The sequence below is a fragment of the Cetobacterium sp. 2A genome, from assembly GCF_014250685.1.
Taxonomy (GTDB): domain Bacteria; phylum Fusobacteriota; class Fusobacteriia; order Fusobacteriales; family Fusobacteriaceae; genus Cetobacterium.
This window is the reverse complement of sequence record NZ_JACFAJ010000006.1, coordinates 173015-288357: the sequence shown is the minus strand read 5'-3', so window position 1 is coordinate 288357 and position 115343 is coordinate 173015. Positions and strand designations below refer to the sequence as shown.

The following is a 115343-nucleotide window of genomic DNA, read 5'->3' as shown; positions in this document are numbered from 1 at the left end:
GAAATCATGTCTATGCAATATTGTGCTATCATCTAAAACACTCATTAAAAATAAAAGGGTTTGAATCATAGCTTTATTAATATCAGAATCTTTTTTTAAGGAATTTTCTAAAATGTTTAAAGAACCAGTAAATATATTTTTAAGCCCTTCTTTTACCTCTCCTCTAATACCAGTTATACCATAATTTAAATAAAGTTTTTCTCCATGAGTAAGATTTTCTTTATTTTCCAATGCTTCAAAATCCTTTAATATATCTTTACACATTTCAGAAATAATATCTGCAATAGCATTAAAAGGAAGGTTTTCATATATAGCTTTACTAACACTTGCTAAAGAAATACCCATCAAGAAAATCATACCTTTATGTGTATTTATTCCTTTAGTTGCTGAGAACATATTTTCTTCAGCTGATATTCCAATTATTCTAATTTTTTTAAAAATCGTATCTATTGAAAGAGAAGAATAACCTACTAAACTCATCTCTTTTAAAAAAGGTTTTATAGCAAATGAACTATTTAAAAATGTAAAAAAATTCATATCACTATGTGAACCTTGTGTTAGTGGCGAAACAAGACCAAATGAAGGAGATGATGAAACTTCTAAAATTATTCCTTTTAAAGCGAAGTCAGCCAGCAAATCACAATATTGTTCCTGTTTATTTTTAATTTTTATGTAGTTTTCATATCTATTTCTAATATTTAATTTGATTTCTTCATGTGAGTGAGTGAAACTACGACCACACACGAAAGCTAGTTCATCACAAATGAAGCATTTTCTTTTACTAAATCCAAAATCAGTTCTTGAAAGAAGTTTGGACTCTTCGTTAAAGATATCGATATCTACACATCTACCTAATGGATGCGATTCTTCAATTTCCATTGCAATCTTTTTAAGCTCAGAGCTATCTATATCAATATTAAATAAATAAGTTTTGCCTTCTAGAGATTGAATTATTTCTTTATAAATAATTTTGTCAGATAAAATAGAGATAATCTCTTTTGAGATAATATCTACAATATCTACCGCTATAAAATCATTTTTATTTTCACCGGGATAATTTGGTCTAAGAGAGAGTAAAGGAGTATTGAATTGCTCTATAAGAGAGTATTGTTTTTCAGCTCTAGTCTCTCTATCTTCAAGAAATTTATTTAAATCAAACATAATTTAGTGAGCAGAGTTTAAAGTTTTAATTTTCTCTGCAATCTCCTTTCCTTTTTCTGTCATTAAGAAATCATATGTAGTTTTAGGAAGTAAAGATTCTAATTCTAAGTAGTTATCTTCCTTCAGAAGTTTTCTAACTTTTGAAGCACTTACAGCTATAGAATCAATTTCTTTTCTAGGAATAACTATAACTTCTACCCCATATTTCTTTAAAATATCATACATAATTTCATTATATTTTTTTGTCATAGGACAATAAGGTTCTTCTCCAACATATCTTTTATTAATTTTAAACTCTTTGCAAAAATATTCTCCAGTAATAGTTACATCTAGTTTGATATATTCAAGAAGTGAATCATCTTCTTTTCTCAGGAAATAGTTTGGGAAAGTAGCTGAGGATATGATATATTCAGTACCTGGAATTACTTTTACATTTTTTAGATGTTCAGTTCCTTTTTTTACTAAATCAAATCTGACGTCAAAAGGGAATGTTGATTTATCTTCTTGTACTACAAAGATTAGAACCTCATCATTTTCACTTGCTGCTTTTTGAATTAAATATTGATGACCAAGTGTAAAAGGGTTACAGTTCATAACAAGCATAGCTCTATTTATATCATCGCTAAGATTATATTTCTCCTTTATAGATGTTAAAGTTTTTTCAATGTTTGTTGTTCCAATTTCTAATAGAGCAACTTTATCAGTTTGAGAAACTAAATTAAATCCAACACCTTTGAATATATTGATGTTAGATGGTTTAGTGAAAACAAAATTATGAAAGAAATTTTGTTCGAAAGATTTATTGAGAAGATTTGTAACTAAAGTATTTGTTAACCCTTCTCCTCTCATCTTATCATCTATGGCGAAACATTTTATAATATTTTTTGTCTTTGAAGCCGTAGCAACAATCTCGTCATTTTGTCTTATAACAAGAGAGTAGTCTATAGTTTCATCAAAATTTAAATCGAATTTTTTTAAAAATTCAATTACTTCTTTTTTTTCAAAAGAACTTCTTAAGTTAACAATTTCTAAGTTCATAGTAGCTCCTATTTTAATAATTTACTGTGAAATTTCATTTTTTATATTCTGAAATTTATTTGTTAAATCTTCTAAATATGATGTGAAAACAGCTTTAGATTCATTTATAATTTCGTTTTTATCAACTGCATATATTACAAAAATTTTATCTCCCTCACTCCATGTATCCTTTTTTACCGACTTTTGAATCAAATTATTAGCAGTATACTCTCTTAAATCTGGAGCAACAGATGTAAAAATTTTCTTTGTATAAGAATCACTATTTATTATAAAAGAGTTAAAAACAATTTCTTCTTCTTTTATAATTTTTTTTCTTAAAATTTCTTTAGCATTATTGGTCGCTTTACCAATAGCTATTAAACTACCACTATCTGAAATAGAAGAAGATCCAACAGCATAAACTTCATTTTCAGAATCGATAGAGGATGCTATTTTTGATTGAACTTCTGCTCCGCCAGTCGAAAAAGAATCCAAAGTTGGTAAAGTTTCACAACCTAAAAATAGTAAAAAAAAACTAGTCTTTAATATTTTTTTTATCATGAGCAACTCCTTTTCCTATTAAATAAAAAAGTTCTCCTTGGATTTCTGTTCTATTTACAATATTTGAATCAGAATTTTTCAAATAATTTTGTAATTTAACAGAGTCTTTTAATAGTAAATAATCAAAGTTTTGTGTCTCAGTAAACAAATTATCCAAGGAATTAAATTCTACAAAATTAACCCATTCTCCTAGAATTTTTTTTAGAGCGAGAAGTGAATTTTTATCATTTAAAATCCCTACATTTAATAATCTTTCCAATCTTCTACATCCTGAAATAATTTCAGTAAATATTGATTTCACTACGCTATAAGGGATATCACTCTCTTTTGAAAGTCTTTCAAAAATTTCATTTTCTCTTTTTGGAATATAAATTTGTTCAGAAGTATTACATTTTATCTCGCCAACTCTATGTACAAGCTTCGCTCTTTCATCGATTAAATTAATAATTTTTGTGTCTATTTCATCTATCTTTATTCTTATTTCAGTTAAATTATTTGTAATTTCAACCACCCATTTCTTGAATATTAGTCAGTATTTATTCTATAATATAAAGTTATCAAAATCAAATACTTATTGAAATTATAGCAAAAATCCTATAAAATTAGATATTACACATATGTGAATAAGGAGGGGTATATGAGATTTTTTTCTCTGAATAAGAAAAAATATGCGACACTTACAGTCAAAACTCCAGATGAAGTTCATCAATCTGAAGAGTCATCAATAAAAAAGACCAAAATAACGGGGCTATGGGAAAAGTGTCCAGAATGCCAAGAAATCATATATAAAAACGATATAGAAAATAATTATAATAAATGTCCTCACTGTGACTACTATTTTAGCATGGGAGCGAAAGAAAGAATAAATTTATTAATAGATAGTGGGACATTTGAAGAAAAAGATATTAATATGACTTCGTGTGATCCTTTAAAATTTCCAGGTTATGAAGAGAAATTTAAAAGAGCCCAAGATAAAACAAAGTTATCAGAGGGAGTAATTTCAGGAATCGGTAAAGTAAAAGGAATAACAGTGAGTATAGCAGCTATGGATTTTGATTTCTTAGGTGGAAGTATGGGTTCTGCTGTTGGTGAAAAAATAACAAGAGCTATCGAAAGAGGAATAGAACTTTCAGTTCCAGTTATCGTAGTTTCAACATCTGGTGGGGCAAGAATGCATGAGGGAATTTTATCTCTAATGCAAATGGCTAAAACTTCAGCAGCTTTAGAAAAGCTAAGAGAAGCAGGACAGATGTTTATATCTATTCCAGTTAATCCAACTACAGGAGGAGTAACTGCCTCATTTGCTATGCTTGGAGATATAATCTTAACAGAACCTAAGGCCTTAATTGGATTTGCTGGAGCAAGAGTTATAGAACAAACTATCAAGCAAAAATTACCTAAAGGATTCCAAACGAGTGAATTTTTATTAGAATGTGGAATGATTGATACAATCTCTAAGAGAGAAGACATGAAAGAAACTATCTATAAAATTTTAGATGTTGTAGTTTAATAACCTTAAAAAAGGAGAATGTGACGTGGAATTTGAAAAAGAAATTTTAGATATAGAAAAAAAGATAAATGAGTTAAAAAAGTTTTCTCAAGAAAAAAATATAGATTTGAATGGAGAAATTAATAAATTAATAGAGGAACGTGAGAAAAAAATAGAAGAGATATACTGTAATCTTTCTGATTGGGATAGAGTTCATATAGCAAGACATCCGGATAGACCATATACTATGGATTATATCGAAAATATGACAGATAATTTTATAGAATTACATGGGGATAGATTATTTAAAGACGATCCAGCAATAATTGGTGGACTTTGCAAAATTGATGGAAAAAGAGTAATGGTAGTAGGAAATCAAAAAGGAAGAACTACTGATGAAAAAATTCATAGAAATTTTGGAATGGCAAACCCAGAAGGTTACAGAAAGTCCCTAAGGCTTTTTAAGATGGCTGAAAGATTTAACATACCTATAGTTACCTTTATAGATACGCCGGGCGCATACCCAGGAATAGAGGCTGAAGAGCACGGTCAAGGAGAAGCTATAGCAAGAAATCTTTTAGAGATGGCAGGAATTAAGGTTCCAATTATTTCAATAGTTATAGGAGAAGGTGGAAGTGGAGGTGCTTTAGCTTTAGGAGTTGCAGATAAAGTATATATGATGGAGAATGCAGTTTATTCAGTAATATCTCCTGAAGGATGTGCCGCAATACTTTTTAAAGATTCTACAAAAGCAGCAGAAGCAGCAGAGAGCTTAAAAATATCAGCAAAAAATTTATTGGATTTAGAAGTGATTGACGAAATCGTTAAAGAACCCCTTGGTGGAGCTCATCGTGACCATATTTGTTCAGCAAATAACCTTAAAAGTATCATTTTATCATCTATTTCATTATTGGAAAAAATAGATGTAGATACTTTGTTGAAAAATAGATATAATAAATTCAGAAAAATGGGTAAATATATAGAATAAATATATATGAGGAATCCCTAAAATTATTTGTGATTAGTGGAGGTATTTGATATGAAGAGAATAGCTGTTCTAACAAGTGGAGGAGACTCACCTGGAATGAATGCTGCTGTAAGAGCAGTAGCTAAAGTTGCTATAGCAAAAGGAATAGAAGTTTATGGAGTGAAAAGAGGTTATCTTGGAATGCTCCATGATGAAATTTTTAGAATGGATGGAAGTTATGTATCGGGAATAATAGATAGAGGTGGAACTATTTTACTAACAGCTAGATGCCTTGAATTTAAAGAAGAGAAGTTTAGAGCAATTGCTGCTGAGAATCTTAAAAAAAGAGGAATAGAAGGGTTAGTAATAATTGGTGGAGATGGTTCTTATAGAGGTGCAGATCTTCTTTCTAAAGAGCACGGTATAAAAGTTGTAGGACTTCCTGGAACTATAGATAACGATATAGTTGGAACAGACTATACAATTGGATTTGATACTTGTCTAAACACAATATTAGACGCTATGTCTAAAGTTAGGGATACAGCAACATCGCACGAGAGAACAATTCTTATAGAGGTAATGGGAAGGCATGCAGGAGATTTAGCTCTACATGCTTGCCTAGCTGGAGGTGGAGACGGAGTTTTAATTCCTGAAACTGAAAATCCTCTTGAGATGTTAGCTTATCAAATCGGTGAAAGAAGAAAGCATGGAAAGCTTCATGACATAGTTTTAGTAGCAGAAGGTGTAGGAAAAGTTCAAGATGTTGAAGAATATTTAAGAGGCAGAGTTTCAACTGAAGTTAGAAGCGTTGTTTTAGGACACGTTCAAAGAGGAGGGACTCCGTCTGGTTTTGATAGAGTTTTGGCCACTAAAATGGGAGCTAGAGCGGTTGAAATCCTAACTAAAGGTGAGGGAGGAGTTATGGTTGGAATTGAAAATAACCAACTAGTAACACATCCAATCTCATTTGCATGGGAAGGAAAAAGAAAGTACTCAATAAAAGCGGATTATGATTTAGCAGTAATGTTATCAAAATAATTTTAATTGGGGGTTAGGCCTATGAGAAAAAGTAAAATAGTTTGCACCATAGGACCAAGTTGTGATGAAAAGGAGATTCTAGAAAAGCTTTTAAAAGCTGGAGTAGATGTAGTTAGATTTAACTTTTCTCATGGAAATCATGAAAGCCATAAAAAAAATTTAGATATATTGAAAGAAAGTGTTGCTACGACCAATTTGGAAGTAGCAACACTTTTAGATACAAAGGGACCTGAAATAAGAACTACTTTTTTAGAGGGTGGAAATCCAATTTCTCTTATACCTGGAAATGAGATAATTGTTATTGGAAATCCAAACTTTAAAGGAAATAGTCAAAAGATAGGGGTAACTTATGAGAAAATTTCAAAGGTACTAAAACCAGATGATTATTTACTGATAGAAGATGGAAATTATAGTTTGAAAGTAAAAAAGATAGTTGAAGATGAAGTGATTTGTGAGGTTATAATAGGTGGTCAACTAGGAGAACAAAAGGGAGTAAATCTTCCTGGAGTTAAGATAGACTTACCAATACTTTCAGAAAAAGATAAAGAGGATTTAATATTCGGATGTGAGAATGGATTTGATTATATAGCAGCATCGTTTGTTAGAAATGTCAAAAATGTTGAATCTATAAGGGAGTTTTTAGACTCGCATGGTGGTAGAGATATAAAAATCATTTCTAAGATAGAAGATCATGAGGGGCTTGATAATTTTAAGTCGATTTTAGAAGCTTCAGATGGTATAATGGTTGCTAGGGGTGACTTAGGAGTTAATATTCCTTTTGAAAAAGTTCCTTTAGCACAAAAGTATATTATAAAGCTTTGTAATGAAGTTGGGAAACCTGTAATAACAGCAACTCAGATGTTAGAATCTATGATTTTTAATCCTAGACCGACAAGAGCAGAGACTACAGATGTTGCTAATGCAATATTAGATGGAACAGATGCTATTATGTTATCTGGAGAAACAGCAAAAGGAAAATATCCAGTTGAAACTGTTGAGGTTATGTCTAAAATAGCTAAAAAGACAGATTCAATTGTAAAAACTAAAGTTTTTGATGCCCATTTAAATCCAAAGAATTTTTCCGAGAAAATAACTAGAGGTTTGGTGGCATTATCTGAGGATATAGAATCAAAATATATTGTTGTAGATTGTGATAACATGCAAGAAATTGAGATGTTTAGGAAATATTTTCCAAAAGCAATAGTAATAGCTCTAACAGATAATAATAGGCTAATTAGACAACTAAAATTACTAAAGGGCGTATATTCTTTTTCTAAAGAGAAATTTTCCTTAGATGAAATGAAAAAATTAAAAGGACCAATAATTAGAGTTTATCCCAATAATAAAATTTCTATAATTTCAGGAGGCGAAAATTATGAATAACGTATTAGAAGTTGTAAGAAAAACAAGAAGAAAAAATAAAATTAAAAGAGAAATAGAGGACAACGACAGAAAAATTAGAGATAATAGAAAAAGAGTTGAACTTCTATCTAACTTAAAAGAATATATAAAAATTGATATGACTTATGATGAGATTACAGATATAATCGAAAATATGAAGTCAGATTATGAAGATAGAGTTGACGATTATATTATAAAAAATGCTGAGTTAGGAAAAGAAAGAAGAGATATAAGTAAATCTGTGAAAGAACTTACAAAGGCAGCTAAAGAAATAAAGTAAGTTAAGGAGTGAGCTAATGGCAACTAAATCTATAGAGATTTTAATAGATGAATTTAATAGACTTCCTGGAATTGGAAGGAAAAGTGCTGCAAGATTAGCTTTTCATGTATTAGAAATGGATAATAAAGAGATAGAAAGATTTATTGAAGCTTTGAGAGAAGTAAAAAAAACAGTAAAGAAATGTTCTATCTGTGGAAATTTTAGTGAGTATGAGCATTGTCAAATCTGTAGTGATGTTTTAAGAGATGATTCTACAATATGTGTTGTAGAGGATAGTAGAGACATTATTCCTTTAGAAAAGACAAATAGATATAAAGGTAAATATCATGTTTTAAATGGAAAGATAGCTCCGTTAAACGGAATAACTCCAGATAGATTGAATATAAAATCACTTTTATATAGAGTTGCAAACACAGATATTCAGGAGATTATCTTAGCTCTTAATCCAGATTTGGAAGGGGAGACAACTGCTCTATATCTAACAAAACTATTAAAACCTTTTAATATTAAAATAACTAAAATTGCTAGTGGAATTCCAATGGGTGGAAATATTGAGTTTGCTGATACAGCAACTATTTCTAGAGCGCTGGAAGGAAGACAAGAAATTTAAAGAAAAACTATGCCTCAATAATATAGATGGCATAGTTTTTTTAGTAAATAAGTTCTTTTTTTATGTAAGGAGAAGTCATTCCTCTTAAAAGAGAAAAGTATCCCATTCTAAAGTTAATTATATCTCCTATATCATAAATAGTTGTAGAGTTAGATAAATCTATAATTAAATGATCACTACTAGCTCCTATGACCTTTATTGAGCTATCTAAAGGAATTAGAGCCTCATAATCAACGTCCTGCTTTCCTAGGGCTAAAATAGCTCTTAGAGAATTCTCCTTAAGTTTTAATTCAATAATTTCAGCTTGTAAAATAAAAGTATCTTGAAAACACCCTTTAACTTTTTGTCCAAAAGCAGTTTCTTGTCCAAGAACGATAGCTTCTCCAATTCTTAAGTTATTAACTTTTCCAAAATCTACCTTTCCAAGAAGATGAAGGGAACTAGAATTCCCACCAGAAATTATTTTTAGATTTTTCTGCAATTTGTTTTCGATAAAACTAACTATTTCTGAAAATTTTTTAAGTTTATTTCCATCTGGAATAATTCCACCGTAACAAGTAAAATTCGTTCCAACACCTATTAAGTCTATATGTTTTAAAGTTTTAATTTTTTCTAAAATATTTTCTATTTCATTAAAAAGTATCCCTTCTCTGAAATCACCCATTTCAATCATAAGAATTATTTTATGGATTTTATTATGGAGTTTAGATGATGAATTTAAAGCTTCGATAGTTTTAATTTCACTATTTAAACTTATATCAGAAAGAAGTACCACATCTTTTGCTTCTGATATCATAGGAATTCTAATTAATACTTTAGGAATTTTAATATGCTCAATTTTTTTTAAATTTTCAATTCTCGAATCTCCAATAAATTCTATCCCTGAATCAACAAGTATTTGAGTTATAATTGGGTCGGCTAAAAATGATTTTGTAATACCCATAACGGATATGCCATAATCATTACATTTTTTATTTATAATAAAAGCATTATGTTTAATTTTTTTTAGATTCACTATTATCTTAGGGTAACCCATTTTATAATCCTTTCAAAATTAATTTCAAATAAAAACTTTATATATTATAACATCAAAATATTTATATTTCAAAATCTTATGAGAGACTATTTTTTTTTTTGAAATTGTAGTAAAATATCATAAACAAAGTACTGGGGGATGATTTTATGAAAACAGATATTCAAATAGCTCAAGAATCGAAATTACTAAAAATTGTAGATGTAGCAAAAAAATTGAACCTTGAAGATGATGATTTTGAAGTTTACGGAAAATATAAAGCCAAATTGAATCTTTCTCTATTACAAAAACTTAATGATAAAAAGGATGGAAAGCTTATTCTTGTTACAGCGATTACTCCTACACCAGCAGGAGAGGGAAAATCTACTGTTACTGTAGGTCTTACTCAAGCTCTAAATAGATTAGGTAAAAAATCTATCGCAGCTTTAAGAGAACCTTCTTTAGGTCCTGTATTTGGAATGAAAGGAGGAGCTACTGGAGGTGGATATTCTCAAGTTGTTCCTATGGAAGACATAAATCTTCATTTCACAGGAGATTTCCATGCTATTGGAGTTGCACATAATCTTGTATCAGCTTGTATTGATAATCATATAACTCAGGGAAATAAATTAGGTATAGATGTTACTAAAATTACTTGGAAAAGAGTAATGGATATGAACGATAGAAATCTTAGAAATATTGTTATTGGACTTGGCGGAAAAGCGAATGGTTATCCAAGACAGGATTCATTCCAAATAACAGTTGCTTCTGAAATTATGGCAACACTTTGTCTTTCAAATTCACTTTCTGAATTGAAAGAAAAAATTGGAGATATGGTATTTGGATATAGTTATTCAGATGAGGCTCTTAGAATAAAAGATCTTAAAATATCTGGGGCAGTTACTGCTCTATTAAAAGAAGCTATAAAGCCAAACTTAGTTCAAACATTAGAAAATACACCGGTACTTATTCATGGTGGACCATTTGCTAATATAGCACATGGATGTAATTCGATTCTAGCTACTAAATTAGCTTTAAAACTTTCAGATTATGCTGTCACTGAAGCTGGATTTGCGGCTGACTTAGGAGCAGAAAAGTTTTTAGATATTAAATGTAGACTGGGAAATTTAACTCCAAATTGTGTAGTAATAGTTGCAACAGTTAGAGCTCTAAAGCATCACGGTGGAACAAAAGATTTAAATGTTGAAAACCTAGAAGCTTTAAATAAGGGACTTGCTAACTTAGATAAACATATTGAAAATATGAATAAATTTGGACTTCCTGTTGTTGTAGCTATAAATAAATTTACAACAGATACTCCAGCTGAAATAGAAATGATAACAAAACATTGCGAAAGTTTAGGTGCGCCAGTTGCCCTGTGTGATGTTTGGGCAAAAGGTGGAGAAGGTGGAGAAGAACTTGCAAAACTTGTTTTAGAAAAAATAGAGAGCGGAGTAGATAACTATAAGCCTCTGTATGAACTTGAGATGCCAATTAAAGAAAAGATAGAGAAAATATGTAAAGATATATACGGAGCAGACGCGGTTACATTCTCAGGTCCAGCTTCAAAGATGATATCAAAACTAGAGACAATGGGATATGGCGAGTTGCCAATTTGTATGTCAAAGACACAAAAGTCAATTTCAGACAATCCAGCACTGATAGGAAGACCATCTAATTTCACTGTAAAGATAGATGAGATAAAACTAGCAGCAGGAGCAGGGTTTATTATAGCTATGGCAGGTGGAATAATAGATATGCCAGGATTACCAAAAGTTCCAGCGGCAGAGCTTATAGATATAGATGAAAATGGAGTAATCTCAGGATTATTTTAAAAAACAAAGGGATTCTAGAGCGAATAACTCTAAAATCCCTTTTATATTTATTTTAAAATTGGAGTTAATTTTCTATCTGTTAACCATTCAGAAAGAGTTAACTTGTTAAGAGAATCAAATCCAGCTTCAGGTATGGCATTTCTAGCAAGAGTAACATAAGGCCCACAAGTTAGTGATGTACCTATTTCTCCGGGTTTCATCATAACATATGCAAAACTTACATATGTTCTTTCATAAATTACATGAGAATCTTTCCCGCACTCCGCCACTGACCATACAACAGCTTTTCTATGATCTTCTAAAAATTTAACTAAATCCTTTGGATTGTCATTTTTAGTCCAAAGACCAGCATCTTCTATAAAAAGACTGGCATCTTTAGTTCTATCTTTTGCAATAGAAATTGCAATAAAACACCAAACGCCATAAGATTGTCCATCTTTTAATGGAGTACCATCTGCGGGTCTATATGAAGTAACTCCTTTATTGGCACAAGTCATATGAGAACCAGGAATTGGTGGGAAACGTCTATTTGATTCAGTTCCAAATAATTCTACACCTGCATCTAGAAGAGGTTTACCGTCGTATACATTTAAAATAGAACCATCATATTGTTTAACTTCAAAAAGTGGCTGTATTTTATCTTCAGCAATACTATCATGTTTTGCTAAATCATGGCCCCAAACTTGTCCAACTAAACCACAAAATGAAGAAGCTGTAAGCATGTTTATTTGACCTATATAGGCATCATTAACTTCAGCACGATCATATGCAACAATTCCATCAATTAAAATATCATCAGTTTTTTTCACAGTTCCAGCAGAAACTTTTAAAATATTGACATATCCATTTCCTATTGAACCTGGTGAACCATAGCCATCACAGTAATCATCGTAGAAACTAATTGCAGTCTTATCAAATCTCATAAAAAATCCATCTCCTTTTGTATTAGTATAATTCAGCAATCATACATCTAACAGAACCACCACCATATGTTTCTATAGTTGTAATGTCGGAGTATATAATTTCAGAACTTTTTGAAATAGTTTTTAATTGCTCTGGAGTTAAAGCATCATGAGCACTTTTAGACATTAAGGTATATCTTTTTCCAGACTTATTTCTAACCTCTAACAAATTTCCAGCGAATTTTAGAACTTGATCTTGTGAAATATCTATAATTTCTTTATTGGTTAATTTAAGTTGATTTAAAACTGTTTCTCTCTCCTCTAAATTTTTTATTACATCTGAACATATGACAGCAAAATCTTCTCCAACCATCATCATTACATTCGTGTGATAAATGATTATTTCTTTTCCATCTGGAAATGTTTGAGTTGATTGGAAGGATATAGGCTTATACCCCATCATTTTACAAAATAGATTTAAACTCTCAAGATGTGCTCTTTGTGAAAGAGAGCAGTAGGCTATTTTATTAACTCTATCTAAAACTAGAGCACCAGTTCCTTCAAGAAAATTTTCGGTTTTCTCTTCTGATGTCAAGTCGATTATTTCAAGTTTTTTATCATTTAGAATAACAATCAATTCTTCTAAAAATTTTTGTCTTTCAAGTCTTCTGTTAGGGGCAAACATTGGGTAAATAACAACCTTATCGTCTGAATGGGAACTAAACCAATTGTTAGGAAAAATGCTATCTGGAGTATAGGGTATTGGAGTATCTTGAATGATATTAATTTCCATTCCCGAATCTTTAATTTTTTTAGCTAAATTATCAAATTCAACTAAAGCTTTTGCTTCTACAATTTTTGGATCTTCCTCTAAATTCTTTTGATAAGCATTATTTACTGCTGTCTCAGTATTGAAGTAAAATTTGGATGGTCTTATCATTAGAAATTTATAAGTTGTCTGTTTGTTCATAAAGTTAAGCCTCCTAAGTTTTTTAGAATATATATTAAACATTATTTTATACTGGAAAAAATTAAAAATCATTTTAAAAAATTTTTTTTCCAAAATATCCTTCAAAATATTAGAAGGAAATATTGCTAGCAAAGAGTAACTTATAATTATAATATTAAGTTTAGCATCTTAATAGATTGATTTTGTAAATCAGGAGGAGAATTTATGAAAGAAAAGTTCTTATTACTATCTATGGTTTTACTAATTTCTAATTCTGTTGTTATGGCAACAGATAATAGTAATATTGGAAAGACAATGAAAAAATCTTATGAAAAAAAGTTAGCGCTTGAAAATCCAGAAACAATTGAAATTGAAGAAGAAGTTGTAATTGAAGAAATTGTTCCTATGAGAAGTGAAAAAGGGAAGGAAATGGTAAATACACCGATGGCGAGGGTGGAGACTAGAAAAAAAAGAGTTCCTAAGCCATTTGAACCTAATGGAACAATAGGATTCACACAAACTTTTTATGGAAACTCAGGGAAATATAAAACAGCAACTGCTCACCCTTCTTTAACTTTAGACTATAATTTCGCACCAAAATGGAGTGTAACTTTAGAGTTTGATAGATTGATGAATATGTATTCGGGTGGATATGATGGTGAAGAAGATCAAGCAAATAATAACTTTAGTTCACCACAAGGTCAATTAACTTATTCTCATGGAAAATTATGGGATACTGATATCTTATGGACAACAAATGTGGGAGCAAGACAGTATAACTATTTTACAGATACAACAAATTCTGTTTACACATGGGTAAATATGGAGTTTGATTTCTATAAATATATGCCAGATTGGGTAACAAAGTTTGCATTGATGCCAATGTATAACTATGGATTCTATCCAAATAGTTCATCAGGTCACATGAACCATGCTTCTCTTAACTTACTTACTCAATATAAACTTCCAGCTGGATGGTCATTACAAGTTGATGCATTCTTCTTTAAAGAATTTTATAATGGAGATTTTGAAGTTAGTGGTCATGAAGAAGCAAATTATTTCTCATTTTATGCTTGGTTAGAGTACTCCAAAGAACTTTATAAATTTACAGATAAAACTAATTTAGAGTTTAACTTTGCTGGTGGATTTGATCCTTATACAGTTTCAAATAAAAGAGGAACAGGTTGGGCTCCTCCATTCTGGTTATTAAGTAACAGTTATGAATGGTTATCGCCAACAGTTACAAGTAGTGATGAAAATTATAATAGTATATGGACAGCATTTGCTCTTCCACAACTTCAAGTTAATTATAAATACTCTGATTCACTGAGTATGAATATGTTTGTACAAGTTAAATATTCAAATCAAGTATGGGGTGGAAACCAAAAAGATTGGGAACTACAACCACAAGGTGGATTTGGAATTTCATATAACTTCTAAAGAAAAAATCTCACAGATTAGGCTTACCTAATTTGTGAGATTTTATTTATTTATTTATTTATTTATTTAGATTTTGTTTCTCCGTCCATAGTTAAGATTGGACCATAAAGATCTGGTCTTCTATCTCTAAATAATCCCCAGAAAGCTCTAGACTTTTCATAGGCTTCTAAATCTAAATTAGCTGTAATAAATCCTTCAGAGGTTCTATCCATTACAGAAAGAATTGCTCCTGTATCATCTGTTATAAACGACGAACCATAGAATGTAACACTTATATCTTCTACATGTTCAGTCCCTACTCTATTTGCAGCAACTATTGGTACCATATTTGCAGCAGCGTGACCTTGCATTACTCTGTGCCAATGATCTTTAGAATCTAGAGTTGGATCACTCGGTTCTGAACCAATCGCTGTAGGATAAAATAAAATTTCAGCACCCATTAATGACATACATCTTGCTGATTCTGGGAACCATTGATCCCAGCAAATTGCAACTCCAATTTTGGCATATTTTGTATCCCAAACTTTAAATCCTGTATCACCTATATTAAAATAGAATTTTTCTTGATAACCACTCACATCATCTGGAATATGACTTTTTCTATATATTCCCATAACTTCGCCATCAGCATCTATAATGGCGATTGCATTATATCTTGCATTGTTTTTTCTTTCATAAAAACTTATTGGCAGTACCACACCTAATTCTTTTGCTACAGTTTTAAAATGGTTTATAGCAGGACTAAATTCCTTCTCTATAGAAAAATCCATATAGCTAGCAATTTCTTTAGCGCAGAAGTATACTCTTTCAAAAAGTTCTGAAATCAATATAATCTTAGCTCCATCAGCAGCGGCAGCTCTTACAAATTTTTCAGCTTTTTTTATATTTTCTTCAACATCCCAACCCATACTCATTTGTACGGTTGCAACTTTAACATTTTTCATTTTTTCACTCTCCTATCAAGTTGGATTATAAACTTTTTCCAGCAGGCATCTGTTGTGTTATACAATGAACACATCCACCACCTATAATTATTGGCATTCCATCTATTGGAACTATTTTTCTATCCGGATATGCTTTTTGAAGAGTTTCTAATGCTTTTCTATCTGTTTCTGCTGCATCCCCACCAAATGTTGGAACTACAACTGCCCCTTTAACTGGAAGATAGTTGATATAACTCATTGTTAAAAGTTGTCCCTTATAAAATCTTCTAGGTGGTTTTTCTATCTCAATAATTTCAAAAGGAAGACCAGAAGCTCTATCAACATAATTACTTATAGTTTTAAGATTGGCTTGATAAATTTCATAGTCTGGATCATTTATATCATAACAAGCTTGGATAGCAATCACACCAGGTCTTACAAAACAAGCTACATTATCCACATGGCCATCTGTTAAATCCCCATAAAGTCCAGATTTAAACATTATAACTTGTTCTCCACCTAAATAATTTTTAAGTAACTCTTCAACTTCCTCTTTTGTAAATCTTGAGTTTCTCATGCAACTAAGTGCAACTGGTTCTGTTGTCATAATTGTTCCTTGACCATCTGAATGGATTCCACCACCCTCTAAAGCTAATGGAGACTTAAACATAGGAACATCATATATAATGCTTAAATGATCTGGGATTCTTCCATCGTTGTAGTGAGTTTGATATTTTTCACCGTAAGAAGTAAATCTCCATTTAACTAAACCTATTTCTTCGTTATCATTTATTAAAAAAGTTGGACCATTATCTCTAATCCAAGAATCATCTATGGCTAGAGATAAAACTTTAACTTTATCACCACAGTATTCTTTTACTTGTCCTATAAGATGTTCAGGAGCTATCATTACCAGCTCATCAAATTCAGCAATGGCTTTTGCAACAGCAGCATATCCTCTTCTTGCTGATTCCATTCCATCTGGCCAAAGTGGAGTTGTAGAGTTTGATCCATCTCTCACTGGCCATTGCATAAAGGTTCTTTTTCTTGCTTCCCATTCTCCTGGTTGTCTAAATCCTAATTCTCTAGGTGTAAGTTTATCTGAACAGTTCATTTTAAACCTCCTAAATGTTTAAAGTCTCATATCCTACTATCAGAATATGAGACCTTTATAAGTTATTATGATTTATTTTATTTTTACAGGTTCTGCATACTCAAAGTTAAGGAATCCTAATGCAGTCAAACAATAACCAAATTGTTGAGTTATATTAATATAGTTGTGGAAAAATTGGAATTCACCATGTTGTGCAATCCCTCTTATTTCAAGTTCATGATTAAGAGATTTTGCAAGCCATAGTTCAGCATGAGCTTTAGCTATATCATCATTTATAAAAGTTGCAAAATATTCAACATATTCAGCGGCCCATCCACCTATTAAGTTACCATCTTTATCTTTACCCCAAACTATACCAATACCTGTTGCAATAGCTTTATGCTCATCTCTATTAGCACCATTTCCTGCCATAATTACTTCAAGGACAGCACCGTGCTTGAATGATGATACAACTTGATCAACAGGCACAATTTTATCATAAAGCTCTTTTGGAAGAACTGAAGTATAAGGGATTACATTAAAATCCTGAATTTTTGCTTGTAAAAGAGCAGAATCGTAGCAAAATGTTTCAAATGGTTGAGGTGGTATTCCATCGTCAGCCTGTCCAGCTCCACCAGTATGAAATGCAAATGTTGGATAACGTGTTCCTAATAACATTATGAAACCTCCTTAATAAATGTTGTGGTTTGAGCCACTTGCTCATTGAGAAAGTATTCTGTTAAATTTTATATTATCCTCTTTTTAAATCGCACAAAGTTTTTTCTAAATTATCAAGAGTGAACATAACTCTGTCAAAACGAGCATTCTCACCCATATGTCCTATTCTTAATACTTTATTTTTTAATGGACCATAAGAATTAGCAATTAAAATCTTATATTTATTTTTCATATGATTAATTATTTCTTGAGCATCATATCCTTCTGGAACTAAAAAGGCAGTGACAGTTGGAGAAAAACTGTCATTTAAATATAGTTCAATTCCCATATCTTTTAATCTTTCGATTGTATAATCCCTCATCTCTTCATGTCTTTCAATGACTCTATTTGGTCTTTCAGACAAAAGATTCCCTAGTGCTGCGTTTAGACCCATAATATCACTAGCAGGCATAGTATATGGGAAAAGCATCTCTTCAACACAGTTTTTCCAATATGATAAATTACAATAGAATGATGGTATTGGAGTTGTTCTATTTTCTATAGCATCCCAAGCATCGTCACTGATTGAAAGAAGAGATAACCCTGAAGGAGCTGAGAAAACTTTTTGTGAACCACCAAGAGCTATATCGATATTCCATTCATCAACTTTTAATTCAGTTCCTCCAACAGCAGCTACAGTATCGACCACTGTTAAAATACCTTTAGATTTTAAGAGATTACAAATTGGACCAATATCATTTAGAACACCAGAAGGAGTATCGCAGTGAACAATAGTTGCAAATTTAAAGTTAGATTTAGACTTTAAAAATTCTTCTAACTTTGAAGCAGAAAGTCCACTTTTCCAATCAGATTCATAAATTGTAACATTACCACCATATTGTAAAATAAGATCTTTAAACCCTTCTCCAAACACACCATTAGAGATAACCAATACTTCGTCACCTTTTTCAGTAAGAGAAGCACAAGCTGCATCTAAAGCTAACATACCTTCTCCGTTCATAATAATCATTTGGGCTTTTTCAGTTCCAAAAAATATTTTTAATTTATCACAAACAGATTGATAAAAAGTAAAAAAATCGGGATCTAAATCAGGATTTCCAAATGCTTTTGCTCTAGCTTGTAAGACGTTTCCGCTGACCATTGTGGGTCCTGCGGTCATAACTAAATAGTCTGGCTTATAAATGTACATAATTTTCCTCCTTGTTTATTCAATTATCTTTGATTAATTTATTCCAATCATTTAAAATTTCAAAAGGGTAGTGCCCACATTCGATTGATTTAATATGAACATGTTTTGAAGTAAAATATTTAACCTGTCTAGATGTAGGGATAATTTTATCTCTAATACCTATAATTGCTATTTGAAAGGGATTATCAAGAAGATGATAATCGTCTTTTAGTTCTTGTAGAGAATTTTTTAAGATGTTGATATTTATATTAGGAGCGATAAAATTGTTTGGAACTTCCATGTTGGAATAAAATTTATAAAGATTTTCTAAATCTAGGTTATTTAGAGTTAGATTGAATATTTTTTCTGTTATTCCATTTGTTCCAATAATTTCAGGAGTTCCATTAATAGCAATTGCAGTATAACTTTTAAGTTGCTTAGTTTTTAAAAATTTAGAAGCATAATATACTCCAAAAGACCAACCAACAATATAAATATGATTATAGGTTTCAAAATCTAATTTTGGAATTTCATAAGGGTATGAAATAACTATAACGTTTAGATTATCAACAGGAGGAAAATTTTTAAAAATAGATTCATCCATTCCCCATCCATTAAAGAAGAGCATCAAGTTCATTTTTTAACTCCTTAAAAAAGAGATTAAGTTGTTCTTTTGTGATACTTGGATTTAGACCAATTCTTATTCTAGCAGTTCCTTTAGGAACTGTGGGTTCTTTAACACCATAAACTAAAAATCCTTTAGCTATTAAATTTTGACAAAGAATTTCAATCTTCTGATTATTTCCTATAATAATAGAAATAATGTGTGTTGTTGAGATAGTTTTTAAATTTAATTCATTTATTGAATCCATAGCATATTTTGTAAGTTCATAAAGATGTTCTCTACTTTCACTAAATTGCCCAATCTTATCTAGCAGGAATAAATTCCAAGCTATGTTTATAGGTGGAAGAGCAGTTGTGTATATGAATTTTCTGCCCCTATTTATAATATAATCTTTGTAGATAGAATCACATAAAACATAAGACCCCATAGATCCTCCACCTTTCCCTAATGGAATCACTAAAAAATCTATATAATTTATTAAATCAAACTCATAAGCTAGTCCATATCCGTAAACAGCATAAGAATGTGCTTCATCTAACATAAGTATAAAATTATATTTCTTTTTTAAATCAACTAATTTTTTTAAATCAACCATATCTCCGTCCATACTATAAACAGTTTCTGATATAACTAAGATTTCATCAAATTGATTTGTATATTTTATAAGAATACTTTCTAAATGTTCTAAATCTAAGTGTTTATATCTTATAAGTTCAGCACCGCTGTTTATAATTCCATCATGGATACTAGCATGGTTTAATTTATCACTTATAATGAGAGTTGACTTATTGCAAAATGTTTCTATTATGCAACAATTAGCTTCAAATCCACTGTTGAGGATTAAGGCCTCTTTTTTGTAAATTTCCTTTAACTTATTCTCCAACTCTAAAACAAGGGGAAAAGTTCCAGTAATAAGTCTTGAAGAACTAGAAGATAAAGATAAGTTTTTATATGTTTCATAAAATTCAGTTCTTAAATCCAAATCGTTAGCTAAATTTAAGTAATCGTTTGAAGAAAGATTAATTAAGTTTTCAGGATAACTTTTTAATTTTCTAAGATTATGATTGTTTTTAATTTGTTCAAGTTCAGTTTTAATTCTTTCTAATATCATATTCATCACCGATTAAGATTATACAGAAAAAATATCAAAATATAAACAAAAAATAAAAGAAAGTTGCATAATATTAGGGAATTATAATATAATAAACGGGGCGATTAATACAAGAAGTATAAAATTATTGGAGGAAAAATTGAATAAGAGTGACGTAGTTTTTAACTACATTCAAAAGAAAATATCTTCTGGTGAATGGAAAGCCGGAGATAGGATAGACAGCGAAGTAGTTATAGCCAACAATTTGAAGGTAAGTAGAGTTACTGTCAGAGCAGCTATTGATAGAATGATTGGACTAGATATCTTAACAAAGAAAAATGGTGGTAGAACATACGTTAGTTTTTTAGAGATGGGTGGAAATTTCAACTCACTGTTAAACTTTATAACGCTAGATAAAACTAACCTAGAAACAATACTTGAATTTAGAATGATTATAGAGGTTTCTGCAATAAAGTTATTTGTTAAAAATTGTGATGAAGATGATATCATTAGATTGGAAGAAATATATCAAGAGATATTGGAAAATATAGATAACAAGAGATACTTTGATTATGACTACAAGTTCCATCATATAATTGCTAGAGGAACAAAAAACTCTATACTAGAAAAAATTTACAAAATAATATTTGACTATTTGTCTAATAGTTCTGAACACATTTATGAGACTTTAGGTCGGAAATCAAGAGTAGAAGAGCACAAGCTCTTATTGGAAGCTTTAAAGAATAAAGACGTGGAATTAGCTGAAATTTATATGAAAAGGCATATTGGGAAAATGTTGGAAGAGTGGGAAAAATAAAAAGGATAGCTGATGCTATCCTTTTTTGATTAAATTTGGTAGACTTAAAAAAAGAGTATGAAGGAGGAAACTATGTTAGATAAAATTATAATCAAGGGAGCAAGAGAACATAATTTAAAAAATATAAATATAGAAATTCCTAAATATAAATTTGTTGTAATAACGGGAGTTAGTGGAAGTGGAAAATCCTCTTTAGCCTTTGATACGATATATTCAGAAGGGCAAAGAAGATATGTTGAAAGTCTTTCGGCATATGCAAGACAATTTATTGGTCAGATGAACAAACCAGATGTAGATAGTATAGAAGGCTTAGCTCCGGCCATATCTATTGAACAAAAAACTACTAATAGAAATCCAAGATCAACAGTTGGAACAGTGACAGAGGTATATGACTATATGAGACTTTTATTTGCACATATAGGTATAGCACACTGTCCAAAGTGTGGAAATTCAGTTGAAAGACAAAGTTTAGATGAAATAATCGAAAATATAAGTCATAAATTTAAAGATGGAGATAAGTTTGTTATTCTATCTCCAATACTTAGAGATAAAAAAGGAACACATAAAAATATATTTTTAAATTTAGTGAAAAAAGGTTTTGCAAGAGTTAGAGTAAATGGTGAAGTGTTGTATTTAGATGAAGATATTGTTTTAGATAAAAATAAAAAACATAATGTAGATGTTATTGTAGACAGATTGGTATTTGCAAGTGATGAAGATTTTGAAAGTAGATTATCTCAATCAATAGAAGCCGCAATTGAACTCTCAGGAGGGAAAGTTATTATAGATAGTGGAGATTCAGAGCAAGTATATAGTGAAAACTATTCTTGTCCTCTTCACGAAGATGTGAGTATACCAGATTTAACACCGAGATTATTTTCTTTTAATGCACCGTTTGGAGCATGCCCAGAATGTAAAGGAATAGGAAAAAAACTAGAAGTTGATGAAAATCGTCTCATAGAAAATGAAAACTTGTCTTTAAAAGAGGGTGGAATTTATATTCCTGGAGCTTCTGCGAGAAAGGGATATAGCTGGGAAATATTTTTAGCGATGGCATCGGCATTTAATATTGATATAAACAAACCAGTTAAAGATTTAACAGAAAAAGAAAAACATATAATTTTCCATGGAACTGGTGGACAAAAGTTTAGATTTGACTACGACGGAGACGAGTTTCAATTTCATGGATTGAAAGAGTATGAGGGAGCAATAAAGAATTTAGAAAGAAGATATCATGAAACTTTTTCAGAGAGTATGAAAGATGAAATAGAGAATAAATTTATGTTTGAAAAAATATGTAAAGTTTGTAACGGGAAGAGGTTAAAACCAGAAGTTTTAGCAGTAACTGTTGGTGGAAAAAATATAATAGAAATAACAGATTTAAGTATAAAAAAAGCTTTGGAATTCTTTAATGAATTAACTTTGACAAAGAATCAAGAACAAATTGCTAAAGAGATACTAAAGGAGTGTAGAGAAAGGTTAAGTTTTATGATAAACGTAGGACTGGATTATTTAACACTTTCAAGAGAGACTAAAACTTTATCAGGTGGTGAATCTCAAAGAATTAGATTAGCTACTCAAATTGGATCTGGATTAACTGGTGTCTTATATGTGTTAGATGAGCCAAGTATAGGTCTCCATCAAAGAGATAATGATAAGCTTTTAAGCACATTAAATAGATTAAAAGAACTTGGAAATACTTTGATAGTTGTAGAACATGATGAAGATACTATGTTGCAAGCGGATTATATTTTTGATATGGGACCAGGAGCTGGTATAAATGGTGGAGAAATAGTTGCTGAAGGAACTCCGGAAGAGATAATGGAAAATGAAAACTCAATGACTGGAAAATTTTTAAAGGGAAGTATAGCTATAAAAATTCCAGAGAAAAGAAGAGAAGAAAATGGATCCTTAAAACTTATTGGAGCAAATGGAAATAACCTTAAAAATGTAACAGTAGAAATACCTTTAGAAGTTATGACAGTTGTAACTGGAGTTAGTGGAAGTGGAAAATCGACCTTAATAAATCAGACATTATATCCAATATTATTTAATAAATTAAATAAAGGTAAACTATATCCATTGGAATATAAAACAATCGAAGGATTAGAACAACTTGATAAAGTAATAGATATTGACCAGAGTCCAATAGGAAGAACTCCTAGATCAAATCCAGCTACATATACAAAAATATTTGATGATATAAGAGAGCTTTTTGCACAGACAAAGGATGCAAAAATGAAAGGATTTAATAAAGGGAGATTCTCATTTAATGTGAAAGGTGGAAGATGTGAGGCTTGTCAAGGAGCCGGAATCATAAAGATAGAGATGAACTTTTTACCTGATGTTTATGTTGAATGTGAGATATGTAAGGGCAAAAGATACAATAGAGATACCCTTGAAGTACATTATAAAGGAAAGACAATATCTGATGTTTTAGATATGAGTGTCGAAGAAGCATATGAATTTTTTAAAACAATACCAAGTTTAGAAAGAAAATTAAAAGTATTGATGGATGTAGGATTAGATTATATAAAGCTAGGACAACCAGCTACAACTTTATCTGGAGGAGAAGCCCAAAGAATAAAACTAGCTACGGAGTTATCAAAAACTTCTAGAGGAAAGACTATTTATATTTTAGATGAACCGACAACAGGATTGCATTTTGAAGATATTAGAAAGTTATTAGAGGTTTTAAACAGATTAGTAGATAAGAATAATACAGTTGTGATTATAGAGCATAATTTAGATGTGATAAAAAGTGCTGACTATATAATAGATATTGGACCAGAAGGTGGAGATGGCGGAGGAGAAGTTGTTGCTAAAGGAACTCCAGAAAAAGTATCTAAATCTAAGAAAAGTTTTACAGGAAAGTATTTAAAGAAAGTTTTAAAAGGAGAAAAGGGATGTTTGAATATTTAAAAGGTAAAATAGCTTATAAGAGGCCAGAGTATGTGGCATTGGATGTAAATGGAGTAGGATACAAAGTATATATATCTTTAAAGACATATGATAAAACTGAAGCAGGAAATGAAACACAATTTTTTATTTATAACTTCATAAAAGAAGATGCTTTCAAGTTAGTTGGATTTTTAGAAGAAAGAGAAAGAACTATATTTGAAATGTTGATTGGTGTAAGTGGGATTGGGGTTTCATTGGCTCTTTCTATTATGTCAACATTTTCAATTGATAATATAAGAGAGCTTGTTTTAAATGAAGATTATAAAACTTTAAAAAGAGTTCCAAAATTAGGTGAGAAAAAATCCCAACAAATTATAATAGATTTGAAAAATAAAATGAAAAGTTTAAATTTACTTTCAATGGAAACTCCAAAAGAAGAAAACTTAGCGCTATTTATAGAAGAGGAGTTATACCTAGCTTTAGAAGCTTTAGGATATAGTAAAAAAGAAATTGATGCTTTAATCAGTAAGAGCGAAATAAGAGAATTCACGAGTATAGAAGAAGCTATCAAAGGAGTTCTTAAAAAAATCCAAAAAAGGGGATGATCTTTTGAGAAAGATTTATGTTTTAGACACAAATATACTTATTCATGATCCGCACAGTATTTATAGTTTTAAAGAAAATGATGTAGTTTTACCAATATATGTTGTTGAAGAGATAGATCACTTAAAAAGAAATCAAACTACTGCTATACAAGCAAGAAGTGCTTCAAGAGTTTTAGATGAAGTGAGAAAAAAAGGATGTCTTTCAAAAGGTGTCGAACTAGAAGGGGATATATTTTTTAGAGTTGAAATAGAAAATGATTTATCACTTTTACCGCCATCTTTAAAAAAGGAGATAGTTGATAATAATATTCTTTCTGTTACTTTGGGAATAAAAAAGAAAAATCCTGATAAAAAAGTTGTCATAATAACTAAAGATATAAATATGAGAATAAAAGCCGATGCATTAGGATTGGATGTAGAGGACTACGAAACTGATATGGTTGAATATTCAGATTTAGATGAAGGTTATTATGAAGTTGAAGTTTCAGAAGAAAATTTTAAAAAATTTGAGAAGAGTGGAAGAATAAGTCCTTGGGAGTTAAAGTTACAAATTCATTTAACTGCCAATAGCTTTATTAAAATGAAGTGCGGAGAAAAAGAAACTGTAGGAAGACATATAGATTCTAAAATAGTTAAGTTTATAAATGGTGATATTTCAGCATGGGGAGCAAGAGCTAGAAACGATGAACAAAGGTATGCTATGGAGCTTCTTATGGATGATAATATTAAAGTTGTAAGTTTAGTTGGAAGAGCTGGAACTGGAAAAACTTTGCTTGCAATAGCTGCTGGATTAGAACTTGTAGTTGAAAAACATAGATATAAAAAGTTATTGATAGCTAGACCTATAATACCTATGGGTAAAGATTTGGGTTATCTGCCTGGAGGAGAGGACGAAAAACTTCGTCCGTGGATGCAACCTATATATGATAATATTGATTTTCTAAGTGGTAACAAAGAAGAAAAATCTGGAGAGAAAGTTATAGCAGGACTTCAAAGTATGGGACTTCTAAAAATTGAAGCACTAACATATATAAGAGGAAGAAGTATACCGAGTGGCTTTATTATAATAGATGAGGCTCAAAACTTAACACCATTAGAGGTAAAAACGATAATAACAAGAGCCGGTGAGGATACTAAGATTGTACTGACAGGAGATCCTTATCAAATTGATAGTCCATACCTAGATGCTAATACTAATGGACTTACATATATGGCTGAAAAGTTCAAAGATGAAGAAATTGCAGGGCATATTACATTGAAAAAAGGTGAAAGATCAGCTTTAGCAGAACTAGGAGCTAAACTTCTATAAATTTCTCTTTTATTTTAACTGTAGATATATTATAATAAATAATAAAGAAAAGGGAAATTAGGAGGAAATATGGAGGGACTATTAACAGCATTACTATTTATTTTTGCACTATCACTTATAATTTTAGTATTGATACAACCAGATAGAAGTCATGGAATGTCTTCTAGTATGGGAATGGGAGCTTCAAATACAGTATTTGGAATTTCTAAAGATGGAGGTCCATTAGCTAAAGCTACTGAGATAACCGCTGGTTTGTTTATTGTATCTGCACTTCTATTATATCTTGTAAAGTAAAATTGAAGGGCGTGTTGATAACACTCAATGCGCCTTTTTAATATAATTAAGGAAATTATTTAGGTTGTGATGAAATGAAAAATCTTTTTCAAGATAATTATGAAAATGTAAAACCTTTAGCTCTAAAGTTACGCCCTAAAAATTTAGAAGAATTTGTAGGTCAAGATAAGCTATTAGGAAAAGACGGAGTATTGAGAAGAATAATAGAGGGAAAAAATCTTTCTAATATTATATTGTATGGTCCACCTGGTTGCGGGAAAAGTTCTTTAGGTGAAATAATTTCTAAAACATTGAATCTAAATTTCGAAAATTTAAATGCCACAGTGGCTAGTTTAAGTGATTTAAGAGAAATTGTTGAAAAAGCAAAAAAAGAATTGGAGTATCATGGAAGAAAGACAGTACTCTTTTTAGATGAGATTCATAGATTTAACAAGTTACAACAAGATGCTCTTCTTTCATATACGGAAAGTGGAATACTAACTTTAATAGGAGCAACAACGGAGAATCCATATCATAATTTAAATAATGCTCTTTTATCAAGAACGCTTATTTTTGAATTTAATCCATTACAAAAAAAAGATATAGAAAAAATATTGGATAGAGGATCAAAATATTTGGATATAGTTCTTCCAGAAGAGATAAAAAATTCTATTTTAGAAATTTCACAAGGTGATAGTAGAATAGCAATAAATTACTTGGAACTATATAAGAATAGTTGTTATGGATATTCTAAAGAAGAAGTATTAGAAATATTTAGAAAAAGAAAAGCCTCTTATCACAAAGAGGAAGATAAATATAATATCATTTCTGCAATGATAAAAAGTGTTCGTGGAAGTGATCCAGATGCTTCAATTTATTGGATGGCTAGATTACTATCGGGTGGAGAGGATCCAAGATATATTGCTAGGAGACTTATAATACTTGCCAGTGAAGATATAGGAATGGCAAATCCAGAAGCACTTTTAATTGCAGAAGCAGCAATGAATGCCAGTGAAAGAATTGGAATGCCAGAAATTAGAATAATTTTAGCTGAAGCAGTGGTATATCTAGCTATTTCAACGAAGAGTAACTCATGCTATAACGCTATAAATAAAGCTCTTCAAGATATAGAAAATGGAGATATGGAAAAAGTCCCTGAAAATATAAGTGACAAACCTATTGGATATAAATATCCTCATAATTATAAGGATAATTTTATAAAGCAAAAGTATAGCTCTAAATCTAGGAATTACTATATTCCTGGTGAAAATAGAAATGAAAAAATGATAGCGGAAAAATTAGAAAAATTATGGAAAGATAAATAATTTGAGGTGATTAAATGAAGCTTATAAAAGCTGTTAGAGGGACTAGAGATTTATTTGGTGAGGATGGTCAAAAATATAACTATATTGTTAACGCAGCTCACGAACAATTTGAGAATTATGGATATACAATGATAAAGACTCCAATTTTTGAAGAAACAGATCTTTTTAAAAGAGGAATTGGAGAAGGAACAGATGTTGTTGAAAAAGAAATGTACACTTTTTCAGATAGAGGAGAGAGAAGTATAACACTAAGACCAGAAGGGACAGCATCAGTTGTTCGATGTTACTTAGAGCATAAAATATATGCTCAAGAGGATGTTTCAAGATTTTATTATTCTGGATCAATGTTTAGATATGAAAGACCACAAGCTGGTAGACAAAGAGAATTTAACCAAATTGGAGTAGAGGTTTTAGGAGAAAGTTCTCCAATATTAGATGCTGAAGTAATTGCTATGGGTTATAATCTTTTAGAAAAGTTAGGAATAACTGATTTATCTGTTACTATTAATTCTGTTGGTGGAAAAGATTCAAGAGTTAAATATAGAGAGATGCTTTTAGAGTTTTTAAACCCAATAAAAGAAGAGCTTTGTGAGGATTGTAAAGTTAGAATAGAAAAAAATCCACTAAGAGTTTTAGATTGTAAAAATGATAAATGTAAAGATTTAACTAAAGATGCTCCAATTATATTAGAGTCTTTAAGTGAGGAAGAGATGAATCACTATGAGACTGTAAAAAAATATTTAGAAATTTTTGGGGTTAGATATGTAGAGGATCCAAAATTAGTTAGAGGACTTGATTATTATTCAAGTACAGTTTATGAAATTATAACTAATAAACTTGGTTCTCAAGGAACTATACTTGGTGGAGGAAGATATGACAATCTTCTAAAGCAACTTGGAGATAAAGAAATTCCAGCATTTGGATTTGCTGCAGGAATTGAAAGAATAATGATGCTTTTAGGAGATAATTATCCAAAGACTGCTCCAGAACTATATATAGCATGGTTAGGAGAAAATACAAGGGATTTTGCATTTAAAATAGCTCAAGATTTAAGAACTTCAGGATTAAAGGTAATAATAGATTTTAACAACAGAGCAATGAAAGCTCATATGAAAAAAGCTGATAAATTAGGAGTAAACAATGTTTTAATCATTGGAGAGGACGAAATGGCTAAAAATGTAGTTGTTTTAAAGAATTTCAATGATAGAACTCAAGAGGAAATAACCGTTGAAGAGTTAAAGACAAAATTAATATAAAGATTTAAGGGGATGGTACTATTATGATTTATAGAACTCATAATTTAGGAGAGCTTAGAAGTAACAATGTAGGACAAGAAGTTACTCTATCTGGATGGGTAGATACTAAAAGAGATTTAGGTGGACTTACATTCATAGATTTAAGAGATAGAGAAGGAATTACACAAATTATATTTGATATTGATGTTGTTGATGCTGCTACAGTTGAGATGGCTCAAAAGCTTAGAAATGAATCTGTTATTAAAGTTGTTGGAACAGTAAGAGAAAGATATAGTAAGAATTCAAATATTCCAACTGGAGATATTGAAGTTTTTGCATCTTCTTTAGAAATATTAAATGGTTGTGATGTACTTCCATTCCAAGTTAACACAGAAGAAAGTTTAAGTGAAAATATTAGACTTAAATATAGATACTTAGATTTAAGAAGACCGCAAATGTCTAGAAATTTAAAAATGAGACATAAAATGATTATGTCTATAAGAAACTACATGGACGAACAAGGATTTTTAGACGTAGATACTCCTCTACTTACAAAATCAACTCCTGAAGGAGCAAGAGATTTCCTAGTTCCAAGTAGAACTAATCCTGGAGATTTCTATGCTCTTCCTCAATCACCACAATTATTTAAGCAATTATTGATGATTTCAGGAATTGAAAGATATTTCCAAATAGCAAAATGTTTTAGAGATGAGGATTTAAGAGCTGACAGACAACCTGAGTTTACTCAACTTGATATAGAAATGTCATTTGTTACTCAAGAAGACATAATGAATGAAATAGAAGGACTTGCAAAAAGAGTATTCAAAAATGTTACTCAAGAATCAGCAGATTATGAGTTCCCAAGAATGGCATACGCAGAAGCTATGGAAAGATTTGGTTCTGATAAGCCAGATGTAAGATTTGAAGTAGAACTTAAAGATTTAACTGACTTAATGGCAAACTCTAATTTCACAGCTTTTAAAAGCACTGTAGAAAATGGAGGAATTGTAAAAGCAGTTGTAGCACCAGGAGTTGCAGAAGAATTCTCAAGAAAAATTCTTTCTGATTATGAAGAGTATGCAAAGAGATATTTTGGTGCAAAAGGAATGGCTTGGATAAAAGTTACTGCTGAGGGAGTAAATTCACCAATAGCTAAGTTCTTCTCACCAGAAGAAATGGCAGCTATAATTGAAAGAACAGGTGCAAAAGTTGGAGATGTAATAATGATAGTTGCAGATCAAGCTAAAACTGTTTACGGGGCACTTGGAGCAATCAGATCAAGAATTGGAAAAGAATTAGGGCTTATAAATAATGATGAGTTCAAATTCCTTTGGGTAGTAGATTTCCCAATGTTTGAATATGATGAAGAAGAAAAGAGATACAAGGCACAACATCACCCGTTCACTTCTATTAAAACAGAGGATATGGATGCATTTATAGCTGGAGAAATGGACAATGTAAGAACAAATTCTTATGATTTAGTTTTAAATGGTTCTGAAATTGGTGGAGGATCAATAAGAATATTCAATCCAGAAGTTCAAACTATAGTATTTGAAAAATTAGGATTATCTCAAGAAGAAGCAAGAGATAAATTTGGATTCTTTATAGATGCCTTTAAGTACGGAGCTCCACCTCATGGAGGACTAGCATTTGGAATCGATAGATGGCTTATGGTAATGTTAAAAGAGACTTCAATAAGAGATGTTATTCCATTCCCTAAAACAAATAAAGGACAATGTTTAATGACAGAAGCTCCAAATAAAGTTGATGATAAACAGTTAATGGAATTGTTCTTAGAATCAACAGCTGAAGAGGAAAAAAAATAATATTTTTAGTTGAAAAAATACCCTAATGGTGATATAATCCCATTAATAAGGATAATCATTTCTAGTCTATTCGCTATTTCTTGAGGTTTTGGGCCTAAGGTCGTCGAGGGGGTTGGCGCTGCTATCAATAATTCAGAAAAGTCACGGGAACCTTTGTTCTACGGACCCTGTATATTAGAGAGTATCTGACTACCACTTATTTATAATGGCGACCAAAACCGTATGGAAGGCGGTAGACTGGATTTATTCTTTGTGGGACTTTAAAGTCCCCCTTTTTTTTTGTATAAATTTAGTTTAAAAAGGAGAGATGCACAGTGATAACGATAGAAAAGCAAATTGCAGCTATTTTAAGTGAAACTGTTAAAAATATATATGGCGATAAAGAGATTAAGCCAATTGAAATAGCAGTAGCAACTAATGAAAAATTTGGAGATTTTCAAACTAACTTTGCTATGATGAATTCAAAAATTTTAGGAGGAAATCCAAGAGTTATTGCAGAAACTATAGTTAATAATTTAGTTGAAAATGACCTTATAGATAAGTTAGAAATAGCAGGACCAGGATTTCTTAATATATTTTTAAAAGATGAATACTTAGGAGATTTTGTAAAGAAAATATCAAAAGAAAAATATGAGTTCCCAGAACTAAATACAGACGGAGAAGTAATAATAGATTATTCTTCACCAAACATTGCAAAGAGAATGCATATAGGGCATTTAAGATCTACAATAATTGGAGATTCAATAAAAAGAATATATAAATACTTAGGATATAGTGTTGTAGCTGATAACCATATAGGAGATTGGGGAACACAGTTTGGAAAACTTATTATTGGATATAGAAATTGGCTAGATAAGGATGCTTATGCGGCTGGTCCAATAGAAGAATTAGAAAGAGTTTATGTTGAATTTTCAAGACAAAGTGAAGAGAACCCAGAACTTGAAGATCAAGCCAGAGAAGAGTTAAGAAAACTTCAAAATGGAGACGAAGAAAACTATAGACTTTGGCAAGAGTTTATAAAAGTTTCTTTAGATGAATATAACAAACTATACTCAAGAATGGGAATAAATTTTGATACTTATTATGGAGAGTCATTTTATCATGATTTAATGCCTTCTGTAGTTGAAGAGTTAGTGGAAAAAGGAATAGCTGTTGAAGATCAGGGTGCAAAAGTTGTATTCTTTAAAGAGGAAGATAAACTAAATCCTACGATTATTCAAAAGAAAGATGGGGCATTTTTATATGCAACTTCTGATATAGCTACAGTAAAGTTCAGAAAAGAAAATTACAATATAAATAAGCTTATTTATGTAACTGATGAAAGACAACAAGATCATTTCAAACAGTTTTTCAAAATAACTGATATGCTTGGTTGGGATGTAGAAAAGCAACATATCTGGTTTGGAATAATGAGATTTGCTGACGGAGTATTCTCAACAAGAAAAGGAAACGTAATAAGATTAGAAGAACTTATAGATGAAGGGAAAAGAAGAGCTCTAGAAGTTGTTCAAGAGAAGAACCCAACGCTATCAGCAGATGAGAAAGATAACATAGCAGAAGTTGTTAGTCTAGGGGCTATAAAGTATGCTGATTTATCTCAAAATAGACAAAGTCCAGTTATTTTTGAATGGGATAAAGTATTAAGCTTTGAAGGAAATACAGCTCCATATCTTCAATATTCATATGCTAGAATTAAATCTATCTTAAGAAGAGGAGAATCAGAAGGGAAAATTGTTAAAGCGGATGCGAATATATCATTTAATGATAAAACAGAAAGAGCCCTTGCTCATCATTTAACACAATTCCCAACAGTTGTTTTAAAGGCTGCTGAATCATGTAGACCAAATTTAATAACAGATTATTTGTTTGAATTATCAAAAAAATTCAACAGTTTTTATAATGCTTGTCCAATATTAAATCAAGAGGAAAATGTATTGAATTCAAGATTAATATTAGCTTCTAGTACAGCAGATGTGTTAAAAGAAGGATTGAATTTATTAGGAATAGATACTCTAGAAAGAATGTAATATTAAAAAGTTATTGAGAGAGAAAATTTTCTCTCTTTTTTTTTTGAAAAAGTTAGGTATATACCAAGAAAATCTAGTATAATTTTATGTAAGAAAAAAATTAAGAGGTGTTAGTATGAAGCTGGTTATATTGACAGGGTTAAGTGGATCGGGGAAAACGGCTGCTTTAAATGCATTAGAGGATATGGGATATTTCACTATGGATAATATTCCTTGTAAAATGGCTACTTCTTTTATGGGAAATATTGAGTCTCAATTTAAAGATATGAAAATTGAAAAAGTAGGTCTTGGAATAGATATGAGATCAATAGCTAGAATAGAAGAATTTTTAACTTTTTTACAAAAGATAGAAGAAATGGAAATGGATTACACTCTAATATTTTTAGAGGCTTCAAACGAAGTTATATTAAATAGATATAATCTAACAAGAAGAAAGCATCCAATTGAAGCAGTAACATTACTAGAAAGTATTGAACTCGAAAGAGAGATAATGTCAGAGATAAAAGAACAAGCAAGCATAGTTATAGATAGTAGTCACCTTAAGGCGAAGGAACTATCAGAAAAAATAACTAGAGTAGCTCATTTGGATACTGATAAAGAAATAAATATACATCTTCAATCTTTTGGTTTTAAATATGGAATTCCAATAGATATTGATTTGTTATTTGATGTAAGAATTCTTCCAAATCCATATTACATAGAGGAATTAAAGGAAAAAACAGGGTATGATGAAGGTGTAGCTAATTATGTGATGAGTTTTGAAATTTCTGCTGAATTTTATAAGAAATTATATGATATGATTCTATTTTTACTTCCACACTATATTGAAGATGGGAAAAAGCATTTTTCTATAGGAATAGGATGTAGTGGTGGAAAACATAGGTCAGTGACTTTTGTGAATAAGCTAAAAAAAGATTTGGAGAAATTATCCGAAGTTAAAGTTTATGCTAGTCACAGAGAAGAGGAAAGGGGCAACTGGATATAAGGATGGATATAAAAAAAATTGAAATTCCAGATAATCCTGGAGTTTATCTAATGAAAAAAGCTAAAAAAGTAATCTATGTTGGAAAAGCCAAAAATTTGAAAAAAAGAGTATCTTCTTATTTCAATAGGGATCATCAAGATGAAAAAACTAAAGAGTTAGTAAAAAACATCGAAAATATAGAATTTATTCTTTGTAATAATGAACTGGATGCTTTAATTTTAGAAAACAATTTAATTAAAAAATATTCTCCAAAGTATAACATAGCTCTTAAAGATGAAAAAACATATCCTTACATAAAGATATCTAAGGAATTGTTTCCTAAAATTTCAATTGTTAGAACTACAAAAGGTTTAGATTTAAAAAGTGGAGAATATTATGGACCTTATCCACAAGGAACTTGGAATTTGAAAAAGAGCTTAGTCAAATTATTTCAAATAAGAGATTGTAATAGAGATATGGATAAAATTTATTCTAGACCATGTCTGAAATACTATATGAACTTGTGTTTAGGTCCGTGTAGTTATAAGGATATTTTAGAAGAATATTCTGAGCAAGTAGAGGGATTAAAAAAAGTATTAAAAGGAAATGGTCAAGAGATTATCAAAAATTTAGAAATTAAGATGTTAGATGCTTCAGAAAATATGGAGTTTGAAAAGGCAATTTTATATAGAGAACAAAAAAAAGAATTAGAAAAAACTTTAGAATCGCAAATAACAGAGCACAGTAGCGAGATGGACGAAGACATATTTACTTTTTTTGTTGAAAAAGAAAAAATATTTCTATGTATTTTAAATCAAAGGAATGGTAAAATAGTAGGGAAAAACTCTACTGTTATTGATCTTAAGGATAAAATTTATGAAAATTTATTTATAGAAGTTGTTTCAATGTACTATACTAAGTATCCTGTTCCTAAAAATATAGTTTTTTCTTCTGAAAATATTGAAGAAAAAGAACTGTTGGAAAATTATTTTAAAACATATACAGGAGAAAAAGTAACTCTTTATTTTCCTAAAATTAAAAGTAGAAGAAGAGAACTTTTGGATATGTCATTTTTGAATTTGATGGAAGATGTTGATAGTTATTATAATAAAAAAGAAATATTAGAACTTGGTTTAATTAAATTGTATGAAGTTTTAAAATTGAAAAAAATTCCAATGAGAATAGAATGTTTTGATATTTCTAATATACAGGGGAAAGATGCGGTTGCATCGATGAGTGTTGCTATAGAAGGAAGACCTGCAAAACAGGAGTATAGACGTTTTAGAATCAAAACGAAAGATACTCCAGATGATTATGCAATGATGAGAGAAGTCATAGAGAGAAGATATAGCAAATTAGATAAAAAAGATTTTCCAGAAGTTATTTTGATAGATGGTGGATTGGGGCAAATTAACGCTGTAGGACAAATTTTAGAGTCGATAGGAAAAAGTGGGATTTCAGATTTAATCAGTATAGCTAAAAAAGAAGAACTGATATTTAAATATGGAGAATCTGAACCATATCATTTTTCTAAAGCAGAAGAAGCTCTTAAAATACTACAAAGAGTTAGAGATGAAGCCCATAGATTTGCAGTTACTTATCACAGACTGCTGAGAAGTAAAAGAGTTATTGGGAAAAAATAAGGAGGGGATTATGAAAAATTTTTTATTATTAATGAGTATTTTTATAATATTAACTGGATGTAGCGATATAGTTCTTAGGAAAGATTTAAGCACGAGAATAGAATTTGATAGTGGCTTAAAACACGGGAATTATGAATTAAATTTTTATAAGTTTAAGTATCCAGATACTCATGAAGAAAAAAATCATTTTTTCAGTCAACTTGAATCTTTTTATAATGAGGCTAAAAAAAGAGATACAAAAATTAACTTGATTTTAGATAAGGAACTTGAAGAGGATGTAAAATCAATTCTTAATAGTAGTGGATTGGGACTAGAAAAACTAGCATTTAAGAGATCTTCAGATCTTAGCGTTGAAGAGATGGATAAGCTATCTGAGATTGTTTCAATTGATACCCCATTAAGTGGTGGGATTATTCAAAGGGATTTAAATAGACAATATTACCTATTATTAAAGCTTCAAAATAAAGAATCAAATTATAATCCTGATTTTTACTATACAGAATTAGATAAAGAAAAGATTATAGGTGAGATGCTAGAGAAAAGAAAAAATTTAAAATTAACTCTAGAAAAAAATAAAGAAAATTTTGTCTATGAAGAATCGGATGGGGTTTCACCAGTTTATATTTCTAACTTCAAAAATGTAGATTCTTTAAAAGATTTAAAATCTAAAGTTATTGTAGTCTCAAATTCTAAATTTAATGGGACAGCTTTCTTAGATGAAAAGATAGTTTTATTCTTAGGAACTTCTGGATCTACAGTCGAAATGATTAGAAAGTTTAAATTTAATAATAAATTGTTAGAGTTTAATAATCCTAAGAGTGCAATAGAGAGTTTAAAAAATAATAATGGTATAGACGTTTCAAAAATTGAAAAATGGCATGAACCAATTTTTAAAAATGAATCTGCAGAAATAGCAGAAAGAGTTACAACATGGGGGTTAGACTAGATGAATTATATAATATTTTTTCTACTTCTTGTCTTATTTTTTGTGATATGGAGAAAACAAGAAAGAGAAAATTTTAAAGAGATATCTAGATTACTTAAGAGTTTGAGAGAAAAAAAAGTATATCAAGATATTCCAGAAACAATAAAGGATGAATATACTGAAACAATAAATGATATTATAAAACAAGAGTTGGAGTTAGATAACTCAATTATTGAGTTAAGAGAGTATAGAAGAGAACTAGAAGTGACTTATAATTCTCTTGTTAGTAAATCAATTCAGCTTGAATATAGTAATCAAATTTTGGAAAGAAGAGTAGCGACTTTATCAAATATAAATGCTTTGTCGAGAACCGTTTTATCAATTATGGAGTTGGAGAAAATAATTAATATAATTTTAGATGCTTATTTTGTATTAACTGGAGCTAAAAGAATATCTTTATACCTTTGGGAAGATGGAAAGTTATTAAATAAAAGAACCAAAGGAGAGATAGATTTTAAAGGTGAATTATCATATCCGGTTGAAGTACTAAAAAAGTTTACGAGAAAAGATTATAAAGGTTTATATGATGAGTTGTCCAAAGGATTTAGAATTGATGAGGAGGAAACTGTTATAGTTTCGCCTTTAGTTGTGAAAGGAAAAGACTTAGGAGTAATTTTTATCATTGAAGATAAGGCAAAATTGATAAATAGTGATGAAGAAACTATATCGGCTTTAGCTATTCAGGTTGCTATAGCTATTAATAATGCACAAATTTATTCAGATTTACTGATAAAGGAAAGAATTTCAAAGGAACTAGAGGTAGCTGCAAGAATTCAAAGAAGAATTTTACCTAAGAATATTAGCCATATCAACGGAATTGAAGTTGCCAATTATTTTGAACCCGCTAAAGAGATAGGTGGAGACTACTATGATTACTCCCTTTTAGAGGATGGGACATTTACAGTTACGATAGCTGATGTAAGTGGAAAAGGAGTGCCTGCTGCCTTCTTAATGGCGTTAGGTAGATCAGTTTTAAAAACTTTAGAATTACAAGGACAATCTCCAAATAAAAACCTAGAAGATCTAAATAACATAATCTATCCAGATATAACGGAGGATATGTTTATAACCATGTTACATACAAGATATAACTTTGAAACTAGAACTTTAGTGTATTCGAATGCTGGTCATAATCCATTAATTGTATATAATGCAGAAAAAGATGAGATGGAATCTCATTTTGTTAAGGGTGTAGCTATTGGATTTTTAAAGGGATATAAGTATAGACAGGGAGAACTTAAATTAAATAAGGGAGATATAGTATTATATTATACAGATGGAATAACTGAGTCTGAAAATGCTAAAAAAGAACTTTTTGGTTTAGAAAAGTTAAAAGAGGTAGTTTTAAGAAACAAAAATAAAAAAGCTGAAGAAATAAAAATAGCTATTCTAGAGGAAATAAATAGTTTTAGAGGTGAATACGAACAAGTAGACGATTTAACTTTCGTTATTCTAAAAAATAACGAATAGAAAAAAATTGACTAAAATTGTTAAATTAGATATAATTTTAAGAGTTTGAATGTTAAAAAAAATACAAGAGATTGTTTTATTTTTAAGTGAAAAATCCATTTTTGAGAAAATAAAAAATTTTCAGGAGGAGTTCTAGGTGAGTGAATATATCTTAGAAATGCAAAATATTAGGAAAACATTTCTTGGTGGAAAAGTTATTGCTAATGACGATATTACCTTAAAGGTAAAAAAAGGAGAAAAACACGCTATAGTTGGAGAAAACGGAGCAGGGAAATCAACATTGATGAAAATGTTAAATGGATTGTACCTTCCAACTTCGGGAAAAATTTTTTACCAAGGGAAAGAGGTAGAAATTGATAGTCCGGGAAAAGCTGCAAACTTAGGAATAGGAATGGTATATCAACATTTTATGCTTATACCAACACTAACAGTTGCAGAAAATATGATTTTAGGAGTAGAACCTAAAAAAGGAATGTCTTTAGATATTGAAAAAGCAAGAAAAGATGTTAGAGAGGTTTCTAAAAGATATGGATTAGAAATAGATCCAGATGCTTATGTTTCTGATTTATCTATTGGAATGCAACAAAGGGTAGAAATTTTAAAAATATTATTTAAGGGAGCTAATCTTTTAGTTTTTGATGAGCCAACGGCAGTTTTGACTCCTCAAGAGATAAAAGAACTTTACAGAATAATGGATAACCTAATTGATGAAGGAAAAACTATTATTTTCATCTCTCATAAATTACAAGAGGTTTTAGATATCTCAGATAATATTACAGTAATAAGAAGAGGAAAAGATGTTGCTACTTTCCCAACTACAGAGGCAACGAAAGAGAAAATAGCAAACGCAATGGTTGGAAGAGCAGTATTATTTACTACAGAAAGACCAGAAACAGAAATTGGAGAAAAAGTAGTAGAAGCTAAAAACATATTTGTTAAAAATAATAAAAATGTTTTTAAAGTAAATGGAGTATCATTCTACGTTAGAGAGGGAGAAGTTCTTGGAATAGCTGGAGTTGAAGGAAGTGGTCAAACAGAGCTTGTAGAAGCGCTAACTGGACTGATTCCGATATATGAAGGTGAGATAATTTTAAAAGATAAAGATATTACAGAATTTTCTCCAAGAAAAATTTCGCAGATGGGACTGGCTCATATTCCAGAAGATAGACATAAAAGAGCAGCAGTTTGTGAATTTAGTGTTATGGAAAACTTTGCTTTAGGAGTAGAAAGAGATAAATACTCATTGAGAGGATTATTGAACTTTAAAAAACTAAAAGCAGATGCTAAGAATTTCATGGAAAAATATGATGTAAGACCTAGAGATACTTCTGTAGAATTTGGAAGACTATCAGGTGGAAATCAGCAAAAGATAATAGTAGCAAGAGAATTAGAAAAAGTTAATAATACTTTTATAATTGCAGCACAGCCAACTAGAGGGGTAGATATTGGTGCCATAGAATCTATCCATAAAATGATTTTAGCTGAAAAGGCAAAAGGTAAGGCAGTTCTGGTTGTATCATCAGAGTTGTCTGAGATACTTAATCTTTCGGATAGAATAGCTGTTATGTGTTCAGGTAAAATAACAGGAGTTTTAGATAGAGAAGAGGCTAGTGAAGAAAAAATAGGAATTTTAATGGCGGGTGGTAAACTTGATTAAGAGTAAAATGACAAATGTATTAGTGCCAATAGTTGCTGTATTAATAGCATTATTGATTGGAGCAGGTATAATAATGTATTTAGGTGAAAGTCCAGTGAAAGCTTACTATTACCTATTTGCAGGAGCATTCTCTGGAAAGACTGCTATAGCAAGAACATTATTAGAAGCTACACCTATGGTCTTCACAGGTCTTGCAGTACTTTTTGCATTCAAAGGTGGAATGTTCAATATAGGTGCTCAAGGACAGATGGTAATGGCGGGATTAACAGCTGCTGCCATTGGAGGATTTATAACAAATACTATGATAAGTAACGTATATGTTATTCTTATAGTAGGAGGTTTAGCTGGATTCTTATGGGCTGGAATAGCAGGAATGTTAAAAGCTAAATTAGGAATTCATGAAGTAATCTCAACTATAATGTTAAACTATATTGCGATGAGTTTTGAACAATATTGTTTAAACTATCCATTAAAAGCAATAGGAACAAGTCCACAGACTCCACCAGTTATTGAAGCTGCAAGATTAGGAAAACTTCTTCCTATAAACGTACCTCTAAACTATGGATTTATAGTAGCTCTTGTATGTGTTGGGTTAGTATGGTTTATTTTAGAAAAGACAATAATTGGATACCAAATAAAAGCTGTTGGATATAATCAAACAGCTGCAGAAAATAATGGTATTAATGTTAAAAGAATAATAGTACTAATATTTGGAATATCAGGATTTTTAGCAGGTCTTGGAGGAGTAGAAAGAGTTCTTGGAGGAGTTGGACAATTCTCTTACAAGCAGGGATTAACAGCTTCTTATGGATTTGACGGAATAGCTGTTGCATTACTTGGTAAGAATAATCCCGTAGGGGCATTATTGGCAGCGATACTTTTTGCAGCTTTAAGAGTTGGAGGAAGAGCGATGCAATTTAATACATCAGTTCCAAGCCAAATTATAATCATGATTCAAGCAATAATAATACTTCTTATTGCAGCAGAGAACATGATAAGAGTATGGATTCAAAAGCTTGAAAAGAAAGGGGAGGCAAACTAATGGCAAATATAATAATCAGTTTAATTTTAGCAACCCTTAGACAAGCTGCACCTATTCTTATAACAGCTATTGGCGGAATGTTTTCTGAAGTTTCAGGAGTTGTAAACATAGGATTAGAAGGAATGATGTTAATGGGTGCTTTTTCAGCAGCAGTAACATCATACTATACAGGAAGCTGGGTTATCGGAGTATTGGGTGGAGCGGCAGCAGGTGGAGTTATGGCACTGATTCACGCAATAATTAGTATCAAGTACAAAGGAAACCAAGTTGTTTCTGGAATCGCTATAAATCTTTTTGCTTCAGGATTTACAGTTTTTATGTTAAGAGTTTTATTTAATCAGTCTGCAAATACACCAATAGTTCCTAGATCTCCAATGGTTTTAGGATTCTCGGTGATAATATTTTTAATATATGGACTAGCTATTTGGGCAAATTATTTCTTATTTAAAACAGTAACTGGACTTAGAATCAGAGCGGTTGGAGAATATCCTTTGGCAGCTGATACAGTTGGAATAGATGTTTATAAAGTAAGATATTTTGGAGTAATTTTATCAGGAGTTTTAGCTGGAATTGGAGGATCATACCTTTCAATAGGTGCCTTGGCTCAATTTACAAAAGAGATGTCAGCAGGAAGAGGATTTATTGCCCTAGCTGCATTAGTATTTGGTAAATGGAATCCAAAGGGTGTAATATTTGCAAGTTTATTATTTGGATTTGCAGATGCAGCTCAAACTTTAATTCAACAATATGTAACATTTATTCCACCACAATTTATTCAAATGATACCATACATACTAACTCTTCTAGCTCTAGCTGGAGTTGTTGGAAAAGCAGTAGCACCAAGTGCGACTGGAAAACCATATGATAAAAATACTATTTAATAATTAAAAAAAATATGATATGATTAAAATGGGAGAGTTAAGTAATTAACTCTCTTTTTTTAAATAAAATTATATAGGGTGATTATAATGGCAAAAGTAAATGTTGGTGGACAAGCTGTTATTGAGGGTGTTATGATGAGAAGTATGGACACTCTTGCTACAGCGGTAAGAAGACCAAATGGCGAAATAGTATATAAAAAAACAAGTATCTCTTCAAAGCGTGGAAATCTTTCAAAGATTCCATTTGTTAGAGGAGCGGTTATGCTTTTTGATTCGTTAGTTCTTGGTTTAAAAGAACTTACATTTTCAGCTAATCAATCTGAAGAAGAAGAAAACAAGCAGTTGTCTCAGAAAGAAGCTGTTTTGACAACAGTGGCATCTTTAGCTCTAGGAATTGGACTATTTATAGTTTTACCGTCGTTAATTAGTGGATTTATTTTTAAAGATAATAAAATTCATTCAAACATCTTGGAAGGGGGATTAAGATTAGTCTTTTTCGTACTTTATATTTGGATTATTTCATTCTCTAAAGATATTCAAAGAGTTTTTCAGTATCACGGTGCAGAACATAAGTCTATTTATACTTTTGAAGAAGGATTGGAATTGACACCAGAAAATGCAAAGAAATATACAACACTACATCCTAGATGTGGAACTAGTTTTTTACTAATAGTTATGTTTATTGCAATAATAGTCTTTTCAACGTTAGACTTTATACTTCCTCAACCGACTAGCTTTACAACAAAAATAATGACTAAAGTTATTTTAAGAGTTTTATTTATGCCACTAATAGCTGGAATTTCATATGAACTTCAAAGATATAGTAGCAAGAATTTAGATAAATGGTGGGTTAAAATTATAGCAGCACCGGGAATGGAATTACAAAAGATAACGACAAAAGAGCCAGATTTATCTCAACTAGAGGTTGCCATAGTAGCTTTAAAGGTAGCTTTGGGAAAAGATGTCGATAACGCTAAAGAAGTATATTAATTTAAGATTATAGATGCATAAGGGGGCAGTGAATATGAATTATAAGTTTAATCAAAATAGACAATGTGAGTTTTTTCCTTGTCATGAAATGAAGAATGAAGAAGATTTTAATTGTCTTTTTTGTTATTGTCCGTTATATATGTTAGGAAAAGATTGTGGAGGAAATATCCACTATACAGCAGGTGGAGTAAAGGATTGTTCTAAGTGTATTCTTCCTCATGTTAAGGATGTAGGATATGATCATGTTCAGAAAAAAATGATGACAGTTATCGAAAGAGTTATGGATGAGCATGCTAAAGAAAAATATGGAAAAGATATATTGACAAAAGATAAATAAAATGGTATTATAATTAAGCTTGGTAACGATAGCTACGAGGGTACACCCAGTCACATTTCGAACCTGGAAGTTAAGCTCGTAAACGCTGAAAGTACTTGGGGGGCAGCCCCCTGGGAGGATAAGTAGTTGCCAAGCTTTTTTATTTTTTGGAAAAATAAAAAAGGGATAGCTCCCAATTTTATTTTTATAATTTTGGAAAAATATTCTGGCTATTCAGATATTTCTCAATTTTTTCTACAGCTTCATCTAAATTTTCATAATTAATTTCAGCGTCGTAGTCATACTTATCAATACTTTTTTGATATAGTGGATCATAATATTTTAACATTAGAATTTTTGCTAGTTCGGGTAATTTTCCTTCGTTAAAAAGATTCAGATATTCATTAAAATCTTTTTTATCAGCATATCTTCCGACCTTTTCAATACAATTTTTCATATCCTCATCTGAAGCTTCTGAATAATCATCCATAATTATTTTAACTCTTTCTTCTATTGTAGTCTCTAATGCCAGATGTCTTCCGCCGGATAAAGACTCAAATATAGATTCGGGAACATAAACATTTCCAATTCTTTTACTTTCACTTTCAGCTAAAACATATTCTGGTTTATTTTCTTGTAAAAAATGAAATACTAAAGATTCAAATCTTTTTTGACTTTGAGGTCTTGATTCACAAAGAGCTCCAAAGAAAGAACCTTTATGATCTGCCATCTTTTCTAAATCTAAAACACTATAACCTAGTGCATCTAACTTTTGTAAAACTCTAGTTTTTCCTATTCCTGTTTTTCCATGTAAAATAATATATTTTACTCCTTCATTTGTTTTGGAATATTTTCCAAAACAAATGAACGGTAAGCTTTGTATCCACCTTCTAATTTCCAGCAGTTGTATCCAAGCACAGAAAAAAGTGCAGCTACAGAACCACTACGCATTCCACCTCTAGCACAGTAAAAAACAAGTCTTCCATTAGAAGAAAGAGCTTGGATTTCTTTAAACATATCAGGTAGTCTTTTAGCAATAGCTTGAATTCCTAATTCTTTAGCTTTCTCAGGAGATATTTGCTTATAAGCAGTTCCAACATCAACTCTTTCGTCATCTAAAAGTAAAGGAACATTAATAGCTCCTGGAATAGATTCTTCGGCAAACTCTTTAGGAGTTCTAACATCAATTAAGGTATAATTTTTTTCCTTAAGTAATCTTTCAAAATTAATAAGATTCATTTGTCCTCCACAAAAAAAAGATATTTGTATATATTTTACTACTAAAATAAAAAAAAATGAATATAAAATATATAAATATGATAAAATTTAAATAAAAAATTAGGAAGTTAACGATATGATGGATAAAGCAAAAAGGTTGTTAAAAGAAATATATGGATATAGTGAGTTTAGAAAAGGGCAAAAAAATATAATTGAAAGTGTAATTAATGGAAAAGATACTTTAGGAATAATGTCTACAGGAGCTGGAAAATCGATTTGTTATCAGATACCATCTTTATTGAGTAAAGGATTAACTATAGTTATATCTCCATTAATTTCTTTAATGAAAGACCAAGTAGATGCTTTGAAGGTACTGGGAATGGAGGCTGGATTTATTAATTCAACTCTTTCAAAGGATGAGTATATACAAATTATAAGAGGTATAAGAAGTAAAAAGATTAAGATATTATATTTGGCTCCAGAAAGAATTGTAAATGAAAAATTTATTGAGTTTATAAAAACAGTTGATGTATCATTGATAGCAGTCGATGAGGCACACTGCATATCGCAGTGGGGACATGATTTTAGAAAGAGTTATTTAGAAATTCCAAAATTTATGGAAAAAATGGAAAAAAGAATTCAATTACTTGCATTAACAGCAACAGCAACTCCAAAAGTAAGAGAAGATATAATTGAAAGACTTGGAATGAAAAATACTGCCGTTTATGTAGATGGATTTGATAGAGAAAATTTAACTTTTAGAGTCGAAAAAGGAGTAGTTCCGGAAGCATATATAGTAAAGTATATAGAAAGAAATATAAAAAAATCGGGTATTATCTACGCATCTACAAGAAAAGAAGTTGATAATTTATATGCTTATTTACTTTTAAAAGGATTTAGTGTTGCGAAATATCATGCAGGATTAAATGAAAAAGAGAGAAAAGAATTTCAAGAAAAATTTTTAAATGATGAAATTAGAATAATGGTTGCCACGAATGCCTTTGGGATGGGAATTGATAAGTCAAACGTTAGATATGTTATACATAGAAATATACCAAAGGATTTAGAAAGTTATTATCAAGAGGCTGGAAGAGCTGGAAGAGACGGTGCTCCTGGGGAAGCAATTTTATTATATTATGAAGAAGATTTAGCTACTCAAGAGTTTCTAATTGACAATAGTGAAGGAACTACAGATTCTTTAAAACGTGGAAAAAGAAAAAAATTAGATGAAATTTTAAATTATGTTTTTTTAGAAAGCTGTTACAGAGAGTACATTTTAAAATATTTTGGAGAGAGAAGAATAAAAAATTATTGTGGAAACTGTGGGAATTGTAAAAATTTAAAAGATGTAGAAAATTTAACATTGGATGCTCAAAAGATATTTTCATGTATAGGAAGAACTAAAGAGAGTATAGGAGTAAGTGCTTTAACTAATATTCTTACTGGAAAAATGGATACAAAAATAGAAAGAAAAGAGTATTTTAAACTTTCCACTTTCGGAATAATGAAAAATAGAGATAGAGAATGGTTAGAAGAATTTATCAACTACCTTATTTCAGAACATTTTTTAGATCAAAGTGCTGGAAGTTTTCCAATATTAAAATTAAATAAAAAATCTTATGAAGTTTTAAAAGATAATGAGGGAGTTTTCAGAAGAATAAATGAATCCGTTACATTTGATTACTATGAAGATTCATTATTTGAAAGTTTAAATAACTTGAGAAAAGATATTGCTACAAATGAAGGAGTAGCTCCATATATAATTTTTTCTGACTTAACTTTGATGGAGTTAGCTGAAAAAAAACCTAAAAATAGATGGGACATGTTAAAGATTAGAGGGATTGGAAATCAGAAGTTTAAAAATTATGGAGAAAAATTTCTAAATGTGATAAATAGTTTTTCAGAAGAAGATTTAGAGATTTTAAGAGCAGAAAATATTGTAGACGAAAAATATTTACAAAAAAATAGATTGGAAGAGTTAAAAAAAGAGTTGAATTTAAAACTAGATATTGATGAGTTAAAAGATATTCTTGTAAAAACACTTTTTAATTAAAATTTCTAATTATAAGGAGAGAAAATGTTAGAGTTTTTCATAGCAAAGAAACATATTTTGGAGAAAAAAAGACAAAGTTTTATAGCGACTATAGGTGTAGCCATAGGGGTTATAGTTTTAACTGTATCGATTGGAATAGCCAATGGTCTAGATAGAAATATGATAGATAGTATCTTATCTATAACAAGTCATGTCCTTGTTTTAGGAAGAGGGGAAATAAAAGATTATAATGAAGTTAAAAATGAAATAGAAAAAATACCAGGAGTTAAAGGTGCCGTACCAAAAATATCAACACAAGGAATAATAAAATACAAAGGACCCTTTGGAGACTATGTTTCAGGGGTTAAAGTAGAAGGCTTTGATTTGGAAGCGGCCCAAAAAGCAATGGATTTAGATAAAAAAATAGTTGAAGGAAAAATAGATCCAAAAGATAATAAATCAATGTTAATTGGAAAAGAACTCTTGAAAAAGATGGGTGCTGAAATTGGAGATGAAATTATCTTAGTTTCTGCAGATGGAAAAGAATTAAAGCTAAAAATAGAAGGAGCATTCCAAAGTGGATATTATGATTATGATACAAATTTAGTAATGATTCCAATAAGGACAGCTCAGTATATAACTTACTCAGGAGAAAGTGCTAACTCTATAGATGTTATGTTAGATAATCCATATAAAGCGGATGAAATCTCGAGAGAAATATATAAAAGAACTGGACTTTTTAATAGAACGTGGGGAGAGTTAAATAGAAATTTATTATCTGCCTTAGCCTTAGAAAAAACAGTTATGATTTTAGTGTTTTCACTGATAGTAATAATAGCAGGATTTGTCGTTTGGGTAATATTAAATATGTTAGTCAGAGAAAAAATAAAAGAAATTGGAATAATGAGATCTATGGGAATTTCTAAGAATAGTATTATGAAAATCTTTCTTATCCAAGGATTAACTCTTGGAGGATTTGGAATAATATTAGGTGAAATAGTTGCTCTTTCAATGCTTTGGTATATAAAGAATTATTCTATAGCTCAAGTAACAAGTATTTATTACCTTACAAAAGTACCAGTAGAAATATCGTTAAAAGAAGTGTCTATAATTGTTCTAGCAAATTTATTAATAATATTTTTATCCAGTATTTTCCCAGCGTATAGAGCAGGAAAGATGGAAACTGTGGAGGCTTTAAGATATGAGTAGAAAGATAATACTGAAATTAGAAAAATTAAATAAAAAATACAAAGAGAGTGTAGAAAACTTACATATAATTAGAGATTTAGATTTAGAAATTCAAGAGGGAGAATTTATTTCGATTCTTGGGAAATCTGGATCAGGAAAATCAACTTTATTAAACTTAATTGGAATGTTAGATAAACCAGATTCAGGTAAAATATTTATAGATGGAAAAGAAGTTGAATTTTTAAAAGATAAAGAACTTGATAAAATAAAAAATGAAATGTTAGGTTTTGTATTTCAATTCCATTATTTATTATCAGAGTTTACAGCTATTGAAAACGTTATGTTACCAGCATTAGTAGGAAATTATAAAGAAAAAGAAAAGATAAAAGAAAGAGCATATAAATTATTAGAGGAAATGGAACTTAAAGATAGAATAAACCATAAGCCGATGCAGTTATCTGGAGGTGAGAAGCAAAGGGTGGCAATTGCAAGGGCTCTTATGAATTCTCCAAAAATACTTCTTATGGATGAACCAACTGGAAATCTTGATGAAGAGACGAGTGAAAAAATCCACACTATTTTAAAGAGAATAAATAAAGAGAAGAATCAAACTATTATAGTCGTAACACATTCAAAAGAATTATCCAATATATCTGATAAAAAATTATTTTTAAAAAAAGGGGTATTGAATTATGATGAGAATAAGCTATAATAGAGGTATAACACAAAATAAGGAAGTATAGTTAAGTTTAAAAGGAGTGGTCACTATGAAAATTACTTTTGAGGCTGGGAAAAACTTTGTAATAACAGAAGCTATAAAAAACTATGCAGAAACAAAACTATCAAAAATGGAAAAGCATTTTGATAACCTTATGGAAATAAGAGTAAAATTATCAGCTGTTAAGACTAAGACTGGTCCGATTCAAACTGCTGAAGCTAGAGCTCATATAAATGGAAATATAATTAAAGGGGTTGCAACGGAACCTGATTTATATGCGGCAATAGATAGAGTTGAAGAGATTCTTCAAAAACAAATTACTAAGCATAAAGAAAAGTTAAGAGATGACAGACATACACTTCCAAAAGCAGAGAAGAAAATTGTATATAATGAAGAAAATGAAGTGATAACAATGGAAAGTGTGAAAAATGTTGTAAATATTTCGCTTGATCCAAGACCTATGGATTTAGAGGAAGCTATACTTCAATTAGAAACACTTGAAAAAGATTTTTATGTTTTCACTAACGCAGAAACAGGAACTATGAATGTAGTTTATAAGAAAAGAAACGGGGATTATGGACATATAGAACCCGAAATTAGATAGAAATAATATGATACCCTCCTCATGGTTTTGAGGGGGGTATTTTTATTGATAATTAAATAAGATAGTGATATAATTAGTAGAAAATAAGAAATATGGGGGAAAAATTGGGAAGAATAGTATATGTAACAGGAGGAGCTAGAAGTGGGAAAAGCTCTTATGCTGAAGAAATAGTTTTTAATACTGAAAAGAAAAGAGTTTATATAGCTACTTCAATAATTTTTGATGCAGAAACTCAATCTAGAGTTGATAAACATAAAGTTCAAAGAGGAGAAGAGTGGACAACTATTGAATCTTATAAAAATTTACCTGAAAAATTACAAGATATTTCAGACTCTGAAAGTGTAATACTTTTAGATTGTCTAACTAATATGGTTAGCAATATGATGATAATGGAAGAAAATATTGATTGGGATACTGTCACTCAGGATAAGGTTCAAGAGATAGAAAATGTAATAAAAAAAGAAGTAGAAAATTTTATACAATTTATAAAAAGAAGTAATCATGAGTTAGTTGTTGTTTCAAATGAAATTGGAATGGGAATAGTTCCTCCTTATGCTCTTGGTAGATATTTTAGAGATATTTGTGGAAGAATGAATCAATTGGTTGCTAAAGAAGCTGATGAAGCATATTTATTAGTTTCAGGTATCTCAGTAAAATTAAAATAGAAATATTTGGAGGAATTACAAGATGAATGGATTAATATTACTTTTTAAATTTATGACAAGGTTACCAATTCCAGGTGAACCAAAATTTGACTCTCAAGCTCTTGGGAAAAGTATGAAATGGTACCCAGTTGTTGGGATGGTTATAGGAGCAATTATTTTTGGAGTATATAGTTTACTGCTTCCTATAATACCTTCAAGTGTTATCATGGCCATAATTTTAGTGACAGTGGATGTTGTTTTAACAGGTGGACTTCACTTAGATGGATTAGCAGATACTTTTGATGGAATTTTCAGTTACAGAAGTAAACAAAAAATGTTAGAAATAATGAAAGATTCAAGACTTGGAACTAATGGTGGATTAGTTTTAATCCTTTACTTTGTTTTTAAAATAGCTCTTTTAGTTGAAACTTCTAAACTTTTAGGAGTTAATCAGGGGATTATAATGGCAATAGTACCAGTTATTTCAAGACTGAATAGTGTAGTAAATTGTGGAGTAGCACCGTATGCTAGATCAACTGGAATGGGAAAAACTTTTGTAGATAATACGAAAGCGAAGGATGTTTTAATATCTACTGTTTTAACTGTTGGATATGCATTTTTAATGAGCAAGTATTTTATGCCAAATATGGTAGCAGTTCTAACAATTCCTGTGATAATGATTTTAGGAGTTTACTTTGCTAAACTTATGACAAGAAAAATAGGTGGAATAACAGGAGATACTTTAGGAGCAGTTTTAGAACTATCATCTGTAATAACTTTATTTTTAATGTATGTAATGTAGGAGTAAAAATGGGGAAATTAATATTAGTTAGACATGGAGAAACTGAGTTAAATGCTAAAGGAGTTTATTTTGGAATTTTAGATCCTCCATTAAATAAAGTTGGAGTATCTCAGGCTGAAAAAAGTAGAATAAGATTATCTGAGTTATCTTATGACAAAATTTGGACGAGTGATTTAAAAAGAGCATCTGAGACAGCAAATATAATAAATCATAAAGAATATGAAATTGAACATTCTTCTAAACTTAGAGAACTTAATTTTGGAATATTTGAGGGGTATAAGTATGAGGAATTAAAAGTTAAGTATCCAAATGAATTAAAAAGATGTGAAGAGGAATGGGAAACTTACAACTATGAAAATGGTGAGAGTGTAAATGACCTTCAAAATAGGGCAGTAAACTTTATAGAAGAGAATATAGATTTTGAAAAAACTACTGTAGTTGTCACACATTGGGGTATAATAAATGTGATACTAAGTTATTATTTTTCAAAAGGGTTAGAAAGCTACTGGAAATTCAGTGTAGAAAATGGTGGAATTGTAGTTATAGAGTTTTTAAATGGATTTCCAATTTTAAAGGGATTGAATGTAGGGGGATAAGATGAATAACTTAAAGAGGTCTTTAAAAGCAATTGATGAAATTGACATAAACGCGGGGAAAAGATGTAAAGATATTTTAGATGGAAAAATGAAGCCACAAGATAGTTTAGGAATTTTAGAAGAAACTGCTATAAAAATTTCTGAAATAACAGGAGATGAATTAAAAAAAATAAATAAGGGATGTCATCTGATTGCATCTGCAGACAATGGAATTGTGGAAGAGGGTGTTTCATCTTGTCCAGTAGAATATACTAAAATAGTTTCAGAAACTATGTTAAATAAAATGGCAGCCATTGGAATTTTATGTAAAAATTTAGATATAGATTTAAAATTAGTAGATATTGGTATAAAAGAAGATATACCAAGAGATTATGAAAATTTATATTCTAGAAAAGTAAGAAATGGAACTAGAAATTTCTTTGTAGAACCTGCTATGACAATGGATGAATGTGTAAAGGCCATAAATCATGGGATTGAATTAGTGGAGGAACTTTCTGGAGAGTATGACTTCTTCTCTAATGGAGAGATGGGAATAGGAAATACAACAACAAGTTCAGCAATACTTTACGCTTTAACTAGGGATGATTTAGATAAAGTCGTTGGGCGTGGAGCAGGACTTTCAGATAAAGGATTAGAAAAAAAGAAAAATGTGATAGAATCAAGTTGCAAGAGATATGATTTATTTGAAAAATCACCACTTGAAATATTAAGACATGTAGGCGGATTAGATATTGCATGTATGGTTGGATTTTATATTGGAGCGGCAAAAATGAAAAAACCGATGTTAATAGATGGTTTTATTTCAGCAGTTGCAGCTTTAGTTTCAACAAAGATTGAACCAAAAACAAAAGGATACATGATTGCAACACATATGAGTGAAGAACCAGGAATGAAATTAGTGATGAAAGAATTAAAGTTAAATCCATTTTTAAATATGAAAATGAGATTAGGAGAAGGTACAGGTGCAGTTTTAGTTTATCCAATGATGAAATTGGCTATGGAGATACCTAGAAACATGAAAACTCAGGAAGAAGTTTATAAAATTTTCAACTAAATAATTTAAAGAGGTGACCCTATGGAAAATAACAATATGGTTGGACACCGAGAGAGATTACGTGAAAGATATTTAAAAGGAGGCTATGATGCCTTTCAGGATTATGAAGTAGTGGAGATGTTGCTTACTATATGTATACCTAGAAAGGATGTAAAATCAATAGCCAAAGAACTTATAAATAAGTATAAACGAGTTGAAAATATATTTAAAGCTGATAGAGATGAGCTTTCTAAGATTAAGGGAATAAGTGACGTAAGTATCGCTTATCTAAAGTTTATAGGTGATTTAGTGAGATATAATTTTAAAGAAAATTATATCTCAGAAGAAGTTACATCATTTAGTGGAAAACGAGACTTAATAGCATATTTAAGAAGCGATATAGGATTTGGAACTAAAGAGGAGTTTAAAGTTATATTTTTAAATTCAGCAAATCACCTAATAGAAGCGGAGACTCTTTTTTCTGGAACTATTGATAAAAGTGCAATATATCCAAGAGAAATAGTAAAAAAGGCATTGCAACATAATGCAAGATCATTGATATTTGCTCATAACCATCCATCTGGGAATTTAAAACCATCAAAAAAAGATATAGAAGTGACAAAAGAATTAGAAGCACTTTTAAAGGTTGTAGATGTAAAAGTCTTAGATCATATAATAATTACGAGAGATTCCCATCTGAGCTTTTTGGAGGAGGGATTAATAGATTACTATTAAGGGAGGAAAAATGATAGTTGAAGAAACTAATGTAACTGAAGAAAACATTGTAGTTGAAGAGAACATCGTGGTTGAAGAAAAACTATACAATGTTTTAGGAATAATGTTTGAAGTAACTAAAAAAAGATATTATTTTGAAATAGTTGATAATGAAACATATAAAAAAGGTGACAAGGTAATAGTTGATACAGTAAGGGGGAAAGAGCTAGGAGTTGTTTATGGAGGCCCTATGATGCTTTCTGAAAGAGTTTTGGTGTTACCTTTAAAGCCTGTATTAAAAAAAGCTGACAGTGATGAGATTAAAAGATATGAAGAGTTAAAAGTTGAATCATCTAATGCTAATGCAGTATGTAAAGAAAGAATAATTCACCACAAACTTCCAATGAAGTTAGTTGGAACTGAATTTACATTCGATAGAACAAAACTTATATTTTACTTTACTGCTGAAGGAAGAATTGACTTTAGAGATTTAGTAAAAGATTTAGCAAATACTTTTAAATTAAGAATTGAACTTAGACAAATAGGTGTTAGAGACGAAGCTAGAATACTTGGAAATATTGGAATATGTGGAAAAGAATTATGCTGTAGAACATTTATAAATAAATTTGATTCAGTTTCTATAAAAATGGCAAGAGATCAAGGGTTGGTAATAAATCCTGCTAAGATATCAGGTGTTTGTGGAAGACTTCTTTGTTGTATAAATTATGAGTACTACCAATATGAGGAAGCTCTAAGACTATATCCAGCTGTAAATCAACATGTAAAAACAGTTGATGGAGATGCAAAAGTTATAAGTATAAGTCCTTTAAATGGATATATTTATGCTGATGTTGAAGGAAAAGGAATTATGAAAATTAAAATAGAAGATATTAAATTCAATAAAAAAGAAGCAAAAAAATTAAAGAATGAATTGACTGATGTAGAGCTTGAGCATAAGGTATTAGAGAAGGAATAATATGCTTTTAGAAAATGAAGATATAACAATTTTAGATGATAAACATAATTTAATTCAAAGTAAAAATGGATTTAGATTTGGAATAGATGCAGTTCTCCTATCAGATTTTTATGAAGCGAAAAAAACTTCTAAAGTTTTGGAAATCGGAACAGGAAACGGAATAATATCCATACTTTTGAAAATAAAAGAAAAAATAATAAAAGTTACTGCCATAGAAATACAAGAAGAAGTGGCAAGTCTTGCCAAAAGAAATGTTATTTTTAATTCAATGCAAGATTCTATAGATGTAATAGAGTGTGATTTAAATAATTACAAAGAGAGTAATAGCTATGATTGTATAGTTTGTAATCCTCCATATATGACTATAGATGGAAAATTAATAAATGATGACAATAGTAAATCTATTGCTAGACATGAATTAAAACTTGATTTAAAAGGGTTAATAAAAAATTCTAAAAGAATTTTAAAACCGAGGGGAGAAATATTTTTAGTACATAGAAGCTATAGATTTACTGAAATAGCAAGAGAATTAGAAGATAACGGATTTTCTATAAAAAGAGTAAAGTTTGTATATTTTTCTAAGAGTACAAATTCTAATTTAGTGCTAGTTCAGGCTAGTAAAGGAAGAAAAAATATTTTAGAAATAGAGCCCCCTCTTTTCTTAGACGAAAATTGATGTAGTAAAAAGGGAGAGGGTAACCTCTTCCTTTTTTATATGGCACAATATTTGGAGGAATATATGTTTAAAATTAATTCTAAGTTTATACCTACAGGAGATCAGCCAGAGGCAATAAGAAAGATAGTGGAAAATTTAAAAAATGATGTGAAAGATCAAACTCTTTTGGGAGTAACTGGATCCGGAAAAACATTTACAATAGCAAATGTTATAAAAGAGAGTGGAAGGCCAGCTCTTATAATGGCACCAAATAAAACTCTAGCAGCTCAACTTTATTCAGAGTATAAAAAATTTTTTCCTGAAAGTGCTGTAGAGTATTTTGTTTCTTACTATGATTATTACCAACCAGAGGCCTATATAGCTTCTACTGATACTTATATAGAAAAAGACTCATCAATCAATGACGAGATAGATAAACTAAGAAATGCTGCAACTGCTGCTTTAATAAATAGAAGAGATGTCATAATTGTTGCATCTGTTTCAGCTATATATGGATTAGGATCTCCAGAGACCTATAGAAAAATGACTATAGCTATAGATAAAAAAACAGGGTATAGCAGAAAAAAACTTATAGAAAAATTGATTTCTTTAAGATATGAAAGAAATGATATATCTTTTGAAAGAAGTAAGTTTAGAATAAAGGGAGATGTTATAGACATATATCCATCATATATGGAAACTGGTTATAGACTTGAGTTTTGGGGTGATGATTTAGAAGAAATATCAGAAATCAACACTCTTACAGGACAAAAAGTTAGAAAGAATATAGAAAGAATAATTATAGCTCCAGCAACTCATTATGTAACTGAAGAAAATGAACTTGAAAGAATAATATCAGAAATTAAAGCTGATTTAAAAATAGAAGTTGAAGATTTTGAAAAAAAAGGTAAACTACTGGAAGCACAAAGATTAAAGCAAAGAACAGAATACGATTTAGAGATGATAAGAGAAGTTGGATATTGTAAGGGTATAGAAAATTATTCAAGATATTTAAGTGGGAAAAACAGTGGAGAAATTCCAAGTACGTTAATGGAATACTTTCCAAAAGATTTTGTTATTTATATTGATGAGTCACATATTTCAATTCCCCAAATTAGAGGGATGTATAATGGAGATAAGGCAAGAAAAACTGCCTTAGTGGAGAATGGATTTAGATTAAAATCTGCTTTAGATAATAGACCACTCCAATTTGAAGAGTTCAGAAAAAATTGTAATCAAACAGTTTTTGTTTCGGCAACTCCTGGTGATTTTGAGATGGAAAAATCACAGGAACATATAGCAGAACAGTTAATTAGGCCAACAGGCGTTGTTGATCCAAGGATTGAAGTTAGAAAAACAGAAAATCAAGTGGATAATCTTTTGGAAGATATAAAACAAAATATCTTGAAAAAAGAAAGAGTGTTAGTAACAACTCTTACAAAAAAAATGGCAGAAGAACTTACAGAGTATTATAAAGAGCAAGGAATAAAAGTTGATTATATGCATTCAGATATTGATACCTTAGAAAGAGTGGAAATAATTCAGTCCCTAAGAAGAGGGGATATTGATGTTCTAGTTGGAATAAACCTTTTAAGAGAAGGGTTGGACATCCCAGAAGTATCGTTGGTAGCGGTTTTAGAAGCCGATAAAGAGGGGTTCTTAAGAAGTAGACGTTCTTTGATTCAAACTATTGGAAGAGCAGCTAGAAACATAGAAGGAAGAGTAATTCTCTATGGTGATGTAGTGACAGATTCTATGAAGGCTGCAATCGAGGAGACTAGCAGAAGAAGAGAAAAACAAATAAGATATAATATAGAAAATAATATAGATCCAAAATCAACGATTAGGGAAGTATCCGAAGATGTTTTAAATCTTGATTATGAACTTCCAGAATTTCCAATGAAAGATAAAAAGATATATACATCTAAAAAAGATATAGAAAAAGATGTAGAAAGATTATTTGTAGAAATAAAGAAGCTTTCAGAAGAATTAAATTTTGAATTAGCAATAGAAAAAAGAGAAGAAATGAAAAAATTGAAAATGTTATTACTCGAATTTTAATGTGGAGTTGAGAAATGGAAGATAGAATTTATAGTGTAACTGAATTTAATAAAATGGTAAAAAATTATATAGATAATAATAATGATTTTCAAGAATTTTTTTTAAAAGGAGAACTTTCAGGAGTAACCTATTATAAAAGTGGACATCTTTATTTCACAATTAAAGATAAAAATTGTCAAATTAAATGCGCTGCATTTAGTTACAAATATAAAAAAATTGCTGAAGATTTAAAAGATGGAGATTCTGTAAAAATTTTTGGAGATGTGGGATTTTATGAAAATAGAGGAGATTTCCAAATTCTTGTAAGATTTTTAGAAAAAGAGGATAAACTAGGAGAGATGTATGCAGCTCTTGAAAAATTAAAAAAAGAGATGGAAAAGAAGGGACTATTTTCATATATTTCAAAAAAGAAACTTCCAAATTATCCTAAAGCAATAGGGGTAGTAACTTCTTATACAGGTGCAGCGTTTCAAGATATCATAAAGACTACAAGAAAAAGATTTCCAAATATAGATATATACATCTATCCAGCAAAGGTTCAAGGAATTGGAGCTAAGGAAGAGATAGTAAAAGGAATAGAAGCTTTAAATAAAATAGAAGCTGTAGATTTAATAATAGCTGGAAGAGGTGGTGGAAGTATAGAGGATTTATGGGCTTTTAATGAAGAGGAAGTTGCAATGGCATTTTTTAATTCAAAAAAACCTATAATTTCAGCAGTGGGACATGAGAGTGATACTTTACTAAGTGATTTTACTTCAGACATAAGAGCGTCAACCCCAACACAAGCTATTGAGATAGCAATTCCAGTTAAAAAAAACTTAGTAGAAGAGCTTATAAATAAGAGATTATACCTAAATGCTATGATGAATAGGATAGTTTCCGATAAAAAAAATGATTTGGAAAAAAGAAAAAATAGTTATATAATAAAAAGTTATCTGAAAGAGATAGAGAAAAAAAGTTCAGACTTAATTTTACAAGAGGAGAGAATAAAGAAAATTTTGGAATTTATCATTCAAGGAAAAAGACATAATCTTGAAATGAAGATAGAGAAATTGATTTCATTAAATCCTTTAAGAACTTTATCTAGAGGGTACAGTTTAACTTTTAAAGATGGAAAAACTATTAAGAATGTAAATGAATTAAAAATTGGTGAAAACATAGAAACTATTTTTAATAGTGGTAGAGTAATCAGTAAAGTAGAGGAGATTTTTAAAAATGAAGAAGAAATTAATTAGTTTGATTTTTATATTGTTAACTTCAGCAGTTTTTTCAGATTATAGACCTCAAGAGATTATAAATTTAGAATCTGAAATTTCAAGAGAAAAAGACAGGGATAAGGTAGCTGTATTGTTACAAAGATATGAAAATATTTTCAAAGGATATATAAACAGTATCAGTGATAATGAGGAACTTATATTTGGGTTAGGAGATCAATATTTTAGAGCAGGAAAATATGAAAGAGCAAAGACTATTTTTGGCAAAAATATAGATAGTAGTAGAAATCTATTTGGAGCTGCAACTGCAGCTAGATTTATTGGAGATTATAATGTAGCTATAGATTATTATACAGAGAGTTTAGATAAATATCCTGTGATTTCAGAAGCGTATTTAGGAAGAGGAATTGCTTATAGAAATATAGGGGAATATAAAAAAGCTGTGGATGATTTAGAAAAATACAAAAGTTACAAAAAAACAGAAACTGTATACATGGGACTTGGAGATATATATATAGTTATGGGGAACTATGGAAAGGCAAAGGAAATTCTAGAAGAGGGAAGAAGAGAATATCCTAATTCTACAAAAATCAATGAGATGCTTACAACCGTCTTTTCAAAATAATTTGAAAAGGAGTTTGAAATGAGTTGGTATAGACTAAAAAGTGTAGGTTTAAAAAGAAACGAAATAAAAGAACTTATGAAATATACAGATAGTTATACTGATTTAATATCCACTGATTTTAAAAAAATGAAACAAGATTTAAACTTAAGTGATAATAAAATTGAGCTTATATATAAATCTAAGAGTTGTGAGAAATATTATGAAGATATAGAAAATCTAGAAAAATTAAATATTAATTTAATTGATTTGAAGGATGAAAAATATCCAGAACTATTAAAGCATATAGCTGACCCCCCAATATTTTTATATTACAAAGGGGATTTGTCTATATGTAAAGAAAAAAGCATCGCAGTTGTTGGAACTAGAAAAGCTACATCTTACGGGAAAGAGTTTACAAGGAAACTATCGGAAGAGTTAGTAAAAGCCGATGTGACACTAGTTAGCGGATTAGCTCTTGGAATAGATATAGTTTGTCATAAAACTGCCTTAGAAAACAACGGAAAAACCATAGGTGTTTTAGGAACAGGACTTGATAAAATTTATCCTTGGGAAAATAGAAAAGAGTGGGATAGAATATCAAAAGAGGGACTTTTGATAACTGAATTCCCAATCGGAACTGAACCGTTAAGGCACAATTTCCCTTTTAGAAATAGAATAATAGTTGGACTTTCAAGGGGAGTTGTAGTAGTTGAAAGTGCAGAAAAAGGTGGAAGTTTGATAACTGCGAGCTTAGCTTTGGATGAAGGAAGAGATGTTTTTGCTCTTCCAGGAGATATAATTTCTCCGTATTCTAAAGGTTGTAATAACCTAATAAAGTTGAGTGAGGCTAAGCTTATAACTTCAACTGAAGATATTTTAAACGAATATGGTTGGAAAATAGAGATTTTAAAAAAAGAAAAATATAATAAAATATCAGATGGAAAGTTAGAGATATATAACGCTCTAACAACAACGATGAATTTGGATGAACTCATTGCTATTACTGGGTTAGACAAGAAGAAGATACTTGGAAATTTAGTAGAATTAGAGATAGAAGGAATTGTTTCAAGCGTTTCTGGTGGACGTTATAAAAGAAAAGTTTAGAGTCATTTGTTGATTTTTTATTTTTTTTCTAATATAATTAAACCAAAATAGACTTTAAGGATTGATAGGGGTGAAAAAATTGTCAAAAAAGAATCTGGTTATAGTAGAGTCCCCTGCTAAGGCCAAAACTATAGAAAAAATACTTGGAAAGAATTTTCAGGTTATAGCATCTTTTGGTCATGTAAGAGATTTACCAAAAAGTAAAATTGGAGTTAATATAGAAAAAGATTTTGAACCTAGTTATTCGACAATTAGAGGAAAAGGCGATGTTATAAAAGCATTAAAAGAGTCGGCTAAGAAATCTAATAAAGTTTATTTGGCATCAGATCCGGATAGAGAAGGAGAAGCAATTGCTTGGCATATATCTAATATCTTAAAACTTGATGCAAATGAGGACAATAGAATTGAGTTTAATGAAATAACAGATACAGCCATAAGAGAAGCAATTAGAAGCCCAAGAAAAGTTGATATAAATAGGGTCAATGCTCAGCAAGCTAGAAGAATACTGGATAGACTTGTTGGATATGAGATAAGTCCTCTTCTTTGGAAGACTTTATCTTCAAATACAAGTGCTGGAAGAGTTCAGTCAGTTGCACTAAAGCTGATATGTGATTTAGAAGATATTATAAAGAGTTTTGTTCCTAGACAGTACTGGAAAGTTGACGGAGAATTTGAGAATGGAATAAAACTAAATCTGTATAAGGTTGATGATAAGAAATTTGAACTATTAACAGATGAGTCTGTTGTAAAAGATATAAAAGAGAGATTACCAAAAAAAGAATTTAATGTGGCAGGGTCAAAAGTTACGAATAAAAGCAAAAATCCTCCGTTACCATTAAAGACGAGTACTCTTCAACAGTTAGCTTCTTCTTATATAGGTTTTTCAGCATCTAAGACTATGAGAGTGGCACAAGGGCTTTATGAAGGATTAAACATAAATGGATCTCAGAAAGGTTTAATAACTTATATGAGAACGGATTCTACAAGAATTTCAGAAGAAGCAAAAAATATGGCTAAAAATTATATTTTAGAAACTTATGGAAAAGACTATCTTGGAGAATTTAAAGAAGTAAAATCAAAAGGGAAAATACAGGATGCCCATGAAGCGATAAGACCTACTGATGTTGCTTTAACACCTGATAGTATAAAAAAAGAATTGGAACCAGACCAATACAAATTATACAAGCTAATTTGGGAAAGATTTATAATATCTCAATTAGCCAGTATGAAGTATGAGCAGTTTGAACTTATAGTTGCATATGATAGATATCAGTTTAGAGGGACTTTAAACAAAATAACTTTTGATGGGTACTATAAAGTTTTTAAAGATGAAGAGGACTTACCTCTTGGAGAATTCCCAACTATAAATGAGGGAGACCAGATAGAACTTGAACAGTTAAATATAAAAGAAGATTGGACAAAACCACCTTCAAGATTTACAGAGTCATCTTTAGTGAAAAAATTGGAAGCGGAAGGGATTGGAAGACCATCAACATATGCTTCGATAATTGACACTTTAAAGAAGAGAGAGTATGTTGAAGTTACTGGTAAAAGTTTTGTTCCAACGTATCTTGGAGAGGAAATAAGAGAAATATTAGAAAAGAATTTCCAAGATATTATGAATATAAAATTTACTGCTGAAATGGAAACAGATTTAGATGAGATAGAAGAAGGAAACGGAAACTGGATACAGACGTTAAAATTATTCTATGATAGATTATCTAAGGATATAGAAAAGTATAAATTAGAGGTAGAAAAAGAAAAGAACAGAATTATTTATTCAGATTTCCCATGTAGTTGTGGAAAAGGAATGATGGTTGTAAAAAGTGGAGTCTTTGGAAGGTATCTTGTATGCCAAGATGAAGAGAAATGTCCAGAAAAAATATCTCTAAAAGGTATAAATATACCTCTGGAAGAATTGAAAGAGGGAAAAGTTAAGGTTAGGGAGTTAGTTGAAGAGAGACTGAAATCTAAACAGGGAAAACCTACTGATATGGTAGCTGAAGATGGAAGTAAGCTTCTTCTAAAACTTGGAAGATTCGGAAGTTATTTAGAGAGTGAAAACTTTGCAAAAGATAATGTTCGTATTTCACTTCCGGGAGAAATAAAAAAATTACTAGCTAATGGAGAAATTGAAGTTAAAGATGGAATAACTCTACTTCATGCTAAAATGAAAAAAATAGAAGATGAAGAAGCAGAAATTTTAAAAAAAGCTGGAGTATGTGATAAGTGTGGAAGACCATTTAAGATAGGAAGAGGTAGATGGGGTAAATTCCTAGCTTGTACAGGGTATCCGGAATGTAAAAATATTCGTAAGATAGAAAATTAAAACTCGCTCTTAAGAGCGAGATTTTTCACTTATAAAAAATAAAAGAATGTATAGAGGAGCTTTAATGATAAAAAAAGAAGTTGTGGTTATAGGAGCTGGTCTTGCAGGGACTGAAGCTGCGTACCAATTAGCAAAAAGAGGAATAAAAGTAAAATTATATGAGATGAGACCAAAACAAACTACGGATGCACATAAAACTAATGATTTTGCAGAATTAGTATGCAGTAACTCACTCGGGGGAGATCATTTAGGAAACGCATCAGGACTTATGAAAGAAGAACTTAGAATGATGGATTCAATTCTGATAAAAATAGCTGATGAAACAAAAGTTCCAGCAGGACAAGCATTAGCAGTTGATAGAGATGGATTCTCAAGAAGAGCAACAGAAGCTTTAGAAAAAATGGAAAATATTGAAATAATAAGAGATGAGTTAAAAGAGATACCAAAAGATACGGTAGTATTAATTGCGAGTGGTCCTTTAACTTCAGAATCTTTATCAAAGGATATAGCTAAAATAACAGAAAATGAATATTTATATTTTTATGATGCTGCGGCACCAATAGTTACTTTAGAATCTTTAGATATGGAAAAAGTTTATTTCCAATCTCGTTATGATAAAGGAGAAGGAGAGTATATAAACTGTCCAATGAACCAAGAACAATATGAAGTTTTCTACAATGCGCTAATAACAGCAGAAAGAGCTCCTCTTAAAAAATTTGAGGAAGAAAAGTTATTCGAAGCATGTATGCCAGTTGAAAGAATAGCTCAAAGAGGAATAAAAACTTTATTATTTGGACCACTGAAGCCAAAAGGACTTACAAATCCAAGAACAGGAAGATGGGACCATGCAGTTGTTCAGTTAAGACAAGATGATAAAGATGGGAAATTATATAATTTAGTTGGATTTCAAACTAACCTGAAGTGGGGAGAACAAAAGAGAGTATTTTCACTAATTCCTGGTCTTGAATCAGCTGAATTTGTAAGATATGGTGTTATGCATAGAAATACTTTTATAAACTCTACGAAACTTTTAACTCCAGCACTAAATTTAAAAACAAATGATAATATTTTCTTTGCCGGTCAAATAACTGGAGGAGAGGGATATGTTTGTGCCATTGCAACAGGGCTTATGGCTGCTATAAATATAGCTAAGAAGTTTGAAGATAAAAAACCTTTAATACTTGACGATAGAAGCTCTATCGGTGCAATTATAAAGTATATAACTGAAGAGAAAAAGAATTTCCAACCTATGGGACCAAATTTTGGTGTTATTAGATCATTAGAAGAAAGAGTTAGAGACAAGAAGTTAAAATATAACACAATTTCTGAAATTGCTTTAAACTATCTAAGAGAAGAGTTGGAAAGAGAAGGTTTAAATTAGGAGGTATTTTAATTTGGAGATATCTAATTTAGAAATATACATAAAAGAGTTTATTTATTATTCTGAATTTGGAAGAGGAAAAAAACCAAATACAATAAAATGTTTGAAGAAAGATTTGGAGCAACTTAAAAATTATGTGGATAGAAATAAAGATATTGAAAAAATAGATGACATAACTCCTTTAAGTATTAGGGAATTTATGATGGAACTTCAAAAAGAAACTGTTGGAAAAAGATCTATGAATAGGAAAATTTCATCGCTGAGAGTATTTTTTAAATATTTGAGAGAGAATGAAGCTATAAAAAAAGATCCTACAACAGTTATAAATTCTCCATCTTTTGAAATAACTGCTCCAGATATTTTAAGTATAGAAGAGATTCAAAAGCTTAGAGAGGTTATAGGAACAAAGACTTGTAATGGACTTAGAGATAGATTGATTCTAGAACTTTTATACTCCTCAGGAATAACATCACATGAACTTCTTTCTCTTGGTGAAAAAGTATTCGATTTAGAAAAAAGAGAGTTTTTAGTTAATAATGGAAAAAATAATAGAATTGTATTCTTCAGTGAAAGAAGTAGAAAATTTTTATTAGAATATATTGAAGCAAAAAAAATAAAATATGGGGATCGTTATAATCCAGATATTTTATTTGTAAATGGTTCAGCAACGAGAATAAGTGATCGTTCTTTAAGAAGACTTATAGATAGATATGCTGAGAGAGCTGGAATAACTAGAGAAATTAGTCCATATAGTTTTAGACATACTTTTGGAGCTCACATGCTCCTTCATGGTATGAATATAAACTTCGTAAAAGAACTAATGGGACATTCTACAATTGAGAGTACTAAAATATATCAAGAGGCGATAAAAAAGCCTATAGTGATTAATAATTTTAGATAGAAAGAAGGATGCTATGGAAAGAATGAGAGCGACAACTATTATTGCCGTTAGAAGAAACAATGAAGTGGCAATAGCAGGAGATGGACAAGTTACGTTTGGAGATACTGTATTTAAAAATACAGCAAGAAAAATAAGAAAAATACCAAATTATAATATTGTTGCTGGTTTTGCAGGTGGTGCAGCAGACGCTTTAGCTCTTTTTGAGAAATTTGAAAATAAGTTAGATGAGTTTGGTGGAAACCTTAAAAAGGCTTCAGTAGAGCTTGCAAAAGAGTGGAGAAATGATAAAGCTCTAAGATTTTTAGAAGCTATGCTATTGGTAGCAGATAAAAATATAATGCTATTACTATCAGGAAATGGAGATGTAATAGAAGTTGAAGAGGGAATAGCTGCAATTGGAAGCGGTGGAACATACGCTTACTCTGCAGGAAAAGCTCTTTTAGAGTACACAAGTATGAGCGCATCAGAGATAGCTGTTGCTGCAATGGGCGTTGCAGGAGAAATATGTATATATACAAATTTAAAGATTTCAGTTGAAACTTTATAAAAATAAGGAGAGTTTATGATAAAGAAATGTGTAGGATGTGGAATAGAACTTCAAGGTTCTAATTCAAATAAAAATGGATATTTACCAGAGTCGGTTTTAAGTTCTGATTCTAAAGAGTTATTATGTCAAAGATGTTTTAAAATAAAAAATTATGGACAATATATTCCAGTTAAAATGACTAGAGATGACTATAGATTAGAGGTTAAAAAAAGTATTAATGAGGCCCAAGTTGCTATACCAGTTTTTGATATAATTGATTTTGAAGGATCGTTTGATGATGAAATATTAGATATCCTAAGAGAAATGGATTCTATAGTTGTTATAAATAAATTGGACTTGATACCAGATGAGAAGCATCCGTCAGAGGTTGCAGATTGGGTAAAGAAAAGATTAGGTGAAGAAGGGGTAGCACCTCTTGATGTTGCCATAGTAAGTACTAAAAATGGATATGGAATAAATGGAATATTTAAAAAAATCAGACATTTTTATCCAGAAGGAGTTACAGCTTTAGTTCTTGGAGTAACTAACGTTGGTAAATCAAGTATTATAAATAGACTTATTGGAGCTAAAAGAGTTACGGTATCAAAATTCCCTGGAACTACATTAAAAAGTATAAAGACTAATATACCTCATACAAATATAACATTAATAGATACTCCTGGACTTATACCTGAAGGAAGATTCTCAGATTTAGTATGTCATGAGTGTAATCAAAAGATTATTCCAGCAAACGAAATTTCAAGAAAAACTTATAAAGTTTCTAAAGATAGAGTTATACTGCTTGGTGGAATGATAAAAATGAGAGTTATGAATGAAGATGAGTTAAAACCAATATTCTCTCTTTATGCAGCAAAAGAAGTTACTTTCCATGAAACTAACTTAGAAAGAGCAGAAGAGTTATTAACAAGAGATGATCTAGTAAATCCTCCATGTAGCGCTTGTAAAGATGACTACAACAAAAATAAGATGGTAACAGAAGAGTTTGTTGTAGAAACTGGGGAAGAACTTGTATTCAAGGGTCTTGGATGGTTATCTGTAAAAAGAGGACCTTTAGTTTTAGAAGTTACATATCCAGAATATGGAGAAATCTTAATAAGAGACGCATTTATAAAGCCAAAGAGATAAAAAGAGGCAAAGAATGGAAAAAAACTTCAAATTAAAAATTCTAGAAATAATTGTAATAATTGGTTCAATCTTTGGATTTGGGTATATGTCAATTGTATGGATAAATGATTTAAGAGATGCAGCAAAAGTTGAAAATATCCAAAAAGAGTTAGTAGATTTGAGAGTTGCTTTGGAGATATATTATCAAAAAACAGGTGAATATCCTGAGTTGACAAGGTTTGGAGCAAAAGATAATTTAGAAACTTTAGATTTTAAAAATGAAAAAGGAGAAGTGATTTCTTTTTCGAAAATCTATGGAAAAAATTCTATTCCTAAAACTATCGAAAATGGAGATGTGAAGAGTTCAAATGAAGTATATGATTTGAATGATTTTAATTTATCAACAGATACTGGTGGATGGAATTATAATTTCTCAGGAAGAACAGGTGAAATACATTTGAATCTTCCAGATGATTTATTTCCTCAAAAGATAAATTGGAAACAACAGTAAAAGTATGATACAATACCCTGTCAAAATTGCAAAATAATTAGGAGGAAACTCATGAAGTATGATGTTATATTTTTAGGTGGGGGACAAGCCGGTATATTTGGAGCTTATGAAGCCATCAAAAAAAACGAGGATTTAAAAATATTAGTTATAGATAAAGGTAGAATGTTAACACAAAGAGTTTGTCCTAAAGAAAAACTAGGATGGTGTGTAAAGTGTCCTACTTGCGCAATTATATTTGGTGTGAGTGGAGCTGGAGCTTTCTCTGATTCAAAATTCAATATGGATTATAGAGTTGGTGGAGATGTACACGTAGTAACTGGAAAAGCAATAGTAAATGATACTATAAAATATGTTGCAGACATATATAAAGAGTTTGGATTTGATGAAAAACCAACAGGACTTGAGTACAATCAATTTATGTTGGATATAAAAAAGAGATGTATTGAAACTAATGTTCAACTGGTAGATACACCAACTATGCATCTTGGAACTGATGGTTCAAGAGAGCTTTATACAAAGCTTGTTAATTATCTTCTTGAAAAGGGAGTTGAATTTGCAACTGAAAGAGAAGCTGAAGAATTAATCATTGAAAATGGTGCGATTGAAGGGGTAGTAGTTTCTCATAAAGGAAAAGAAGAAATTTATTACAGCTCAAATGTAGTTATTGGTATGGGTAGAAGTGGTGCTAAAAAGCTTATGGATATATGCCAAAAACATGGTGTTAACTATGAGACTGGAGCGGTAGACGTTGGAGTAAGAGTTGAAATTCCTGATATCGTTATGAAAGATATAAATGAAAATTTCTACGAAGCAAAAATGATTTATTATACACAAAAATATAAAGATAGAATGAGAACATTCTGTAGTAATCCAAGTGGATTTATAGCTGCTGAAAAGCATGGAGATGACGTTGTTTTAGCAAATGGTCATGCTTATAAAGATAAAAAATCTACTAATACAAACTTGGCACTACTTTGTACAAAAACATTTACAGAACCATTTAACCAACCTTTTGAGTATGCAACAGCTATTGCTAAGATGTCAGCAATGCTTACAGGCGGAAAAATTCTAATGCAATCATATGGAGATTTAAAGGCTGGAAGAAGGTCTACAGAGGAGAGACTTGCAAGACTTAATATAGTACCTACTACTGAAGATTATGTAGCAGGAGATATATCGTTAGCTTGTCCAAAAAGAATTTTAGATAATATAATAGAATTTATTGAAGTTCATGATAAAATAACTCCTGGATTTGCATCTAGTGACTTATTATTATACTTCCCAGAAATTAAATTTAGAAGTACAAGAATAGAGATAGATAAGAATATGGAAACAAATATAAAAGGTCTTTATGCTACTGGAGATAGTTCAGGGTATGGTAGTGGATTAAACATTGCTGCTGTAATGGGCATACTAGCTGTAAGACATATTGTAGAGAAATAAGCTAAAAATAAAACCTAGAAAAATTTTTCTAGGTTTTTTTACTTCAAAAGAATAAATAAATGTGGTAGTATTTTTTATAAAGAGAATTATTAGGAGGGAATATGAGTTTTTTTAGCAGAATATTTGGAAAAAAGAAATCAGAAGATATTAAAGAGGATGATTCAGATAAGCTAATAAATGCATTGAGTAAAGTTATTGATAAAAGTGTTGAAAAAGAAGAAACAAGAGAAGAAATTTTAGTAGATAAAGACAAAACAATTTCTGAGAAATTGGAAGAGCTCCAAGATGTTGAATTAGGAAATGTAAAAGAGGATATAAAAGAAGAAAAAGTAACAGAAGAAAAAGAGGAGAAGTTGGAAGAAAAAAAGGTAGGTTTTTTTGCATCTCTAAAAGAAAAGCTTTCAAAAACTAGAGATGGATTTTTTGGAAAATTAAAGAAGGTATTCACGGGAAGAAGTATCATAGATGAAGAGATGTATGAAGAGTTAGAAGATATTTTAATCCAGTCAGATATAGGAATGGATATGACTGCAAAAATAGTAAAAGATTTAGAAGCAGAAGTTAAAGTTAGAGGGATTAAAGATCCAAGTCAAGTTTACTTAGTTTTAAAAGATGTTATGGAAAGATATCTAATAGAAGAAAATACTGAATTGAAGATAGAAAGTGGAAAAATGAATGTTATTTTAGTAGTTGGTGTAAATGGGGTTGGAAAAACAACAACAATTGGTAAAATGGCATCCAAGTTGACAAAAGAAGGAAAAAAAGTAGTAATTGGGGCAGCGGATACATTTAGAGCAGCCGCAATTGAGCAGTTAGAAGAGTGGGCTACAAGATCTGGAGCAGAAATAGTTAAGCAGTCACAAGGGTCTGATCCAGGCGCAGTTGTTTTTGATACTTTATTAGTAGGAGAGCGTAAAAAAGCTGATGTGGTTATAATTGATACAGCAGGAAGATTACATAATAAGAATAATTTAATGAAAGAATTGGAAAAAATTAACAATATAATTAAAAAGAAACTAGGAGATCAAACTTATGAAACTATTCTAGTTTTAGATGGGACAACAGGACAAAATGGATTGATTCAAGCGAGAGTATTTAATGAGGTTACAAATTTATCAGGATTTGTAGTTACTAAACTTGATGGAACAGCAAAAGGTGGAATTTTATTTAGTATTTCTGAAGAGATAAAGAAGCCAATTAAATTTATTGGAGTTGGTGAAGGGATTAACGATTTAAGACAATTCAATGCAAAAGAATATATTTCGGCAATATTTGATTAAAAAATATGAAAAGTATTTGTAAATATATTTAAAATTTGTTAAGATATATTTAAATGAAATCAAAAAAATGTTTAAAAGATAATCGTAACGATAGCAAATGATAATCAATTAAATATAAAATAGGGAGGCATTGGGATGAGTATCATAGTTCAAATAAGAGAAAAAGCTAAAGCTTTAGGAAATAAAATAGTTTTACCTGAAGCTACAGACGAGAGAGTAGTAAGAGCAGCAGTAGGAATAGTTGCAGATCAATTAGCTACTCCAGTTTTAGTTGGGGACGAAGGAACTATAAGAAATTTTGCAAAAGAACTTGGATTATCACTAGATGGTGTTGAAATAGTAGATCCTAAAACTTATGCAAGAACAGACGCTTATGTAGAGAAGCTTCATGAGTTAAGAGCAGCAAAAGGAATGACAGCAGAAAAAGCTAGAGAAGTTTTACTAGCTGATGTAAATTTCTTCGGTGCTATGATGGTTAAAATGGGAGATGTAGCAGGAATGGTTTCTGGATCAGATTCTCCTACAGCTAACGTATTAAGAGCTGGAATCCAAGTAGTTGGAACTAAGCCAGGAATAAAAACAGTTTCATCAGTTTTCCTAATGGAATTAACTCAAAATACAGATACATATGGAGATATATTAATATTTGGTGACTGTGCAGTTATACCAGAACCTACATCAGAGCAATTAGCTGATATCGCTTCTGAAGCTGCAGAAACAGCTAAAAATGTAGCTGGAATAGTTCCAAAAGTTGCATTAATGACATTCTCAACTAAAGGATCTGCAAAACATGATTCTGTAGATGTTGTTAAAAAAGCTGGAGAAATATTAAGAGAAAGAAATGTTACATTTGAATTTGAAGAAGAGTTACAAGCTGACGCTGCATTAGTTAAAGCAGTAGGAGTTAAAAAAGCTCCAAATTCTACAGTAGCAGGATCTGCAAACGTTCTAATATTCCCTAACCTAGCGGCTGGAAACATTGGATACAAGCTTGTTCAAAGACTTGCAAATGCAGAAGCTTATGGGCCTTTAATTCAAGGACTAGGAGCACCTATAAATGACTTATCAAGAGGATGTTCAGTTGATGATATCATCAATTTAACAGCTATAACTTCAGCTCAAGCTGGAAAACAAAACTAATTATATTGACAAACAAAATTAAACTTATAGATAAAGGTGGTAAAAAATGAAAGTTTTAGTTATTAACTGTGGGAGTTCATCTCTTAAGTACCAATTATTAAATCCTCAAACAGGAGAGCTATTTGCAATAGGTCTTTGTGAGAGAATCGGAATCGCAGGATCAAAAATGGAATATGAAAATCCAGCTACAGATTTCGAAGTAACAGTAGAGCATGATATGCCTACTCATAAAGAAGCTTTAACACTTGTTATAAAAGCTATAACAAACCCAGAGTACGGAGTAATCAAATCAGTTGAAGAAATAGACGCTGTTGGACACAGAGTTGTTCATGGTGGAGAAGAGTTCGCAACTTCTGTACTAATAACTGAAGATGTAATGAAAGGAATTGAAGCAGTTTCAGAACTTGCTCCATTACATAACCCAGCTAACATTCTTGGAATTAGAACTATGCAAGAATTAATGCCAACTACACCAAACGTAGCAGTATTCGATACAGCTTTCCACCAAACTATGCCAGCTGAGGCGTTCATGTATGCATTACCATATGCAGATTATGAAGAGTTAAAAGTAAGAAAGTATGGATTCCACGGAACTTCACATAAGTTCGTTTCTGGAGTAGCTATAGAGTTACTTGGAAATCCTGAAGAGTCTAAAATAATTGTATGTCACCTAGGAAACGGAGGATCTATATCAGCTGTTAAGAACGGAAAATGTATAGATACTTCAATGGGACTTACTCCATTACAAGGAATCATGATGGGAACTAGATGTGGAGATATCGATCCTGCAGCAGTTTTATTCATAAAAAATAAAAGAGAAATGTCTGATAAAGATATGGATAATAGAATGAACAAAGAGTCTGGAATTTTAGGAGTATTTGGAAAGTCATCTGACTGTAGAGATATGGAAATTGCAGCAGCAGCAGGGGACGAAAGAGCAATACTTGCTGAAGATATGTTTGCTTACAGAATAAGAGCTTACGTTGGAAACTATGCAGCACAATTAGGTGGAGTAGACGCAATATGCTTCACTGGAGGAATTGGAGAGAATTCTGGAAAAGCTAGAGAAGCTATCTTAAAAGGATTAGAGTTCTTAGGTGTAGATTTAGATAAAGAAATTAACTCAAAGAGACAAAAAGGTAATGTTTTATTAACAACTCCTGAGTCAAAAGTAGCAGTTTATAAAATACCTACAAACGAAGAGTTAGTAATCGCTAGAGACACTTATTCAATCGTAAAAGGGTAATTATATAAAAAAACCAAAATAAAAAACCAAAAAAACTAACTGGCCTAATTGATAATTAAAAAATTTAATTAGGTTAAGGGGAGGAAAAACAAAATGGCAAAAAAAATGCAAACTATGGATGGAAACCAAGCTGCAGCATATGCAGGATACGCCTTTACAGAAGTAGCAGGAATTTATCCAATAACTCCATCTTCACCAATGGCAGAGTACACAGATGAGTGGGCTGCTAGAGGAATCAAGAACATGTTTGGAGTACCAGTTAAAGTTGTAGAAATGCAATCAGAAGCTGGAGCAGCAGGAACAGTTCATGGATCATTACAAGCTGGAGCTTTAACAACTACATATACAGCATCTCAAGGATTACTTTTAAAAATACCAAACATGTATAAAATAGCTGGAGAACTTTTACCAAGTGTTATCCACGTTTCAGCTAGATCACTAGCTGCACAAGCTCTTTCAATATTTGGAGATCATCAAGACGTTTACGCAGCAAAGCAAACTGGATTTGCTATGTTATTTGAAAGTTCAGTTCAAGAAGTTATGGACCTTTCTGGAGTAGCTCACTTAGCAGCTATAAAATCAAGAGTTCCTTTCATGAATATATTTGATGGATTCAGAACTTCACATGAAATCCAAAAAGTTGAACTTATGGATTATGAAGTATTTAGAAATTTAGTAGATATGGATGCTATAAAAGCATTTAGAAATAGAGCATTAAACCCTGAGCACCCAGTAACAAAAGGAACAGCTCAAAATGATGATATCTATTTCCAAACTAGAGAAGTTCAAAATAAATATTATGATGCAGTTCCTGCAATCGTAGCTGAGTACATGGCTGAAATCTCTAAAGCAACAGGAAGAGAATACAAACCATTTAACTTCTACGGACATCCAGAAGCTGAGCATATAATCATAGCTATGGGATCTGTTTGTGAAACATTACAAGAAACTGTAGATTACTTAATGGCTAAGGGAGAAAAAGTAGGTATAATAAACGTTCACCTTTACAGACCATTCTCTTCAGAGTATTTCTTTAATGTATTCCCTAAGACAGTTAAGAAAATTGCTGTTTTAGATAGAACAAAAGAGCCAGGAGCTTTAGGAGAACCTCTATACATGGATATCAAAGGATTATTCTATGGAATGGATAACGCTCCAGTAATCGTTGGTGGAAGATATGGATTATCTTCAAAAGATACAACTCCAGCTCAAATGTTAGCAGTATTTGATAACTTAAAAGCTGAAACTCCTAAAGATGGATTTGTTGTTGGTATAACTGATGACGTTACATTCAAATCTTTAGAAGTTGGTCCACATATAGATACAACTTCTGATTCAGTAAGAGAATGTCTATTCTTTGGATTAGGTTCAGATGGAACAGTAGGAGCTAATAAAAACTCTATTAAAATCATAGGAGATAAAACAGATTTATATGCACAAGGATATTTTGCATATGATTCTAAGAAATCTGGAGGATCAACAAGATCTCACCTAAGATTTGGTAAAGAGCCAATTAGATCTACATACTTAGTATCAGCACCAAACTTTGTTGCATGTTCAGTTCCAGCTTACTTAACTCAATATGATATGATTGGTGGATTAAAGAAGAATGGATCATTCTTACTAAACTGTGTTTGGGATAAAGAGGAAGCTGTAAGCAACTTACCAAATTCAGTTAAGAAAAGCTTAGCTGAAAAGAATGCTAAATTCTACATCATCAATGCAAACAAACTTGCAACAGAAATCGGATTAGGTGGAAGAACTAATACAATAATGCAATCAGCATTCTTTAAATTAGCAGATGTAATTCCATTTGAAGACGCACAAAAATACATGAAAGACTATGCTGAAAAATCATATGGTAACAAAGGTGCAGAAATTGTAAAAATGAACTTTGAAGCTATTGATAGAGGAGCAGGAGAAATTGTTGAAGTAACAGTAGATCCAGCTTGGGCAAATCTTACAACTGAAGTAGAATCTGAGGAATCAGGATGTTCTTGTGGTGGATGTTCTTGTACTCCATTAGAGAAATTCGTAGACAAAATATGTAAGCCTATTAATGCTATGAAAGGGGATTCACTTCCTGTATCTACATTCTTAGAGTATGCTGATGGAACATTTGAAAACGGAACTACAGCATTTGAAAAAAGAGGAGTAGCAGTTAGCGTTCCTGAATGGAAAATGGAAAACTGTATCCAATGTAACCAGTGTTCATATGTTTGTCCACATGCTGTAATCAGACCATTCTTAATGACAGAAGAGGAAAAAGCAGCATCTCCAAACGAATTAAAAACTAAAACTCCAATCGGAAAAGGATTAGAGGGATTATCTTATAAAATACAAGTTTCTCCATTAGATTGTACAGGATGTGGGCTTTGTGCTAACGTATGTCCAGCTAAAGAGAAAGCTTTAGTAATGGTACCAATTGCTCAAGAAATGGAAGCAGGAGAGCAAGAAAATGCAGATTACTTATTCAACAAAGTAACTTACAAAGATACTTTAATGCCTAAGAATACTGTAAAAGGATCTCAATTTGCTCAACCTCTATTTGAATTCCACGGAGCTTGTGGAGGATGTGGAGAAACTCCTTACATCAAAGCAATAACTCAATTATTCGGAGATAGAATGATGATAGCCAATGCAACTGGATGTTCATCAATTTATGGAGGATCAGCTCCTTCAACTCCTTATACAACAAATGCTTGTGGAGAAGGACCTTCATGGGGTAACTCACTATTTGAAGACAATGCTGAATTTGGATACGGAATGTCAGTTGCAGTAGGTGCAATGAGAGATAGAATCCAACACATCATGGAATCAAATATGGAATCAGTATCTCCAGAAGTAAAAGCTTTATTTGAAGAGTGGATTGCAAATAAAGGAAATGGAGAAAAGACTAAAGAGATTAAAAATAAATTAGTTCCTATGTTAGAAGCATGTGACTGTGAAGTTGCTAGAGAGATATTAGATCTTAAGCAATATCTAGTTAAAAAATCTCAATGGATCTTCGGAGGAGACGGTTGGGCTTATGATATCGGTTATGGAGGTCTTGATCACGTTCTAGCAACATCTGATGATGTTAATGTTTTAGTAATGGATACAGAGATCTACTCAAATACTGGTGGACAAGCATCTAAGTCAACTCAAACAGGAGCGGTTGCTAAGTTCGCAGCAGCAGGAAAACCAAATAAGAAGAAAGATTTAGCTGCAATATCTATGTCTTATGGACATATCTATGTTGCACAAGTATCTATGGGTGCAAACCAACAGCAGTACTTAAAAGCAATAGCTGAAGCTGAGGCATATCCAGGTCCATCAATCATCATAGCTTACTCTCCATGTATAAGTCATGGAATTAAGAAAGGTATGGGACAAAGTCAACAGGAAATGAAACTTGCGACTGAGTGCGGATACTGGCCAATATTCAGATACAACCCATTACTAGAGAAAGAGGGTAAAAACCCACTTCAAATAGATTCGAAAGAACCACAATGGGATAAATATAACGATTATCTAATGGGAGAAGTAAGATATGCAACTCTTACTAAGACTCATCCAGAAGATTCAAAAGTTCTATTTGCTAAAAATAAAGCTGAAGCTCAAAGAAGATGGAGACAATATCAAAGACTAGCGTCTTTAGATTTCTCTACTGAAGGAACAGAAGCTAAATAGTTTTAAATAAGAGGGAAAGCGAGAGCTTTCCTTTTTTTTTTAACTGTTATTTGGTATAATAAAATATACAATTATTTTGAGGGATGGTGGGGAATTGGTAGTCAAGAGATTAAAAATAATCTCTCTGGTGTCATTGATATTAGGGATAGGATGTTCAATTTATTTTAAAATTCATCTTCTTACCGTTGGACTTATGCTAATTTTAGTATATTTACTTTTAATTTTTACAAAATGGAAAAAAAATAAAAAAAATAATAACTTTAATATAAGAGTATCAGTTGGAATAGATATAGTTGGATTACTTATGCTAGTTTTAATATTTAGACTTATTCATATTCAAGTTTTTAACTCTAAAATTTATGAGGCAGCTGTAGCTAAACAAATAACGGGTAGTTTTCCTGAAAGTGGAGATAGGGGAAGTATATATGATTCAACTGGAAAAGGATTAGCATATAATGTGAATATCTATAGTTTAATTATAGATCCAGAAACTGCAATAAAGAAAGAAGAAAGTTTTAAAGCTCTTAAAGAACTTATAGATAAAAAATATGTAAAGGGAAATTATTATTCAATCGCAAAAGAGATTAAAAAACTTGGACTGGAAGGAAGAAGATATAGAAGATTAGAAAAAGATTTAAATGATATCGAGAAAAAAGAAGTAGATATCATACTAAAAAAACATGGTATTTTGAGAACGAAGGAGTTATTTTTGGATGGAAGAAAAGAAAGAAAATACTATAGAAGAGATATATTTGAAAATTTAGTTGGAAATATTGGATTTTTAAAAAATGATGAAACAGATATAAAAAAAGGAACTTTTGGTGTTGAAAAACAATATGAACAATATCTTAGAGGAAATGAGATAAAAAGAACAAGCCCGAGTATTAGAAGTTTAGGAATAAAGTTACCGACATCGAAAGCTGAAATGAATCAAGAGTTAGATGGTAAGAATATACATTTAACAATAGATCATGAAATTCATTATATATTAAATGATGAGTTAAAAAAACAGTTTGAAAATACTAAATCAGAAGAGGCATATGGAATTGTAGTAGACCCAAATACTGGAAAAGTTCTAGGGACATCATTTTACAGTAAGGGAAAAAAGGAGATAAGAAATCCTCTTTTTCAAAACCAAGTTGAACCGGGATCTATATTTAAACCGGTAATAGTCGCATCAGCCTTAAATGAAGGGTATGTTAGAAGAAGTAGTACTTTTGACATAGGAGATGGAACAATAAAGAAATATAACCATACCATAAGGGAAAGTAGTAGAAGTGTAAAAGGGATTATAACATTAGATGATATAATTAAAAAATCAAGTAATGTTGGAATGGTTTTAATTGGAGACAGATTTACAGAAACAAAATTTGAGGAGTATCTAAAAAGCTTTGGATTATATGATAAAACTGGAATTGATTTTCCATATGAGAGAAAGCCATATACTATTTCAAGCAAGAGATGGGATAAATTAAAGAAGAGTACAATGTCATTTGGACAAGGAATAGCTGTAACTCCAATTCAAATGGTGATGGCTTTTTCAGCAATCGTAAATGGAGGAGTATTATATAGACCATATTTAGTAGAAAAAGTTGAGGATAAAAATGGTGTGGTTATAAGAAGGAATCTTCCAGCTCCAGTAAGAAAAATAATAAGTGAAAAAGTTTCTCAAAATATGAGAGAGATGATGGAAAAAACAGTTGAAGATGGAACTGCTAAAAAAGCCATGGTTGAAGGATATAGAATAGGTGGAAAAACAGGAACTGCTCAACTAAGTTTAAATGGGAAATATATAAAGCATGAGTATTTAACTTCGGCAATAGGATTTTTCCCAGTAGAAAAGCCAAGATATGTAGTTTTAATAATGTTACTAAAACCTCAGGCAGATATACTTTATAATAAGTTTGGAGGAGCCACAGCAGCACCAGTCCTTGGTGAAGTAGTTAGAAGAATCGTTAAGAGTAAGAATATTCTATCAAAAGAAATAACGAATATAAATCCGGAAATTCAAAAGATAAAATCAGAACAAGTTTTGGTACCGGAAGAAATTATGACGACTATGCCTGACTTAAAAGATTTAACTGCTAGGGATATTTTAAATATATTTAAAAATTATAACTATGAAATTAGTATGTCAGGAACAGGAAAGGCTTTTGAACAGTATCCAAAAGCAGGAGAAGAACTTGAAAAAGTAAAGAAAATAAGAATACTTTTAAAATAGGAGAAATAAATGAAATATTGGAAAGTATACTTAGAAGGAACGAATAATTTTTTTACATATAGCGCTGAAAATGAAGAAGCAAAAATAGGTGATAGAGTTTTAGTTTCTTTTAGAAATAGAGATAAGGTTGGAGTGGTAATAGAAGAAGACTTAACTGAGAATTTTGAGTTTAAAGTTTTGCCTATAAAAAAAGTAATGGATGAACAGATATCCTTTGATGAGAAATTTATAAAGTTACTTCTTTGGATAAAAGATTATTATATGTGTAGCTTTGAGCAAATATTTAATACTGCTGTTCCAGCTGGAATGAATATCTCTTATAAATCAATCTATTATTTAAATCCAGAAAAAGAAATAAGTGAAAAAAATGAGATTCATAAATATTTAGAAAAGAAAAAATCTATAAGTAAAGTTACTTTAGAAAAACATTTTCCTAAAAAATCAATTGATGAAATGGTTAAGATGGGAGATTTAATTTTAGAAAAAAAAATAAAAGATTTTGAAGAAAATAAATTTTTAAAAGAAATAGGAAATTATAAAGAGGTTAAGGACGCCATATTAAACACAGAACAATCCAATGTGAAAAATGGGATAATAAATTCTAAAAGTAGACATTTTCTTATAAGAGGAGTAACGGGTTCAGGAAAAACAGAAGTATATATTCAGCTTATAAAAGAAGCCCTTAAAACTGGAGGAGGATCAATATTTTTAGTTCCTGAAATTTCTTTAACTCCACAGATGATTAAAAGGTTTAAGGATGAATTTAATGATAGTGTTGCAATTTTACACAGTAAACTAACTAATAGTGAAAGAGCAAAAGAATGGTACAGTTTATATAGTGGACAAAAAAGAATAGTTCTTGGAGTTAGGTCAGCTATATTTGCTCCAGTTAAAAATCTAGAATATATTATAATAGATGAAGAACATGAAAATAGTTATAAACAGGATAGTAGTCCAAGATATAATGCAAAGTATGTTGCAATAAAAAGAGCAGAGATTGAAGGGGCTAAAGTTGTTTTAGGTTCTGCAACTCCATCGATTGAAAGTTATTATTATGGAAAAAAAGGTATATTTGAACTATACACTATGGAACATAGATATAATGATGCTAAGCTCCCTGAAATGAAAGTAGTTGATATGAAAGCTGAAGAGGATCAATTTTTTAGTAAAGAATTATTAGAAAAGATAAAGATGACGCTATTAAAAAAAGAACAAGTAATTCTACTTTTAAATAGAAAAGGTTATTCTACTTTAATTCAATGCAAAGAATGCGGTCATATGGAGGAGTGTGAACACTGCTCTATAAAGATGAATTATTATTTTAGTAATTCTACTTTAAAGTGCAATTACTGTGGAGTTACTAAAAAGTTTTCAAAGAAATGTAGTAAGTGTGGAAGTACTAATCTTACACATAGTGGAAAAGGTGTCGAAAGAGTAGAAGAAGAGTTGAAAAAGTATTTTCCAGTTAATATTGTAAGGGTTGATGGAGATATATCGAAAGAAAAAGGATTCTATGAAAATATGTACCACGATTTTTTAAATGGGAAATACGATATAATGATAGGAACACAAATGATTGCAAAAGGATTACATTTTCCAAATGTAACACTTGTAGGAGTAATAAATTCAGATACAATATTGACTATTCCAGATTTTAGATCGGGAGAAAGAACTTTCCAGATGGTTACACAAGTTGCTGGAAGAGCTGGAAGAGGAGAGAAAAAAGGAGAAGTAATAATTCAAACCTACCAACCAGAAAGTTATGTAATCGAGAAAATTTTAGAAAATGATTATGAGAGCTTTTATAATCAAGAAATTGAAAATAGAGAGCTTCTAGAATATCCACCATTTTCTAAAATAATAAATATAGGGATTTCTTCTAAAAAAGAGGAGGGATTAGAAAAATTTGCTCAAGAATTATGTAATGAAATTAAGAGTGAAAAAGTTGAAATTTATGGTCCAATGAAAAGTTTAGTATATAAAGTTAAAGATAGATATAGATATAATATATTTATAAAAGGAAGCAGAACAGAAATAAATAAATATAAAAATTTACTTAAGAAAAAATTAGAAAACTTTGAAAATAAAGACTTCAGAGTAACTGTTGATATAGACCCAATAAATCTAATATGATATAATATAATGAAAATTATAAATAGTAAGAGGTGTAAAGAAATGATATACGAGATTAAGATATATGGTGAGGAATCTTTAAGAGCGATTTCTACTCCAGTAGAGGAAATAACTGATGAAATAAAAGATATTTTAGATGGAATGGTTGAAACAATGCACGACATAAATGGGGTTGGATTAGCAGCGTCGCAAGTTGGAATAAACAAAAGAATGTTTGTAATAGATGTTGGAGACGAAATAGTAAGAAAAGTTATAAATCCAGAGATAATAGAATTATCAGATACTATCGAAGATTGTGAAGAGGGATGTTTAAGTATTCCAGGAATTTATAAAAATGTTAAGAGGTCAACACATGTTAAAATAAAATATACAAACGTTGATGGAGAGGAAGTAATAGAGTCTGCAGAGGGACTTTTAGCAAGAGCTTTCCAACATGAGTACGATCACTTGGATGCAATATTATTCGTAGATAAAGTTTCTCCAGTAGCTAAAAGAATGATTTCAAAAAAATTACAACTTCTTAAAAAAGAAAGTGTAAAGAAGTAATATAAATTTGGGGGATATAAATGCTAAGAATCTTAGTAACTTGTTTGATTTTATTAAATACATTTTTTTTCGGATCACATATTTATAGAAGTTATATAAAAATAGATCATTTGACCAAAGAGAGAACTTTGATTTTAGAGAAAAAAAAAGCTGCCCTTGAAAGTATAGATGAATACGATAATCTTTTAAAAAAGATTAACAATTCGTATTATAGAGAAAAAATTGCGAGAGATAGATTGCAGATGAAAAAAGAGGGCGAAATAATTTACAGATCAATAAATACAAAATAGGAGGATACAATGAAAAGAGAATTAGCATTAGAGTTTGCAAGAGTTACTGAAGCTGCAGCATTAGCAGCACACAAATGGGTTGGAAGAGGGGATAAAGAGGCCGCAGACCAAGCCGCAGTTGATGCAATGAGAACTATGTTAAATGGAATTATGATTGATGGTGAAATTGTAATTGGTGAGGGAGAAATAGATGAGGCTCCTATGTTATTTATTGGAGAAAAAGTTGGAGCGATACATCATTCTAATAAGGGAGATCAAGCATATGCGTGTGTTGATATAGCAGTTGATCCAGTAGAAGGAACAAGAATGACAGCTCAAGGACAAGCAAATGCAATTGCAGTATTAGCTGTTGGTAGAAAAGGAAGTTTTTTAAAAGCACCTGATATGTATATGGAAAAACTTATAGTTGGTCCGGATGCTAAGGGAGTTATTGATTTAGAAAAGCCTTTAATGGAGAATATAGAAAATGTAGCAAAAGCTTTAAATAAAAAATTAAATGAACTTACAATAGTAGTTTTAGATAAACCTAGACATCACGTTATTATAAAGGAACTTCAAAACTTAGGATTAAGAGTATACGCTCTTCCAGATGGAGACGTAGCGGGTTCTATATTAACATCTGTAGTAGATTCAGATGTAGATATGCTTTATGGAATAGGTGGAGCACCAGAAGGAGTAATTTCTGCTGCAGTTATTAGAGCATTGGGTGGAGATATGCATGCTAGATTAAAATTAAGAAGCGAAGTTAAGGGTGTATCTTTAGAAAATGATAAAATTTCAGCTTATGAGAAATTAAGATGTGAAGAGCAAGGGTTAAGAGTTGGAGAGGTACTAAGATTAGATGATCTAGTTAAAGACGATGAAGTTATATTCTCAGCAACAGGAGTTACAAGTGGGGATTTACTTGAGGGAGTAAAGAGAAAAGGAAATATTGCTAGAACTCAAACTCTAGTTATAAGAGGAAAAAGTAAAACAGTGAGATATATAAATGCAGTTCATAATTTAGACTATAAAAAAGAAGAAATTATGGATTTAGTTAAATAGTTTTTCAAGGAGTGGTAGTGTGTTTTTTTTTGAAGATTTTTGTAAAAGAGTAGAGAAGACGACAGTTGAACCAAAAGATATTGAAAAATTTAGATTGGACATAAAAAAGGTAATCATGTGGTTAGGGACAGGAGTACCCCTACTATTGATGGGTCTATATCAAGGCTATATGTTTTATTTGAATAGTACAAAGTATGCTTATTTAGTTTTTTCAATAATTTTTATATATCTTGGACTTAAACATTTAAAGACAATATTTGAGTTTGGAATTACTCTAAATTTAAAAGAAGGAAAAATAATAAGCAAAGGTGTAGACCTAAGTTTTGACGATATCCAAAGTTGTACTTTAAAAGAGCAGTCAGTTGGAAAGAGTAGCAGAGCGCAAGTTGTTATAGATATAATAACTAAAGAAAAAAAAGAAATAATAATACCATTGATGATGGGAAGAAAATTAATTTTTATAGCTATTTTAAGAGATAAATTAAAAAATAGATTTAGAATTGTAAAAGGATAATATTTTGGAGGGAACATGAAGAAAATATTTTTAAAATATTTTATCTTTATTCTTTTATTAACTTTAAATTGCTTCTCAATGGAGAATGAAAAGTCTCCTAAAAGAGAGTTTAGAGCTGTTTGGATTGCAAGTGTAGGAAATATCAATTGGCCTTCTAAACAGGGTCTTACTATAGAAGAACAGAAAAAAGAATATATAGATATGTTAAATGAAATAAAAGCACTGAAAATGAATGCCGTTATTGTTCAGGTAAGACCAGTTGGTGATAGATTTTATAAAAGCCCTAGTGATGAACCTTGGTCTAAATATTTAACGGGAGAAGCTGGAAAAGATCCAGGATACGATCCTTTAAAGTTTCTTGTAGATGAAGCACACAAAAGAAATTTAGAGTTTCATGCATGGTTTAATCCTTATAGAGTTACTTTCACAAAAGGAGAAAAACTTCCAAAAAATCACCCTGCATTAAAACATAAAGACTGGACTGTTAATTATGATGGGAAGCTATATTATAATCCCGGAGTACCAGCAGCTAGAAATTTTACAGAGAAAGTCATTCTAGATGTAGTTAAAAACTACGATATAGATGCAGTTCATATGGATGACTACTTTTATCCATACCCTGCAAGGGATAAAAAGAAAAAAGATATTCCATTTCCAGATAGAGAAGCATATAAAAAGTATGGAAAAGGCCTAACTCTCGATGCTTGGAGAAGAAAAAATGTAGATATATTTGTAGAGTCTTTAGCTAAAAATATAAAGAAAACAAAGCCTTATGTAAAATTTGGAATTAGTCCATTTGGCGTTTGGAGAAATATATCAGATGATTCTACAGGTTCAAATACTAAAGCTGGAGTTACAAATTATGATACGCTTTATGCTGATACTAGAAAATGGATTAAAAAAGGTTGGATAGATTACATAGTTCCACAGATTTATTGGAATTTTGATTTTAAAGTTGCTCCTTACGCAACACTTGTAGATTGGTGGCAAGAAGAAGTTAGTGGAAGCAAAACAAATCTTTATATAGGACATGCTGCCTATAGATTAGGAAGTAACGAAGCATGGAAAAATGAAGATGAATTATTAAATCAAATAAATTATAATAGAGATAATGGTAGAGCTCTAGGAAGTGCTTATTTTGGACTTGATAAAATTTTAAATAACTCTACAAATATAAAAGAAAATTTAAAGGGAAAAAGTTATAAGAATATAGCTCTTCCTCCAAAAACTCCATGGATAGATGAGGTTGCACCAAGTCCAGTAACTAATTTTAAATTAAATAAAGTTGAAGATGGTGTAGAGTTGACTTGGGATGATTTCCCTAAAAACTATGTAACTTACTATGCAATTTATAGAAGTGAGACACCAAAAATTGATGTTACAGACTCTAGATACTTACTTGAAACTATAAGAAGAGATGGAGAAAATAAATTTGTAGATAGAGATGTTACAGACGGGAAATCATATTTTTATTTAGTGACAGCTGTAGATAGAGTTCATAATGAAAGTAAGGCAAGTCAGCCAAAAAAAATATTTTTAAAAAAATAAAAAAAAACTTGTTGACAGAAAATGTAAATTGTGGTATTATTATTCTTGTGATGCGGGAATAGCTCAGTCGGTAGAGCGTCAGCCTTCCAAGCTGAATGTCGCGAGTTCGACCCTCGTTTCCCGCTCCATGAGATGCGTTATTAGCTCAGATGGTAGAGCACACGACTTTTAATCGTGTTGTCACTGGTTCGAGCCCAGTATGACGCACCATTTGCCCCGTTCGTTCAACGGTTAGGACAATAGATTTTCACTCTATAAACAGGGGTTCGATTCCCCTACGGGGTACCATTGGAAGCATAGCTCAGTTGGGAGAGCACCTGCCTTACAAGCAGGGGGTCACAGGTTCAAGTCCTGTTGTTTCCACCAATATAAATGGGGGTGTAGCTCAGTTGGTTAGAGCGCATGCCTGTCACGCATGAGGTCGCGAGTTCGAGCCTCGTCACTCCCGCCATTTATTTTAAAAATTAATATCAGCCGCTTTAGCTCACCTGGTAGAGCAACTGACTTGTAATCAGTAGGTAATTGGTTCGACTCCGATAAGCGGCACCACTTGCGAGGGTGGCGGAATTGGCAGACGCACCAGACTTAGGATCTGGCGTCCTAGACGTGAGGGTTCAAGTCCCTCCCTTCGCACCACAATGAACTTTAGCTGGAAGAATTCCAGTTTTTTTTATTTTTTGGAACCATAAAACAGTCGGCACGAATTTCTGCCGACTGTTTTATTTTATAGATAAAAATCTCTTATTAGTGTATCTAGAAGAGGTTCGATACCTAAAAATTTAAGAAAAGTATCATATTCTTTTTTCTTTGTTATTAAAGTATCCTCTTTGAAATTTTCTTTAATGGCTTTTATCAAAATATTTTTAGGAGTATGTTCCATATCTATGAACTCCATAACTGTTGTTTTATAACCACAAAGTTCAAGAGCCTGGGCTCTTAAAGCATCAGTAGCTAAAGAACTAAATTTTTCTTGGAGAATACCATGTTTTCCAATTACAGAAAGTTCTTTTTTTAGATGAGTTGTCTCAGATTTATGGATTTTTTGATTAAACTCAGACTGACAACAAGGTACTGCTAAAATAGCTTTTGCATTCATTTCTAAACCTTTTAGTATTGAGTAATCAGTGGCGTTATTACAAGCATGTAAAGAAAATATTAAATCGACATTTTTTAATTTATCAAAATGTTGAATATTACCTTCGATAAATTCAAGACAGTCAAAGTTTAAATCCTTTGCAATTTCATTGCAATGATTAATAACATCTTTTTTTAAGTCTAATCCAATCACTTCAAGTTTCATATTTTTTACATTTTTTAAATAGTGATATAAGGCAAATGTAAGATAAGATTTTCCACAACCAAAATCAACAACCTTAATTGAATCTTGAATAAGTTTTTTCTGCTCTAATTCTTTCAAAGTATCTTCGATAAACTCCAAATATTTATTTATTTGTCTAAATTTACTAAATTTCTCTTTTATGACTTTTCCATCTTTATTCATTACTCCAAGTCTTATAAGGAAAGGAACTGGAATTCCTTCTTCTAAGAGATAATTTTTCTTTTTGTTATGATCCAATGAAATTTGTTTAACAGATGTCTCTTTTATTTTCATATTGAAATCATTTTTACCTTTTAAAATTTGAATCTCTTTATCTTTTGTATTTATAAGAAGTTGCTTAAAGTTATCTAAAAGTTCATTGAAGTTAATTTTACTTTGTTCTTTTGTAAGATTTGAATGGAAGGCTTTATTATCCTTAAATTGCTCCCATTGAATAAAGAGCTCACCTTTTATAGCGATAGGTTTTAAAGACACCTTATTATAAGGATAAGAACCTTTTAAATTAGATATTGAGGCTTTGACTAAATCATCTTGATCTATAATTGAATATATAAAATTAATAACTTTATCTTTTGAATATTTCATCTAGTTCTCCTTTTGAAATTTTTAATATCATTTAAAATTATAACATGATTTTTAAAAAATTATACCTTCTTTTTGTCAAATATTTTATGGTATAATTAAGGCTAATGTTTGTTATATAAGGGAGGATAAGTAGTGAAACAAAGAACAATAGTAAATCTTATTTATGGATTGCTATGGCTTCTTCCAATATATTTTTTTGGAAAAGATTTTTTTCATTTGGAAGATTTAAGATATATTTTTGAAGAATATACGATTGAAATATTAAAGTTTTCAGTGTATCAAGCTTTGATTTCATCGATTTTAGCTTTTTTAATTGCACTTATTCCAGCTTATTATGTGGCATATAAAAAAAATATTTTAAGTAAGTTATTGCAAGGACTTATTTTTATTCCGTTTTTTTTTCCAGTGATTTCAACAGTTACAGTATTTTCAATAGTTTTTTCTATGGATCTTTTGAAAAAATATGAAATTTTATATAGTTTGAAAGCTATTTTAATAGCTAATATATTCTATAATTCTCCAATTTTTATAAAATATATTAGTGAGGGGATAAAAAAAATACCACGTGAAACGATAGAAGCATTTAAATTGGACGGAGCAAATGAACTACAAATAGCATATTATGGAAAACTACCTCTTCTATTACCCCAGATATTTAGAGGCTTTATTCTAGTATTTACTTATGCTTTTACATCTTTTGGAATAGTTTTATCTTTAGGTGGAATTAAATATTCAACACTTGAAGTAGAAATAGGAAATAGTTTAAAGGGAAGTATGGATTTTTCAAAAGCATTTTCACTGGGATTACTCCAATTTTTTATGCTTTTACTGATTAACAGTATAGGTTTTAAAATTGACGAGTATGAATTAAATGGTGAAGGAGCCGTAGAAAAAGTTGGAATATTTAAAACCTTATATTCATTACTTTATATAATTTTCCAGTATGGAATTTTAGCAGTTTCTTTTATATTTTCTTTCTATAATTTTTATGAAAACAAATTTAGTTTAATTGCAATAAAGACAATTTTTTCTAAAAATTTTAATGAAAATTATCCAGTTTTAAAAAGTATTTCAAATTCAATTTTAATATCGGGAATATCTGCTATATGTATAGTTATGATAACGTATCTAATAATAAAAAATTACAGTAAATTGACAGATATTATAATTTTTTCAAATCTTGGAATTTCTGGGGCTTTTTTAGCTATTAGTTTATATTATTTAAATGTATTATTTGATATACCACTGATAATTTTAGTTATAATTGGAAATATTTTCATAAGTATTCCAGTGGCTTATTCACTTATGTATCAGTATGTAAAAAAATTCCCAAAAGATTTATATGAGATGAGTTTAATAGACTGCACTAATTGGTATCAAAGATATAGGTATGTAGAGTTACCAATTTTAAAAAATCTGTTAATTTCAGCTCTCTTGCAAATTTTTGCAGTGATTTTTGGGGAATTTACTTTGGTTTATATTATGCAAATTGAGGATATATTACCTCTTGTTTCGCTGGTGAATTATTCATTGGTATCAGAAAAAAAGATTTTAGAAAGTTCAGCTTTGAGTAGTTGTGTAGTTATAATAATTCTATTTATATTTATATTAGGGGAATATTTTAAAAGGAGAGATGAAAGATGATTTATTTTTTACATGGTGACACACCTTTACAGATGAGGTATCAGGAATTAATAAAAGAGATAAAAAGTAAAAATTTAAATATACCTGAAAAAATATATGATGCATCTCTAGGAGAGGAAACTGATTTTTTAGGAAGTATTTCGACAAACTCTATGTTTTCACCAAAGGAACTTATAATACTAAAAAGATCTGAGTCATTAAAAAAATTAGATAAATTTATAGGATATTTGGAAGAGTATGATTTGAGTCAAAAAGAAGTAGTAATAGTCTATGAAGAGTTTTTAAATTCTTTTGGAAAAGCTACTAATAAACCAACAACTAAAATGTTTTCAAATATAGAAAAAGTAGCAAAGCTAGTGACGGCCAGAAAAGAAAATGAAAAAAAAGGAATGATATTTTTTGTAGAAAAAGAACTTAAAATTTCCGAATATGATGCTGAAAAAATTTGTGAAATTATTGGAGAAGATTTTTATACAATTAAACAGGAAGTGGAAAAAGTTAAGAATTTTTTAAATGGAGAACCATTTTCCCTTGAAAAAATATTACCAATATTATCTGTAAGTAATGAATTTAACTTGAAAAATTTGATTGATAATTTTATAGAAAATAAAGAAAAGATTAATCTCATTAATTATTTAAGAGAAGAGAAAGAATATATGAGTTTTCTCTATATGATAAGTGATGAAATGAATATTATATTAAAATTAAAACTTTTAGAAAAAAGAGGGAATATAAAAAGAAGCATGTCTTATAAGTATTTTAAAGAAAATATTTATGAGGGGATTAAAAAGTATTTTAAAAAAGAAAGAGGGGATTATGTGAAAGAATATCCTCTGTTTTTAAAAATAAAGTTACTTGAACTATATGATGAAGAATTTTTAAAAGAGATGATAAAAAAGCTTATATATTCTGAGTTCAATATCAAAAGTGGACATATGCCAGATGCTGTTGAGATAGAAAAAATAATACTAGAATTTTAGAAAAAAATTAAATGGTCAAAAATTGACTGGTCAAAAATTCAAAATATAAGCAAAAAAATTTTTGAGTTTTTTTTAAATGGAATGTAAACTAACCCTAAGAAAATGATTATTAAAGCCAATAAAATAATTTAAATATATAGGAGTTGATTTATATGTCCATAGAAACTTTAGTTGCCAAAGTAAAAAATGCTCAAAAAGAATACTCTAAATTTAGTCAAGAACAGGTTGATAAAATATTTAAAGAAGCTTCTCTAGCTGCGAATAATGCTAGGATAAAATTAGCTAAAATGGCGGTAGAAGAAACAGGAATGGGAATAGTAGAAGATAAAGTGATAAAAAATCATTTTGCTTCGGAGTATATTTATAATTCATATAAGGATACGAAAACTTGTGGAACTATCGAATCAGATGATGCTTTCGGAATAGAAAAAATAGCTGAACCAATTGGAGTTATTGCTGGAATAGTTCCAACAACTAATCCAACTTCAACAGCAATATTTAAAGCATTAATTTCTTTAAAAACAAGAAATGGAATCATTTTTTCTCCACATCCAAGAGCAAAAAAATCGACAATAGCAGCTGCTAAAATCGTTTTAGATGCCGCAGTTGCAGCTGGAGCACCTAAAGATATAATATCTTGGATAGAAGAACCTTCTGTTGAAGGATCTAATGAACTTATGAGATCTGTTAACTTAATATTGGCAACGGGTGGACCTGGAATGGTTAAGGCTGCATATTCATCGGGAACTCCAGCTATAGGTGTAGGTGCTGGAAATACTCCTGTTATAATTGATGATACGGCTCATATAAAAATGGCAGTAAACTCTATACTGTTATCAAAGACATTTGATAATGGGGTAATTTGTGCTTCGGAGCAATCTGTAATAGCTAGTAATAAAATTTATAATGAAGTAAAAAAAGAGTTTATAAAAAGAAATGCATATATTTTAAAAGGTGAAGAGCTAGATAAGGTTAGAAAGACTATAGTGATAGATGGACATTTAAATGGAGATATAGTGGGGCAATCAGCTTATAAAATTGCAGCGATGGCCGGTGTAGAAGTTCCAGAAAACACAAAGGTTTTGATTGGAGAGGTTGAATCGGTTGAATTATCAGAGCCGTTTGCACACGAAAAATTATCACCTGTACTAGCTCTTTATAAAACTAAGTCTTTTGAAGAGTCTCTTATGAAAGCTGATAGATTAATAGAGTTAGGTGGAATGGGACATACTTCAGTTTTATATGCAGATGAATTAGAAGCAGAAGATCATATTAAAGAATTTGGAAAACTTATGAAAACAGGAAGAACGTTAATAAATATGCCAGCTGCTCAAGGAGCTATAGGGGACGTATTTAACTTTAAGCTTTCACCTTCTTTAACACTTGGATGTGGTTCATGGGGTGGAAATGCAGTTTCTGAAAATGTTGGAGTTAAACATCTAATAAACATAAAAACTGTTGCTAAGAGGAGAGAAAATATGCTTTGGTTTAGAATTCCTGAAAAAGTATACTTTAAATTTGGAAGTTTACCTGTAGCTTTAAAAGAATTAAAAGGAAAGAAAAGAGCAGTAATAGTAACGGACAGCCAATTAGCTTCTTTAGGATATACAGATCATATTACATCAATATTAGAGGATGTGGGAGTAGACTTTAGAATATTCTCGGATGTTCAAGCAGATCCGACTCTATCAGTAGTTGAAAAAGGTGCAGATGTAATGAGAAATTATAAACCAGATGTTATACTAGCTCTAGGTGGAGGGTCAGCAATGGATGCTGCCAAAATTATGTGGGTTATGTATGAGCATCCGGAAGTAGATTTCCAAGATTTAGCAATGACATTTATGGATATTAGAAAAAGAATAGTTCAGTTCCCTAAAATGGGAGAACTTGCTGAATTTTGGGCTATAGCAACATCAGCAGGAACAGGTTCTGAAGTAACACCGTTTGCTGTAATAACTGATGATAAAACAGGGATTAAATATCCTTTAGCTGATTATGAGTTAACACCTGACGTGGCTATAGTTGATTCTCAGCTTATGATGTCGATGCCTGCAAGTTTAACTGCTTCTTCTGGAATAGATGTAGCTACACATGCATTAGAGGCATATGCTTCTATACTGGCTTCAGATTATACAAATCCTTTGGCACTGGAAGCTACAAGACTAACATTTAAATATTTACCAGAATCGGTGAAGGGTGGAAGTCATGCTAAAAAAGCAAAAGAGAAGATGGCTAATGCGTCGTGTATGGCTGGAATGGCCTTTTCAAATGCATTTTTAGGGATATGTCATTCTATGGCACATAAGTTAGGAGCTGCATTTCATATACCACATGGAGTTGCAAATGCTTTACTTCTAGAAGAAGTAATAAGATTTAATGCAACGGATAAACCTCTTAAAATGGCAGGGTTTTCTCAGTATAAATATCCAAACGCAAAAGAAAGATATGCTAAAATGGCAGACTATTTAGGATTCACTAAAGGGACTGAAACATTAGAAGAAAAAGTTAAAATATTAAGATCTAAGATAAATGAACTAAAAGCAGAGATTGGAATCAAACCAACAATTGCAGATTATGGAATTTCAGAAACTGAATTTTTATCAAAATTAGATAAAATGGTTGAAGATGCATTTGATGACCAATGTACTGGAGCGAATCCAAGATATCCTCTTATGTCAGAGCTAAAAGAGATGTATTTAAGAGCTTATTACGGAGCACAAAAATATTTAGAACTTCAAAAAGTTAAATAAAAAAAGGGACCAGTTGGTCCCCTTTTTATTGTGCTGTAGTTTCAAAGTTTTCGACAATTTTTCCCCAAATTCCTTTTTCTTTTAAAATTTGTTCAATAAACTCTCGAACAGCTCCTTCACCACCATTTTTTGTAGAAACAAAGTTTGAGATAGCTAAAACTTCACGAGCTGAATCTTTAGGTGCACCGCAAAGCCCACAAAGTTTCATAACTTTTAAATCTAAAAGATCATCGCCCATGAAGGCTACATTATCATAAGTTAAAGAATATTTTTTTAAAATAGATTCTAATTCAAAAACTTTATCTTTAATTCCTTGTCTAATCTCTTTAATTCCTAAATCTTTGCATCTCTTTTCTACTATATTAGAAACTTTACCTGTAATTATAGCAACGTCAATTCCATATTTTATCGATTGTGAAATTGCTAAACCATCTTTTACATTAAAAGCTTTCATTTCATTTCCTAAATTATCAATATAAAGTTTTCCATCGGTTAAAGTACCGTCTACATCAAGAACAATAAGTTTTATCATTTAATATCACCATCCTAAGGCATAGATTGAATTTTAAACACAAATAGAAAAAGGAGGTTAAAAACCTCCTCAATCTATAATAACAGAAATTAATTACAGAGCGATAACTTTTGCAGCAAGTCTAGCTTTCTTTCTAGAAGCTGTGTTCTTCTTAAGAACTCCTTTACTAACTGCTTTGTCAAGTTCTTTGTAAGCTATTGATAAAGCAGCGTTTGCTGCATCTATATCTTTAGTTTCAACTGTTGCTAAAACTTTTTTAGACATAGTTTTAACTCTAGACTTAACCGCCTGATTTCTTTCTCTATTTCTCTCTGCTACTAGTATTCTCTTTTTAGCTGATTTTGAGTGTGCCAAATTAAAAACCTCCTCGAATTAAATAAAAATCTCATAAAATTTTAACATAAATAATGGTTTGTGTCAACAAAAGTCTTGATGACAAAAGTATTTAATTTGACAGGTAAGCATCAAAAGAGACACAAATAAATATGCACAATGGACCATAAATATTTTAACATATATTTTAAAAAAAAAGAAGATAAAATAAAAAAGAATTCATATTTTATCAAAAAAAGGTTATTATATTTAGTATGAGAATCTATTGTGAATGAAAGGGAAGAAAATGAACATAGAAGAAAAAATATCTTTAGAAGCTATAGCTACAATGCGTGAAAAGATAGAAGAAGTTGACGGCAATGAAGTTTTTTTCAGAGGGATTCCAAATGAAGATGGAATTGTTGAAACAGTAACTGTATTAGCCAGAGGAAATAAAGGATCAGTTCCAGCTATTTTAAAAGGAATGAAAAAAGGTGAGATAATTATTCACAATCATCCATCAGGTTATTTGTTCCCATCAGATGCAGATATAGAAATAGCATCTGTATATGCAGATAAAATGTTAGGAGCTTCATATATAATAAATAATAAAGTGGATGATATCTACGTAGTTGTTGAGTTAATTCAAGATAAAAATATAAAAATAGATATAGCTCCTTATTTTGAAAAAACAGGACTGTTATCTACTACTTTTTCTGAATTTGAATATAGAAATGAACAGTTAGAAATGGCGAAAGTTATTGAAAAAGGATTGAATAGTGAAACAAAAGTTATTGTTGAGGCAGGAACAGGGACAGGAAAAACTTTGGCTTACTTGATACCAGCAATAGAATGGGCTATAAAAAATAAAAAAAGAGTTGTTATATCTACGAATACTATTAATCTACAAGAACAACTTTTAAACAAAGATATTCCAATTGCTCAAAAGGTAATACAGGGAGATTTTAAGTATGTTTTAGTAAAGGGCCGTGGAAATTATTTGTGTAATAGAAAAATAAATAATATTGCTCTAGGTGAAACTATAGACTTACAAGAATACAGTTTAGATCAAAAAAATCAAATACAAGCTATATTGAAATGGGGTGGAAGAACGGAGAGTGGAGATAAGGCTGAGTTAACTTTTGAAGTTGATTCAAATGTATGGGAACACTTTCAAAGTGAAACTGATATGTGCGCCGGAAATAAATGTGCATATAAAAATGAATGTTTCTTTTTAAAAGCTAGAGATGAGAAGAAAAAAGCTGATATACTAATAACTAACCATCATATGTATTTTTCAGATTTAGCAATAAGAAAAGAGATAGGGTTCAATACAGAGTATTCAATTTTACCAGAATATGCACTAGCTATTTTTGATGAAGCACACAATGTTGAAAAAGTTGCAAGGGACTATTTTTCTTATGAAGTATCAAAGTATGGATTTAACAAAATAATGAATCAAATATATGCCGTAGATAGTAAAAGTAAGAGAAAGGGACTCGGAAGTTTAGATATTCTTATCAATTATTTAAAGGGGCAGAGTTACGATAAAAAGAGTTCTGTTGAAAAAGAGTTACAAGATGATATAAAAATTAGACATAAAAATCTTGTTACAGAAGGAAGAAATTATTTCAATAGTTTAATAGAATATTACTCTAAAGGACAGATGGGAAGTATTAGTTTTAGACTCAGAAAAGAGGAGTTAAAGCATACACCGTTTAATGGAATAATAGAAGATAACAAAGAAAATTTGATTTTAGAGTTTAACTCATACATAAAAAAAATTAGAAATATAATAAAAATAATAAAAGATTTAGAAGATAAAGAAGGTTTTATAAATGATTTCATAAGATATATAGATAGACTTGAAAGTTTTTTAGAGAATTTTAAATTTATAAACTCTTTAGATGATGAAAAGTTTATATATTGGTTGGAAGTAAATGGGAAAAAAAGTAATTCTAAATTAGTGGCAACCCCACTTAAAATAGATAATGAATTACAAAAGAATTTATATAGTAATTTAAATCAAATGGTTTTCACATCAGCTACAATAGCAGTTGGAAAAAGCTTTGAATATTTTAAGGATAGTATTGGGTTACAAGAAAAAACTTTAGAGCAGGTTATACATTCGCCGTTTGATTATGATAAACAGATGACAGTATATCTTCCACAAGACATACCAGACCCTAGTTCTAAAAACTTTATGGACGAAATAAAAGGTTTTATTTTAGAATTAATTTTGAAATCTCAAGGAAAGACATTTATTTTATTTACCTCGTATTCGGCTCTAAATTATATGTACTATATGATGAAAGATGAATTAGAGGAAAAGGGAATGGAACTTTATATACAAGGGATGGTTCCTAGGACACAGTTAGTGTCTATGTATAAAAGTGGAAAAAATCCAGTTTTATTTGGAACTGATTCTTTCTGGGAAGGTGTAGATATAAAAGGTGACCAACTGAGTTCTGTAATAATAATTAAATTACCATTTAAAGTTCCTAGTGATCCAGTTACAGAAGCTATAATAGAAAGTTTTACAGCTCAAAATAAAAATGCTTTTATAGAGTATCAAATTCCAGAATCTGTAATAAAATTTAAACAGGGAATAGGAAGATTGATAAGAAGTAAAAGTGATAAGGGGATAGTTACAATTTTAGATACTAGAGTTATCAATAAAAAATATGGAAAATATTTTATTGACGCCATTCCAACAAAAAATATAAAGGTGGTTGATAGAAACTCTGTGCTAAAGGATATCGTAACTAAAATGGAGGAATAACTAGAATGAAAAAAATTGAAATTTTTGGATTCAGTATTTCTTTTAAATTAGATAAGAAAAATAAAGATGACGCAGAAATATATACAAAAGAATATCATTTAAAGGAAAAAATTCTTTATCTGATGCTTATTCTGATACTTATTCCGCTTAGCTCTAAATTTTCTTATTTATCAAAAAGTAATACATATAGTGTTGGAGATGTAGTAGTAAACGATATATATTCACCGAAAAGCACTGTATACAATGATAGGCATAAAAGAGAGGGTATTATCCAGGATATGGTTCTAAATTCAGAGAAAGAATATATCTATGTCCCTGAAGCTGGAAAAATATATCTTGAAGGATTAGACGATTTTTTTAATCAAATTATTGCTTTACAAAAAGAAAAAAGAAGAAATTTTGATCCTAGAGTGATAGAAAGAATAATAGGAAGAAAGGTTCCGCAGACAACAGTCGATTCTTTACTAAAGCTTAGTCATAAGGATTTAATGGAAAAAAGAAACAAATTAAGAAATTTAGTAGAAGAGATTTACGGTAATGGGATAGTCCAAGAAAATGGTGTTATTTCAATAAAGCCACCTCTAGATAAGAAAGTCGAAGAACTTTCAACACTAGATAAGAGTATAATAAATATATTTTTAACTGCAAACTACATATATGATGAAGAAAAAACTAAAAATGCAATTCAAGAAAAAGTATCTCAAGTTGGAAATCAACTTGTAGAGATAAAAGCTGGAAATATTTTGGCCAAAAAAGGTGAGATATTAACAGAAAAAAAAGTTAGTATGTTAGAAGCTGTTGGAGTATACTCTTACAAAAAAAATATAATAATGTTATTTGCAAATTTAATGTACTTAATAATAATTTCTATAATTTTTTATCCACTATTTGCAAATGTCGTCAATAAATATATATTAAATAAGAATTATTATAGAAGTACTTTTTTAATAATTGTAGTTACCTTTCTGATATTTAGATTTATAAATATAGATTATGCTTATATGATTCCTTTTGATATGGTTATTTTTTTACTGAGTATACTTATGAATGTTAGTTATGCAGTTTTAATTGGGCTATTTTCATTAGCTTATCTGTTGCCACTTCTTGATTATGATCTATTATACTTTACAATGTATATATTATCATTGGTTATAGGTGGATATTTAGTAAAGAGAGTTGCTACAAGAGCAGAACTTATAAATGTAGGATTGAAACTTGCAGTATTAAAGTTTTTTGTATTTGTTTTAATAAGTTACTTTTTAGGTTTTGAAGGAACTGTAATAGCTCTTAAAGCTGGAGAATTAATATTGTCAGGATTGATATCCGGAATGTTAACGATAGCAGTTCTACCATATTTTGAAAGAAGCTTCAATCTTTTAACGATATTTAAGTTATTAGAACTTGGAGATTTATCACATCCTTTATTGAAGACTTTATCTGTTAAGGCTCCCGGAACATTCCATCACTCAATGATGGTAGCGACTCTTTCAGAATCAGCAGCAGAGGCCATAGGGGCTGACTCGGTACTTGCAAGAGTAGCATCTTATTATCATGATATAGGAAAAGTAAAAAGACCTAGATTTTATGTCGAGAATCAAGAGGGTGGAGAAAATCCTCATGGAAAAATCTCACCATTTTTAAGTGGTCTTATAATTACATCCCATACAAAAGATGGAGCTGAATTAGCTAAAGAATATAAGATACCAAAGGAAATAAGAGATATAATGTATGAGCATCAAGGAACTACTATGCTAGCATATTTTTATAATAAAGCTAAGCAATTAGATTCAAGTGTAAGAGAAGAAGATTTTAGATATAATGGTCCTAAACCAAAGAGCAAAGAATCGGCAATAATAATGTTAGCAGATTCGATTGAGGCAGCTGTTAGATCGATAGATGAGAAAACTCCTGTGACAATTGAAAGTATGATAAGAAAAATTATAAATGCCAAAGTCGAAGATAATCAACTTTCAGAAGCTGATTTAACTTTTAAAGAGATAGAAATAATAATAAAAACATTTACCAAGGTACTGATGGGGATACACCATGTTAGAATTAAATACCCTGGACAAAAATAGGGAGGAATAAAATGGAGATAGTTTTAGATTTATCGATTGAAATAGAGGGATACGAAGAATATTTAAATGAAGAAAAAGTTGAAAAATATATTGGAGATGTATTAAGAGGAGAATTTGATTCTGAAAAGCCAGTTTATCTTTCTGTAGCTTTAGTTGGAAATGAAGATATACAAAGAATAAATAGAGATTTTAGAGGGAAAGATCAACCTACTGACGTAATATCTTTTGCATATCATGAAACAGAGGATTACGATATAGGACCATATGATACTTTGGGAGATATAGTTATATCTTTAGAAAGAGTAGAAGATCAGAGAAAAGATTATGGACATAATTTTGAAAGAGAATTTTACTATGTTTTAACTCATGGAATACTTCATCTTTTAGGATATGATCATATCGAAGAAGAAGATAAATTAGAAATGAGAGAGAAAGAAGAAGAGATATTAAAAAGATTCGGTTATACTAGAGACTAGGATGTGATTTGGATGAGAAACGATGAGAAAAAACATAGTGTAACAGATAGTTTTAATGTGGCCATAGAAGGAATAATAGATGCTATAAGAACAGAAAGAAATATGAAGTTTCATTTATTTTGTGGAGTGGTTATACTTTTTCTATGTATATTTTTAGAGCTTACAAAATATGAGCTTATTTCTGTGAGTTTCTCAATAACTCTAGTTGTTTTAGCAGAACTTTTAAATACAGCAATAGAAACAACTGTAGATATGATTTGTAAATCGTATCATCCTTTGGCAAAAAAAGCCAAAGATGTAGCAGCGGGAGCGGTTCTGGTATCCGCTATAAATGCAGCTGTTGTAGGATATATAATTTTCCAAAGAAGAATTATGTCTGAAATGGGTGAAGGATTTACTATACTGAAAAATTCATATCAACATAGTATGGTTTTGATTATAGCGATACTTTTAATTTTAGTGATAGCTATAAAAACATATTTTAAAAAGGGAACTCCACTTAAAGGTGGAATTCCAAGTGGTCACAGTGCACTGGCTGGGGCATTATTCACAGGAATATTTTATTTAACAGACAACCCAAAGATTTTTTTTCTTTCGTTTTTACTATTGATATTGGTATTGCAATCTAGAGTTGAAGGAAGGATTCATACAGTAATTGAAACAGTTATAGGAGCGACGCTGGGTGTCTGTGTAACATATGTACTGTTAGCAATTATAGGGGTTTAGGTGATAAGTTTGCAAAAGGCTAAAGATTATTTATTATTGAGTATTTTATCATACTGTAATTTTACAGATTGTGATTGTGGAAGAACAATAGATGAGATATTCGAAGGAGAAGATTTCTCAAAAATAAAAAGTGGAAACTTTTATTTTTGTACAGATGAAACAAAAGAACAGTTCTATGAATATTTTAAGGATATTTTAAAAAAATGGAAAGTTTTTTATGTTGATAATAGAACTGCGTCAGTTAGAGAAAAATCTTCAGGATTTTATTCCGTTGTTTTTAAAAGTGAAAAGAAATATATTATAACTTTTAGAGGTAGTGAGAAATACCCTGTAGAAGATGCTTATAAAGATTTTGTTGAAACAGATTTGTCAATCGGGGTTGGAAAAAGACCAAGGCAATTTTTAGAAGGAGTTGAGGTATTTAATAGGCTTCATAGAGATTTTCAAATTCCTATAGAGGATATATCTGTAACTGGACACTCTCTTGGAGGAGGGATAGCTCAGTTTGTGGCATTAATTGCAGATAAAGAATTTGGAAAAGTTCCTTATACATGTACATGGAATTCTATTGGAATAAGTAGAGAGGGAATTGTTGCAATAGAAGATTTTATTGATTTTGATGGAATTATTAAAAGTGTTGGGATGACAGATGAAGAAGAAGCAATATTCCAAGATTTTAAAATAACATATATGAATTTTTTGATTAAAGAGTTAAAGAAAAATGGAGCAATAAAAGATAATAAAACTGTATTATTAGATTATGATACAGATATCTATTTAAGTTTAGAAGAAGAATTTTTAAAAAATCTTTCTAAAAATACAAATATAGATTCGTGTTTTTCAAAGGTTTCTCCTTTAAGAAAACATGAGCTAATTGCAAAAAATGGAATATATAGAAAACTATTTCAAATGGATGGACTAGGAAAACTTCTAATACAAGCACAAGATTTCATGGAAAAAATTAGAAGAAATACATCTTATGAAGATAATGTAATAAATTTTTGCCATTCGAAAGATATGACAAATGAACTTTTTCCTCACGTGGGTTCAGTGTACCAGGTGGACTTAGAATTTTTAAAAAAAGATTTAACTAGAAAAAAATTTTTAAAGAATTTTATGTTTTTGACAAAGTCGGTGCAAGGTTATCATTTTCAAGATGTTTTTATTCCTTTTGTTGAAACAGATGGTGATAGACAGGGTATGTTCTCAAAAAAATTATCTATAGAATTTATAGCTTCTCTGGTTAGAAAATTAATAGCTTTAGAATATTGCTTTGATAGGGAATTTTTAGCTGAATATTATAGTTTAATAGATTTAGATCCAAATAATTATAGTAAGTTAAAGAATTATATTACTAAAGGAATTTCTAGTTGTGGAGAAGAGATATTATATAAAAAACAATCTTTAGAGCAGATTAAGAATATGAGGTATGATGAATTTGAGTATCTTTGGAAAAACTTAAAAGATAAGCTTGCTAGTCCATATAGAACAAAAGATTTATTTGATTTAATAGTATTTAAAAGATAACGAGCGACCATTGGATTTTTCAATGGTCGTTTTTTATTTAGTAAATGTCTTGCAATTTATTATAACTTATATTATACTTAGTATATAATTGAAATAATTACAAAATTGTAAAAGGAGGAAAATATATGAAATTATTAATAATGGGTTCTGTTTTAATATTGTTCGTAATAGCTCGTTCTACTGAAAATAGATTATTGGTTCCTGCTACTGGAACTTTGATGAAAAATGCTTCGCAAAATAATAATACTAAAACTATAAAAACAAAACCTGTTTCTGCTACTGGAACAATGTTTATTTATTCAAATAATTAAAACTTTAACTATAAATTTAAAGGTGAATATCAATGATGGTGTAAATATGGTGTTTCCATGTAATGAAATCCAATCAGCATTAAAAACAGAACTTGCAACAGCATATCCTGATTGTCGTTTGGTTGTTACAAAAGAAACATTAACGGTTGAAGGAGTGAGAATTTAACAAAATAAAAAATGACCACTGAATTTTTTTCAGTGGTCATTTGTCTTACGTCTTATAAGTTAAAAATTGTTACAATTGCAGGAACTAGTATTGGAACAGATGATGTTAAAATAACTCCAGAAAAAAATGCAACAATGGATATATCTGAAGTATTACTTCTATTTATAACTGGAAGCAGTGTATCCATAGCTGTTGCTCCAGCGGCAGAAACGGATTCAAAAGCTCCTAATTTTTTAGCTATGATTGGAACAAAAATAATGGCTAAAACTTCTCGAACAACATTACTTAAAAAGGCAAGGCTTCCAAGGTGGGCACTTATTTTGGAAAGTTCAATGGCGGATAAAGAGTACCAACCAAGTCCAGCACTAACTGCCATGCTTTGCCCAACATTAAGTGGTGTTATAAGGGAAGCAATTGCTCCACCAAGAAGAGAACCAAATATTGTACAAATAGGTAATAACCATATTTTTTTTCCAAAAGTTTTAAAGTCAGCAAATAATCCAGAGTTATCTCCTATATCAATTCCAACAAAGAAAAGAAGAAGACATAATCCCAAATCTATAAAATTACCAGAATTAGAAAGAATAAAATCTGATCTGAAAAAATATCCTAATAGTCCACCAACGATGATGGAGATTGAAACACCCAGCATTTATATCCCCCTTTTTTTAAAAACTATGAATGTAATCAAAATACTAAATATTACAGATAATGAACCAATTATAAAAGCTTGAGAACCAATGAGATGGAAATCTTTTATAATTTGATCATTAGAACCGATATTATACCCCATAATACCCAAAAGAAAGAAAAGTGATAAACTTTGTAAAAGTGCCAATTTCTTTTTTAAAAAATTAGGAATCACCTTCTTTTTACTGAGAAAAAATCCCACAGCGATTATAATGATGTAAAGCAAAATGTTGTTCATAAAACCTCCCCCTTATTTTTATAGTTTTTGATATAAGTATACCTCATAAAAAAAATATTGTAATTATTTAACTAAAATTATATAATAAAATGTGATATTAAAGAGTAAAAGGAGATATATTTATGGTAAAGATAGGTAAAAGACAGAGTATGAAAATAAATAATTTTACTAGTATAGGTGCATATTTAGACGGTGGAACAGATGATGTGAATGATAACATCCTACTTCCTAACAACGAATTAGAGGGAAGAGATGAACTTTTAGTTGGAGACGAAGTTGACGTAATGATATACAGAGATTCTGAGGATAGATTAGTTGCGACTTTTAGAAAGACAGCTGCAACTATGGGAACTCTAGCTAAACTTAAAGTTATGGATGTTAATCCAAAACTAGGTGCATTTTTAGATTGGGGATTAAAAAAAGAATTACTTCTACCATTCTCACAAATAGTTGGAGAAATAAAAGTTGGACAAGAAGTACTAGTTGGAATTTATGAGGACAGTAAAAATCGTTTATCAGCAACAATGAAAATATATAGTTTCTTAATGCCAAATGGAAAGTATGAAAAAAATGATATGGTAGAAGGAACTGTTTACAGAGTTGATGAGGAGTTAGGTGTATTCGTAGCAGTAGACGATAGATACTATGGATTAATTCCTAAAAATGAGTGTTTCAAGAATTTAAAAGTTGGAAATACAGTAGAAGCTAGGATAGTAAGAGTTAGAGAAGATGGGAAGTTAGATTTAGCTCCTAGAGCTTTAGCACACATTCAAATGTCTGATGATGCAGAAATAATTTTAGAAAAAATGAGATTATTAAAAGAGCATTTTAAGTTTACAGATAGCAGTTCTCCAGAATCTATTCAACAATATTTTGGAATCAGTAAGAAAGCTTTCAAAAGAGCAGTTGGGTCTTTATTAAAAGCTGAAAAAATTGAAAAGAATGAAAATGGAAATCTAATAATAAAGCAATAAAAAAAACAGAGAGGTCTATATAATAGACTTCTCTATTTTTTTAAATAAAGTTCTCTAAATTCTTTTGCTGAAATTTTATCTTTTTTTAGTCCTTTTTCTAAACTAGTGTTGGAGATAGAATTTGTCGAATAGAGAGAGTTTGTTAAACTATTTATATGTGTTATGGCTACAGCTATAGCATCAGCAGCATCATCAGGTTTTGGTATTTCAGAAAGATTTAAAATCTTTTGTACCATAATTTGAATTTGTTTTTTTTCTGCCCTTCCATACCCTGTAATTCCCATTTTAACCTGTAAAGGAGTATAACTTTGCACATCTAGACCATTTCTTTTACCAGCTAATAAAATAACACCTCTAGCTTGTCCTACTGAGATAACTGTCTTGCTATTTTTAAAGAAAAATAAATCTTCGACAGCCATATGCTTAGGACTAAATTTTTTTATAATATTTTCGAGCTCTTCAAAAATTTGGCAAAGTCTATCTTCAATAGCTAAATCTTTAGAGGTATAAATACATCCATATTCAACTAGACTTAGTTTGTTTTTATCAAAATCTAGGATAGAATATCCTACAATTGCCGTTCCCGGATCGATTCCTAAAACTCTCAAAAAAATCACCTCACATTAATTATAACATTTAAAACTAAAAAAGGAAGGGTAAAAACTTTTCGGTATATTAACTTAGATATTTTAGATTTAAGGAGGGAATAGTTTATGAATATCTCGGACTACCTTAAAGAGATTAGCCACTATCCTCTATTAAGTAAAGAGGAGGAACGGACTTATTCCTTAAAAGCTAAGGAAGGAGATAGCGAAGCAAAAGATAGAATTGTAATTTCTAATTTGAGACTTGTTGTAAGTGTTGCTAAAAAGTATTCAAATCTAGGGATTCCTTTGCTAGATTTAATCCAAGAAGGAAATATTGGATTGATTAAAGCTGTCGAAAAATTTGATCCGTATTTAGAAAGAAAATTTTCTACATATGCAATGTTTTGGATAAAACAAAGTATTTTAAGATATATATCGTGTAATAGAGGCTTAATAAGATTTCCAACATATATATATGATAATATTTCAAAAATAAAGAAGAGTATCCAAAGGTATCGAGTTGAAAATACTAGCGACCCGTGCATTGAGTTTATTGCTTTAGAAATTGGAATGAAAAAAAAAGATGTTGAGAAATATTTAGATATTTTAGAACAAAGTTTAAATTCGCTAGAAGAGACGTGTGGAGAAAATGGAGATTATCATAGCATCATACCAGGAGATGATTATTTAGAAGAAAATATAATAGAAGAAGAATCGAAAAGTGAGCTCATAAAAAATTTAGAATGTTTAACTCCGAATGAGAAGGAAGTTATAATTCATAGATATGGTCTTTTTGATAAGAAAATATTAACGTTAGAAGAAATTGGAAACTGTTTAAATCTGACTCGTGAGAGGATAAGACAAATCCAGATAAGAGCAATAGATAAATTAAAATTAGAATGTGGATATATGTATAATTGAAAATCTGCAGAATAGGCATAAAAATTAAAAGCCTGTTCTACAGATTTTTTTAATTATTTTTTTAGCGTAAGTACGTATTTAATAGCATCCATTCCTGCAATTGTTCCATCAGCTGTTGCTGTTGTAACTTGTCTAACAACTTTAGAACGAACATCTCCAGCTGCATAAACTCCAGGTATTTTAGTTCTCATATGGTCATCTGTTTTTAAATATCCTTGAGCATCTAGCTCTGCTACCTCACCAAATAGTTCAGTTGGATTTTTAGTACCTAAGTAAAGGAAAGTATAATCAGTTTTATAATCTTTTATTTCACCATTAACTTCAACCTCAACGCTCTCTACATATTCGCTTCCAGATATTTTTTTTAGATTTGAATTAGTTATAATTTTAACCTTTTCATTAGTTTCAAGTGCCGAAAGAATTGAAGGGTCACAATTTAATTTGTTATCATTAACAAAAATTAAAATTTCTTTTGCATATCTTGTTAAGAAAAGTGCTTCTTCAGCTACTTCTTCACCTTTTCCAAAAAGTGAAACAGTTAAATTTCTTGTAAAAGCTCCATCACAAGTTGCACAGTAAGACACTCCTTTTCCTAGAAATTCTTGTTCACCAGGAACTTTAGAGCTTGAATTTTTAGACCATCCAGTAGCGATAATGATAGATTTAGCTTTGAAATTCTCAATATCAGTTTTAACAATTTTAGGTTCAGTAAAAATATCAAACCCTAAAAAAGTACATTCTTTAAATTGGACATTGTACTTTGCAACTTGATTTTTCATAAGTTGTTGTAAATTATGTCCTGTAAGACCCTCGTGTCCTGGGTAATTATCTATCTTATGAGCCATAAGTAAACTCCCAATATGAGGCTTTTCAAGAACCAAAACTTTTAAATTAGCTCTTCCAGTATATAAAGCAGCGGCAAGTCCAGCTGGACCAGCACCTAAAATTATAACATCATAAATATTTTCCATAGTAGTCCTCCTAAATTTAAATGATACCTTCAGATTTTAAAAATAATTTTTCTTCACCTAAAGTTGTTGAATCCGTATGAGAATTATAAACAATAGTTTCAGGTGGATAGTTTTCACAAATTTTTCTTAAACTTTTTTGGAGATTGTCAAAATTACCTGTCGGTAAATCATATCTTCCATAACTTCTTCTAAAAAGAGTATCTCCAGTAATCATTAAATTATTTTCTTTATTATAAAAGCATTTAGAACCAATAGTATGTCCAGGAGTATCGATAACTTCAAAGTCTGCAATTGTATCTCCCTCTTTTAAAGTTGTAAAATCACCTTCGAATACAAAATCATATCCTTGAATAAACTGAGATAGACTCAAAGTTGAGTTGGATAGAAATGGAGCATCTTCTTTACCTATATAGACTTTTATTTCAGGGAAAATGTTAATTAATTTATTTATTCCACCTATATGATCGCCATGTCCATGAGTTAAAATAAGATTTTTTAAATTTAGATTATTTTGTTTCAAAAATCCAAGTAAAGAATCTAATCCTCTCTCTCCTCCGCAATCAAATAGTGAAGCATTTTTCTCTTTATCCCAAACAAGATAACAATTTGTCAAATATGATCCCATGGGAAAATTCTTTATGTTCATATTATTCCTCCAAAACTTCTGTATTCTTATTAATAAAATACCATTTTTAACAATAAAAATCAAAGATAAAAGGAAAAAAATAGGAAAAAAAATGAAATTTATGTTAAAATTTCCTGTATATAAAATTACGAAGGAGGAGAATATGAATTTAGTGTTAATGAACCCAGAAATTCCTTACAACACTGGAAATATAGGGAGATCGTGTGTATTAACAAATACAACACTTCATTTAATAAAACCATTAGGTTTTTCTTTGGATGAAAAACAAATAAAAAGATCAGGATTAGATTACTGGAAGTTAATTGATTTAAAGGTATGGGAAAGCTATGAAGAGCTAAGAGAGGCATATCCAGAATCAAATTTCTTTTTTGCTACAACTAAAACTAAGAATAGATATAGTGATGTTCAGTATAAAAAAGATGATTTTATAGTTTTTGGTCCAGAATCTAGGGGTATACCTGAAAATATTTTAAAAGAAAATAGTGAAACTTGTATAACTGTTCCTATGATTAAAATGGGAAGATCATTGAATCTTTCAAATACTGCAGCTATAGTATTATACGAAGCTTTAAGACAAAATGACTTTGACTTTGGCGATGAATAATGATAATTGCAATAGTTGCAATGACTAAAGATAGAGTTATTGGTTTAGATGGAAAGATTCCTTGGGATGTAAAGGAAGATCTATCTCTATTTAAGAAAAAAACTATAAATAATGTTGTTATTATGGGAAGGAAAACATACGAAAGTATAGGAAAACCTCTTCCAAATAGAATCAATATAGTAATAAGTAGTGACAAGGGATATAAAGCAGGAGATGCCGTAGTATGTAATTCCATTGAACAGGGGCTGGAGTTTGCAAAAAAAATAATAAATAAAGATATATATATTATTGGAGGATCTACAATTTATAGACAGTGCATGAAATATATTGATAAGATTTGTGTCTCATATATTAAAAAAGATTATAAGGGTGATACCTTTTTCCTGGATTCTTTTGAAAAGGAATTTGATAAGATTTCTGATGAAAGTTTTGAAGAATTTATCTACGTTGAATATTTAAGAAAAACACTTTGTATTAATAATTAAACAACCTTCCTCTATTATTAAAAAAAATTAATAAAATCTTAATTAAAATTTAAAAAACAAATGTTATATTACATAAGTAATAATAACAAATGTAATTTTATTAGTGGCAATATCGGAGGGAGAAACATAATGAGTAAGACAAAATTTTATTTAGCAGCATTAATTTTAGTAACGGGAATTAGCTCGTTTGGAGCTTCAATAGATCATATACAAAACTATACCCCTGAGTATGGAGCAAATCCAGCACAACAAGGGGCAATCAATAGAAATACATCAGTATATTTCAATCCAGCCGGACTTATGAGACTGGAAGATGGAACATATTTAAGAGCTGGAATTCAGTATGCGTATGGAAAAGAAACAATGACATATAAAGGAAAAGAGTATTCTGCTGACCTAGGTGCACCTGTACCGAATCTAGCTTTATATACAAAAAATAAAGAGAGAACATGGTTTTGGACATTTGGAGGTCTTGGTGGAGGCGGAGACTTAAAGTATGATGATGGAGTTGCTGGAATTGGAGTTTTAGAAGATGTAATAAATATGGATTTAGGTATTGCAAAAGTTAGAGCTAAAGATTTAGGGTCAAGTGCTGAAGGATCTAATATGTATATCCAGTCTACTTTAGGTAGAGCGTGGGATATAAATGATAAAGTTTCAGTTTCATTAGCTGGTAGAGTAGTTCGTGGAAGTAGATTACTAAAAGGACATTTAAATGCGGAATTAAATACTACTGTTTTTGGAAAAGAAAATTCTTTACCAATTGAAGCTGAAATAGATTCAGAAAGAACAGCTTGGGGATTTGGAGGACAGTTTGGTCTTAACTATGCTGCAACTGAGAGATTAAATATTGGAATGAGATATGATACAACAGTAAGAATGAATTTTAAAGCTGATGCTGATGAAAAGAAGGCTTCGTTACTTGGAAAAGAGCTAGGGTTTTCGGATTTCTTTCCGGAGTATGCTGATGGAAGAAAAGTTAGAAGAGATTTACCAGCTTTACTAGCGCTTGGAGCATCTTATAAAATGACAGATTCATGGACTACATTTGTTGGTGGAAATTACTATTTCAATGAATCTGCTAAAATTGATAAGAAGGCTAATCCAAATCATGATATAGAGTATGATAATGGTTGGGAAGTATCTCTAGGATCAGAGTATTGGTTAAACAAAAAATGGGCCTGGATGATAGGAGCTAACTATTCAGATACAGGAGCTCATAAAGACACATTTAGTGATGTAGAATATGCTTTAGATTCATTTATGGCAGGAACAGGAGTTAAATATAGACCGGATGAGTCTATGGAATGGATAGTTTCATATAATCACTATTGGTATGATTCTGCAAAAGGAAACTTTACAGAAAAATACCCTGGAAAAGCTTTAGAAAATCAAAACTATAAAAAGAAAATATCAAGTGTAGGATTAGGATTTACTAAGAAAATATAATGAATTAAAAAATATTAGGAGGTAGCAATGCCAAAAAAAGCTATATTTACAAAGGAGCAGATACATAAAAAAGCGTTTGAAATGTTTGAAAAACATGGCTTAGATGAGATAACTGCTAGAAATCTAGCAAAGGCTTTAAATGCTTCTCCAGCCCCAATATATAGTTGTTACGGTTCGATGGATGAACTGAAAAAAGATCTTATAAGTAGAGCTAAAGAAGTATTTATAGAATATGTTAAAAAGCAAGAAACAGATATGATATTTTTAAATAGTGGAATCGGACTTTGTGCTTTTGCACGTGAGGAAAAACAACTTTTTAAATCTATTTTTTTGAAAGAAAAAGCATATAATTCGGTTTTAAAAGAATTCCGTGATTTAATGAAAGATGAGATGTCTAAAGATGAAAGATTTTCGGGACTACCATCAGAATTTAAAAATGAATTATTTTTAGAATGTTGGTTTTATGGGCATGGATTTGCTACTCTTATAGCTACAGAGTATTTTGAAGATCCAAGTAATGACTTTATAAAAGAAAAGTTATTAAATGGAGCTGGAACTATGCTCTTAACAAGAATAGATAACTACAGAAAAAGAAATAGACATAAAAAAATATCTCAAGAATAAATAAAAATGGATGGTTCAGTGAGCCATCCATTTTTATTTATAATATAACTTTTATATCCTCTGTTCCATATATTTCAGAAAGAGTATTTAGATTTTTTAAAATTTCAAAACGATCGTTAAAAGGTAACTTTTTACTATATATATGTTGTTTATTAAAAAGTTCTGATTCAGAAACAATATTTATATTTTGAGGAATAGAGTAAGAGTCAACAATAGTCTCAAATCCTTTAACCTTAAGTATAGATTTTGAAATTATAAGAGCTGAATTTGTACCGAGCTCTTCATTTTCATAACAGTCTAGGAAGATATAAAAATCATATCCTTTAATAAAAGTCTTCGAAATTTTAATATAATTACAGAAGTAGTCTTTTTGAGAAATTAGAAGAGCTTTTTTACCAATTGACTGATAATAAAGTGCAATAGTTTCTATTAAAGTCCTGGTTCCTCTTGATTTTTCCATGATAGCAAGAGTATTAACTTTTTTTCTAAAGATATTGGCTAAAACATTTTTTTGAATATAGTTGTAGTTGAAATCTCCAATAAGGAAATTTTTGATATCTTTGAATAAATCTCCTTCTTTGATTGCATAAGACACAAAATTAATATCTTTATGTATTTTAATATGAATATTGAAATTTTCTTCTTTTTGAATAATTTTAATTACCTCAACAGAAAAATTGGTATTAAAATTTTCTTTTAAGTTTTTTAATAAAAACTGTGTTTGAGAATCTAAATACCCAACATTTTCTCTTCCAGAAACAATTGTAACCTCGTTATTTGTAAAGTTAATTGATAATTTTTTATCATTTAAAACTTTCCGAGTATAGAAAATAGTTTCTAAAGGAAAAACAGTCTCATAGAGACAAAAGGTATTTTTTAATTTGTTATTTATATGATTCGAAGGTTTTATGTCATCTATAAAAATTTTATATTGATATCTATCTTTATAAATTTCCATTTTTAATTTAAATGCAACATCAATTTCTTTTAAGGTTGCGATATCTTCAAACATATCTTGGCTATTGAACCAAACACAATTTTTTATCTCTATACCGTCTTTTTCAAGATTCATCATCAGATGGTTTTTATCTTTTCCAATTGCTCTAAAATTACTAAAATTACAATTAGTTATAGAAAAGAGTGGAGAAGGATTTCCAAAACCAAATGGTTCAAGAGTCGAAATCTTATCTAACAAATCGTACGATATCTTATAGAAAGGGATTTCACAATCTATCTTTATAGGTTTAATAAAATCAGATGATTCTAAAACTGTTTCAGCATACTCATTAATAGCTATATCAAATTTTTCAATATTATCTATAGGGATAGAAAAACCAGCAGCACCAGCATGGCCACCATACTTTATAAAAAGCTCACTCATAGAGTTTAAGGCCTCTATAATGTTGAACCCCTCAATACTCCTACAAGATGCTGTAGCAATCCCTTCAGAAGGTTTTATCTCCATTATTATAGTTGGTTTGTAAAATTTATCTACAATTTTAGATGCAACAATTCCAATAACTCCATGATGGAAATTTTTATCAGCAACAGTTATTACATTTTTAGAATCTAATCTTTTGCTTTCAATAGTTTCTAGTGCACTATTTAAAATAGATTCTTGAATTTCTTTTCTTTCGCTATTTTTATTAATAAGGTCATAGATAAGATTGTCACAAACAACATGTGAGTCATTAACAAAAAGTTCTACTGCCATTTTAGCATCTTCTAATCTACCAGCTGCATTGAAAATAGGAGCGATTATAAATCCTATATCATATGTATCAAATTTTTTAGAAAGAGGTTCTTCAAAAATTCTTTTTAGGAGCATATTAAGGCCAATCCATTTGCTGCTTTTTAAGAGCTGTAATCCCTTTTTTACAAGGGTACGATTATCTCCAACTAATGGAACTATATCAGCAACAGTTCCTATAGCCACTATATCTAAATATTTATAAGCTTGTTCTGTAATATTAAGCTTTTTATAAAGAGCTAAAATAGCCATAAAAGCTGTCCCAACACCAGCTAAATATTTAAAATCATTATCGTTATCTTCACGTTTTGGATTGATAACAGCAAAAGCATTGGGTATTCCGTGGTTTATCTCGTGGTGATCAGTTACTATTATATCCATGCCTAGATTGTTACAATGTTCTATTTCTTTGTGAGATGAAATACCACAATCTACTGAAATTATTAAGTTTCCTCCCTGCTCTTTTATATGAGTGATTGCATCAACATTTAGACCGTATCCTTCATCTCTTAGAGGGATATAGTAATTTACATTTATTCCAATCTCTTTTAAGGCTAAGTAGCAAAGAGATACCGATGTTATTCCATCAACATCATAATCTCCATAAATCCAAACTGATTGATTCGTTTCTTTAGCGTAGAGTAATCTATCTACTGTTTTATCCACATCTTTAAAAGAATTAGGATTTAAAAGATTAGTTTCATCCCCGTTTAAAAAAATTTCTATTTCTTCGGAAGTTGTAATCCCTCTATTTGCTAAAATTGATAAAATGTTTTTATCAAAGTTTAATTCAGATTGAATATTTTCTTGAAATTTATATGTCCATTTAGTATTTCTCATTTCATTTCCTTTCAAAATTATTTGTAAAGAGAGTTATAAAAAGTATAATTATACATAAGTTGTTGAATATTTTTTCTTAGATCTAAATTTTGTACTTTATCCAAATCTAAATCGCCATCATAATTAAAAATTAGTGTAGAGAAATTTTCAGAATCTATTGAATATTCTAAAAGAGTCTTTAAATTGTTACTGTTATTTTTTTTATAAATTTCACTCATCTTTTTCATACCTATTTCTAAATTTTTCTCTGGATCAGTAAGAATTTTTATATTGTAGAGATTCAACGGTATTTTTAAAAGACCAACTTCGTGAGATGGAGAGATATATCCCGAATTAAATTTACTATAAGTTAGTATTGTAGCATAGATAATGTTTTTAGGGACATCATATTTTTTAGAAACCTTATTGATTAAGTCTTCATAGTATTTTGGAAAAAGAAAAAATATTAAATCGGAATATTTATAAAAATTATTCTTAAAATTTTCAGAATTTTTAAGAGCTAGATTGTAAAATTCTCCGGCTTCAAATAATTTAGTAATAACTATTTCTTTGTTGATATTATTATCGCTATTTGAAAATCTGCTATTTTCAATAGCTAAAGATAGGAGCTGGCTATCTTTTAAAGAAGCTATTTGAAATAGACCATCAATTTGAGCATTATATTGCTCTGAATTTGAAAGCTTTTTATAAGGTGGAAGGTTAGTAGTATAATTATTGACGATAAGATTAATCAAGTAAAAAGAATGATAATCAGATATACTCCAAGGATTTTCAATTTTTGATTTTAATCTATCACTTATCAAACTATAGATTCCACTTTCATAGGTGTATGGATATTTTGTTATAAAAATTTTTGATTTTTCTAAAAAAAGTTTTTTATTTTTTAAATTTATGTATGAGTTTATAAGTAAAACATCTAAGTCAAAATCTCTACTTGAAAGTGGATTGAGAAGAAGAATAACATCTTTATATTGTCCAAGTAGATAGAATATATTTGCTTTTGAAATAATAGCTGAATTATAGTAAATCCCATATTTAATTTCTGAAAAATTATAAAGAGCTCTCGAATAATCTTTCAGGGCTTCGAAGCTTTTACCTCTTATGAAAAATAATCCATTGTCAAGTTTCATACCAGAAGTTTGTTTTATAATTGAACTATATTTTTTTTCTTCAAATAGAGATAAAAAGTACTTATAATACAGAGTATTATTTTGTATTTTAGATTTTTTAAGAAGATGTTCATAGATTAATTCGCTGTGTTTAAAGTCTTTCTTTGTTATAAAAAAGTTACCAATTTTCTCTAAATCTTCATTAGAAATTTTATCTAATTGAGATAAATTATTTTCATATTTAATTTCATAAATCAAGTTATAGTATGGATTGAAATCCGCTAGAATTTTTAATGCTTTTTTTTCGTAAAATTCTAAAGGTTGAGAATAATAATCAAGTATAAGATTTTTATAGTGTTCCTCAGCTTTAGAAAAGTTTTGTTTTTTAAGATAGAGTTGTCCTAGAAAAAAATCCCTTTGGTATTGAAAAAAGTTACTTTTTCTTCTATTTTTTTCATAAAAATCATTTGGAATATATACAGCTTTTTCTAGAAAAAATATTCCTTTATCTAAATTATTTAATTGATAGTAGTTCATTCCTATAAAAAAATTAGCATATTCACTTGTTAATGGAAAAGAGTTTGGAAATACTCTCATATATTTATCAAATTCAATTTCAGCTTTAGTATTTTCATGTAGAAAATAGGTTTCTTTAGCTTTATCAAAAAGTATGTAATCATCAATGTTATAAGTGAAAACAGTATAATTTAGATTTAAAAGTAATAATATATAAATAAAATATCGAAACATTTGGATAACACCATCCTCTTTAACAAACTTAATTAATAGTATTATTACAAAATAAAATATAAATGGCAACTTCAATTATGCTAAAATAAAAAAAAAGTTGAAATTATTTGAAATATATATGATAATAAGAATCGCCTATACTTTAATTTGGAGGTTACTATGGGAGTAATAAAAATATTAGATGAATCAGTATCAAATATAATTGCTGCTGGAGAAGTTGTAGAAAATCCCGCTAGTATGGTAAAAGAACTATTGGAAAACTCTCTGGATGCAGGAAGCACATATATTAAACTTGAAATTAAAGATGGTGGAAGATATGTTAGAATTGTTGATAATGGAAAAGGGATGTCACAAGATGATTTATTACTTTGTATAGAAAGACATGCAACCAGTAAGATAAGTAAAAAAGATGATTTATATAATCTTCATACCTATGGATTCAGAGGAGAGGCACTTTCATCAGTTTCATCAGTTTCAAAGATGAATATATCTTCAAAGCAAGAAACTGATACAGTAGGAAGTTATATAACTGTTTTAGGTGGAAAAGTTACTTCTTTGAAAGAGGTTCAAAAAAACAAAGGAACAGAAATAGAGATAAAAGATTTATTTTTTAATACGCCGGCCAGATTGAAGTTTTTAAGAAAACCATCTACAGAGTATTTAAATATAAAAGATATTGTAATAAGAGAGGCTCTGGCTAATCCTGAAGTTTCAATAGTATTATTTTTAGATGGAAAAGAAAGTATAAGAACCAGTGGAAAAGGAATGGAAAATCTCATTCTAGATTTATTTGGAAGAAATATATTGAAAAACTTAAAAAAATTCAAATATGGATATTTGGGAAATATCTCTATTGTAAAATCTACTAAAGATTCGGTTTATACTTTTGTTAATGGTAGACCTGTAAAATCAAAAATATTAGAGTCAGCAGTTTTAGATGCTTATTATACAAAATTAATGAGAGGGAAATATCCTTTTATAATCATATTTTTAGAAATAGATCCAAAGGAAATAGATGTTAATGTTCATCCTTCTAAAAAAATTGTGAAGTTTTCAAATGAAGATGAAATTTATAAAAATATCTTTACAGAAATAGTGGAGACATTAACAAAAGATCAAGAATTTGTAACTTTTAATTATGATGTAGAAAATAATAAACCTCGAAATGAATTTCTTAATATAGAACAATTTAAAAAAAATGTTGAAAAAAAAATTGAAAAAAAAATTATCCCAGAAGAGAGAATAAAACTCCAGAAAATGGAACCTTTACCGGTTCTATTTGAATCTGAGGAGATAAAATGTGAAAAAAAAGCTTTGACAGAAAACAAAGAATATTTTAAGCTAAAAGAAAGTATTTGTGAAAGTCCAAAAGAAATTCAAGAAAATAAATGTCACTCTAAAATAATTGGACAATATTTAAATACTTATATTCTTGTTGAAGAGGAGGGGAATTTAGTAATATATGATCAACATATAGTCCATGAAAGGATATTGTACGAGAAACTAAAAAAAGAGTATACTGAAAAAAAACCTACATCACAAAAAAAATTAGTGCCTTTAAGAATAACTGTGGATTTAAAAGAGAGAGATATGATACTAGAAAATATGGAGCACTTTGTAAAATTTGGATTTGAGATTGATGAATTTAATCAAAATGAATTTTTAATAAGAGCCGTACCCACTTTAGATTTTAGAGACAGTGTAGAAAATTTATTTTTTGAAATTTTATCTGGATTAAAAAATACAAAATCAAAAAATAGTGTAATTGAAAGTATGATAGTTTCGATGTCTTGTAGAGGTGCTGTAAAAGCTAATGAAAAACTTTCAATGAATGAAATGGAAATATTAATTGAGAAGTTACATGAAATTGGAGAATACACTTGCCCACATGGAAGACCGATTACATTCAAATTAACACTGAATGACTTAGAAAAAGGATTTAAAAGAAAATGAATATAAATTTAATCTGTGTAGGAAAAATAAAAGAAAAATATATAGTAGATGGAATAAGCGAGTTTGTAAAAAGAATGCAGGCATTTGGAAAGCTTAAAATAATTGAGTTAAAAGAGGATGGAAATGATTCTAATAGAGAAATATCTATTGAAAAGGAATCAGATGAAATAATTAAGACCTTAGAAAAACATAAAGGCTACAACGTATTATTGGATATTGGAGGAAAGAATTTTTCTTCAGAAGAAATGGCAACAGAAATTGAAAGATTGGCAGTAACGGGAACAAGTTGTATAAATTTTATAATTGGTGGTTCTTATGGAGTTTCTCAAAAGTTAAGAGATGTGGCAAACTTGAGATTAAGTTTTTCGAAAATGACTTTTCCACATCAATTGATGAGATTAATTCTCATGGAACAAATTTACAGATGGTTTAGTATACTTAAAAACAATAAGTATCACAAATAAAATTTTTAATTTAGATTTAGTTTATTTTTAGGAGGAGAACATGTATTCACAAGGAGAAACTTTTTATCACTTAATTGACGATGAGGAGTACGAGCTTCACGTACTAGAAAACTTTAATATGAGAGAGAAGGAGTTCCTGATTGCAGAAGATTTTGATGGAATGAAGCACGTATTTTCGTATGATGAAGAAACAGATGAGATTACTTTAATTGAAGACAAGGCTGAAGCTTTTGATATTATCGCTTATTGGAAAGAGGAGTATATTGGCTCTGATAATATTGGAGATTGGGATGATGACGAGTATTATGATAGAGAGGATGATTATAAAAATGATGACTACTATGATAATAGCGACTATGATGGTTATGGTGACGAAGAGGATTATTACTAATGGTTAAACTACTAATTGATAGTTTAGACAAGTATGATGAAAGAACTGTTGAGGAAGTCTTAGCTATAAAGAGCGAAGACGAGGAAAAAATAACTTATACATATTCAAGTGAACTTGGAGAAAATACTATAAATATTTTTAAAGATTTTTCAGTTGAGATTATAAGAAAAGGCCAAGTTGAGAGTTATCAAATGCTTAAAGAAGGGGAGAATACAAAGTTTTTATACAAAACACCCTATTTTTTAGGAAATTTTGAAATTCGTACTGAAAAGGTTAAATATGAGGAAAAAAAGTTGACAATTTGTTACTTTATATATGATAATGATATAGAGATGAATAAATTAACAATTGAAATAAAAGAATTAGACAATAAAATATAAACTTAAAATAGAGCATTCTTTGCTCTATTTTTCATATGGGAGGGGTAATGAAAAAACTATTAATTTTTTCTGGGTTAATTTTACTTTTCTACAGTTGTACTCCGTTACAAAATCAAAATGTGGCGTTAAGACATCCGACTCAAACTGTACCTGTTAGAGAAGAGGTCAAAAAACTTCCACAATCAGATTTTTATGTAAGTGACAGTGGAGTAAGTTATTTGTTAGATGTGATATCAGCAGATGTATCAAAAGCGTCAAGAAGATATTATAATGCAAATCAACTGAAAAGTACTTTAGAATCTTATGTTGGAGAGACTGTTATAATCGATTCAGTAGCAGGAAATAGACTTGAGATTGTTTCTGCACCAAAAGTTCAATCTTTTGATTTTTACTTGAGGGGAGGAACAATAACTTTTAAAAGTTTATACCAAGGTGAATATATAGCAGAGGTTTATAATGGAACACAGTTTGTATCTACTGTTAGAATTAATAATAAACTTAAATATAAATTTACTGAGAAAGAGAATTATGATATAATTTCAAAAGCTTATATAGATAAGGACTTTAAAAAGCTTAGAGACTCAATATCTCTTTATAGAATAAGTTTTCCTGGATCAAGTAAAGATAAAGAACTTTCGTTTATGCTGATTGAGATAGCTACATTAGAAGGGCAAACTAGTGTAGTAAAAGAGGAAATGTCATATTTGAATTCTAACTATCAATTGAATGAATCGGAAACTATTACTAGTAATCTGAATGAAAATAAAGAAAATGAATTAGTTGCTTTAAAA

Annotated in this window: 104 protein-coding genes, 7 tRNA genes and 1 rRNA gene (2 of these 112 running past the window's edge); 87 read left to right on the top strand and 25 right to left on the bottom strand. The window is 30.1% G+C overall.

Going from position 1 to position 115343, the window contains the following annotated elements; translation table 11 throughout:
• The 4 genes in view from citG to H3N56_RS05155 are tightly spaced (at most 21 nt apart) and all read right to left on the bottom strand, a layout consistent with a single transcriptional unit that may run on beyond the window.
• On the bottom strand, positions 1-1161 hold the 5' portion of the coding sequence (gene citG, locus H3N56_RS05170) for a triphosphoribosyl-dephospho-CoA synthase CitG (RefSeq protein ID WP_185880196.1). 192 nt of this gene lie to the left of the window's left edge; 1161 of the gene's 1353 nt are visible here — the first part of the coding sequence; its start codon is at positions 1159-1161; the stop codon falls past the left edge of the window.
• Positions 1162-1164: 3 nt separating this feature from the next.
• Positions 1165-2199: a [citrate (pro-3S)-lyase] ligase gene (citC, locus tag H3N56_RS05165; RefSeq protein WP_185880195.1), complete on the bottom strand. Its 1035-nt coding sequence runs from the start codon at positions 2197-2199 to the stop codon at positions 1165-1167.
• Between the two features lie 21 nt (positions 2200-2220).
• Positions 2221-2739: a hypothetical protein gene (locus H3N56_RS05160; protein WP_185880194.1), complete on the bottom strand. Its 519-nt coding sequence runs from the start codon at positions 2737-2739 to the stop codon at positions 2221-2223.
• The gene (locus H3N56_RS05155; protein WP_185880193.1) at positions 2714-3250 is read right to left on the bottom strand and encodes a chorismate mutase; all 537 of its coding nucleotides are present in this window, start codon (positions 3248-3250) and stop codon (positions 2714-2716) included. Before H3N56_RS05155 ends, H3N56_RS05160 begins: the two co-directional genes overlap by 26 nt.
• 126 nt (positions 3251-3376) lie before the next feature.
• Here H3N56_RS05155 and accD point away from each other — a divergent pair, with 126 nt between their 5' ends.
• Genes accD through recR form a run of 6 tightly spaced genes read left to right on the top strand, consistent with a single transcriptional unit; the run spans position 3377 to position 8524 of the window.
• Complete coding sequence (accD, locus tag H3N56_RS05150) at positions 3377-4249, top strand: acetyl-CoA carboxylase, carboxyltransferase subunit beta (RefSeq protein WP_185880192.1); 873 nt, start codon at positions 3377-3379, stop codon at positions 4247-4249.
• Between the two features lie 25 nt (positions 4250-4274).
• Positions 4275-5216 carry an acetyl-CoA carboxylase carboxyltransferase subunit alpha gene (locus H3N56_RS05145; protein WP_185880191.1) on the top strand — a complete coding sequence of 314 codons (942 nt, stop codon included), beginning with the start codon at positions 4275-4277 and terminating at the stop codon, positions 5214-5216.
• A 51-nt stretch (positions 5217-5267) separates the two neighbouring features.
• Positions 5268-6233, top strand: a complete 966-nt coding sequence (gene pfkA, locus H3N56_RS05140; RefSeq protein WP_185880190.1) for a 6-phosphofructokinase — start codon at positions 5268-5270, stop codon at positions 6231-6233.
• Positions 6234-6254: 21 nt separating this feature from the next.
• Entirely contained in the window at positions 6255-7616 is a 1362-nt protein-coding gene (pyk, locus tag H3N56_RS05135) for a pyruvate kinase (protein WP_185880189.1), read from the top strand.
• Positions 7609-7914: a DUF496 family protein gene (locus H3N56_RS05130; protein ID WP_185880188.1), complete on the top strand. Its 306-nt coding sequence runs from the start codon at positions 7609-7611 to the stop codon at positions 7912-7914. The genes pyk and H3N56_RS05130 overlap by 8 nt, the downstream gene beginning before the upstream one ends.
• 16 nt (positions 7915-7930) lie before the next feature.
• Entirely contained in the window at positions 7931-8524 is a 594-nt protein-coding gene (gene recR / locus H3N56_RS05125; protein WP_185880187.1) for a recombination mediator RecR, read from the top strand.
• Positions 8525-8564: 40 nt separating this feature from the next.
• Here the strand turns inward: recR and H3N56_RS05120 are convergent, their stop codons facing one another.
• Positions 8565-9560 (bottom strand): alanine/ornithine racemase family PLP-dependent enzyme, encoded by a 996-nt coding sequence (locus tag H3N56_RS05120; RefSeq protein ID WP_185880186.1) that lies wholly within the window; start codon positions 9558-9560, stop codon positions 8565-8567.
• 146 nt (positions 9561-9706) lie between these two features.
• Between H3N56_RS05120 and H3N56_RS05115 the strand changes: the two genes are divergently transcribed.
• The gene (locus tag H3N56_RS05115) at positions 9707-11371 is read left to right on the top strand and encodes a formate--tetrahydrofolate ligase (protein ID WP_185880185.1); all 1665 of its coding nucleotides are present in this window, start codon (positions 9707-9709) and stop codon (positions 11369-11371) included.
• A gap of 47 nt (positions 11372-11418) precedes the next feature.
• Here H3N56_RS05115 and hdcA read toward each other — a convergent pair whose 3' ends face one another.
• Together hdcA and ctlX are read right to left on the bottom strand one after the other, a co-directional pair.
• A complete protein-coding gene (gene hdcA / locus H3N56_RS05110) occupies positions 11419-12294 on the bottom strand; it encodes a histidine decarboxylase, pyruvoyl type (RefSeq protein ID WP_185880184.1) in 876 nt (291 codons plus the stop codon).
• Between the two features lie 22 nt (positions 12295-12316).
• Entirely contained in the window at positions 12317-13243 is a 927-nt protein-coding gene (gene ctlX / locus H3N56_RS05105) for a citrulline utilization hydrolase CtlX (protein WP_185880183.1), read from the bottom strand.
• Between the two features lie 204 nt (positions 13244-13447).
• Between ctlX and H3N56_RS05100 the strand changes: the two genes are divergently transcribed.
• Entirely contained in the window at positions 13448-14662 is a 1215-nt protein-coding gene (locus H3N56_RS05100) for a hypothetical protein (RefSeq protein WP_185880182.1), read from the top strand.
• Between the two features lie 62 nt (positions 14663-14724).
• Here H3N56_RS05100 and aguB read toward each other — a convergent pair whose 3' ends face one another.
• The 6 genes from aguB to H3N56_RS05070 all read right to left on the bottom strand — a co-directional run bounded on the left by aguB (position 14725) and on the right by H3N56_RS05070 (position 20260).
• Positions 14725-15606: an N-carbamoylputrescine amidase gene (gene aguB, locus H3N56_RS05095; RefSeq protein ID WP_185880181.1), complete on the bottom strand. Its 882-nt coding sequence runs from the start codon at positions 15604-15606 to the stop codon at positions 14725-14727.
• Positions 15607-15631: 25 nt separating this feature from the next.
• Positions 15632-16699, bottom strand: coding sequence for an agmatine/peptidylarginine deiminase (locus H3N56_RS05090; protein ID WP_185880180.1), 1068 nt, complete (start codon positions 16697-16699; stop codon positions 15632-15634).
• Between the two features lie 72 nt (positions 16700-16771).
• A complete protein-coding gene (locus H3N56_RS05085; protein ID WP_185880179.1) occupies positions 16772-17356 on the bottom strand; it encodes a pyruvoyl-dependent arginine decarboxylase in 585 nt (194 codons plus the stop codon).
• A gap of 73 nt (positions 17357-17429) precedes the next feature.
• Positions 17430-18545, bottom strand: a complete 1116-nt coding sequence (locus H3N56_RS05080; RefSeq protein ID WP_185880178.1) for an alanine--glyoxylate aminotransferase family protein — start codon at positions 18543-18545, stop codon at positions 17430-17432.
• A gap of 19 nt (positions 18546-18564) precedes the next feature.
• Entirely contained in the window at positions 18565-19161 is a 597-nt protein-coding gene (locus H3N56_RS05075) for a pimeloyl-ACP methyl esterase BioG family protein (protein WP_185880177.1), read from the bottom strand.
• Positions 19139-20260 (bottom strand): aminotransferase class I/II-fold pyridoxal phosphate-dependent enzyme, encoded by a 1122-nt coding sequence (locus H3N56_RS05070; RefSeq protein ID WP_185880176.1) that lies wholly within the window; start codon positions 20258-20260, stop codon positions 19139-19141. The genes H3N56_RS05075 and H3N56_RS05070 overlap by 23 nt, the downstream gene beginning before the upstream one ends.
• A 139-nt stretch (positions 20261-20399) precedes the next feature.
• Between H3N56_RS05070 and H3N56_RS05065 the strand changes: the two genes are divergently transcribed.
• The 19 genes from H3N56_RS05065 (at position 20400) to rrf (ending at position 42661) form a co-directional block, all read left to right on the top strand.
• Positions 20400-21056, top strand: a complete 657-nt coding sequence (locus H3N56_RS05065) for a FadR/GntR family transcriptional regulator (protein ID WP_185880175.1) — start codon at positions 20400-20402, stop codon at positions 21054-21056.
• A gap of 72 nt (positions 21057-21128) precedes the next feature.
• Positions 21129-23978, top strand: coding sequence for an excinuclease ABC subunit UvrA (gene uvrA, locus H3N56_RS05060; RefSeq protein ID WP_185880174.1), 2850 nt, complete (start codon positions 21129-21131; stop codon positions 23976-23978).
• Positions 23963-24562, top strand: a complete 600-nt coding sequence (gene ruvA, locus H3N56_RS05055) for a Holliday junction branch migration protein RuvA (protein ID WP_185880173.1) — start codon at positions 23963-23965, stop codon at positions 24560-24562. Before uvrA ends, ruvA begins: the two co-directional genes overlap by 16 nt.
• Positions 24563-24566: 4 nt before the next feature.
• Positions 24567-25871: a PhoH family protein gene (locus H3N56_RS05050; RefSeq protein ID WP_185880172.1), complete on the top strand. Its 1305-nt coding sequence runs from the start codon at positions 24567-24569 to the stop codon at positions 25869-25871.
• A gap of 69 nt (positions 25872-25940) precedes the next feature.
• On the top strand, positions 25941-26165 hold the full coding sequence (secG, locus tag H3N56_RS05045; RefSeq protein ID WP_185880171.1) for a preprotein translocase subunit SecG: 225 nt from the start codon (positions 25941-25943) through the stop codon (positions 26163-26165).
• A 74-nt stretch (positions 26166-26239) separates the two neighbouring features.
• Positions 26240-27469 carry a replication-associated recombination protein A gene (locus tag H3N56_RS05040; RefSeq protein ID WP_185880170.1) on the top strand — a complete coding sequence of 410 codons (1230 nt, stop codon included), beginning with the start codon at positions 26240-26242 and terminating at the stop codon, positions 27467-27469.
• A gap of 14 nt (positions 27470-27483) precedes the next feature.
• Positions 27484-28725 (top strand): histidine--tRNA ligase, encoded by a 1242-nt coding sequence (gene hisS / locus H3N56_RS05035; RefSeq protein WP_185880169.1) that lies wholly within the window; start codon positions 27484-27486, stop codon positions 28723-28725.
• Positions 28726-28748: 23 nt separating this feature from the next.
• Positions 28749-30530, top strand: a complete 1782-nt coding sequence (gene aspS, locus H3N56_RS05030; RefSeq protein ID WP_185880168.1) for an aspartate--tRNA ligase — start codon at positions 28749-28751, stop codon at positions 30528-30530.
• A gap of 314 nt (positions 30531-30844) precedes the next feature.
• The gene (argS, locus tag H3N56_RS05025; protein WP_185880167.1) at positions 30845-32557 is read left to right on the top strand and encodes an arginine--tRNA ligase; all 1713 of its coding nucleotides are present in this window, start codon (positions 30845-30847) and stop codon (positions 32555-32557) included.
• A gap of 115 nt (positions 32558-32672) precedes the next feature.
• Positions 32673-33542, top strand: coding sequence for an RNase adapter RapZ (rapZ, locus tag H3N56_RS05020; RefSeq protein ID WP_185880166.1), 870 nt, complete (start codon positions 32673-32675; stop codon positions 33540-33542).
• Between the two features lie 2 nt (positions 33543-33544).
• Positions 33545-35164 carry an excinuclease ABC subunit UvrC gene (gene uvrC / locus H3N56_RS05015; RefSeq protein ID WP_185880165.1) on the top strand — a complete coding sequence of 540 codons (1620 nt, stop codon included), beginning with the start codon at positions 33545-33547 and terminating at the stop codon, positions 35162-35164.
• A gap of 10 nt (positions 35165-35174) precedes the next feature.
• Positions 35175-36110, top strand: coding sequence for a hypothetical protein (locus tag H3N56_RS05010; RefSeq protein ID WP_185880164.1), 936 nt, complete (start codon positions 35175-35177; stop codon positions 36108-36110).
• Positions 36111-37619 (top strand): PP2C family protein-serine/threonine phosphatase, encoded by a 1509-nt coding sequence (locus tag H3N56_RS05005; protein WP_185880163.1) that lies wholly within the window; start codon positions 36111-36113, stop codon positions 37617-37619.
• 136 nt (positions 37620-37755) lie between these two features.
• The gene (locus H3N56_RS05000) at positions 37756-39276 is read left to right on the top strand and encodes an ABC transporter ATP-binding protein (RefSeq protein ID WP_332647055.1); all 1521 of its coding nucleotides are present in this window, start codon (positions 37756-37758) and stop codon (positions 39274-39276) included.
• Positions 39269-40318 carry an ABC transporter permease gene (locus H3N56_RS04995; RefSeq protein ID WP_255492156.1) on the top strand — a complete coding sequence of 350 codons (1050 nt, stop codon included), beginning with the start codon at positions 39269-39271 and terminating at the stop codon, positions 40316-40318. Before H3N56_RS05000 ends, H3N56_RS04995 begins: the two co-directional genes overlap by 8 nt.
• On the top strand, positions 40318-41199 hold the full coding sequence (locus tag H3N56_RS04990) for an ABC transporter permease (protein ID WP_185880162.1): 882 nt from the start codon (positions 40318-40320) through the stop codon (positions 41197-41199). The genes H3N56_RS04995 and H3N56_RS04990 overlap by 1 nt, the downstream gene beginning before the upstream one ends.
• 87 nt (positions 41200-41286) lie before the next feature.
• The gene (locus H3N56_RS04985) at positions 41287-42189 is read left to right on the top strand and encodes a DUF1385 domain-containing protein (protein ID WP_185880161.1); all 903 of its coding nucleotides are present in this window, start codon (positions 41287-41289) and stop codon (positions 42187-42189) included.
• Positions 42190-42223: 34 nt separating this feature from the next.
• Complete coding sequence (locus H3N56_RS04980) at positions 42224-42526, top strand: cysteine-rich small domain-containing protein (RefSeq protein ID WP_221893433.1); 303 nt, start codon at positions 42224-42226, stop codon at positions 42524-42526.
• A gap of 18 nt (positions 42527-42544) precedes the next feature.
• A 5S ribosomal RNA gene (gene rrf, locus H3N56_RS04975) occupies positions 42545-42661 on the top strand.
• A gap of 49 nt (positions 42662-42710) precedes the next feature.
• On the opposite strand, the gene H3N56_RS13365 is transcribed toward rrf, so the two are convergent.
• Both H3N56_RS13365 and H3N56_RS13360 read right to left on the bottom strand, forming a co-directional pair.
• Positions 42711-43235, bottom strand: a complete 525-nt coding sequence (locus H3N56_RS13365) for a hypothetical protein (RefSeq protein WP_255492155.1) — start codon at positions 43233-43235, stop codon at positions 42711-42713.
• A 95-nt stretch (positions 43236-43330) separates the two neighbouring features.
• Positions 43331-43744, bottom strand: coding sequence for a rhodanese-like domain-containing protein (locus H3N56_RS13360; protein WP_255492154.1), 414 nt, complete (start codon positions 43742-43744; stop codon positions 43331-43333).
• A 115-nt stretch (positions 43745-43859) separates the two neighbouring features.
• On the opposite strand from H3N56_RS13360, the gene recQ reads away from it, so the two are divergent.
• The 40 genes from recQ to H3N56_RS04770 all read left to right on the top strand — a co-directional run bounded on the left by recQ (position 43860) and on the right by H3N56_RS04770 (position 83154).
• Positions 43860-45776, top strand: a complete 1917-nt coding sequence (recQ, locus tag H3N56_RS04965) for a DNA helicase RecQ (RefSeq protein WP_185880159.1) — start codon at positions 43860-43862, stop codon at positions 45774-45776.
• 24 nt (positions 45777-45800) lie between these two features.
• A complete protein-coding gene (locus tag H3N56_RS04960; RefSeq protein WP_185880158.1) occupies positions 45801-46964 on the top strand; it encodes an ABC transporter permease in 1164 nt (387 codons plus the stop codon).
• A complete protein-coding gene (locus H3N56_RS04955) occupies positions 46957-47655 on the top strand; it encodes an ABC transporter ATP-binding protein (protein WP_185880157.1) in 699 nt (232 codons plus the stop codon). Before H3N56_RS04960 ends, H3N56_RS04955 begins: the two co-directional genes overlap by 8 nt.
• A gap of 55 nt (positions 47656-47710) precedes the next feature.
• A complete protein-coding gene (hpf, locus tag H3N56_RS04950; RefSeq protein WP_185880156.1) occupies positions 47711-48265 on the top strand; it encodes a ribosome hibernation-promoting factor, HPF/YfiA family in 555 nt (184 codons plus the stop codon).
• 104 nt (positions 48266-48369) lie between these two features.
• Positions 48370-48930 carry a bifunctional adenosylcobinamide kinase/adenosylcobinamide-phosphate guanylyltransferase gene (gene cobU / locus H3N56_RS04945; protein ID WP_185880155.1) on the top strand — a complete coding sequence of 187 codons (561 nt, stop codon included), beginning with the start codon at positions 48370-48372 and terminating at the stop codon, positions 48928-48930.
• A 22-nt stretch (positions 48931-48952) separates the two neighbouring features.
• Positions 48953-49711 (top strand): adenosylcobinamide-GDP ribazoletransferase, encoded by a 759-nt coding sequence (gene cobS / locus H3N56_RS04940; RefSeq protein WP_185880154.1) that lies wholly within the window; start codon positions 48953-48955, stop codon positions 49709-49711.
• Between the two features lie 8 nt (positions 49712-49719).
• Positions 49720-50307, top strand: coding sequence for a histidine phosphatase family protein (locus H3N56_RS04935; RefSeq protein ID WP_185880153.1), 588 nt, complete (start codon positions 49720-49722; stop codon positions 50305-50307).
• A gap of 1 nt (position 50308) precedes the next feature.
• A complete protein-coding gene (gene cobT, locus H3N56_RS04930; protein ID WP_185880152.1) occupies positions 50309-51361 on the top strand; it encodes a nicotinate-nucleotide--dimethylbenzimidazole phosphoribosyltransferase in 1053 nt (350 codons plus the stop codon).
• 21 nt (positions 51362-51382) lie between these two features.
• Positions 51383-52075: a DNA repair protein RadC gene (gene radC / locus H3N56_RS04925; protein WP_185880151.1), complete on the top strand. Its 693-nt coding sequence runs from the start codon at positions 51383-51385 to the stop codon at positions 52073-52075.
• A gap of 10 nt (positions 52076-52085) precedes the next feature.
• Positions 52086-53030, top strand: coding sequence for a stage 0 sporulation family protein (locus tag H3N56_RS04920; protein ID WP_185880150.1), 945 nt, complete (start codon positions 52086-52088; stop codon positions 53028-53030).
• Between the two features lies 1 nt (position 53031).
• A complete protein-coding gene (locus H3N56_RS04915) occupies positions 53032-53706 on the top strand; it encodes a tRNA1(Val) (adenine(37)-N6)-methyltransferase (RefSeq protein ID WP_185880149.1) in 675 nt (224 codons plus the stop codon).
• A 51-nt stretch (positions 53707-53757) separates the two neighbouring features.
• Complete coding sequence (uvrB, locus tag H3N56_RS04910; protein ID WP_304488685.1) at positions 53758-55746, top strand: excinuclease ABC subunit UvrB; 1989 nt, start codon at positions 53758-53760, stop codon at positions 55744-55746.
• 14 nt (positions 55747-55760) lie between these two features.
• Positions 55761-56981: an exodeoxyribonuclease VII large subunit gene (gene xseA, locus H3N56_RS04905; RefSeq protein WP_185880147.1), complete on the top strand. Its 1221-nt coding sequence runs from the start codon at positions 55761-55763 to the stop codon at positions 56979-56981.
• Positions 56962-57585 carry a lipopolysaccharide assembly protein LapB gene (locus H3N56_RS04900; RefSeq protein ID WP_185880146.1) on the top strand — a complete coding sequence of 208 codons (624 nt, stop codon included), beginning with the start codon at positions 56962-56964 and terminating at the stop codon, positions 57583-57585. Before xseA ends, H3N56_RS04900 begins: the two co-directional genes overlap by 20 nt.
• Before the next feature lie 18 nt (positions 57586-57603).
• The gene (gene dprA / locus H3N56_RS04895; protein ID WP_185880145.1) at positions 57604-58668 is read left to right on the top strand and encodes a DNA-processing protein DprA; all 1065 of its coding nucleotides are present in this window, start codon (positions 57604-57606) and stop codon (positions 58666-58668) included.
• Positions 58669-58747: 79 nt separating this feature from the next.
• On the top strand, positions 58748-60997 hold the full coding sequence (topA, locus tag H3N56_RS04890) for a type I DNA topoisomerase (protein WP_185880144.1): 2250 nt from the start codon (positions 58748-58750) through the stop codon (positions 60995-60997).
• Positions 60998-61064: 67 nt separating this feature from the next.
• Entirely contained in the window at positions 61065-62378 is a 1314-nt protein-coding gene (trmFO, locus tag H3N56_RS04885) for a methylenetetrahydrofolate--tRNA-(uracil(54)-C(5))-methyltransferase (FADH(2)-oxidizing) TrmFO (protein ID WP_185881073.1), read from the top strand.
• Between the two features lie 13 nt (positions 62379-62391).
• Positions 62392-63279, top strand: a complete 888-nt coding sequence (locus H3N56_RS04880; RefSeq protein WP_221893431.1) for a tyrosine-type recombinase/integrase — start codon at positions 62392-62394, stop codon at positions 63277-63279.
• A gap of 13 nt (positions 63280-63292) precedes the next feature.
• Positions 63293-63826 carry an ATP-dependent protease subunit HslV gene (gene hslV, locus H3N56_RS04875; protein ID WP_185880143.1) on the top strand — a complete coding sequence of 178 codons (534 nt, stop codon included), beginning with the start codon at positions 63293-63295 and terminating at the stop codon, positions 63824-63826.
• A gap of 15 nt (positions 63827-63841) precedes the next feature.
• Positions 63842-64951, top strand: a complete 1110-nt coding sequence (yqeH, locus tag H3N56_RS04870) for a ribosome biogenesis GTPase YqeH (RefSeq protein WP_185880142.1) — start codon at positions 63842-63844, stop codon at positions 64949-64951.
• A 13-nt stretch (positions 64952-64964) separates the two neighbouring features.
• The gene (locus tag H3N56_RS04865; RefSeq protein WP_185880141.1) at positions 64965-65441 is read left to right on the top strand and encodes a hypothetical protein; all 477 of its coding nucleotides are present in this window, start codon (positions 64965-64967) and stop codon (positions 65439-65441) included.
• A gap of 51 nt (positions 65442-65492) precedes the next feature.
• The gene (locus H3N56_RS04860) at positions 65493-66884 is read left to right on the top strand and encodes an NAD(P)/FAD-dependent oxidoreductase (RefSeq protein ID WP_185880140.1); all 1392 of its coding nucleotides are present in this window, start codon (positions 65493-65495) and stop codon (positions 66882-66884) included.
• Positions 66885-66985: 101 nt separating this feature from the next.
• Complete coding sequence (gene ftsY, locus H3N56_RS04855) at positions 66986-68164, top strand: signal recognition particle-docking protein FtsY (RefSeq protein ID WP_185880139.1); 1179 nt, start codon at positions 66986-66988, stop codon at positions 68162-68164.
• A gap of 135 nt (positions 68165-68299) precedes the next feature.
• Positions 68300-69304 carry a phosphate acetyltransferase gene (pta, locus tag H3N56_RS04850; RefSeq protein ID WP_185880138.1) on the top strand — a complete coding sequence of 335 codons (1005 nt, stop codon included), beginning with the start codon at positions 68300-68302 and terminating at the stop codon, positions 69302-69304.
• Between the two features lie 46 nt (positions 69305-69350).
• Entirely contained in the window at positions 69351-70550 is a 1200-nt protein-coding gene (locus tag H3N56_RS04845; RefSeq protein ID WP_185880137.1) for an acetate/propionate family kinase, read from the top strand.
• A 93-nt stretch (positions 70551-70643) separates the two neighbouring features.
• Positions 70644-74222 (top strand): pyruvate:ferredoxin (flavodoxin) oxidoreductase, encoded by a 3579-nt coding sequence (gene nifJ / locus H3N56_RS04840; RefSeq protein WP_185880136.1) that lies wholly within the window; start codon positions 70644-70646, stop codon positions 74220-74222.
• 94 nt (positions 74223-74316) lie between these two features.
• Entirely contained in the window at positions 74317-76443 is a 2127-nt protein-coding gene (locus tag H3N56_RS04835) for a penicillin-binding protein (RefSeq protein WP_185880135.1), read from the top strand.
• 9 nt (positions 76444-76452) lie between these two features.
• Positions 76453-78576, top strand: coding sequence for a primosomal protein N' (priA, locus tag H3N56_RS04830; protein WP_185880134.1), 2124 nt, complete (start codon positions 76453-76455; stop codon positions 78574-78576).
• A gap of 42 nt (positions 78577-78618) precedes the next feature.
• Positions 78619-79122: a peptide deformylase gene (gene def / locus H3N56_RS04825; RefSeq protein ID WP_221893430.1), complete on the top strand. Its 504-nt coding sequence runs from the start codon at positions 78619-78621 to the stop codon at positions 79120-79122.
• Between the two features lie 20 nt (positions 79123-79142).
• On the top strand, positions 79143-79412 hold the full coding sequence (locus tag H3N56_RS04820) for a septum formation initiator family protein (protein WP_185880132.1): 270 nt from the start codon (positions 79143-79145) through the stop codon (positions 79410-79412).
• 9 nt (positions 79413-79421) lie between these two features.
• Positions 79422-80456 (top strand): class II fructose-bisphosphatase, encoded by a 1035-nt coding sequence (gene glpX / locus H3N56_RS04815; RefSeq protein ID WP_185880131.1) that lies wholly within the window; start codon positions 79422-79424, stop codon positions 80454-80456.
• 19 nt (positions 80457-80475) lie between these two features.
• A complete protein-coding gene (locus H3N56_RS04810) occupies positions 80476-80970 on the top strand; it encodes a hypothetical protein (protein ID WP_185880130.1) in 495 nt (164 codons plus the stop codon).
• A gap of 15 nt (positions 80971-80985) precedes the next feature.
• The gene (locus H3N56_RS04805; RefSeq protein ID WP_185880129.1) at positions 80986-82518 is read left to right on the top strand and encodes a glycoside hydrolase family 10 protein; all 1533 of its coding nucleotides are present in this window, start codon (positions 80986-80988) and stop codon (positions 82516-82518) included.
• A gap of 52 nt (positions 82519-82570) precedes the next feature.
• Positions 82571-82646: transfer RNA gene (locus tag H3N56_RS04800), tRNA-Gly, on the top strand.
• Between the two features lie 6 nt (positions 82647-82652).
• A tRNA-Lys gene (locus tag H3N56_RS04795) sits at positions 82653-82728 on the top strand.
• 3 nt (positions 82729-82731) lie between these two features.
• Positions 82732-82806: transfer RNA gene (locus H3N56_RS04790), tRNA-Glu, on the top strand.
• Positions 82807-82808: 2 nt separating this feature from the next.
• Positions 82809-82884: transfer RNA gene (locus H3N56_RS04785), tRNA-Val, on the top strand.
• An 8-nt stretch (positions 82885-82892) separates the two neighbouring features.
• Positions 82893-82969, top strand: a tRNA-Asp gene (locus H3N56_RS04780).
• A gap of 22 nt (positions 82970-82991) precedes the next feature.
• A tRNA-Thr gene (locus H3N56_RS04775) sits at positions 82992-83067 on the top strand.
• Positions 83068-83070: 3 nt separating this feature from the next.
• Positions 83071-83154, top strand: a tRNA-Leu gene (locus tag H3N56_RS04770).
• Between the two features lie 88 nt (positions 83155-83242).
• On the opposite strand, the gene H3N56_RS04765 is transcribed toward H3N56_RS04770, so the two are convergent.
• Complete coding sequence (locus H3N56_RS04765) at positions 83243-84442, bottom strand: SAM-dependent methyltransferase (RefSeq protein WP_185880128.1); 1200 nt, start codon at positions 84440-84442, stop codon at positions 83243-83245.
• Positions 84443-84574: 132 nt separating this feature from the next.
• Between H3N56_RS04765 and H3N56_RS04760 the strand changes: the two genes are divergently transcribed.
• The 3 genes from H3N56_RS04760 (at position 84575) to adhE (ending at position 89816) form a co-directional block, all read left to right on the top strand.
• A complete protein-coding gene (locus tag H3N56_RS04760) occupies positions 84575-86086 on the top strand; it encodes an ABC transporter permease subunit (RefSeq protein ID WP_185880127.1) in 1512 nt (503 codons plus the stop codon).
• Positions 86083-87066, top strand: coding sequence for a DNA polymerase III subunit delta (locus H3N56_RS04755; protein WP_185880126.1), 984 nt, complete (start codon positions 86083-86085; stop codon positions 87064-87066). Before H3N56_RS04760 ends, H3N56_RS04755 begins: the two co-directional genes overlap by 4 nt.
• Before the next feature lie 152 nt (positions 87067-87218).
• On the top strand, positions 87219-89816 hold the full coding sequence (adhE, locus tag H3N56_RS04750; RefSeq protein ID WP_185880125.1) for a bifunctional acetaldehyde-CoA/alcohol dehydrogenase: 2598 nt from the start codon (positions 87219-87221) through the stop codon (positions 89814-89816).
• Between the two features lie 25 nt (positions 89817-89841).
• Here adhE and H3N56_RS04745 read toward each other — a convergent pair whose 3' ends face one another.
• Both H3N56_RS04745 and rpsT read right to left on the bottom strand, forming a co-directional pair.
• The gene (locus H3N56_RS04745; RefSeq protein ID WP_185880124.1) at positions 89842-90348 is read right to left on the bottom strand and encodes an HAD family hydrolase; all 507 of its coding nucleotides are present in this window, start codon (positions 90346-90348) and stop codon (positions 89842-89844) included.
• A gap of 93 nt (positions 90349-90441) precedes the next feature.
• Positions 90442-90702, bottom strand: coding sequence for a 30S ribosomal protein S20 (gene rpsT / locus H3N56_RS04740; RefSeq protein WP_185880123.1), 261 nt, complete (start codon positions 90700-90702; stop codon positions 90442-90444).
• A 265-nt stretch (positions 90703-90967) separates the two neighbouring features.
• Between rpsT and H3N56_RS04735 the strand changes: the two genes are divergently transcribed.
• From H3N56_RS04735 to H3N56_RS04710, 6 genes are all read left to right on the top strand, one after another.
• Positions 90968-93442: an ATP-dependent DNA helicase gene (locus H3N56_RS04735; RefSeq protein ID WP_185880122.1), complete on the top strand. Its 2475-nt coding sequence runs from the start codon at positions 90968-90970 to the stop codon at positions 93440-93442.
• A gap of 5 nt (positions 93443-93447) precedes the next feature.
• Positions 93448-95520 (top strand): HD family phosphohydrolase, encoded by a 2073-nt coding sequence (locus H3N56_RS04730; RefSeq protein ID WP_185880121.1) that lies wholly within the window; start codon positions 93448-93450, stop codon positions 95518-95520.
• Positions 95521-95531: 11 nt separating this feature from the next.
• Complete coding sequence (gene ybeY, locus H3N56_RS04725) at positions 95532-95996, top strand: rRNA maturation RNase YbeY (protein WP_185880120.1); 465 nt, start codon at positions 95532-95534, stop codon at positions 95994-95996.
• Between the two features lie 12 nt (positions 95997-96008).
• Complete coding sequence (locus H3N56_RS04720; RefSeq protein ID WP_185880119.1) at positions 96009-96722, top strand: diacylglycerol kinase; 714 nt, start codon at positions 96009-96011, stop codon at positions 96720-96722.
• Entirely contained in the window at positions 96723-98249 is a 1527-nt protein-coding gene (locus H3N56_RS04715; protein WP_185880118.1) for a hypothetical protein, read from the top strand.
• A gap of 125 nt (positions 98250-98374) precedes the next feature.
• On the top strand, positions 98375-98560 hold the full coding sequence (locus H3N56_RS04710; RefSeq protein ID WP_185880117.1) for a hypothetical protein: 186 nt from the start codon (positions 98375-98377) through the stop codon (positions 98558-98560).
• A 218-nt stretch (positions 98561-98778) separates the two neighbouring features.
• Here H3N56_RS04710 and H3N56_RS04700 read toward each other — a convergent pair whose 3' ends face one another.
• Both H3N56_RS04700 and H3N56_RS04695 read right to left on the bottom strand, forming a co-directional pair.
• Complete coding sequence (locus tag H3N56_RS04700; protein ID WP_185880116.1) at positions 98779-99378, bottom strand: lysine exporter LysO family protein; 600 nt, start codon at positions 99376-99378, stop codon at positions 98779-98781.
• Positions 99379-99654, bottom strand: a complete 276-nt coding sequence (locus H3N56_RS04695) for a hypothetical protein (protein WP_185880115.1) — start codon at positions 99652-99654, stop codon at positions 99379-99381.
• A gap of 122 nt (positions 99655-99776) precedes the next feature.
• On the opposite strand from H3N56_RS04695, the gene H3N56_RS04690 reads away from it, so the two are divergent.
• A complete protein-coding gene (locus H3N56_RS04690) occupies positions 99777-100628 on the top strand; it encodes a S1 RNA-binding domain-containing protein (protein WP_185880114.1) in 852 nt (283 codons plus the stop codon).
• 32 nt (positions 100629-100660) lie between these two features.
• Here H3N56_RS04690 and ruvC read toward each other — a convergent pair whose 3' ends face one another.
• Positions 100661-101236 carry a crossover junction endodeoxyribonuclease RuvC gene (gene ruvC / locus H3N56_RS04685; RefSeq protein ID WP_185880113.1) on the bottom strand — a complete coding sequence of 192 codons (576 nt, stop codon included), beginning with the start codon at positions 101234-101236 and terminating at the stop codon, positions 100661-100663.
• A gap of 105 nt (positions 101237-101341) precedes the next feature.
• Here ruvC and H3N56_RS04680 point away from each other — a divergent pair, with 105 nt between their 5' ends.
• Positions 101342-102136 (top strand): RNA polymerase sigma factor RpoD/SigA, encoded by a 795-nt coding sequence (locus H3N56_RS04680; protein WP_185880112.1) that lies wholly within the window; start codon positions 101342-101344, stop codon positions 102134-102136.
• 53 nt (positions 102137-102189) lie between these two features.
• Here the strand turns inward: H3N56_RS04680 and H3N56_RS04675 are convergent, their stop codons facing one another.
• Together H3N56_RS04675 and H3N56_RS04670 are read right to left on the bottom strand one after the other, a co-directional pair.
• Entirely contained in the window at positions 102190-103107 is a 918-nt protein-coding gene (locus H3N56_RS04675; protein WP_185880111.1) for an NAD(P)/FAD-dependent oxidoreductase, read from the bottom strand.
• A gap of 16 nt (positions 103108-103123) precedes the next feature.
• On the bottom strand, positions 103124-103753 hold the full coding sequence (locus tag H3N56_RS04670) for an MBL fold metallo-hydrolase (protein WP_185880110.1): 630 nt from the start codon (positions 103751-103753) through the stop codon (positions 103124-103126).
• Positions 103754-103895: 142 nt separating this feature from the next.
• On the opposite strand from H3N56_RS04670, the gene H3N56_RS04665 reads away from it, so the two are divergent.
• From H3N56_RS04665 to H3N56_RS04650, 4 genes are all read left to right on the top strand, one after another.
• The gene (locus tag H3N56_RS04665) at positions 103896-104357 is read left to right on the top strand and encodes a tRNA (cytidine(34)-2'-O)-methyltransferase (protein WP_185880109.1); all 462 of its coding nucleotides are present in this window, start codon (positions 103896-103898) and stop codon (positions 104355-104357) included.
• A complete protein-coding gene (locus H3N56_RS04660) occupies positions 104357-104842 on the top strand; it encodes a dihydrofolate reductase (RefSeq protein ID WP_185880108.1) in 486 nt (161 codons plus the stop codon). Before H3N56_RS04665 ends, H3N56_RS04660 begins: the two co-directional genes overlap by 1 nt.
• Before the next feature lie 129 nt (positions 104843-104971).
• On the top strand, positions 104972-106291 hold the full coding sequence (locus H3N56_RS04655) for an OmpP1/FadL family transporter (RefSeq protein ID WP_185880107.1): 1320 nt from the start codon (positions 104972-104974) through the stop codon (positions 106289-106291).
• Positions 106292-106318: 27 nt separating this feature from the next.
• Positions 106319-106915 (top strand): TetR/AcrR family transcriptional regulator, encoded by a 597-nt coding sequence (locus H3N56_RS04650; RefSeq protein ID WP_185880106.1) that lies wholly within the window; start codon positions 106319-106321, stop codon positions 106913-106915.
• 37 nt (positions 106916-106952) lie between these two features.
• Here H3N56_RS04650 and recJ read toward each other — a convergent pair whose 3' ends face one another.
• Both recJ and H3N56_RS04640 read right to left on the bottom strand, forming a co-directional pair.
• Positions 106953-109505 (bottom strand): single-stranded-DNA-specific exonuclease RecJ, encoded by a 2553-nt coding sequence (recJ, locus tag H3N56_RS04645; RefSeq protein ID WP_185880105.1) that lies wholly within the window; start codon positions 109503-109505, stop codon positions 106953-106955.
• Between the two features lie 17 nt (positions 109506-109522).
• Positions 109523-111364 (bottom strand): transglycosylase SLT domain-containing protein, encoded by a 1842-nt coding sequence (locus H3N56_RS04640; protein WP_185880104.1) that lies wholly within the window; start codon positions 111362-111364, stop codon positions 109523-109525.
• Positions 111365-111523: 159 nt separating this feature from the next.
• Between H3N56_RS04640 and mutL the strand changes: the two genes are divergently transcribed.
• The 5 genes in view from mutL to H3N56_RS04615 are tightly spaced (at most 47 nt apart) and all read left to right on the top strand, a layout consistent with a single transcriptional unit that may run on beyond the window.
• A complete protein-coding gene (mutL, locus tag H3N56_RS04635) occupies positions 111524-113317 on the top strand; it encodes a DNA mismatch repair endonuclease MutL (protein ID WP_185880103.1) in 1794 nt (597 codons plus the stop codon).
• A complete protein-coding gene (gene rlmH, locus H3N56_RS04630) occupies positions 113314-113781 on the top strand; it encodes a 23S rRNA (pseudouridine(1915)-N(3))-methyltransferase RlmH (protein ID WP_185880102.1) in 468 nt (155 codons plus the stop codon). The genes mutL and rlmH overlap by 4 nt, the downstream gene beginning before the upstream one ends.
• A gap of 40 nt (positions 113782-113821) precedes the next feature.
• Complete coding sequence (locus tag H3N56_RS04625) at positions 113822-114172, top strand: hypothetical protein (protein WP_185880101.1); 351 nt, start codon at positions 113822-113824, stop codon at positions 114170-114172.
• Entirely contained in the window at positions 114172-114552 is a 381-nt protein-coding gene (locus H3N56_RS04620; protein WP_185880100.1) for a DUF1934 domain-containing protein, read from the top strand. The genes H3N56_RS04625 and H3N56_RS04620 overlap by 1 nt, the downstream gene beginning before the upstream one ends.
• Before the next feature lie 47 nt (positions 114553-114599).
• Positions 114600-115343, top strand: partial view of a hypothetical protein gene (locus H3N56_RS04615; RefSeq protein WP_185880099.1) — the 5' portion only. Its footprint extends 423 nt past the window's final position; 744 of the gene's 1167 nt are visible here — the first part of the coding sequence; the start codon lies at positions 114600-114602; its stop codon lies off the right edge, out of view.

Coding starts and splice junctions, on each gene's coding strand:
- citC (WP_185880195.1), bottom strand. CDS start 2,199: ATGAACTTAGAAATTGTTAACTTAAGAAGTTCTTTTGAAAAAAAAGAA.
- H3N56_RS05160 (WP_185880194.1), bottom strand. CDS start 2,739: ATGATAAAAAAAATATTAAAGACTAGTTTTTTTTTACTATTTTTAGGT.
- accD (WP_185880192.1), top strand. CDS start 3,377: ATGAGATTTTTTTCTCTGAATAAGAAAAAATATGCGACACTTACAGTC.
- pfkA (WP_185880190.1), top strand. CDS start 5,268: ATGAAGAGAATAGCTGTTCTAACAAGTGGAGGAGACTCACCTGGAATG.
- pyk (WP_185880189.1), top strand. CDS start 6,255: ATGAGAAAAAGTAAAATAGTTTGCACCATAGGACCAAGTTGTGATGAA.
- H3N56_RS05130 (WP_185880188.1), top strand. CDS start 7,609: ATGAATAACGTATTAGAAGTTGTAAGAAAAACAAGAAGAAAAAATAAA.
- recR (WP_185880187.1), top strand. CDS start 7,931: ATGGCAACTAAATCTATAGAGATTTTAATAGATGAATTTAATAGACTT.
- H3N56_RS05120 (WP_185880186.1), bottom strand. CDS start 9,560: ATGGGTTACCCTAAGATAATAGTGAATCTAAAAAAAATTAAACATAAT.
- H3N56_RS05115 (WP_185880185.1), top strand. CDS start 9,707: ATGAAAACAGATATTCAAATAGCTCAAGAATCGAAATTACTAAAAATT.
- hdcA (WP_185880184.1), bottom strand. CDS start 12,294: ATGAGATTTGATAAGACTGCAATTAGTTTCTACGATGATTACTGTGAT.
- ctlX (WP_185880183.1), bottom strand. CDS start 13,243: ATGAACAAACAGACAACTTATAAATTTCTAATGATAAGACCATCCAAA.
- H3N56_RS05100 (WP_185880182.1), top strand. CDS start 13,448: ATGAAAGAAAAGTTCTTATTACTATCTATGGTTTTACTAATTTCTAAT.
- aguB (WP_185880181.1), bottom strand. CDS start 15,606: ATGAAAAATGTTAAAGTTGCAACCGTACAAATGAGTATGGGTTGGGAT.
- H3N56_RS05090 (WP_185880180.1), bottom strand. CDS start 16,699: ATGAACTGTTCAGATAAACTTACACCTAGAGAATTAGGATTTAGACAA.
- H3N56_RS05085 (WP_185880179.1), bottom strand. CDS start 17,356: ATGTTATTAGGAACACGTTATCCAACATTTGCATTTCATACTGGTGGA.
- H3N56_RS05080 (WP_185880178.1), bottom strand. CDS start 18,545: ATGTACATTTATAAGCCAGACTATTTAGTTATGACCGCAGGACCCACA.
- H3N56_RS05075 (WP_185880177.1), bottom strand. CDS start 19,161: ATGAACTTGATGCTCTTCTTTAATGGATGGGGAATGGATGAATCTATT.
- H3N56_RS05070 (WP_185880176.1), bottom strand. CDS start 20,260: ATGATATTAGAAAGAATTAAAACTGAACTTGAACAAATTAAAAACAAT.
- uvrA (WP_185880174.1), top strand. CDS start 21,129: ATGTTAGATAAAATTATAATCAAGGGAGCAAGAGAACATAATTTAAAA.
- ruvA (WP_185880173.1), top strand. CDS start 23,963: ATGTTTGAATATTTAAAAGGTAAAATAGCTTATAAGAGGCCAGAGTAT.
- secG (WP_185880171.1), top strand. CDS start 25,941: ATGGAGGGACTATTAACAGCATTACTATTTATTTTTGCACTATCACTT.
- H3N56_RS05040 (WP_185880170.1), top strand. CDS start 26,240: ATGAAAAATCTTTTTCAAGATAATTATGAAAATGTAAAACCTTTAGCT.
- hisS (WP_185880169.1), top strand. CDS start 27,484: ATGAAGCTTATAAAAGCTGTTAGAGGGACTAGAGATTTATTTGGTGAG.
- aspS (WP_185880168.1), top strand. CDS start 28,749: ATGATTTATAGAACTCATAATTTAGGAGAGCTTAGAAGTAACAATGTA.
- rapZ (WP_185880166.1), top strand. CDS start 32,673: ATGAAGCTGGTTATATTGACAGGGTTAAGTGGATCGGGGAAAACGGCT.
- uvrC (WP_185880165.1), top strand. CDS start 33,545: ATGGATATAAAAAAAATTGAAATTCCAGATAATCCTGGAGTTTATCTA.
- H3N56_RS05010 (WP_185880164.1), top strand. CDS start 35,175: ATGAAAAATTTTTTATTATTAATGAGTATTTTTATAATATTAACTGGA.
- H3N56_RS05005 (WP_185880163.1), top strand. CDS start 36,111: ATGAATTATATAATATTTTTTCTACTTCTTGTCTTATTTTTTGTGATA.
- H3N56_RS04990 (WP_185880162.1), top strand. CDS start 40,318: ATGGCAAATATAATAATCAGTTTAATTTTAGCAACCCTTAGACAAGCT.
- H3N56_RS04985 (WP_185880161.1), top strand. CDS start 41,287: ATGGCAAAAGTAAATGTTGGTGGACAAGCTGTTATTGAGGGTGTTATG.
- H3N56_RS04980 (WP_221893433.1), top strand. CDS start 42,224: ATGAATTATAAGTTTAATCAAAATAGACAATGTGAGTTTTTTCCTTGT.
- H3N56_RS13365 (WP_255492155.1), bottom strand. CDS start 43,235: ATGGCAGATCATAAAGGTTCTTTCTTTGGAGCTCTTTGTGAATCAAGA.
- H3N56_RS13360 (WP_255492154.1), bottom strand. CDS start 43,744: ATGAATCTTATTAATTTTGAAAGATTACTTAAGGAAAAAAATTATACC.
- recQ (WP_185880159.1), top strand. CDS start 43,860: ATGATGGATAAAGCAAAAAGGTTGTTAAAAGAAATATATGGATATAGT.
- H3N56_RS04960 (WP_185880158.1), top strand. CDS start 45,801: ATGTTAGAGTTTTTCATAGCAAAGAAACATATTTTGGAGAAAAAAAGA.
- H3N56_RS04955 (WP_185880157.1), top strand. CDS start 46,957: ATGAGTAGAAAGATAATACTGAAATTAGAAAAATTAAATAAAAAATAC.
- hpf (WP_185880156.1), top strand. CDS start 47,711: ATGAAAATTACTTTTGAGGCTGGGAAAAACTTTGTAATAACAGAAGCT.
- cobS (WP_185880154.1), top strand. CDS start 48,953: ATGAATGGATTAATATTACTTTTTAAATTTATGACAAGGTTACCAATT.
- H3N56_RS04935 (WP_185880153.1), top strand. CDS start 49,720: ATGGGGAAATTAATATTAGTTAGACATGGAGAAACTGAGTTAAATGCT.
- cobT (WP_185880152.1), top strand. CDS start 50,309: ATGAATAACTTAAAGAGGTCTTTAAAAGCAATTGATGAAATTGACATA.
- radC (WP_185880151.1), top strand. CDS start 51,383: ATGGAAAATAACAATATGGTTGGACACCGAGAGAGATTACGTGAAAGA.
- H3N56_RS04920 (WP_185880150.1), top strand. CDS start 52,086: ATGATAGTTGAAGAAACTAATGTAACTGAAGAAAACATTGTAGTTGAA.
- H3N56_RS04915 (WP_185880149.1), top strand. CDS start 53,032: ATGCTTTTAGAAAATGAAGATATAACAATTTTAGATGATAAACATAAT.
- xseA (WP_185880147.1), top strand. CDS start 55,761: ATGGAAGATAGAATTTATAGTGTAACTGAATTTAATAAAATGGTAAAA.
- H3N56_RS04900 (WP_185880146.1), top strand. CDS start 56,962: ATGAAGAAGAAATTAATTAGTTTGATTTTTATATTGTTAACTTCAGCA.
- dprA (WP_185880145.1), top strand. CDS start 57,604: ATGAGTTGGTATAGACTAAAAAGTGTAGGTTTAAAAAGAAACGAAATA.
- hslV (WP_185880143.1), top strand. CDS start 63,293: ATGGAAAGAATGAGAGCGACAACTATTATTGCCGTTAGAAGAAACAAT.
- yqeH (WP_185880142.1), top strand. CDS start 63,842: ATGATAAAGAAATGTGTAGGATGTGGAATAGAACTTCAAGGTTCTAAT.
- H3N56_RS04865 (WP_185880141.1), top strand. CDS start 64,965: ATGGAAAAAAACTTCAAATTAAAAATTCTAGAAATAATTGTAATAATT.
- H3N56_RS04860 (WP_185880140.1), top strand. CDS start 65,493: ATGAAGTATGATGTTATATTTTTAGGTGGGGGACAAGCCGGTATATTT.
- ftsY (WP_185880139.1), top strand. CDS start 66,986: ATGAGTTTTTTTAGCAGAATATTTGGAAAAAAGAAATCAGAAGATATT.
- pta (WP_185880138.1), top strand. CDS start 68,300: ATGAGTATCATAGTTCAAATAAGAGAAAAAGCTAAAGCTTTAGGAAAT.
- H3N56_RS04845 (WP_185880137.1), top strand. CDS start 69,351: ATGAAAGTTTTAGTTATTAACTGTGGGAGTTCATCTCTTAAGTACCAA.
- nifJ (WP_185880136.1), top strand. CDS start 70,644: ATGGCAAAAAAAATGCAAACTATGGATGGAAACCAAGCTGCAGCATAT.
- priA (WP_185880134.1), top strand. CDS start 76,453: ATGAAATATTGGAAAGTATACTTAGAAGGAACGAATAATTTTTTTACA.
- def (WP_221893430.1), top strand. CDS start 78,619: ATGATATACGAGATTAAGATATATGGTGAGGAATCTTTAAGAGCGATT.
- H3N56_RS04820 (WP_185880132.1), top strand. CDS start 79,143: ATGCTAAGAATCTTAGTAACTTGTTTGATTTTATTAAATACATTTTTT.
- glpX (WP_185880131.1), top strand. CDS start 79,422: ATGAAAAGAGAATTAGCATTAGAGTTTGCAAGAGTTACTGAAGCTGCA.
- H3N56_RS04805 (WP_185880129.1), top strand. CDS start 80,986: ATGAAGAAAATATTTTTAAAATATTTTATCTTTATTCTTTTATTAACT.
- H3N56_RS04765 (WP_185880128.1), bottom strand. CDS start 84,442: ATGAAATATTCAAAAGATAAAGTTATTAATTTTATATATTCAATTATA.
- H3N56_RS04755 (WP_185880126.1), top strand. CDS start 86,083: ATGATTTATTTTTTACATGGTGACACACCTTTACAGATGAGGTATCAG.
- adhE (WP_185880125.1), top strand. CDS start 87,219: ATGTCCATAGAAACTTTAGTTGCCAAAGTAAAAAATGCTCAAAAAGAA.
- H3N56_RS04745 (WP_185880124.1), bottom strand. CDS start 90,348: ATGATAAAACTTATTGTTCTTGATGTAGACGGTACTTTAACCGATGGA.
- H3N56_RS04735 (WP_185880122.1), top strand. CDS start 90,968: ATGAACATAGAAGAAAAAATATCTTTAGAAGCTATAGCTACAATGCGT.
- H3N56_RS04730 (WP_185880121.1), top strand. CDS start 93,448: ATGAAAAAAATTGAAATTTTTGGATTCAGTATTTCTTTTAAATTAGAT.
- ybeY (WP_185880120.1), top strand. CDS start 95,532: ATGGAGATAGTTTTAGATTTATCGATTGAAATAGAGGGATACGAAGAA.
- H3N56_RS04720 (WP_185880119.1), top strand. CDS start 96,009: ATGAGAAACGATGAGAAAAAACATAGTGTAACAGATAGTTTTAATGTG.
- H3N56_RS04710 (WP_185880117.1), top strand. CDS start 98,375: ATGAAATTATTAATAATGGGTTCTGTTTTAATATTGTTCGTAATAGCT.
- H3N56_RS04700 (WP_185880116.1), bottom strand. CDS start 99,378: ATGCTGGGTGTTTCAATCTCCATCATCGTTGGTGGACTATTAGGATAT.
- H3N56_RS04695 (WP_185880115.1), bottom strand. CDS start 99,654: ATGAACAACATTTTGCTTTACATCATTATAATCGCTGTGGGATTTTTT.
- H3N56_RS04690 (WP_185880114.1), top strand. CDS start 99,777: ATGGTAAAGATAGGTAAAAGACAGAGTATGAAAATAAATAATTTTACT.
- H3N56_RS04680 (WP_185880112.1), top strand. CDS start 101,342: ATGAATATCTCGGACTACCTTAAAGAGATTAGCCACTATCCTCTATTA.
- H3N56_RS04675 (WP_185880111.1), bottom strand. CDS start 103,107: ATGGAAAATATTTATGATGTTATAATTTTAGGTGCTGGTCCAGCTGGA.
- H3N56_RS04670 (WP_185880110.1), bottom strand. CDS start 103,753: ATGAACATAAAGAATTTTCCCATGGGATCATATTTGACAAATTGTTAT.
- H3N56_RS04665 (WP_185880109.1), top strand. CDS start 103,896: ATGAATTTAGTGTTAATGAACCCAGAAATTCCTTACAACACTGGAAAT.
- H3N56_RS04660 (WP_185880108.1), top strand. CDS start 104,357: ATGATAATTGCAATAGTTGCAATGACTAAAGATAGAGTTATTGGTTTA.
- H3N56_RS04655 (WP_185880107.1), top strand. CDS start 104,972: ATGAGTAAGACAAAATTTTATTTAGCAGCATTAATTTTAGTAACGGGA.
- H3N56_RS04650 (WP_185880106.1), top strand. CDS start 106,319: ATGCCAAAAAAAGCTATATTTACAAAGGAGCAGATACATAAAAAAGCG.
- recJ (WP_185880105.1), bottom strand. CDS start 109,505: ATGAGAAATACTAAATGGACATATAAATTTCAAGAAAATATTCAATCT.
- H3N56_RS04640 (WP_185880104.1), bottom strand. CDS start 111,364: ATGTTTCGATATTTTATTTATATATTATTACTTTTAAATCTAAATTAT.
- mutL (WP_185880103.1), top strand. CDS start 111,524: ATGGGAGTAATAAAAATATTAGATGAATCAGTATCAAATATAATTGCT.
- rlmH (WP_185880102.1), top strand. CDS start 113,314: ATGAATATAAATTTAATCTGTGTAGGAAAAATAAAAGAAAAATATATA.
- H3N56_RS04625 (WP_185880101.1), top strand. CDS start 113,822: ATGTATTCACAAGGAGAAACTTTTTATCACTTAATTGACGATGAGGAG.
- H3N56_RS04620 (WP_185880100.1), top strand. CDS start 114,172: ATGGTTAAACTACTAATTGATAGTTTAGACAAGTATGATGAAAGAACT.